Here is a 115,343-nt window from a genome sequence, read left to right on the forward strand (position 1 = left end):
CAGTGTGTCACTGGAAGCAGATGCCACGCTTAAAACCGCGGAAGATTTCGCCAATGTGCCTATCCGCACGCAGCCGGACGGCTCAGCGTTGCTGGTCAAGGACGTCGCGCGCGTCGAAATGGGCAGTAGCGACTATACCTACAGCTCAAAAGTGAATGGCAAGAATGCAGCCGGTATGGCGATCAAACTGGCACCGGGTTCAAATGCGGTAGAAACGATCAAGCGCGTGAAGGTTGCCATGGAACAGATGCAGCCCTACTTCCCGCCGAATGTGGTGTTCCAGCTGTCGTATGACTCCTCTGCCTTTGTATCTATTTCGATCAAAAAAGTGATCCAGACGCTGATTGAGGCGGTGGTGCTGGTGTTTTTGGTCATGTACCTATTTATGCAAAACCTACGCGCAACGCTGATCCCGACCATTGTGGTGCCGATTGCGCTGATGGGTACGTTTGCCGTGATGTACTGGCTGGGTTACTCGATTAATGTACTCACGATGTTTGGTGTGGTGCTGGCGATTGGTATCCTGGTTGATGATGCGATTGTGGTGGTGGAAAACGTAGAACGCCTGATAGTCGATGAAGGCTTGTCACCCTACGATGCTACCGTGAAAGCCATGTCGCAGATCAGTGGCGCAGTGGTTGGGATTACTGCCGTTCTGGTATCGGTGTTTATCCCGATGGCATTTTTCAGCGGTGCTGTAGGTAATATTTACCGCCAGTTTTCGCTGGCATTATCCGTCTCGATCAGTTTCTCTGCATTCCTCGCATTGTCGCTGACGCCTGCGTTGTGCGTGACCTTGTTACGCCATGAATCCGGGGCAAAAGCCGGTTTCTTTGTCTGGTTTAACCGCAGCTTTCAACGCTTGACCGAGCGATACACACGCCTGACCGGAGGTTTGCTGAACAAGCCACTGCGCTGGCTGGTGGTGTTCGCACTGATCGTGACCCTGGTAGGCTGGCTGTTCATGCGCTTACCGGGCGCTTTCCTGCCGGAAGAAGACCAGGGTAACTTTATGGTGATGGTGTCTTTGCCACAAGGTGCGACCCTGGCGGAAACCGCACAAGTGCTGGGCGATATGAGCAGCTATATCCAGAAGAACGAACCGGTGGATATCATTTTTGAAGTCAGTGGCTTCAGCTTCTACGGTACCAGTACCAATAGCGGCATGCTGTTTATCACGCTGAAAGATTGGGCAGAGCGGCCTGAGGCAGAGCAGCAGGTATCGGCGATTGTGAATCGCGTTAACCAACACTTTTATGGTCGTCCAAATTTAACTATTTTTGCCATGAATGCGCCACCGTTACCTGAGTTAGGCAGTGTAGGCGGCTTCGATCTGAAGCTTGTCGACCGCGCCAGTGTAGGCATAGAAAAGCTGATGAAAGCGCGTGACCAACTGATTTCCGAATCGGCCAAACATCCTGAATTAGCCAATGTATTGTTCGCAGGTTTGTACGATACACCGGTGGTTAACATGCAACTTAACCGCACTAAAGCCAATGCGCTAGGGGTGTCGCTAGATGAGATCAATGAGACGCTGGCGACGCTGTTGGGATCCAATTACCTGGGGGATTTTGTCTATGGCAACCAAGTGCGCCGGGTACTGATTCAGGCCGATGGCAAGCAACGCCAGACGCTGGAAGATATCAAGAAAATCCGCCTGAAAGCGGCGGATGGCAGCCTGGTACCGCTTTCTTCCATCATGACGCTGGATTGGGCCATGGGCACGCCGCAACGCACCCGTTTTAACGGGTTTCCTTCCTTCAATATCAATGGCGGGCCGGCGCCTGGTTACAGCAGTGGCGATGCCATGAAAAAAGTTGAGACGGTAGTGCAGGGCCTGGGCAAAGGCATAGGCTTTGAATGGGCCGGTCAATCGCTGGAAGAAAAGCAATCCGGCAGCCAGGCTGCTTTGTTGTTTGGCTTGTCTATCCTGGTGGTGTTCCTGGTACTGGCTGCGTTGTTTGAAAGCTGGGCGATTCCATTCGCCGTGATGCTGGTAGTGCCATTGGGTGTCCTAGGCGCCGTATTAGGTGTGACCATCCGCGGATTGCCGAATGACATTTATTTCAAGGTGGGCCTGATTGCCACCATAGGCTTGTCTGCAAAGAACGCCATCCTGATTGTGGAATTTGCGCGTGAACACGTATTGCAGGGCATGCCATTAATTGAGGCCAGCCTGCTGGCCGCCAAAGAGCGTTTGCGTCCGATTGTCATGACATCTCTGGCGTTTGGGGTTGGCGTGATCCCGCTGGCTTTCTCTACCGGTGCAGCATCTGGTGCCCAGGTGGCCATCGGGACCAGCGTGCTCGGCGGTATTATCACTGCCACCTTGCTGGCTATCTTTTTTGTTCCCTTGTTTTTTATGGTGGTCGGGCGCTGGATGCGCAAGCCGGAAACTCAACAAAAGGTGTCCCATGAAGTGTAGTCGTATCAAAGGCCAACTGGCAGCAGGCATTGCGCTGGTGGTCGTGCTCAGCAGCTGCTCGCTGGTCCCTGAATATTTCAGGCCCGCAGCACCGGTGCCTGAAGCATATCCCGGACAACCCGCCAGTGATGCCGTGACCGATGCGCCGCCATTAACCTGGCAAAGTTACTTCCCGGATACCGATTTACAAAAGCTGATTCAGGTAGCTTTAGAGCATAATCGCGACCTGAAAACGGCGGTGTTGCGCATGGACGAAGCCAAAGCCACTTACGGCATCCAGAAAGCCGACCGGTTACCAACCATACAAGGTAACCTCGCTTACGACCGTAGCAGAACCGTATTCAGTTCCAGCCAGGCCTTTGAAGCAGAGTTATTCCGGGTAGGCGTTGGTATCTCCGAGTACGAAGTGGATATATTCGGTCGCGTCAAAAGTTTATCTCAGGCCGCACTGGAACAATATCTGGCTGTCGAGGAAAACAGGCAGGCGATACAGGCGTCACTTGTCACCGAAATCGCCACGCAATACGTCAACCTGTTGACCATACACGCACAGCTCAAACTGGCGCAGCAAACGCTGGATGACAGAAAACAGACCTTGCAGCGCACCCAGCGCCGTTTTGACGCAGGGTTAGACCAGATACTGGATGTGAAAGCCGCGCAGATTCAGGTAGAGCAAGTGCAGGCGCAATATGCGCAATGGCAACGCCAACTGGAAACCACCAAGAATGCGCTTTATTTATTGTTAGGCGAACCCTCACAGCGCACGGCGTTGACCGTCAAGCCATTGGAAGCACTCAGGCTAGGTACCACACCCGCCGGATTGCCTTCAACGCTGTTAACCAGAAGAGCCGATATCCGCGCAGCCGAGCATCAGCTAAAAGCCGCCAATGCCAATATCGGTGCTGCCCGGGCTGCGTTTTATCCGCGTCTGCAACTGACCACCAACGTCGGCCTGGTCAATTCTGACTTTTCCAAACTGTTTACCCAGACCGGCAGCAATTACTGGGCATTCAGTCCGCAACTTGTTATCCCGATATTTAACTATGGCAGAAACAAAGCTAACCTGAACCTGGCAGAAGCGCGCCAGCACATCGAAGTCGTTAATTATGAAAAAACCATACAGACTGCATTTAAAGAAGTGATGGATGTGCTCTCTACTCGCACCGCGATTGGAGAAGAGTCCGCCGCCAGGACTCGCTTGAATGATCTGGAAAGCAGTCGCCTGCAACTGGTCAAACGCAAACTGGATCAAGGGCTGGTGACCTATTTGGAGTTATTGGACGCCCAACGTAGTGTGTTGGATGCACAGGCGCAGGCATTGCAAATCAGGCAGCTGGCACTACAGAATCAAGTGAGCCTGTATAAAGCGCTTGGTGGCAGTTAAAAGATAGAAAAGTCAGTGGAGATATTTAATCTTGCGTTAAGTGTTGAGTTAACAAAAATTTTCACCTGAATTCATTTGCAAAGAGGAAAAGTCAATTGCAAATTTCATTGATGAATGTATATTTAAATCAAATATTAAAAAAATATAAATAATATAGTTTCAGGGCGATTTCCCAGTTTTTTAAGCGTTTTTTGAAGTTCTTATTATTTCTAATTGAGGAGACCCATATGAAACAACTTAGTAAATTTGCAGTTGCATTAAGCTTGGCTTTCGGATGCTCGCAGGCTTTTGCTGCGGCTTCTATTTTTGTGACAGAACCCGGTGGCGATGGATTCAATATCGAAACTGGTGGCTTTAATGGCTCAAGCTACGAAATCACCAAAATCGTTTTTGATTTCAGTAGTACTATAACAGCGGATGGAAGTAGTCTGATCATCGATGGAACCCCAACATCCGTGACGAATCCATCAGGCGGCACAGCTACATTCTTCGGTAGCGGTTCCGTTTTCGGTTTTGATTTCACAAGTTTCAATACTTTTGAGACATTCAGCTTCAAATGGGATCCAGATTCAGCCTTGAATGGCTCTTATGGTGCTACAGGTGTTGATTTCATAGGTGGCATTGTCACGGCTTACACAACAAACGGCCTGTATTCAGGCAGCTTTCAGTTAGTAGGCGGTGGTCCGGATGTAGCAGCAGCACTTTCACCAGTGCCTGAGCCAGTATCTAGCGCAAGCTTCCTTGCTGGCTTGGGTCTTTTGGGGTTGATCGCAGCTCGCCGTCGTTCATAGTTCGATCTGCATATAAAAAGCCCGTCACAATGTGATGGGCTTTTTTGTATTCTTTTATTAAAGCACACACTTTAAGTTAGCATTTATCAGACATATCTTTTCACGAACGCTGACATGACCGTCAAATCGCTTTCTGTTTTTAAGAGTAAGGTCATCCCGACGATATTACGGAAAATTTGTTAATAAACATAAGGTTTTTTCCAGTAATGCAATATTTATGGGCTTGTATTAAGTTACACAGAGTTTGCTATTGTCGGGTTTTTATACGTTAGGTATCATTGATAATGATTCTTATTAATGATTCATTATGCCAATGCCAGACCCAGCCGTACAACAGCAATTTCACCATTTGTATAGCACTCATCATCGCTGGTTGAAAGCCTGGTTGCGAAAAAAAATGTCCTGTCACCATACTGCGGCTGATCTTGCACAAGATACCTTCCTGCGGTTAATTGTTTCAGATAAAACGCCGTTGCCAGAGCAGTCCCGTGCTTATCTCACGCAAATAGCCAAAGGTTTGATGATTGATCTTTACCGACGTCAGCGTCTGGAATTGGCATATCAGGAATGGCTGATGCAATTGCCAGCAGTTGAGACGCCATCCCCCGAGCAGCAAGTGATAGTGTTGCAAACTTTGATCCAGTTCGACAAAGTGCTGGATCAATTGCCTTCAAATGTACGCGAGACGTTTATCCTTTCACGCTTCGAGCATCTTACCTACAGTGAAATTGCTAATCGGCTAGGTATTTCTGTAGCCGCCGTTCGTAAATATATGCTGAAAGCCACACAAGCCTGTATGGAGTTGCTATGAGCCGACTGCGTGCCATGAATCCCTCAGCTGATTATGCACATGCCCAGCAACAGGCATTGGAGTGGCAGGTCGTATTGTGGTCTGGTGAAGTGACTGCCGATGAGCAGCAATTGTTTGAGGAGTGGCTGACTTCGAGTGATGTGAATCAACAGGCCTGGCGTGAAATCGGCGTGATGCAGAAAAAGCTGCAATTAGTGCCTGACCGCGCGGTTGAGTTACTAAAAGAAAAGATCCATTCGGCCAAAAGACGCCGATTGCTGCAGTTGCTGGGGCTGGCTGCTGTAACGGGTGGCACAGTGCCTATCGTACGTAAGAGTGAAAGCTGGCAAACGCTGGCTGCCGATTACCGTACGCATACCGGCCAGCAAGAAAAAGTTGTGCTGGCTGATGGCAGCCAGTTGGTGATGAATACAGCAACGTCAGTGGATATAGCCTACAGTGACCATGAGCGTAGACTCATCTTGCACCAGGGGGAAATTTATATCAGCACCGCGCCAGATGCGAGTCAGGCGAGGCCGTTCTTGGTACAAACGCGACATGGCACTGCCCAGGCACTGGGTACACAATTCAATGTCCGACTCAAACCGCATGAAACCAGGGTAGCTGTGCATCAGGGGCAAGTAAAGTTGAGACCGGAAAATGAGATGTATAGCCTGGTGATTGCCAGTGGCCAGCAGGCCGGATTCTCCAATGATGCTGTGACTGCTTTATCGCCCAACATTAATGAAAGCGCCTGGCTCGATGGGCAACTGGTGGCAGAGCAAATGCGCCTGGGTGCTTTCCTGGATGAGCTCAACCGTTACCGTTCCGGTGTGATTCGCTATGATCAGGTCGTGGCCAATATGGTGGTTTCCGGTGTGTTCCCCTTGCTGGATACGGACAGGGTATTGCAATCTTTATTACAGGCTTTGCCATTGCGGATAGATTATTTTTCCAGATATTGGGTAACTGTACATGCCACTTAAATGTGACTCGATGAAAAAAATACTGCTTCAGGTGTAGCACTTTTATTTTCTCGTTCGGGATAGGAGAGAAGACTACTTTTTCAACGAGGAAATTTCCATGTCCCACTCAATTCAACATCAGGTGAAATTGCCTGTGTTCCGACTCCACCAGCTTGCTGGTTTACTATTGCTCTCCGGTATGGTGTCTATGGCCTATATGCCACGCGCCTATGCAGAAGTATCGCAACATGCGAATACCGCCGTCCAGTCATTCGATATTGCGCCTGCATCTTTGGATCAGGTGCTGAACACCTATGCCAAACAAACTGGCATATTGCTGGTGATTGATGCCAAGTTAACCCAAGGCAAGCAAAGCCGCGGATTGCATGGGCAATATGAAGTATTGCCAGGCTTGAATGTCATCCTGGGAGGTAGTGGCCTGCAAGCAGTCACGCAGGAGAATGGCAGCTATAAATTACAGAAGGCTGTACAACCATTACCCGCATCTTCCAGCAGCGTGGATACATTACCTGAGGTGGTAGTGGCTGATGCAAAAGTGAAGGAAGAAAATAAAGTCTATGCCGGGTCGCAAGTAGCCCGTCAGGGTAGGGCGGGCATATTAGGTGAACGCGACTTTCTGGATGTCCCGTTTAATGTCACCAACTATACCTCGGACATCATTGCTGACCAGCAGGCACGCAGCATAGGTGATGTATTGCAAAATGACCCTTCGGTCAGGCAAACCAGTGCGCGCACCAATATCAATGAAGACTTTTCCATCCGCGGATTCACGGTAGCCAGCCAGGATATCGCTTTAAATGGTATGTACGGATTGATGCCTTATTTCCGGGTGCCGGTTGAAATGGCTGAGCGTATTGAAGTCCTCAAAGGGCCTAGCTCATTGCTGAACGGCATGCCACCCAGTGGTAATGTGGGTGGCAGTATCAATATTGTGCCAAAACGTGCAGCGGATGAGGCGTTAAGCCGTTTCGGCGTGACTTACATGAATGACTCCGTGTTTGGCGGGACTGCCGATTTAGGACGCCGTTTTGGTGAGAGTAATGCATTTGGTGTGCGCCTGAACGGGATGTATCGCAAAGGCGATACCACGATAGATAGACAGAAACTGGAAGAGTTTATGGGTAGCCTGGCGCTGGATTATCGTGGCGAACGGCTACGTGTCACAGCTGATTTCATTAATCAGCAAGAAACGATCAACAAAGTTGTCCGCCAGTTCCAAGTCGGCGATACCCTCGCCAAAATGCCGGACGCACCTGATAATAAACTGAACTACCCGGGTTATGGTCATTCGCAAATGAAAGACCGTTCCATGGTATTAAGGAGCGAATATGATCTGACTGATGCCGCGATGGTGTATGCCGGTGTAGGTACTCGGAACAGCCAGATGGACGCGGTGGCAGGCAATCCAGACCAACTGAACGCTAATGGAGACTTTAGATCTACGCCAATTTTGCAAATGTTTGAGGTAAAGTCAGAGTCGTATGAAGCGGGCAGTCGGTTTAAATTTTCCACGGGCAAAGTGGGACACCAGGTGAGTATTGGTGCAACAAAAGTTAATCAGAATACCAATATATTCATGACTGCTTTGTCTGGCTTTGTTTTCAGCAATATCTATGCCCCTACCTATATAGACACACCTAGCACCTCAGGTATGGATGGCAGTAAAGTCAGGCTAGGCACAATATCATTAACGAGCTATGCAGTGGCAGATACCTTGTCATTCTTGGATGAAAAGTTATTGATTACTTTAGGTGCTAGACATCAAAATGTAGAGCAGCAATCTTATAATTTCGCTGCTGGTGGAGTAAAAAACAGTGCCAAATATGATGAAAGCGCAATTACACCTGTAGCTGGTGTGGTGTTAAAAGCTTGGGAAGGCGTGTCTTTGTATGCCAACTATATTGAAGGCTTGAGTCAAGGCCAGATTGCAGCACCTACTTTGAGTAATGGCGGGCAGGCCTTCTCACCGTATAAAACCAAGCAAAAAGAAGCGGGCATAAAAAAGGATTGGGGCAGTATTGCCACTACATTGAGCGTGTTTGAAATTGAGCGTCCCAGTGCAGTGGTCGCTAATAATACATTAAGTGTCAGTGGTGAACAGCGGAATCGAGGTGTTGAGCTTAACGTATTTGGCGAGATAGTTTCTGGCGTTCGTCTGCTAGGTGGCGGTGCTTATACGCAAGGTAAGCTGGTTAAAAATGAAAGTACTGCTCTAAATGGCAATACACCCGTCGGTGTGCCTGATTGGCAAGTTAGCCTGGGTGGCGAATGGGAACCGGTGCTTGTCAGCGGTTTGACATTGACTTCCAGGGTCATCTACACCAGCAAACAATATGTGGATCAGGCGAATAACGTGTCTATCCCAAGTATTACCAGGTTTGATATCGGTGCACGTTACAAAACTAAATTGCAGGATACGCCTGTAACTATTCGTGCCAATATCGAGAATCTGTTCAACCGCGATTACTGGAATACTTCTAACGAAGGCTATATCTATCTCGGCATGCCACGTACTTTATTGCTGTCGGCAACGGCTGATTTTTAGTCACTCGGCGATAGGTTAGATGAAAAAAGTAATCTTATGACTATCCGCAAGTGGTATCTGATTCACAAGTGGACCAGCCTGATTTGCACAGCATTTTTACTGATGCTGTGCATCACTGGGCTGCCTTTGATCTTTCATGAAGAGATCGAGCATCTGGTTGGTGTGGTGGGAGCCCCACCCATGCCGGAAAATACGCCCAATATCAGTTTGGACAAAGTTGCTGAGGCTGCCAGGAAACAAAGACCGCAAGATGTCATCCGTTTCATGTTCTGGGAGCAGGACGAGCATCCAAATGTGACCTTGGTTTCCATGGCGAAAACGATGGATGCCTCCCCGGATGATTCCAATATCGTGCTCATAGATACCCGCACGGCCAAAGTGCTCGATGCACCGCCACCTGAGCGTGGTTTTATGTATGTCATGCTGAAATTACATGTGGATATGTTTGCCGGCATGCCCGGTATGCTGTTTTTAGGATTGATGGGGTTGCTGTTCGTGGCCGCAATCGTTTCAGGTATTGTGCTTTATCACCCGTTTATGCGGCGACTGGACTTCGGCACTATTCGTCGGGAGAAACAGGCCAGGCTCAAATGGCTGGATATCCATAACCTGCTGGGTGTGGCTACCTTGATCTGGGCATTGGTAGTGGGGCTGACTGGCACAATTAATACCCTGAGCCAGATTGTGATTTTTGTCTGGCAAAGTGACCAAATGGCAGAAATGATTGCGCCTTACAAAGGGCTGCCGCCGCCCACCCAATTGGGTTCCCTGCAAGACTCAATAGAGACCGCCAAAAAAGCGGTTCCGGATATGCATGTCAGCTTTGTCGCATTTCCGGGCAGTATGTTTTCCAGCCCGCATCATTACACGGTATTTATGAAAGGCAATACGCCGGTCACTTCACGTTTACTACGCCCAGCCTTGGTGGATGCGCAAACTGCAAAATTAACCGATACCAGGGAAATGCCCTGGTATGTGAAAACCCTGCTGCTTTCGCAACCACTGCATTTTGGTGATTATGGTGGGTTGCCGCTGAAAGTTCTGTGGACCTTATTGGACCTGGTGACGATTGTGGTACTGGGTAGCGGCTTGTATCTATGGATCAAACGGCGACAGCATACCGAGCTACGGATAAGCGAACTGGAGCAGAAGCATGCGCAACGGGTTTAACAGGAGACATGATGAATAAGCGCTTTTTCGGTATATGGGGTTGGCCGATGTTACTCGCAATACTAACGGCATTCGGGTTGCTGTCCGCATTATTAGGGACAGGTATCTGGCACTGGCTCTCGTGGGTTGCAATAGCTATCCCATTGTTGATGATTGGTTATTATTGGCTAATCAAATGAGACTCAAAAAAGACGCGATGATCACGCGTCTTTTTTGTTTCATCGTTTATTTTGCATGCTTTCAAGTGAATGAGCTTAACAATTCCTGTTTTTTGCCTGTCAAAACATACACATGAGATTCAGTCTTTCAGACTTTATCTAAGTCTGCATAGTGGTGCAGCTTGCATTTAAAGGTACTATCTACCCTCACCAATCCAAGAGATAAAACTCCCTAATGCAAAGTGAAGTAAAAGAGCCCATCAGATACGCCGTAGTTGCGGCTGTTCAGCTACCCAATGTGAGTGATATCGAGTTTGAAGCCTCTTTGAACGAGCTGCGCGAACTGGCAAAAACGCTGGGCTACAAAATCGTAAACACATTTGTACAGAAGCGCTCTAGCTTTGATACCACCGGTTATCTTGGGATAGGTAAGCGTGAGGAAATTCGTGATTACGTCAGCATTGAATCTGCCGAGGATGAATCTCAGTCGCTGGATGCACAGTTACCCACTATTGAGGCCGTCCTGGTTGACCACGAAATTTCGCCGGCCCAGGCGCGTAACCTGGAAATTGAAGTGGGCTGCGAGGTGATGGATCGCACCATGGTCATCCTCGAAATCTTTCACCGCAATGCCCGCTCACGCGCCGCACGCGCCCAGGTGGAGATTGCCCGTCTTGGCTATATGGCGCCACGTTTGCGCGAGGCAGCGAAACTGGCTGGTCCACAAGGCCGTCAGCGCAGTGGGGCGGGGGGCCGCGGGGCAGGTGAGTCGCACACCGAGCTGGACAGGCGCAAGATTCGTGACCGCATTGCCGATCTGCAACAGGAAATTATCGTGATGGATGGCGAGCGCAGGACGCAACGCGCCCGCCGTCAGGAGCGCGAGACGATGGCGAGTGTCGCCCTGGTCGGTTATACCAACGCCGGTAAATCTACCTTGATGCGCGCACTCACTGGCAGCGAGGTGCTGGTGGCGAATAAGCTTTTCGCCACACTGGACACCACGGTGCGGGCCCTGTACCCCGAGAGTGTGCCACGCGTGCTGGTCAGTGATACGGTCGGCTTTATCAAGAACCTGCCGCATGGCCTGGTCGCCTCTTTCAAGTCCACGCTGGATGAGGCGCTGGATGCGTCATTGCTGCTGCATGTGATTGATGCAAGCGATCCCGGCTTTGAGCGCCAGCTTGAAGTGACAGATAAAGTACTGGAAGAAATCGAAGCGGACGATGTGCCGCGTATCCGGGTGTTCAACAAGATAGACTATGTTGGCGATGCCACGGCGCAAGCCGAGTGCGAGGCTGCCCTGCGTCTGAAATACCCGGATTGCATAGTCATGAGTGCCCGCCGCCCGGATGAAGTGGCGGCGCTCCGCCAGAAGCTGGTCGACTTCTTCCAGCAGGACCTGGTTGAAGCCGAGATTTTTGTGCCCTGGTCCGCACAACAACTGCGCGGCAAAATTTACAGTACGTGCCAGGTATTGAGCGAGCGCTCGGAGGATGACGGCACTTTCTTCACTGTGCGTGGCGAAGCCAACGATATCGATAGCCTGCGTGAACAGTTAACACAGTTAGAGTGATGGCAGTCACTTCCGACCTTGAGCCAACTGGATAAAGGCCTGCACATAGTCAATCTGGGTATCGGTTTCACGGATACCCAGGTAGATCTGTTTGGCGATGCCCTGTTTGCCTAGTTTCACCGGCGTCACATCAAACCTGCTTTGATATTCCTCCACCAGCCAGCGCGGTAAAGCGGCTACCCCACGGCCACTGGCCACCATTTGCAGCATGATGTCAGTGGTTTCAATCGGTTTGTGTACGTGCGGGCTGATGCCCGCTGGTTGCAGAAATTGGTTATAGATATCCAGCCGGTCTATCTCGACCGGGTAGGTAATCAGCGTTTCGTTGCTTAGCTGCTCAGGCACTATGTAGGCTGACTTTGCAAATGGATGCTGATGATTCACCACCAGTACTTGTTCATAATCAAACACTGGTTGAAATATCAGGCCAGGCTTGTATAACGGGTCCGGCGTGACCAGCATATCGATCTCGTAGCCAAACAGCGCACCTATGCCACCAAACTGGAACTTCTGTTTCACGTCCACATCCACATCCGGCCAGTCGGCCAGGTAGGGTGACACTACTTTCAGCAACCACTGGTAGCAAGGATGGCATTCCATACCTATGCGTAAGGTGCCACGCTCGCCCTGGGCAAACTGGCGCAGGCGCTCCTCAGCCAGCGATAACTGTGGCAGCAAACGGTTGGCGACTGCCAGCATATATTGCCCGGCCTGGGTCAGGCGCAAACTTCGGCCCTCGCGTAGCCAGATATCCGTGCCCAGTTGCTGTTCCAGTTTTTTGATGGAGTGGCTCAGGGCAGATTGCGTGAGAAATAATTTTTCAGCCGCTGCTGTCAGCGAGCCTTGCCGTTCAACCTCACGAATAATCGCCAAATGGATACGTTCAATCATCGTTTATGTATGAATAAAATTAATCGATAGTTGAAATAATACCATTTTACTTCATGGTTTGTGTTTTCTAGAATGCGTGTTCTTAACGATTACAGGCGAGACAACCATGGTCACCACACACAATCTAGGATTTCCGCGCATAGGCGCAAAACGCGAATTGAAATTTGCCCTTGAGGCCTACTGGAAAGGGCAGTCTTCATTAGAGGTTTTAAAGCAAGTCGGTCAAGATTTACGCCAGGGTAACTGGGCGTTGCAGGCTAGTTTGGATTTAGCGCCTGTAGGTGACTTCGCGTTTTATGACCAGGTGCTGGACATGAGTTTTACCCTGGGTAATTTGCCAGCCCGTGTGCAGGACTTTCATGGCGACCAACTGGATAATTACTTCCGTGTAGCGCGTGGCCGGACCACAGCGTCTGGCGAAGAGCATGCCCATTGCTGCGGCGGCGTGGCTGCCGGGGAAATGACCAAGTGGTTTGATACCAACTACCACTATATCGTGCCTGAATTCACCGCTGAAACCCAATTCAAGCTGGATGCGACTCGTCTGCTCGAACAATTGGCCGAAGCCAAAGCGCAAAACGTCAGAGCGAAACCAGTGATTGTTGGCCCTGTGACTTACCTTGCGATAGGTAAAGAAAAAGATGACTCAAACCGGCTAGCGTTGTTGCCGCAATTGCTGCAAGTGTACACAGATTTGCTGGAGACATTGGCCACACAAGGTGTCGAATGGGTGCAGATTGACGAACCACTCCTGGTAACCGAGCTGGATGCGGAATGGCAGCATGCATTTAACCTGGCCTACCACCAGTTAAAGAGCTGCCGCGTCAAGTTGCTGGTTGCCACTTACTTTGGCCAACTTGCCGATAACCAATACCTGGCGGCCAATTTGCCGGTGGCTGGCCTGCATGTGGACGCCATCAACGCACGCAGTGAAGTCGTGTCTTTGATTGGCATGTTGCCTGCGCATAAAGTGCTTTCAGTGGGCGTCATCAATGGGCGCAATATCTGGAAAACAGATTTGAATGCCACACTGGACTGGCTGGAACCGATTGCAGAACGCCTCGGTGATCGTTTGTGGTTGGCACCTTCTTGTTCTTTGTTGCATGTCCCTGTGGATCTGGAGAGTGAGCAAAAGCTGGATAGCGAGATTAAATCCTGGCTGGCGTTTGCTACCCAGAAACTGCAAGAATTAAATATTCTGGCTACCGCCTTGAATCAAGGTCGAGCGGCAGTCAAAGACCAGTTGGCAGACAATCAGGCCGCGATTGGAGCGCGTCGCAGTTCGCAACGCGTCAATCATCCGCAGGTGAAAGCTGCGTTGGAAAAAGTGACGTCACAATTAGGTCAGCGCCAGAGTGATTATGCGCAACGTGCGGCCAAACAGGCGGCATTGCTCAAGCTGCCTAAATACCCGACCACCACCATCGGTTCTTTCCCGCAAACTGCTGAGATTCGTCATGCCCGCAGTGAGTTCAAGGCAGGGCGCCTGGATGAGGCTGGCTACAAAAAAGCCATGGAAGCTGAAATTGCCCGTAGCGTCAAAGAACAGGAAACCCTGGGGCTGGACGTATTGGTACATGGCGAAGCTGAGCGCAATGACATGGTGGAATATTTCGGTGAGCAACTGGATGGCTATGCTTTCAGCCAGTTCGGCTGGGTGGAGTCTTACGGTTCACGTTGTGTGAAACCACCTATTTTGTTTGGTGATATCAGTCGTCCCAAAGCCATGACCGTGGAATGGATCAAGTATGCGCAATCACTGACCAGCAAGCCGATGAAAGGCATGCTGACCGGCCCGGTGACGATATTGAACTGGTCATTTGTACGTGATGACCAGCCGCGTTCTGTCTCGTGCTACCAGCTGGCATTGGCAATACGCCAGGAAGTGCTGGACCTGGAAAAAGCGGGCATCAATGTGATCCAGATCGACGAAGCAGCCTTGCGTGAAGGTTTGCCATTGCGCAAGTCGCAATGGAATGAATACCTGCAATGGGCAGTGGAGTCATTTCGCATCACCGCCAATGGCGTCGCCGATGAAACACAGATTCATACCCATATGTGTTATTCGGAATTCAACGATATCATCAAGTCGATTGCCGACATGGATGCCGATGTGATTACCATTGAAACCTCGCGTTCAGATATGGAGCTGTTGGATGCATTTGATGAGTTCAACTACCCGAACGAGATCGGGCCTGGCGTTTACGATATCCACTCACCGAATATTCCAAGCGAGGCACATATCGTGCAGTTGATGCAAAAGGCCGCCGAACGTATACCTGCGGAGCGTTTATGGGTCAATCCGGATTGCGGCCTGAAAACACGCCAATGGGCTGAAGTGTTGCCGGCGCTGACGAATATGGTGGCAGCGGCTAAAACGTTGCGGGCAAACGCTTAGTGAGTCTGTTTTAGGCGTATTTTTGGTTAACAGCGCTGATATCCGTAATAGATATCAGCGTTTTCTTTTTATGGATAGGCATTAAACCTACCAGCGGCGGCTCAGCATAAAGTGCAGCACAATCGCCTCATTACGAATTTCCGATTCGCCGAACAAGTCGCTGTTGTACTTTACTTTTACCGGCAGCATCCACTCCACGCCACCGTTTGCAAGCCAGTTCTGGTCTATCTTGCGCGCGGCACCAAACGTCAGGTGATGCTCTAAAATACCAGCCAGTAACGGGTTGGTAGTCTCACGCGGAATCGGGTTTTTGCCATAGTTGTGGCCCGCATAAATGGTCGTGCGGTTATCCCAGTTGTAAGCAACACCGGTGGCGATCACCCACTGGTTTTTCCAGTCGGCAGGGTTGGTTGAACCATACACAGCAGGTGCTAAAGAGTTATTAGGGTTGGTGGCGCGTAATTTCACGTCATTGATCGCATCATCCCAGTTAAGCCAGTTTAGCTTGAATGAAAGCAGCCAGGCATCCGCCGGTTTAAATGCCAGACCCACAGCGACTTCACGCGGCAACGCAAAGCCTTTGACTGAGGCATCGGAATACTTCACCTTACCTAATCCTGCGCCGGTGAAATCAGCTACTAATGAGCCGCCAGTAAGTGGTAATTCAGTCTTTTCGCTATAAGCGGCAGCCAGGGTTAATGTTGGCGTGACACGATATTGCATGCCTAGCTTGAACCCTGTGCGTATCGCCGATGCATCTTCTAACTTATAGCCAATAAAGGGCGCAGCAGGGACTGAGGTATTGGCAAAAAAATCCTGCTCTATGCTTGCATAGACAAAGTTCAAGCTGGCCCCGATTGAAAGTTTTTCGTTCACTTCGCAGCCAATGCCGGGAATAACCTTAGCGATACCGAACAGTGATGATAAATCATCGCGATTGCCAAATGGCGTGCGGATTTTATCAAATACACCACCGGCGCCGCCTTGTGCAAAGAAACCTACGCCCGCCGTGCATGATGTGTCTTCAATTGGTCGCGCATAACCACCGCCGCCTAGAGGCGTGTAACGGTTAGAGGCGTGTTCTTCGTTACGGGGGTCTTTATGCACCAGGTCGGTGGTGCGCAGTATCGAGCCGAACATGTCCAGCAGCGGTGCCTTGATCTGCGTCAGCCCGGCCGGATTGGTATTCAGCGCGCTGGTGTCGCGTGCAACTGCTACATCAGCACCGGCCATCAGGCTGGATTCAGCGCCAAAGCCGATCAGGTTAATACCATTGGTGGCATGTGCAGCACTGCCAGTGATAGCCAAAGTCAGGACGGTTGCCAGGCGAATCGTGGAGAAATTGAAGTAAGTCATTGCGAGTGTGGTTTTCGTTAGTGGCTTATAGTTTTACATAAACAGGCAAAACAGTATCGCGATAATAGAGCGGCAATTGCACTGCATTTTTAACCTGGAAAAGAGTTTTCTAGCAGGTTCATTTTGCCGATTTTGTCACTGATAGCATAGTCTCATATTTGTTGGCGATCACCACTTGCAAGACTTGCGTTTTTATCGCCTATTCCTGTTTTAAGCACCCTGATTAAAAATGTTTCAGCTTTGTAACATTCAATGCGTAATTCAATCAAAAATGCAATGCATTTTCTCAAAATTTTATTAAAAAAATTCTTTAAACATATTCTTTAATAGAAACAATACCTTGTATATGAAAGCTAGACTTTACAACTATATCTTGTGTTTTGTCTGATTGAAAAGCCATAGATATTGTTTTATAGTCGCATCCATACGGTTTGCAGGAGAAACACTTCTTCTGCATTTAAAAGGGAATCTGGTGCGTGAAACACTGCACGGTATTCATCAAGCCAGGGCTGCCCCCGCAACTGTGATCAGCGAGTTGTTTGCTAACACTTTAAGCCACTGAAGAAATTCGGGAAGGCGACAGCAAATAATCATGACCTGAGAGCCAGGAGACCGACCGTCAGTTTTTTACTTGTTAACGTTTGAGGCGGGGTGTCCTCGGCAGTTGCAGTGCATTTATCATGATGTCGGGTGTTGCCCGGTGTGCCATGTTTGCGTTTGCGTCTTCTATAGTCCCCGCTGCCAGAATTGGGAGCCATCAATGTCACAATACGAATCCATGCAGGCCACAAAAAGAGATGGTCGCAAGGAACCTATCAATCTCGACAAAATTCACCGCGTGATTGATTGGGCAGCACAAGGCCTGAATAATGTGTCGGTGTCGCAGGTAGAGTTGCGCTCCCATATCCAGTTCTATGATGGCATCCGTACCGATGCTATCCATGAAACCATCATCAAATCCGCGGCGGACCTGATTTCTGAAGAAACACCGGATTACCAGTACCTGGCAGCCCGCCTGTCGATTTTCCATTTGCGCAAGATTGCCTATGGCCAGTTTGAGCCACCGCATCTGTTTGACCATGTGACCGGCCTGACCGAGCTCGGCAAATATGACCAGCACTTGTTGCGTGATTACAGCCGTGAAGAATTCGATGTGCTCAATGGCTACATCGACCACTGGCGTGACCTCAATTTCTCTTACGCGGCGGTCAAGCAGCTAGAAGGTAAATACCTGGTACAAAACCGCGTCACCAAGAAAATCTACGAGAGCCCGCAGTTCCTGTACATCCTGGTGGCCATGTGCCTGTTTGCCAACTACAAAGGCCAGGCGCGTCTGGACCTGATCAAGCGTTTTTACGACGCTGTTTCCACCTTCAAGATTTCTCTGCCTACGCCTATCATGTCCGGCGTGCGTACGCCTACCCGCCAGTTCAGTTCCTGTGTGCTGATCGAGTGTGATGACAGCCTGGATAGCATCAACGCCACTTCCAGCGCGATTGTGAAATACGTGTCGCAACGGGCCGGTATCGGCGTCAACGCTGGCCGTATCCGCGCCCTGGGTAGTGAAATCCGTGGCGGTGAAGCACAACATACCGGTTGTCTGCCGTTCTACAAACTGTTCCAGTCTGCGGTGAAGTCCTGCTCGCAGGGCGGTGTGCGTGGCGGTGCGGCGACCTTGTTCTACCCGCTGTGGCACCTGGAAGTGGAGTCATTGCTGGTTCTGAAAAACAACCGTGGTGTGGAAGAAAACCGCGTGCGTCACCTCGACTACGGCGTGCAGATCAACCGCCTGATGTACCAGCGCCTGATCAAGAGCCAGAACATTACCCTGTTCTCGCCGCATGATATCCCGGGCCTGTACGATGCCTTTTTTGCCGACCAGGATGAGTTCGAACGCCTGTATACGCAATATGAAAACGATGACAGCATCCGCAAGCGGACTATCCCGGCGGTGGAGTTGTTCTCGCTGATGATGCAGGAACGCGCCGGTACCGGCCGTATCTACATCCAGAACGTTGACCACTGCAACACGCACAGCCCGTTTGACCCGGCTGTCGCGCCAGTGCGCCAGTCCAACCTGTGTATGGAAATCGCGCTGCCAACCAAGGCATTGAATGACATTAATGATGAAGAAGGCGAAATCGCACTGTGCACCTTGTCTGCCTTCAACCTGGGTGCACTGGAATCGCTGGACGAGCTGGAAGGCCTGTCTGACCTGGTGGTGCGTGCGCTGGATGCCTTGCTGGAATACCAGGATTACCCGGTCAAAGCTGCCTCCAACGCGACCGACAAGCGCCGCTCACTGGGTGTGGGTGTGATCAACTACGCGTATTACCTGGCGAAAAACGGTACCAGCTATACCGACGATGCAGCGCTGGGCCTGACCCACCGTACCTTCGAAGCGATCCAGTATTACCTGCTGAAAGCTTCGGTACAGTTGTCCCGCGAATTCGGCCCATGCCAGGCGTTTAACGAAACCACTTACGCCAAGGGCATTCTGCCGATTGATACCTATAAAAAGGATCTGGATAGCGTGACGACGGAACCGTTGCTGCTGGACTGGGAAACCCTGCGCAAAGAGATCCAGAAAGATGGCTTGCGTAACTCCACCCTGACCGCGCTGATGCCATCAGAAACTTCCAGCCAGATCGCCAACGCGACTAACGGTATTGAGCCACCACGCGGCCTGGTCACCGTCAAGCAATCCAAAGACGGTATCCTGCGCCAGGTCGTGCCGGAGATTGATCGCCTGCGTGACCAGTACCAGTTGCTATGGAAAATGCCTAACAACGATGGCTACCTCAAGCTGGTAGGCATCATGCAGAAGTTTGTCGACCAGTCTATTTCTGCCAACACCAACTACGACCCGACCCGCTTTGAAGGTGGCCGTGTGCCGATGAAGCAGTTGCTGAAAGACCTGCTGCAAGTATACAAACTGGGCATTAAAACGCTGTACTACCATAACACGCGTGACGGAGCCACTGAAGGCGGCACCGAGGCGGAGGATGATGGTTGTGCCGGTGGTGCCTGCAAAATCTAAATAATAAGTGGCTACGCCGGCGAATTGCGGCGTTGCGCGGTACTCACAACCTCGCCGTACTATTTGTACTGTCTCGGTTGTTGCGTTCCGGGCGCCTTGCACTTCATCCGGCTCGCTCACTTATTTGGTATGTCTTGCAGTGAAGTAGTAAATACATTTTAAAAAGCAGTTTGAGTCTTGAAACTTAAACATTAGGAACACGGCCATGGCCTACAGCATCTTTACCAAAACAGACAACGATCAACTTAAAGAACCCATGTTCTTCGGTCAGCCCGTCAACGTGGCGCGTTATGACCAGCAGAAATATCCGGTATTCGAGCGGTTGATCGAGAAGCAGCTTTCTTTCTTCTGGCGTCCGGAAGAGGTGGATGTGTCACAGGACCGTTCTGATTACCAGAACCTGCCGGAACACGAAAAGCATATTTTCCTCAGCAACCTGAAGTATCAGACGCTGCTCGATTCTATCCAGGGCCGTAGCCCCAACGTGGCTTTGCTGCCGCTGGTGTCACTGCCCGAGCTGGAAACCTGGATCGAGACCTGGGCGTTTTCCGAGACCATCCACTCGCGCTCATACACCCACATCATCCGCAACATAGTCAATGATCCTTCCATCATTTTTGATGACATCGTGCGTAATGACAACATCACCGCCCGTGCGTCGGATATCGCGCATTATTACGATGAGCTGATCCAGCAGACCATGCTGTATTCGCAGCTGGGCGAGGGCGATCATGTCATCAATGGCGAGCAAAAAGTCGTCAATCGCCGCGAGCTGAAAAAGCTGTTGTACCGCTGCCTGATGAACGTGAACATTCTCGAAGCCATCCGCTTCTACGTCAGCTTTGCCTGCTCATTCGCCTTTGCCGAGCGCAAGGTGATGGAAGGCAACGCCAAGATCATCCGCCTGATTGCGCGTGACGAAGCCCTGCACCTCACCGGCACCCAGCACATGCTCAACATCATGCGTTCCGGGCAGGACGATGCCGAATTCGCCGAGATCGCCGCCGAGTTGCACCAGGAATGTTTCGAGATGTTCAAAACTGCCGCCGAGCAGGAAAAACAATGGGCAGAATACCTGTTTAAAGACGGCTCCATGATAGGCCTCAACAAAGACATCCTCTGCCAGTATGTCGAATACATCACCAACACCCGCATGGCGTCGGTTGGCCTGCCACCGGCTTTCCCCAATGCCAAAAGCAACCCGATTCCATGGATCAACACCTGGCTGGCGTCAGACACCGTGCAAGTCGCTCCGCAAGAGGTGGAATTAAGTTCTTACCTGATTGGTCAGATTGATTCGGAGATGTCCGCAGATGATCTCAACGACTTTGAGTTGTGATTAGTGGCTGCGCGGGTAAATTGCGGCGTTGTGCGGTGCTCAAAATCCTCATGTACTACGTGTACATTGCGGTTCCTATGCTCCGTACGCCTTGCACTTTATCCCGCTCGCTCACTTAATTATCGTTCTGTAATTATCTAATTACCATTCATAAAGTGAGCGTCGTACAAAGCCAGCACATCCGCTTTAACCTTATCCCGCAGGAAACCCTGCTCGAAGGCCTTGAGCGCACCGGGCACGAAGTAGAGTACCAATGCCGGAGCGGTTATTGCGGCGGGTGCCGCGTGCGTTTGCTGGCGGGGGTAGTGGAATACCTTGAACAACCGCTGGCATTTATCGGTGCCGACGAAATTCTGCCTTGTTGCTGCATACCCAAATCAGATATCCGGGTCGATTGCGAACTCAGGCTTGATGTGCAAAAAGCCCAAATGCAAAACGATATGTTCCCTGCGCAACAATCCCTGTTTGATGAGCCTATGCTCACCCCCAAGCATGCGCCAGTGAAAAAGCCAGCGAGAAAAAGGGCAGCCAAAAACAATACGCGGGCAAACAATCTGTCATTGTTTTAATCTGCAAAAGTACCAATAAAAAAGGCGCTTGTATCAACAAGCGCCTTTAGAGTCGGCAATCAGGGCTGGTTCTTAACGCCAGCCTGTCCTCCCCATGTTAGGGGCGTACCCACTGCATTTTTATATGTGGTGTACGTGCTTTCGAATCTTTCTTCACAACCATATCGCAACTGATAATTTCACAGCGCCAGTACATCTGGCGAATCTTCTCATCTGCTTCGGTGCGAGACTTGCCAAACACCTGCAAATTCTCAACCAGCACGCCATTCGCACTGCGTATGGTATACAAATACTTTCCTGATATGTCCAACATCAATAAACACCCCGACTATTGATCGGTGTAAAACACCGTAATTTTTCTGATGTTTGCTACATTAACAGACAATTTTATGTATGTATACACTGTAAAGATACTGTTTTGCTAGTCAATTCAATGCTTTAAGGTGTGTTTTGCATAAATTAACTTCGATTTCAAAGCTAACTCGCTGCAAAATTAATTTGTAAGCAATGATATTGATTCAATATAAGCTGGTAAGGTTGTGTAATATCCAGTGTTAGACTTTTAACAAATACTAAAAACTAAAGGGTTTGAGTTTTTACTGATATGTACATAAATCCTAAAAATGATCCCAAAACTTGGGAAAAATATTTCAAAGATATTCTAAGAAAGCATTATGGACCTGCGAATATTAGAGATATTCCAGATTCATATGGCGGTGATTTTGGTATTGAATGTCATTCTTTTACAGGACATGTATTTCAATGTTATTTACCAGAACAATCGAGCGACAAAGAAAAGTTAACAAAATCCCAAAAGAATAAAATTAGAAATGACATAAATAAACTAACTGTAAAAAACAAAGACCAATTTAATGTTTTGTTTAAAGATATGCAGATATCGCGATGGGTACTAGCGACGTCAGAGTATTTGGATTCTGAGATGGCTCTTTACTGCTCAGCTAAGTCTAGCAAAGTCAGAAGGATGGGTCTTACGTATATTGCAAACGACTTTCAAATTATTATTCAAACCGAAAGTGACTACAGAACGGAAGTTAAAGCTCTGCAAAGTGAAGTCTATCAACTTTCTTTAGACTTTAATTCCGTGAATGCTGATCAAGCAAGCGATTGGATCGTTCAGAATCTATCATTTTTAGAAAAAATGGATTTAAAACTGCCTAAAGTTAATCCTGGAAAAGTTGCAGAAGCTAAATCTTTTTTAGTACAAAAGTATCTGGAGTATCAAAATCTACTTGATTATTTGAATGCAGAGTGGCCAGAAATACATTCAAACCTAAATGGTTTAATAAGTAATCGAAGAGGTTATTTAGAGTCTCGATTTCTTACCGATAGTTCAAAGCAACCCGAAGAAGTTATAACAGTTGAACTTGAAAAGTTAAAAAGTGACATTGTCGAACAAATTCCAACAATCAAAAAGACTGATCTTGAGTTAATTATTTGGGGTGTTATAGCAGATTGGTTGATACGTTGTCCCTTGGATTTTTGATATGCAAATAGCCGACATACTCAACTCGCCATTTACCTTCACAAAGCGTAAAAACTTTACTTCATGTGATACTCGGCCATTATGGAAATCTTGTTTGGTAGTACTCGTACTTGGAATTACGGGTACTCAGAATTCCGCTTCTCTCATGAAAATTCATACGGCAAATTGGATAATCAAAAAGGATGAACATTTAAGTACTTATCTGAATTGGGCTGGTAAAGATGATAGAAAAAGACCCAACGTAAGACTAGAGCCGGCAATCGATATGGTAATAAATTTATTGGTCTCTAATGGAATTGCGATGAAAGATCAGGGAAGGGTGTGTTTGACTGAGTTAGGAGTCAGCATTTTTGAGAAACTTTCCGAAGAGGAAGTTTACATTCGTGAAAAAGCTTCTTTGATTGAAGCGAAAAGGTATCTTTCAGAAGCTGCTGTTTTGCGATTATTTAAAGGGGTGTAGCTTTGACAATAACAATAAATCGGCTCCTTCTTAGAGCGGATACGGCAGATGGTCCATATGGGACAGACATTGTTTTTGAAAAAGGCTTATTCATACTAAGGGTTGAGAATACTCATGGAAAGTCGACTTGTATTAACTCCATAGCTTATGCGTTAGGTATGGAAATGGCGCTAGGGCAAGTAACATCAAAGCCACCGTTCCCTCCTTCCTTACTTAAAAACATTCAAAACGAAAATGGTACGGAAATCCCAGTAATATCGTCATATGTAATGCTTGAAGTAAGTAACGATAGAGGTCAGACGTGTACACTCAAAAGAGAAATTTTAGGTGCAGATGCAGAGTCCATTATTACAGTTTATGAATCAGATATAGAGTCCATTTCTAATAATGGAAGAAATCTGTTTATACACTTAGAGGGAGATACTTCTAGAGAATTGGGTTTTTATTATTGGTTAGCAGAGTTTATTTCATGGGACTTGCCATTAGTTCCTAATAATTCTGGAAGAGAGTCTCCTCTTTATCCTGTATTGCTGTTTCCATTATTTTTTGTTGAACAAAAAAAGGGATGGAGTTCTATTCAAGCAACTACACCTTTCCATCTTCAAATAATACAAGCAAGAAAACGAGCTTTTGAGTTTCTTATGGATATGGATATTAATGAAACCGTTAACAGTAAAGCTAAAAATAAGAAGCTTATTGATGATGTTCAGGAAAAATGGAAACAAATCTACACACAATTAGAAAGTGTTGCTATTCGACTAGATGGGAAGGCCCAAGGAGTTAAAGATGCTCCTGCTGCAACATTTGATCCCTTTAAACTTGATATTTTGATAGAACATCAAGGAAATTGGCAATCATTAACCTCAGCTTTGATTGGACTTCGAGCAGATTTAACTCAGCACGTAAAAGCTTCACAACCTCAAGTAGCAGAGCAAAAAAATGAGAGCTTACTTAGCAAAATACGAGAATTAAATAACATCGTACTGCAGGAAGATAGCAAGTATGAGTTTTTATTAAACGAGATTTCATTTGTCAAAAATCAAATTACAGCCACAGAAGTTCGAATAGAAAACTTAGTGGATGATAAGAGAAAGTACGAGGACTTAAAGAAAGTTAAAAGCTTTAGTATCTTGGATGATTTACCAGTTTTAAATAATGAGTGCCCAACTTGTGGTCGGGAATATTCTGATCATAATGTTGAGATCGAATGCTCTGATGATTTAATGACTCTTGAAGAAAGTTTGGAGTTTATAAAAAGTCAGATTACTACATTTAAGAGCGTTTTGAATAGCTACAAAATGCAACTTGATATTAAAAAGATAGAGCTAAGTAAATTAGAAAAGCAAATCGATAAGCATGGTGCGGATATATCTAGACTTAAAACGGAGTTATATTCAGAGCGGAATGTTCTTGATGAAGAATCATTAAGGGAAAAAATAAGATTAGAAAATCAAATTACTGAATACGAAAAAGGACTTGTTGCTGTAGGAGATTTTAGAAGTACGTTTGACATATTGCATAATCAATACAAGCATTTAATAAGCTTGCGTAGAAATTTTCCAGAGCATGGATTTAGTCAAAAAGACATCAATAAATTAGATGGCCTCAAAACAAAAGTCGTTAAATATTTATCAGAGTTTGGTTTTTCAAGCTTTGATCCTCAGCTTTTGGAAATATCTCAAGATACTTATTTGCCTACCAGAGAGGGCTTCGATCTAGGTTTTGACACATCGGCAAGTGACGGAATCAGAATTATTTGGAGTTATTTAATTAGTCTATTTAGTTTGAGAGAGATATTTAAAACTAATCATCCAGGCATTCTAATTTTTGATGAACCTCGTCAACAAGAGGCGAATAAATTCAGTTTTACCGGACTTCTAAAAGGAGCTTCCGATGCTGCTAAATCCGGGCAAATTATATTTGCGACGTCTGAAGAAGAGGATGTCTTGAAAGGCGCACTAGAAGGCTTCAAGTATACGTTGCATTCATATTCTCCTTCGGAAGGTAAAATATTACGTAAGCTAAATAAGGGAGCCTAAACGATGAGAGTCGTCGAATTGCTAGCTATAGGTGTCTTGTTACTTCTAGTTTCAGGCTGTGCAACTAATGCGATGACAGGGAGAAAGCAACTCGCATTAGTTTCTGAGAAAACAGTTATAGAAAAAAGTGACAGCATGTATATGTCGCTTGTAGATAGTTATGACAAAAAAGGGAAGATATCAAAAGACCCTGATGTGAATGAGCGTGTTCGAACCATCTCAAATAGGCTTGTTCATAGAGCCATCGAATATAGACCAGAAACTGTAAGTTGGAACTGGCAAGTTAATGTTATCGAAGATGACACTCCTAATGCTTTCTGCATGCCTGGTGGGAAAATGGGCGTGAATACTGGACTACTTGAAAAAATTCAGCCAACTGATGATGAATTAGCGCAAGTGATGGGGCACGAAATTTCACATGCCTTAGCCAATCACGGTGCTGAAAAAATGTCTAATCAAATCCTTGGTCAGATTATTGTTGGCACCATTGCCGTCGCCGCTGCTGCATCCGAAGGAAGTAATGGAAGGTATAACCAAAACACACAAAGAGCTGTACAAGATATGGCTGCGGTAGGTACTGCTGCATTTATTACGCTTCCTAATAGTAGGACTGCCGAAACGGAAGCAGACAAAATGGGCGTGGAGATTGCAGCGCAAGCAGGTTACGACCCAGCGGCTGCAATCAGCATTTGGGAAAAAATGATGGCTGCCACAAAGCAGGAATCAAGAGGCGATTTCTGGAGTACTCATCCATCTCCACCAAACAGAATTGATGCATTTAAAGCCTTGCAAGCGCCTATGCAGCAAATTTATGCCGAGAGTAAATTGATTTACACCGGTGAAAATAAACCAAGTTTCAGTTTTGTAAAAATGGGAAGTGACCCATTAGCAAGTTCGAGCAACGTTCGCATTGTTACCAACGATGACGTAAGCAATAGTTTTGCAATGCCAACTATCGATTCAAAGCCACGCGTATTTTACTCAGCTGAGTTTGTTTCGTTTAAAGAGGGCACGCTAGAACTGACCTGTATTAATTGCGCACTCAATAATTACATGAGCAATTCAACAGTGAATGAATACATTCAAAAAGAAGATTGGCGTAGATTGATGCAGACCGTCATCAAAACAAACCATAAATCTGATTTGTCTTATTATCACTTAGGATTGGCGGCTGAAGGTATGGGTCATAAAGACGCAGCTAGGCTTTATTTCGAGAAAGCTAGAGAGTTATTTCATGGTCAAGAATTTAGCTGTGCCACAGCTAAAATGAACAAATGCAAGGATATGAATATTGCAGAGCTGGTTGAAAATAAATTGGGTGCAAATGAGTATGCTCTGAGCGAAAAGTAGTATTGTTCCAGTTAAACCTATCTCTATTGTGATCGGCGTTGGTACTAAAAGCCAATGCCGATTAGTTTTTAATGAAACCTGAATCGTCTTCCTCCACTTTACATCCAAGAAACTCACATCGTATTGGCTATGATTTTTCTATCCTAGTGCAAGCACACACAACACTTTCTCAATACGTCCGCGCAAACGCTTATGGCGATGCATCAATAGACTTTGCTAACCCGCAAGCGGTGAAGGCTTTGAATCAGGCTTTGCTCAAGCAATACTACGGCGTGGCGGTGTGGGATATTCCAAAGAATTACTTATGTCCGCCTATCCCCGGTCGGGCGGATTATGTTCATTATCTGGCGGATTTATTAGCAGAGAGCGTTCCAGATTTAAACCCTGACCAAGTGCGTTTGCTGGATATTGGCACGGGTGCGAATCTGGTTTATCCGCTGATTGCTGCGCATGCTTATGGCTGGCAATGTGTGGGTGTGGATATTGACAGTAAAGCCTTGCGTAATGCGCAACAGATCATCGACGCGAATGGTTTGCAGCAGCAGATTCGTTTGCGTCAGCAGCCTAAGCCTGAGTCTATCTTCAAAGGTATGATTTTGCCGGGCGAGCAGTTTACGCTCACTTTATGTAATCCGCCTTTTCATGCATCCGCCGCTGAAGCGTTGGCGGGTACGCAGCGCAAATGGCGCGGGTTGGGTAAACAGCCGCCGCAGGCACTGAATTTTGGCGGGCAGTCTAATGAGCTGTTTTGTGCGGGTGGTGAGGCGGCGTTTTTAACCACCATGATTAGCGAGAGCAGGCAGTTTGCCAGGCAGTGCGTGTGGTTTACCACGCTGGTCTCCAAAGCGAATAATTTACCGTTGGTGTACCGCGAACTCAAAAAGGTGCAGGCGGTGAAGGTGAAAACGGTGGAGATGGCGCAAGGGCAGAAACAAAGCCGGTTTGTGGCGTGGACGTTTCAGGCTGAATTATCTAAAAACCGCATTTAATCAGCAGCTTGCAATTTATCTTTAGGCGGCTTAAGCGTTGTGAGGGATAATAGCGCCCTTATCTTTTTGCAGCAGTCGGAGTTTCCCCATGGAAGTGAAAGTCAACTTTCTCGATAAGTTACGTCTTGAGGCCAAGTTCGATGACTTCACGGTGATTGCCGACCAGCCTATACGCTATAAAGGCGATGGCTCGGCGCCTGGGCCGTTCGATTACTTTCTGGCTTCATCGGCTTTGTGTGCCGCTTATTTTGTGAAGTTGTATTGCAGCACTCGCAATATCCCGACCGAGAACATCCGCCTGTCGCACAACAATATTGTGGACCCGGAAAACCGCTACAAGCAGATTTTCAAGATACAGATCGAGTTGCCGACTGATATCTCTGAAAAAGACCGTATTGGTATTTTGCGTTCGATTGACCGCTGCACCGTTAAAAAAGTGGTGCAGGCGAGTCCGGATTTCATCATTGAAGAAGTGGCCAACCTGGATGCCGATGCGCAGGCCTTGTTGACGGTAGATACCGCCGCAGACTCACAGACGTATATCACCGGTAAAGACTTGCCGCTGGAGCAGACCATCGCCAATATGACCAGCGTACTGGCCGGGCTGGGCATCAAGATAGAGATCGCTTCGTGGCGCAATATTGTGCCTAACGTGTGGTCGCTGCATATCCGCGATGCGCATTCGCCGATGTGTTTCACTAACGGCAAAGGATCGACCAAGGAAAGCGCGCTGGCGTCGGCGCTGGGCGAGTATATCGAGCGGCTGAGTAACAACCATTTTTATGCCGGCTCGTACTGGGGCGAAGAGATTGCCAATGCAGAATTTGTGCATTACCCGAACGAGCGCTGGTTCAAGCCTGGCCGCAAGGATGCGCTGCCGAAAGAGATTCTCGATGACTACACACTGGAGATTTACAACCCGGATGGCGAGCTGCGCGGCTCGCACCTGATAGATACCAACTCCGGCAATGCCGAGCGCGGTATCTGTTCGCTGCCGTTTGTGCGGCAGTCGGATGGCGAGACGGTGTACTTCCCGACCAACCTGGTGGAAAACCTGTTTGTCAGCAATGGCATGAGTGCGGGCAATACGCTGGTGGAAGCGCAGGTGCAATGCCTGTCTGAAATATTCGAGCGCGCAGTCAAACGCGAAATCATTGAAGGCGAAATTAGTTTGCCCGATGTGCCGCAGGAAGTGCTGGCGAAATACCCTGGCGTGGTAGCAGGTATCAAAGGGCTGGAAGAGCAGGGTTTTCCGGTATTAGTCAAAGATGCCTCATTGGGCGGTGAATATCCGGTCATGTGTGTGACTTTGATGAACCCGCGCACTGGTGGCGTGTTTGCTTCGTTCGGCGCGCACCCGACCATGGAAGTCGCGCTGGAACGCAGTCTGACTGAATTGCTGCAAGGCCGCAGCTTTGAAGGCCTCAATGATTTGCCGCAACCTACCTTTGCCAGTGAAGCGGTGACTGAACCGAACAACTTTGTCGAACACTTTATTGATTCCAGCGGCATTGTCTCGTGGCGTTTCTTCAGTGCCAAAGCCGATTATGCATTCGTGGAATGGGATTTCTCCGGTGTGGGTGAAAACGCCAATGCCGAGGAAGCCGCGACCATGTTTGGGATGTTGGCCGAGATGGGCAAAGAAGTTTACGTTGCCGTGTATGACCAGCTTGGCGCAACTGCCTGCCGTATCCTGGTGCCGGGCTATTCGGAAATTTATCCGGTAGAAGACCTGGTTTGGGATAACACCAACAAGTCTTTGTTGTTCCGCAAAGATATCCTGAACCTGCACACGCTGGATGACGCCAGCCTGGAAGCACTACTGGACCGCCTGGAGAATAACGAGCTGGATGATTACGGCGATATCGGCACTCTGATCGGGATTCAGTTTGATGAGAATACTGACTGGGGCCAGCTCACCGTGCTGGAATTGAAGTTATTGATCAACCTGGCCTTGCAGCAATTTGAAGAGGCGCAAGAGCTGGTTGGCGCCTTTTTGCAGTACAACGACAATACGCTGGAACGCGGCTTGTTCTACCAGGCCTTGAATGTGGTGCTGGAAGTGATGCTGGATGATGAGCTGGAGCTGGCAGACTATGAAGTCAATTTCCGCAAGATGTTTGGCAATGTCAGGATGGATGCTGTGATCGGTTCAGTCAATGGCAGCGTGCGCTTCTATGGCTTAACGCCAACCAGCATGAAGCTGGAAGGGTTCGACAGGCATCAGCGCCTGATTGATAGCTACAGGAAGCTGCATGGGGCGCGGGCCAAGGCTGCTTAGATGATTTGCTGCTTGATTTAACAGGCCGCGAAAGCTGAAATATATTGCAATCATTAGAAAACGTTGAATAGGGCGTATAATAGCCTCACCCTGTGACCTTCCAATCATCACAGCGGCCTAGCAAACCTCTATAAATATAATCTTCGTTTGTCCAGATTGGTGTTGCGATTCGCAACAGACCAGCGCCCAATAATTTGTTGTGTGGCCTTTTCATGTGCGCCACACACGCTCTATAAGTGAATTACTTTGTCCATAGAAAACAATACCCCCGCAAACGTGACGTTTGCTGATTTAAATTTATGCGAGCCGGTGCAACGTGCGATTGCCGATGCAGGCTACACCATTCCTACGCCTATACAGGCGCAGGCGATCCCTTATGTATTACGCGGTGGTGATTTGCTGGCCGGTGCACAAACCGGTACCGGCAAAACCGCTGGGTTTACGTTGCCGATTTTGCATCGCCTGACTGAACATCCTTTAAACACACCTGCCGGAAAACCACGTTGCCTGATTCTTTCACCAACGCGCGAGCTGGCGGCGCAAATTGGTGAGTCTGTCACTACTTACGGCAAATATCTGCCACTGAAAAGCATGGTGGTGTTTGGCGGTGTGGGCGTGAATCCGCAAATCAACCGCTTGCGCAAACCGGTGGATATCCTGGTGGCAACCCCTGGACGTTTGCTGGACCTGGTGCAACAGAAAGCGCTGGATTTATCCGGCATCGAAATCCTGGTGCTGGATGAAGCCGACCGTATGCTGGACATGGGCTTTATCCATGACATTAAAAAAGTGCTGGCTTTGCTGTCGAAGAAACGCCAGAGCCTGCTGTTCTCGGCCACCTTCTCGGATGACATCAAGAAACTGGCGGATAACCTGCTGAATGCGCCTGACCTGGTGGAAGTGGCACGCCGCAATGCGTCGAACGCGCTGATTGAACAGAGTGTGCACATGGTGCCGCAAGCGCATAAACGCGCCATGGTCAGCCACCTGATCAAACAGAACCAGTGGACGCAGGTGTTGATTTTTACCCGCACCAAACATGGTGCCAACCGCCTGGCTGAGAAACTGGTGAAAGATGGCATACCCGCCATGGCGATTCACGGCAACAAGAGCCAGAATGCGCGCACCGCGGCATTGGCCGAGTTTAAAGCAGGCACGATTCCGGCGCTGGTGGCGACCGATATTGCTGCACGCGGGCTGGACATTGACCAGTTGCCGCAAGTGGTCAACTTTGAGTTACCGAATGTGCCGGAAGATTATGTGCACCGCATTGGCCGTACCGGCCGTGCAGGCAGCACTGGCGCGGCAATTTCACTGGTAGATCGCGAAGAGCTCGGCATGTTGAAAGACATTGAGAAGTTGATTAAACGCGAAATCCCACGTGTGGCGGTGGAAGGCTTTGTTGCGCCGGAAAAAGGCAGTGAAGAGCCGGATCGCCCGCCACGCGGACAGAATCCGCGCGGGCAAAATAACGGTCGTTCCAAACAAGGGCAGCCACAGAAATCCGCGGGCAATGCGAATAACCAGAAATCACCACAACAGCGTCAGTCACAGCCTAATGGCCAGCGTGCGGCGCAGGTGGATGGCAACAGGCCTGCGCAGGGTAATGCTGGTCAGCGCAATGGCAACCAGGCGAATAAGCCTGCGCAACATCGCCAGGGCGCTAATGCTCAGGGTGGTAACCAGGGCGCTGGTCAATCACAAGGCAATAGACCTCAAGGGGCAAATAGGTCTCAAAATGGCAATAAGCCACAAGGTGCGTTGTTTACACCTAAGCCAGGAGCTAACGCTAACAGGCAAACCCCGAAAGCGCGTTAATGCAGATTTGGGTGGATGCTGACGCGTGCCCGGTGGTGATCAAGGAAATCCTGTTCCGCGCCGCCGAACGCGCAAAAATATCCACCATTTTTGTTGCCAATAAATTGCTGCGGGTGCCACCTTCGCCTTATTTGCGGGCGATGCAAGTCGCCAAAGGCTTTGATGTCGCCGATAACGTGATTGTCGCGGCACTGGAAGCCGGGGATTTGGTGATTACGGCTGACATCCCCTTTGCTGCGCAAGTGATTGAAAAGGGCGGTCACGCACTGAACCCGCGCGGGGAGTTTTATTCGCGTGAAAACATCAAGGAATGTTTATCCATGCGCGATTTTATGGAGTCATTGCGCGCCAGTGGTGTGGAAACCTCAGGCCCGAGTGCCATGCAATCTTCCGATCGCCACGCGTTCGCCAAACAGCTGGACCAGTTTCTGGCGCGGCTTCCGCGTTAGACTTCTTCTAAACCCACCTGTGACATATCCCTGATGGTGATTGGCCTGGCCCGGTAAAAGCCTTGTGAGTAGTCACAGGCCATTTCTTTCAGCAGATTCTCCTGCGCCAGCGTTTCTACCCCTTCTGCTATCAGCCTGATATTGAGTTGTTTCCCCATATAAATAATGGTTTTGCACAAGGCCAGGTCGTTGGCATTTTCCGTGATGTTGCTGATAAATGATCTATCAATCTTCACGTAATCAATCTTGAACTTGTTCAGGTAAGCCAGTGATGAGTAGCCGGTGCCAAAATCATCCAGTGCCAGCCGGATACCGTGATCATTGATCTTGCTCAGGTTATCCAGCACATGGTTGGAAGGTTCCAGTAACAGGCCTTCGGTAATTTCAAAACAAAAATGTGCGCCAGGGATATTGCGGCTGGTGATATTGGCGATAAATTGATGTATGGATTCTGACTGTGCAAATTGAATCGGTGACAGATTGATGCAGATTTCGATGTCGCCAAAGTGTTGAGTTAGGGTTGTGAAATCACTAAGCACCTGCTGGAACACCCATTCGCCAAGCTCGATGATACTGCCGTTTTCTTCGGCGATGCCGATAAAAACATTGGGCGGTACGGTGCCGAATTCGGGGTGGTACCAGCGCAGTAATGCTTCAACTTTTTCGCAGCGCTGGTTATGCAGGTTAAAGATCGGCTGGTATTGCAGGTAGAGCTGGTGTCGTTCCACCGCATGGCGCAACTCGTTGCCTAGCTGGGTGCGTTTGGTAAACACTTCATGCATGTTTTCATTAAACAGGATGAATTTATTCTTGCCTGTCCTTTTTGCCTGGTACATCGCCTCATCGGCAAACATGATCAGTTCTTCCACATTGCGGCTGTTATCCGGGAACAGCGAGGCGCCCATGCTGATGGAGACCAGGAATGACTTTTGCTGAACCTTGAAGGGTGCCTCCATGAGCTCGATCAGCCTTGCACAGAAAGTATTCAACGCCTGGTGATCAGAGTTTTCCTGCATCAGGATCAAAAACTCATCACCACCAAAGCGGGCAATGATGTTGGGCGGCGCAATAATGGACTTTAGACGGTCTGCCACCTTGATCAGCACTTCATCGCCGATGGCATGGCCGGCGGTATCGTTGATTTCCTTGAAATTATCCAGGTCGATAATGATGACGCCGATTTTAGCCAGGCTGATTTCAGACTGGTTTAAAGCCTCAGACAGCTTGGTTTTCAGGAGGTAACGGTTAGGCAACTCCGTCAGGAAATCGTGATTGGCCTGAAAGCGGATTTTCTCTTCGGCTTCCATCGCCTGTTTTTTGCTCGATTTATACAACTTGATCAGCTGGAACAACAGCACGATCGCAAAAAACGAGATGGTCGCGATCAGGTATTGGATAAACGGATTCTCGGGCTTTTTTTGCCAGGTATCCAGTATGTCGGGCGGGTTGGTGCCGATCTGCAGTACCGCTTTATTGAGGATGCTTCGCAGCAAAGGGTGTTCGTCGCTGACCCCCATAAACACTTTGCTGGTGATGGGCGTGATGCCGCCTTTCCTGATGGATTTTATTTTGTGGTAATCAATGTGGTAGTCCAGCACCAGTTCGTTGCCGATATAAGCATCTATCGCATGCGCATCCAGTTGCTCAAACGCATCGTCTGCGATGTCGAATAACCTGAGGTCTATATCCGGGACTGCTGCTTGCAGTTCCTGCCCGACCAGCCCGCTTTTAAATACCGCCACTTTTTTTTGCGAGAGCTGGTTCAGATTGGTTTGGCCTGGATTGAACCCGCTGTTAGCGGCAACATAAATGGCATTGGTAACATCCAGGTAAGGTGTGGCAACCAGGTGGAAGCCCTGTGGCAGGCGTTTGTTGCGAATGCCGGTGATCACCTCGGCTTCATTGCCATTGATGTTGGGGTGGTAGTCAACAATGGTAAACGTCAAGCCTGTAAGCAGTCTGATTTGTTGCAGGTAATCAACCGAAATGCCAGCGTGCTTTTGATTCTCCAGTTGAAACTCAATCGGCATCCAGCCACTCTTGACGGCAACCCTGATGCTGGGGTGCTCTTTGATCCATGCTTTTTCCTGCACTGAGAGTGGAAGAGGGGTAAGCAGGGTGACTTCAGGAAGATGGTTGGGCAGCACTTCTTCAACGAAAGCCAACATGGAGACAAATGTACCAATGACTAATGCCAACTGTTTAAGCCTGCGTAAACGAGATGCGGTTAAGCGGTCTGATCCCATATTCTTTTAAGTCCTTGGCATTGCGGTGATTTCAATCAGGCTGTGTTGATGTCAATGCCTACAGAGAGTGGATAAGCGCATGGGTTGTTTGTATATTGATCATTATATTTATTTTTATCTGGAAACGATCATATTTCACAGCACTCTTTTTAAGTTGCAAATATGAATTGAGCGTATGGATAAAAACCCTTGGATGAAGAAGACGTTGGTTTTATAAACGCAGGTTGAGTCCGTGCGATTCTTCCTACAGTAAATTCAGAAGAAAAGGCATGGTACGTTTGCAGGTAATTCCGCATGATTGAGCCTAATAAAACAAAGTCATTCGATTGGCGGATGACTGAATTTAAAATTGCTACTTACCAGGAGATTTACCATGAGAACCGTATCAGATGCGCCATCAAAAAAAGCTACCCCAGTGACTACCGTTAAGCACGACGTGATTGTGCTGCTGAAAAATGACCATGACGAGGTCAAAAAAATGTTCAAGCAGTTTGATAAGCTTGCTGAAAAAGGTGATACCAAAGGCAAGGTCAGCATTGCCAATAAAATCTGTTTAGAACTGATTGCACATACCATTGCCGAAGAAGAAATTTTCTATCCTGGTGCTCGTGCCGCTACCGAAGATGACGCGATGATCAATGAAGGTATTGTTGAGCATGAAAGCGCCAAAGAGCTGATTGCTCAAATCCAGGAAATGGATCCTGAAGATGAAATGTATGATGCAAAAGTCACCGTGCTTGGTGAGTACATTAATCACCATGTGGATGAAGAAGAGGAAGAAATGTTTCCTGAGGTAAGGAAATCCAAGGAATTGGATTTACGTGGGCTGGCTGTGACCTTTACCGCACGCAAGGAAGAAATACTGAGCAAATTGAATGGTGACAACGGTGAAATTAACGTCCAGGAATTGAAAACACTAGTTGGCGTGCCATCAAAACACTAATGCTTTTGAGTAGGCAAACGCCTGCTTTTATAGTCGTTTAAAGAAGACTCGGGAATTGTTTCCCGGGTCTTTTTCTTTGCATTAAAAAGATGGCGGATAGTGTGGAAAAGCGGAAATTCTATGATTGGTATAAGTGATTAGCTTTGATGTAATACAGCACTTTTTCGGGTATTCCAGGGACGGACGCAATCTCTAGCTGGCCCAACGCTTCTCGAATGCGCGTGGATGAAATATCCGGCGGGGTCACCGGCAAGTAACTGATAAAGCCGTGCGCATTCTCGGTAAATTGCTCTGCTGCATGAGCAATCTCCACCAGCCTGTTTTCGTGTTCGGTATGCAGCTGTAACTTTTGTTCAGCATCTGCTCTATGCACGACCAGTAAATGGCAGTAATCAAGTAGCTCCAGCCAGCGGTGCCAGGTGGGCAGCTTGAGGTAACTGTCTTGTCCCATGATCAGACACAGTGCTTGATCCGGCAGGCGCTTGTGCAATAAGTGCAATGTTTCTATCGTATAGGACGGACCCTGGCGATCAAGTTCGCAGGTATCCAGTATAAATTCAGGATGATCCGCAATCGCCAACTGGACCATATTGGCTCTATGCTGTGCAGTGACAGCCGGGATGGCTTTGTGTGGCGGAATCGCCGATGGGATAAAACGTACCTGGCTGCAGTGTAAGGTATCGAGCACTGTTTTTGCCAGCACAAGATGTCCGTTGTGGATGGGGTTAAAGGTGCCGCCAAAAATGCCTATCAGTTCCATCTTAGTAGTTCTTTCGGCCCATCAATAAAATTTGAAGATTGCATCAATCGAGCACCGCGAAGCGCTCGATTTACGCAATTTTTAAGCGCGAACGTGGCCGTCACCGAGGACGATGTATTTCAGCGACGTCAACCCATCCAGACCCACCGGCCCGCGCGCATGCAGTTTATCGGTAGAAATACCAATCTCCGCGCCAAAACCGTATTCAAAGCCATCGGCAAAGCGGGTGGAGGCGTTGACCATCACACTGCTGGAATCCACTTCACGCAGGAACTGGCGTGCTTTGGTATAGTTCTCGGTCACAATCGCTTCGGTATGCTGGCTGGAGTGCTGGTTGATATGTGTAATCGCCTGTTCCAGGCCGCTGACCACTTTGCAGGAAATAATTGCATCCAGGTATTCGGTGTAATAGTCTTCTTCCGTCGCAGCAACCGCTTGTGGTACCAGTGCGAGTGTCTCTTCGCAACCACGGATTTCAATGCCTTTGCTAATGAGCATTTCCGCCAGTTTAGGCAGGGCGGTTGGCGCAATGCTACGCGCTACCAGTAGTGACTCGGCAGTGTTGCAAGTGCCCAGACGCTGTGTCTTGGCGTTTTCCAGGATGCGAACGGCTTTCTCCAGGTCGGCTTCATCATCAACATAGATATGGCAGTTGCCATCCAGGTGTTTAATCACTGGAATGCGTGCCTCATTGCTGATACGCTCGATCAGGCCTTTGCCGCCACGTGGTACGATCACATCCACATATTGTTTCATGGTGATCAGTTCGCCAACTGCCGCGCGGTCAGTGGTTTCGACCACCAGTACCGCAGCTTGTGGCAGGCCGGCTTGCGCCAGGCCCTGATGAACTAATTTAGCCAGCGCCTGGTTGCAATGGATGGCTTCAGAACCGCCACGCAAAATACAGGCATTGCCGGATTTGATACACAAACCGGCCGCATCCACCGTTACGTTTGGACGTGCTTCGTAAATAATGCCAATCACGCCTAGCGGTACCCGCATCTGGCCGATCTGGATACCGGAAGGGCGGTATTTGAAATTGCTCATTTCGCCGATAGGGTCAGCCAGGCTGGCGATTTGTTCCAGGCCTTCTGCCATGGTGGCGATAGATTTTTCGCTCAGCGCCAGGCGATCCACCATCGCGGCTTCCATGCCATTGGCTTTTGCGGCGTCCAGATCTTGCTGGTTGGCGGCGAGCAGGGCTTTTTCATGATGGCGGATCAGGGCAGCGATATTGCGCAATGCCTGGTTCTTGGTATTGGTATCCGCCTTCGCCATCAAACGGGAGGCGGCACGCGCCTGCTCTCCCAGTTCTTTCATGTAGTGTTTAATATCCATAGCCTGTTATTTTATCCTAAACCCACTTCACCCAAAAATTAGCGTGTTCTCGTTGCGCCGGCTCTAGCCGATTTACTTGCTGCCATCCTGGCGATGCCGGTACACAGCCTGGATAATTCCAGCCAGGCATCCCCATCGCCTACACCTTTGGCAATGCGGTCAATGTCTGACAGTTTTTGCAGTGCAGCTTCGATATGTTTTTGCGGTAAAAATTCCAATGCGCGTTTAACTAATTGCTGGCGGTCGCCAAACAGCCTGGCCTGGGTCAGTGCATTTTGCATGGATTGACCGCTTTGCATGGCCAGCCGGACTTGCAATAGCGGGCGGAATAACCATACCAGCGGGTTCATCACGGTGACAGCGGTTTCGCCTTCTTCACGCAGGCCTTCAATGATACGCAGGATGCGGCTCTGGTCGCCGTGCAACATCGCTTCGCCCAATTGAGAAACATCGAAACGCGCAACATTCAGTACACATTGGCGTATTGCTTCTTCAGTTAATGGTCCGGCCGGATACAGCAATCCCAGTTTCTGTATTTCCTGGTGCGCTGCCAGCAAATTACCTTCAACCTGCTCGGCAATGAAACGGCGGGACACTTCATCTGCAGTCTGTTGTTGTAAAGCCAGCCGCTGGCCTATCCAGTCAGGCAATTGCGCCAACGGCACCTGGTTGTGGATTAATACCACCCCTTGTTGTAACAGCGCTTCGTACCAGGCACTGTTAGTCATGTCGCGGTCTGGCGCGGGTATGGTGATGATAATGGTAGTGTCTGCTGCAGGTAATCCAGCTAATTCCTGCAAGGCTTTGCCACCTTCAACACCGGGCTTTCCGGTGGGAATATTGATTTCGAGAATACGTTGCTCGGCAAACAGCGAGAAGCTTTGCAAGAACTGGCTGACCTGGCCCCAGTTGAAATAGCGCTCTACTGTAAAACTGGCCCGCTCCTGGGCGCCATGCTGGCGTGCTGCAGCGCGGATTTGATCTATGGATTCGGTAATTGAAAGCGGCTCATCACCTGCCAGCACGTATAAATGCTGTTTGGGTGGCAGGTGTTGCGCCAGTTGCGCAGCCTGGATGCGCATAAACCTACTCGGCTTTTTTCAGTGCTGACAGGCGACGCAAAATACCGTTTAGCACGTCAGTTTGCATGCTTTCGGTCAGCAGTTTTTGTTCTTGCTGTTTAGCGAGCAAATTGGCATCGTTATAGGTATAGTCGCGACGGCCTTCCATCACCAGTGGCAGGCCCCAGACAGGTTCACCTGCTACCTTGGTACGATATTGCACACGGTAGTACAGTTCATACTCACGCACCACACCAGTACCGCTCAGGGATAGAATGCGTTGCTCGTTTTCTTCCTTTAATAACTCTAGCTGTAACTCGGCATCTTCAGCACTTTCGACCAGTTTGATCCCTTGCTCAGTCAGCGCTTTGCGTAAAGGCTTAGAAATGGTGGAGCTGCCAGAAATGAACATGGTCTTGAACGCAATTGGCGATGGCTGGCGCAATTGAAAACCGCAGGAGGTTAACGCTGCCACTAATATCAGCCAGCCACAATTTTTCACAATACTGGTTAGTGAAAACCGGTTCAGCGAAAATGGTGTCAGGCGGGAAAGCAGCATGGTCATCCTTTCTACGAAATTCAACGCTAATATTAGCTAAGCGACAACGATGTTAATCAATTTATTTGGCACGACAATGATCTTTTTGACGCTGCCTTCATTGAGGAATTTTTGTACAAAGTCCTGGTTGACGGCCGTGGCTTCAATCTGTTCTTTAGCCATACTTTTGGGAATGTTGATGCTGCCGCGCAACTTGCCATTCACTTGCACGACATATTCAACTTCGTCCTGCACCAGTGCTGAATTGGCAGGTTCAGGCCATTTCGCAGCCAGGATATCTTCTCCCAGGTTCAACGTTTGCCACATGACTTGTGCGATATGCGGTGCGATGGGTGACAGCACGCGTAATAGAATGCTGTAGCCTTCAAAAGCCACTGCCTGCCAGTCTTTTTCTGCGTCTTTCTGTACTTTTTCCAGCGTGTTGAGTATTTTCATGCATGCTGAAGCCACGGTGTTGAATTGCAGTTTTGCCAGGTCAACATTGGCTTGCTTTAACACAGTATGAATTTCGCGGCGATGATTAGCCAGTTCGCCAGTCAGCTTGTTTGGCATTTCACCTGGCTGAGTTTCAGACAGCACATAACCATAATTCCAGACACGTTTCAGGAAGCGGTGCGAGCCTTCAACACCGCTGTCAGACCATTCCAGCGTTTGCTCAGGTGGTGCGGCAAACATCATGAAGAAGCGTGCGGTATCAGCACCGTATTGTTCAATCAGTGATTGTGGATCGACGCCGTTACGCTTGGATTTGGACATGGTGCCTATGCCCTGGTAATCAATCGCCGAGCCATCTGCAACCAGTTTCGCACCGGTGATCTTGCCATTGTCATCCTGCACTAGTTCGACTTCTTCAGGTGCAAAGTACTCAATGCCGCCTTTTGCCGTACGGCGCGAGAAAATATTGTTGAGCACCATGCCTTGGGTCAGCAGGTTGGCAAACGGTTCATCGTAATTGACCAAGCCCAGGTCACGCATGACCTTGCTCCAGAAACGTGAGTACAGCAGATGTAAAATCGCATGCTCAATGCCGCCGATGTACTGATCTACCGGCATCCAGTGATTGGTTTGTGCATCGACCATTGCATCTGCGCTGAACCCAGACGCATAACGTGCGTAATACCAGCTGGAATCGACAAAGGTATCCATAGTATCGGTTTCGCGCTTGGCTGGTTTGCCGCAGCTCGGGCAAGTACAATTCAGGAAATCCTCACGCTTGTTTAGCGGGTTGCCTGAACCATCCGGCACGCAGTCTTCCGGCAATTTGACCGGTAACTGGTCGTCTGGTACCGGGACGCTACCACAGCTTTCGCAATGGATAATCGGGATCGGGCAGCCCCAGTAGCGTTGGCGGGAAATGCCCCAGTCACGCAGGCGCCAGTTGGTCTGTTTGCCGCCCAGGTCTTTTTCGGCCAAGTCAGCGGCCACAGCATCTACCGCTTGCGTATAGTTCAGATCATTGTATTTGCCGGAGTAAATGCAAAGCCCTTTGCTTTTCTCGCCGTACCATTCCTGCCAGGCGCTGTTGTCAAAGGATTGATCCATCACGCTAATGACCTGCTTGATGGGCAGGCTATATTTCTTGGCAAAGCCAAAATCTCGTTCGTCGTGCGCAGGCACAGCCATCACCGCACCTTCGCCATAAGTCATCAGCACATAGTTACCTACCCACACTGGCACCTGTTCACCAGTCAGCGGATGGGTGACAGTCAGCCCGGTATCCATGCCTTCTTTTTCCATGGTCGCCATGTCGGCTTCCATGACGGAACCCTGCTTGCATTTATCAATAAAGGCTTGCAGGGCAGGATTGTTTTGCGCGGCATGCGTGGCTAGCGGATGCTCGGCAGCCACCGCGCAGAAGGTTACGCCCATGATAGTGTCGGCGCGGGTGGTGAATACCCACAGCTTGCCGTCATCGATCAGCTTGCCATCATTATTTTGGATGGTGTGCGGAAATGCAAAACGCACGCCCACACTTTTACCTATCCAGTTGGCTTGCATGGTTTTCACACGCTCTGGCCAGCCTGGCAATTTATCCAGGTCATCCAGCAGTTGCTGGGCGTGGCCGGTGATGTTCAGGTAGTAGCCGGGGATCTCTCGTTTCTCAACCAATGCACCCGTGCGCCAGCCGCGGCCATCAATCACCTGCTCATTGGCCAGTACGGTTTGATCGACCGGATCCCAGTTCACGACCTGGGTTTTTTTGTAAGCAATGCCTTTTTCCAGCATGCGCAGGAACAGCCACTGGTTCCATTTGTAATATTCAGGCTGGCAGGTCGCCAGTTCACGGCTCCAGTCAATGGCAAAGCCTAGGGACTGTAATTGTTTGCGCATATAGGCAATGTTGTCATAGGTCCATTTTGCAGGCGGAACCTTGTTCTGGATGGCAGCATTTTCGGCCGGCAGGCCAAACGCATCCCAACCCATAGGTTGCAATACGTTAAAACCTTTCATGTGATGGTAGCGGCTAAGTACGTCGCCAATGGTGTAATTGCGAACATGACCCATATGCAACTTACCGCTTGGGTAAGGAAACATGGATAAACAATAGTACTTGGGTTTGCTGCTTTCAGGCTTGGCTAAAAAGCTTTGTCTGGCGCCCCAGAATTGCTGTGCCTGTTGTTCGACTTCTTTAAATGGATACTGCTGTTGCATGTGATTGGGACGCGATTACTAAAAAAGTAATTATACCTGAGAACCCTGCAGCTTGTGGTTTGTGAGAGATATGACAGGCAACGGCCAATCCACTTAATGGTTGATATAAACCGATTGAAACTGATATCGGTTTTTATCAACCGACCTCTCCGCCCGGCATGGATCAGGAGGCATTAGCGAAATATCTCATTTATGTAAATTAATCAACGAGATAATTATTGTTGAAGTTTTTTGGTGTGGATGTTGCTAAACAAGGTGCACAGTTTTACAACGAGAGGATGAAGAGGGATGCACAAACCTAATAAAAAAATCATGGTCGCGGCTACAAGTTTGGCGATTAGTGTGAATGTTTTAAACGCACTGGCTGATCAGGCAAATAGCCTGGATGTTGGCCCTGTCATGGTGAAAGGCATTTTGCCGGATAGGCTGGAAACAGTACCAGGATCTTATTCAGTTGTGGATGAAAAAGCACTTAACGAGCGTAGACCGTTTTCAATTCAGGAAGCGATTAATAATGTGCCAGGCGTGCATATTGTGGGTGAAAACACTTTTGGCCTGGGCGTCAATATCGGGGTAAGAGGCATGGATCCAAGACGCACATCCCGCACGTTGTTGATGGAAGATGGTATGCCATTGTTCCTGGGGCCCTATGGCGATCCTTCCGCACATTACACGACACCTATCGAACGTGTACAACGCATTGAAGTCGTCAAGGGTTCAGGCCAGATTTTGTATGGCCCACAGACGGTTGGCGGTATGATTAACTTTGTGACCAAGCCAGTACCGAAAAATGGGTTTGAAGGTAGTGTCACCGGTATGGTTGGAAATAATGACTTTACCGGTTTTGCCGCAAACTTGGGTGTGGGCGGTGAGCAGGGCGGCATCATGATCGATGCGATTCAGAAAAAAGGTGATGGCATCCGCAAGAACCATGACTTTGAAATGCGCGAGTTGATGGTAAAAGGCCAATTGAACCTGACTGAGAGCCAAAGAATCATTGCGAAAGTCGGTTACTACGAAGAGGATTCGCATGTCTCTGAAACCGGCTTGGGTGCAGTGGAATATGCGCAAGATAAATACCAGGCGCCAACTGGCAAAAATGACCGGTTTGAATATCAGCGCAAGTCATTGCAATTGCAGCATATATTCGATATCAATGCGAATGCTACTTTAACCACCAATGCCTATTATGTAGATGCATTCAGGACCTCATTCAGGCAAATCAATGCGCCGGGGACTTTAAATGATGACACGCAAACTGGTGTCTCAGTCATGGATCGATGTGAAGGTTTAGGCCCTGCTACTGTGGCGAATGCTGCTCAATGTGGTGGCCGTCATCGTCCAAGAAGTTACGATTACTATGGTTTTGAACCACGTCTGGATATCAAACACAGTCTGTTTGGCATTGAAAGCAGCGCTGTGGTTGGTTTTAGATACCATGAAGAGGGTAACAAACGTCAACAGTTCCGCGATGGCGATCTGCGAGCACAAAGCTTATCGTATGCCAAAGCATTTGGTTCTTTCAGGGAAGATATCCGCATTGATATTGAAGCCAAATCCTACTATGCGCAAAACACCTTTTATCTGGGTGACTGGACATTGACGCCAGGCCTGCGTGTTGAAGATTATAAAAAGAAAATCAATGTGTTACAGGCAGAAGGTGACCCTCAAGGATTTGCTAAAACAAATAGCCAGACCGTATGGTTGCCAGGCATAGGCACCACCTGGAACGGTATTGCGAACACCACCCTGTTTGCCGGTATTCACAGGGGCTTTGCGCCGCCTCGTCCTTCACGTGATATCAACTTTGATGATCTGGCAGGCTTGGATGCAATCAGTAGTACCCGTGCTGAAGAAAGTACAAATACTGAAGTCGGTGTGCGTTCTTCTTATTTCAAAGGCGTTGGTCTTGAAGCCACATTGTTCAATATCAATTTTGATGAGATTGTGATTCAAAGAAACGCGGGTGATTTTATCAATGCCGGTAAATCACAGCAAACAGGCTTGGAGCTGGCAGCACGTGTAGATTTTGGCAGGATCTATGACAGCCCGCATAATTTCTATATTGCCGGTAATTATACAAACCTGTTTACTGCCAAGTTTAAGAAGAGCACAGACGAAACGACAAGCGGCAATCGCTTGCCTTATGCGCCACGCGATATTGCTTCCATCAATTTTGGTTATCAGCATCCAGTCGGCATTAACGCACGCATTGGGGTGGATTACGTGAGCCAGCAATATGTGGATCCGGATAACACTACCATTGAAAGTCTGGATGGCCAGGAAGGTAAAATCCCTGCGTATACTCTGCTAAATGCTTCTATCAACTTTAGAGCACTCGGGTCCAAGCTGACTTACTTTATCAGTGGTCATAACCTGGCTGACAAAGAGTACTTGATTAGCCGTGTTGACGGTAAAGTGGCAGGACGTCAGCGCCAGGTATTTGGCGGTATTCGCTACGACTTCTAGATATGTGAGAATAATCTCATTTCTCAATAAAATAAAAGCCCGTTAAATGCGGGCTTTTTTATTCAAGTTAAGCTTATTTCAATGCTGCAAAGATTTCTTCTTTAATGGTATTCAACTCACCCAGGCCATTGACCTTGACGTATTGTGGTGCGCCAGCGACACCGGACTTTGCCCAGTCTGAGTAGTAACCAATCAATTGTTCAGTTTGGTCGTGATACACCTGCAAGCGTTTGAGCACGACCTCTTCTTTATCATCATCACGTTGTACCAGCTCTTCGCCGGTGACATCGTCTTTACCCTCAGCTTTAGGCGGGTTGAATTTGACATGGTAAGTACGACCTGAAGCAGGGTGGCTGCGGCGGCCGCTCATGCGCTCAACAATCGCTTCATCAGGGACATCGATTTCCACGACATAATCAATCGCGACGCCAGCATTTTTCATTGCTTCTGCTTGCGGGATGGTGCGTGGGAAACCATCAAACAGGAAACCATTGGCGCAATCTGCATCTTTAATGCGCTCTTTCACCAGGCCGATGATCACTTCATCAGGCACCAGGCCGCCTGCATCCATGAATTTTTTGGCTTCCAGGCCCAGCTGAGTGCCTGCTTTTACGGCTGCACGTAACATATCACCAGTAGAAATTTGCGGAATGTTGTATTTTTCTTTGATGAAAGTGGCCTGAGTACCTTTACCGGCACCAGGTGCACCCAGCAGAATCAAACGCATGTCATGCTCCAGAGGATTGTTTTTGAGGAAAAAAGGATTATATCAGGCTAGAAAAAGCTGACCTATACTCAATTGGCTAAACTTGATTTCTAAAACTTAAAGAAAGATTGGGTTAGCAGCCACGAAATTGCTGATAGTCACAAACTCGGCCACGCTAAGATTTTCCGCTCTCAATTGCGAGTCTATATCCAGCGCAATAAAGCCGGCGTCATCCAGCAAGCCTTTGAGGGTGTTGCGCAATGTTTTACGGCGCTGGCCAAATGCGGCCATTACCACTTTTGCAAACAATGCTTCATCGGTTGCAGGGTAAGGTAATTGTGCAAATGGCACACAGCGTACGAAAGCAGACTCTACTTTAGGCGCTGGTTCAAACGCTTCTGGTGGCACAGTGATCAGGTATTCCATCTGCAAGCGGTATTGCAACATGACGGAGAGCCTGCCATATTCAGAAGTGGAGGGCGCTGCCACCATGCGTTCTACAACTTCTTTTTGCAGCATGAAGTGCATGTCGATTATTTGCGACGTATTTTCGAGCAGCTTGAACAGGATAGGGCTGGAGATGTTGTAGGGCAAATTACCGACCACTCGAATACGCTCGCCCAATGTCCTGAAATCAAATTTCAGGACATCTGAATTATGAATGCTGATTTTTTCGGCAGGGTAAAAAGACTGCATCCATTGAATAATGTCGCGGTCGATTTCCACCACGTGCAAATGACGCAGTTGTTTGAGCAAAGGTTGCGTCATGGCGCCCAGGCCGGGGCCGATTTCAACCATGAGGTCATCAGGCGCGGGTTGAATCGCAGTGATCAGGCTACCGATAATGCCCTGGTCCGTGAGAAAGTTTTGGCCGAAGCGCTTTTTTGCTAGGTGTTTCATTTACATTCTTAAAATGGCTTTATACCAGTTGAGAGATTCAAAGGTATTTATTCTTGGGCTGCAGCACGTTTTTGTGTAATTTCGATGGCCAGGTGGATGGCACTCAGCATGCTGCCTACATCCGCTTGCCCGGTACCGGCAATATCAAGTGCCGTGCCGTGATCCACTGAAGTTCGGATAATCGGCAAGCCTAGTGTGACATTCACGCCCTCACCAAAACTGGCATGTTTGAGCACAGTCAGGCCCTGGTCGTGATACATCGCCAGAAACGCATCGGCCTTCGCCAGGTTTTTCTGTGAAAACATGGTGTCCGCTGGCAATGCGCCTATCAAATGCATACCCTCTGCGCGCAACGCATCCAGCACCGGATTAATGGTGTTGATTTCCTCATCGCCCAGATAGCCATTTTCACCAGCATGTGGATTGAGGCCGGCAACATAGATAGTAGGTTCTGGAATACCAAATTTTCGGATCAGATCTTGATGCAAAATACGCAATGTCGTCGTCAATGATTCCTGGGTAATCGCTCTGCTTACCTGTGTGAGGGGCAAGTGTGTGGTGGCTAATGCCACACGCATACCGCCGCCGACCAGCATCATCACGACCTGGGGAGTATGGGTGGTTTCTGCCAGGTATTCGGTATGTCCGGTAAATGAAATGCCGGCGTCATTAATAATGCCTTTATGTACAGGTGCGGTGACCATGGCATCAAATTCATTGGCGATACATCCATCGCGTGCACGATCCAGCATGGCCAATACATACTGACTATTGCTGGTTTCCAGACTACCAGCTGTTACCGCTGTGGCGGCTGGAACAGGTAAAATGCACAAACTGCCATCCCCCGCATGCTCTGGCGCAGTGTCATGATATATATGCAGCATTAATGGGAGATTTAATTCAGCGGCCCTGGCTTCCAACGCATGTGGGTCGGCCAATACTACCAGCGAGGCTGGCAGAGGCTTGTCTGCAAGTTTGACGCAGATATCCAGCCCTATCCCGGCAGGCTCACCAGAGGTAATCGCAATGCGGGGGAGGGTGGTCATCCGGTTAGAAGTTTTTGAATTAAAACTTGTCTTTACGCTTTAAAATTTGTCTTCTAAGCGCAACTCAACAAACGCTTTATCACGCAATTCGTGTATCCACTCACTGTAAGCTTCTTCAGCTTTACGGGCACGAATTTCCTGACGTGCTTTCAGGCGTTTGGACTCTTTGGACATGTCCTGTTTGCGGCGTTCTATCACCTGGATAATATGCCAACCAAACTGGCTGCGTACGGGTGCGCTGACTTCGTTCGGAGCCAGTTCTGCCATGGCTTTTTCAAAAACAGGCACAGTATCACCAGGGTTGATCCAGCCCAGGTCACCACCATTGGATGCACTGCCATCGTCAGAGTATTGACGTGCCATGTCCTGGAAAGGCGTGCCGTGATCAATACGCTCCTTGATGGATTCAATTTTTTGCTGCGCTTCTTTGTCGGACAATACTTCATTAGGCTTCAGCAAGATGTGGCGTACGTGTGTTTGGTCTACGATCAACGTACTGGAGCCCGCGCGTCTTTCTTTCAATTTGAAAATATGGACTCCGGTACCGCTGCGGATAGGGCGTGACACACCGCCCACATCCAAAGCCTTGATCAATTCTACAAACTGTGGGGGCATTTGCTGACCACTGCGCCAGCCAAGGTCGCCACCTTCAAGGGCATTAGGTGCGTCAGAAAAGTTTGCAGAGGCTTTTTCAAAACTCATGCCTTCTGACATGGCTTTAATCGCCTGTTCGGTGCGGATCCTGGCTTTCTGGATATCTTCAGGTGAGCTGTCTTCAGGCAGTCGGATCAGAATCTGGGAGATGTTAAACTCATCCAGGTCACCTTCTTTTTCCTGAGAGCTCAGGTAGTTATCAATTTCCGCTTCTGAAATATTGATTTTATTATCGACATCACGCTCTCTCAAGCGCGTAAGGATAATGTCATTGCGGATATCTTCACGAAACTTGTAAAACTTGGTGCCGTCTTCTTCCAGCGCTTTTTTAAAGGCTGGCATGGTCAATTTGTTCTGCTCGGCAATACGCTCTATGGTTTTGTCCAGTTGCGCATCATCTACCTTAATCCCGGTTTGTGCGGCCAGTTGCAATTGCAAACTATCAACAATCAGGCGTTCCAGTATTTGCTTTTGTAACACATCATCCGGCGGTAATTCCACGCCCTTTTTGATCATTTGCGTGCGAACAGACTCAATACGGTCCAGCATTTCGCGTTCGGTAATAACAGATTGATCAACGACGGCAATAATCCGGTCCATTTTTTCGATGGAGGGTTTATCAGCAGCGTGGATATTGACTGAGGTGCCTAGCAGAAGCGCAACACCCATCGCAAAGTGTAAAAAAGGTGATAAGTATTTCATCATTGGGTATTCTGGTCTCTGTAAATTCCCGGTATGTCATTGGTACGCATGTAAGTCGGGATATTGCGCTTGATGACGTTTAATGGGTTGGCGCCGATAGAGGTCAACCCACCCAGTTCGAGTTGAAAAAACATGGCATAGTTCGCGTCAGCAGTTGCTGTTTGCACGCGTTGCATGACGGCTCGGCCTTGCCAGCATCCCGCATCATACTCTAGGCCAGCAAGCATTTGTACCGCATTGCCATCACGAATGGAGTAGTTCAGGCGGCCAACACCGTACCACCTGTTACCCAGCGGCCATTGACCGGCCGTATCAATTTGCTCAAGTACGCTTGCCGTGTAACGGTAACCAAAACTGAATGATTTTCCAGGCTCGGGATTATAACGGAGCAAGTAATTATTACGCTCCATATTGCCGCGATCGGGGTCATACTGCCAGTAGGTGTCCAGGTTGAGGCGACTGGAAAGCCGTGCCGTAAATGCTGCCAGAATATCAGACGACTTGCGTGTATCAGGCGAAGTTGTTGGCATGTACACTTGTTGATCATCAAAGTAAAAGCGCTGGCCCAGTGTACCGCTGAGCCGTTCTATCCCGGTTTCACTATCAATCAGACGGCTAGTCACAGCCAATGTGACCTGGTTGGCGTTATTGATGCGGTCATCGCCACTGAACTGGTTTTCGTAAAAAATAGAATTCTGATTCAGTGTGTTTAATGAAGTATCAAAAATAGGGATCTTGGTTTGGTCACGATATGGGATATAAACATAGTAAGCACGCGGTTCCAGGGTGTGCGTGTAACTGGTATCAAACAGGCTGGTTTGCCGATCAAAATACAGGCCTGAATCCAGGCTGACAATCGGTAACGTTCTGTTCAACTGGTTGTATTCTTCGGTGTAACCCAGAGGCACATTACCAGTCAAGTTGTATTGGGTGGTTTGCACCCCGACTTTGGGTGTGACAAAACCATACGAATTCTTCATCGGATAGGAAATCGACGGGTATAAGCTAAATCGGCTACCACTAGGCGCCGTGGTCATTTCTTTCATGGCGTCAAAATAGACATATTGGGCACCGGTATTGGTGGTAAACCCTTTCCAATCATTGGTGTAGCTTGCTGTCAGTTGCGGCAATCGCTGGTATACAAATGACAGATTATCCAGGTTCTGATAGCGCTGTACGGTACCATTGAATGTCCAGTGCTCATCCGCATAATTCACATAAGCAGTTTGCCCAAGATTAACCCTAGAAGTCACTTGAATCCTGGTCGCCATCTCGGAGAAGTATTTATCATCCGAGACTTTTTCCAGGCTATAACCGCCAGACCAGTGGTCACTAAACTGGTGGCGATGCGCCAGCTTGGCATAAAACCGGTCTTGGCCGGTCATGCTGTCATTATCCAGGTACTCGAAGTTATTCGAGCCCATGTAGTTCTCACCCAGGTAGCGAAATTCACCTTGAAATTGTATGCCTCGCTTGCTTAATACGCGGGTGGCAAGTGTGGCATCTTTATCCGGGCTGATATTAATGTAGAAGGGGGTCAGCAGCTCGAAACCACTGCGTGAAGTCGTCCCCCATAACGGAGCTAGCAAGCCTGTTTTACGCTGGTTGTTATAGGAAAAACTCATCCATGGCGTATACAGGATGGGTACACCCTTAAATTCTACATAGGCATTGGTTGCTTCGCCGGTGCGGGTGTAATCATTTAATTCCAGGCTGCCGGTTTTGATATACCAGTCATCGACATCGGCAGCACAAGAAGTGTAACTGGCACTTTTCAGGCGCTTGATATTTTGCCCTTCGAAAAACACCTGTTTGGCTGATGCGCGGATATTATCGAAAGTACTCTTTTTTTCCTGATTGCTGAATGAAGCGTTGTCATCAACATATCTTTTAGGATCACTGACGAGGATGGCCTGGTCATCGAGTAAGGTATTGGTGTCCTGATTGCTTGGTCTTGGCGGAGCACTCTTAAACTCTATCGTGACATCGCGCATTTCGCCAATATTCTCACTCAGCCGCATGCGCAACATCGGGCCTTTAATCGTAGTAGTTCCCGCTGCAATCACAGCATTGCCATCTACCTGTAGCTCATCATTCTGCATGTCATAACGGATTTCGTCACCGGTGACTTGTTGACCATCTTTGCGGATCACGGCATTGCCGGTAGCCCACATTTGGCGATCCATACGCAGTTTTAGCGTGTCACCTTCTATTTCGACTGCGCCAGGCAATGCGGCGTTTTCGGCGACTACTACAGGCGGCGTGGTCGTCTCATCGGCACGTGCATGCATGGCCGCAAGTGAACCGGTGGCGACCAGGGCTAAGATAATGCGCATGCCGCGTTCGCGAGAAGTGGAGGAATAAACTTGCAAGTTAGTCAAAGAGTGATAATTTCAGTAGGCTCTGCGGGTCGCAGAGTGGTTATATGCTTGCAATTTTTTCCACCTTGCGATTTGCCCCATTCATTTGGGCTATATTATTCATGAAAACGCTTAAAAAGTCATTTTTCACTTAAAATGTGATCCGCATTTTACCAGCAAGCGCACAAGCTTGAATTGCTTATTAATGATCCGGGAAAATTTGTGGATAGAACACAACAACTTCAACATTGGCTGGCACAAGTTATAGAACAGCCTTTTACACTGACAACCGCTTCTGCAGACGCTAGTTTCAGGCGCTATTTTCGCGTGCATTTGCCTCAAGAAACCTTGATTGCCATGGATGCGCCGCCGCCGCAGGAAGATTGCCGACCTTTCGTGAATGTGGCTGAGATATTGCTCGCCGCCGGTTTGAATGCTCCAAAAGTGATGGCCCAGGACCTCGAACAGGGGTTTTTGCTATTAAATGACCTGGGCAATGATACCTACCTGTCCAAATTGACTCCTGAAAATGCCAAAACTTTATATGGCGACGCCTGCCAGGCACTTATCAAAATGCAACTGGCAACAGATCCGCAGGCTTTGCCTCCGTATGATGCCGCGTTGCTGATGCGGGAGTTGCAGCTGTTCCCGGAATGGTATGTGGCTAAACATTTAGGTAAAACCCTAACTGTGGAACAGCAGGCAGTAATGGATAAAACCTTTGAATTGCTCATCGACAATATTCTGCAACAACCGCAAGTGACGGTGCACAGGGATTACCATTCCCGCAACCTGATGGTTACTTCAGAGAATAATCCTGGTGTGCTGGATTTCCAGGATGCGGTGATAGGCGCAATCACCTATGACCTAGCTTCATTATTTAAGGATGCCTACATCCGGTGGGATGAAGACCATCTCATGGATTGGGTAGTACGCTACTGGCAGGCCGCTAAAAAAGCCGGTTTGCCTGTCAACGAAGACTTCGGCGAGTTTTATAAAGACTTTGAGTGGATGGGTGTCCAGCGCCACATCAAGGTGTTGGGCATTTTTGCGCGCCTGTATCATAGGGACGGCAAGGACGGCTACCTGAAGGATATGCCGTTGGTGATGCAATATTTACAGGCTGCCTGTGAGCGTTATGTAGAGTTGCGCCCGTTTTTCAAGTTATTGCTGGCGCTGGAAAAGGCTGATTAAACATGCGGGCCATGATACTGGCAGCGGGACGCGGCGCCCGCATGCGTCCGTTGACCGACCATACGCCCAAACCTTTACTCGAAGTAGGCGGCAAGCCGCTGATTGTCTGGCATATCGAGCGCCTGGCGCAGGCGGGCATTACCGAGCTGGTGATTAACCATGCTTACCTTGGCCAGCAAATTGAGGATAGGCTTGGCGATGGCACCCGGTGGCATGTACATATCCAATATAGTGCTGAACAAACCGCGCTAGAGACCGCAGGGGGTATTGCCAAAGCCTTGCCATTATTAGGTGACGAATCTTTTCTGGTGGTAAATGGCGATGTGTTTACCGATATCGACTATGCCGCCACAAGTTTACCTGTTGGCAAGCTGGCACATCTGGTCATGGTGGATAATCCGCAGCAACATGCTGAAGGCGATTTTGCCTTGCAGGATGGCCTGGTTAAACATGCAGCCGACAATCGACTGACTTTTTCGGGTATTGGCGTTTATCATCCAGACCTGTTTAAATCAGTTCAAAGCGGTGAGGCCGCCAAATTGGCGCCACTGTTGATTTCTGCCATGCAGCAGGGCTTGGTCAGCGGTCAACACCACACTGGCATATGGCATGATATAGGCACGCCAGAGCGTTTAGCGCAGCTCGATCATTGGTTAAAAACAAGATAATCTATAAAAAAACAAAATCAGGGGGAATGATGAAACCACCATACGAGCATAAAACTGACAAGATTGCGCATCAGGCCTTAATGTGGATAGAGCGGCTGGGCTTGGGATTAGTCACGATCGCGACGTTTTTCTCCCTTGCGCACGAATTGGCCAGGATGTGGCAGGCCGGTATGGTCGGTTTGGGTGATTTGTTGCAGCTATTTTTATATCTGGAAGTCTTTTCCATGATCAACAGCTATTTTGGTACCGGAAAATTGCCCATGCGCTACCCTATTTACATCGCCATGGTGGCTTTGGCGCGCTATTTGTTGCTAGATATGAAAGAAATGACCGAGACACATATGCTGGCGGTGTCTGCGGCTATTTTGATACTGGCAATTTCAGTACTGGTGATGCGTTTCGGGCATTCGCGCTATCCGTATGAGGATATTCCGGAACAGAAGCGCGACCTGCTTTAAACACTAAAGCTGCTTAGGCTGCAGCCAGTGCCTCATCGGCGATCAGGGTGACCTGGTTACGTCCTTTTGCCTTGGCTGTATACAGCGCCTGGTCAGCGCGATTCAGAAAGCTTTCTGCTGTTTCGCCTGGTTGATAGGCAGTCAGCCCCAGTGAAATCGTGACATTCGAAATCAGTTTGCTGGTGACATTGTTTTTAATGCTGATATTGGCGACATGCTGGCGGATGCTTTCTGCGACTTCCCTGGCGGTATCCAGCGATGTATGAGGTAACAGCATCACAAATTCTTCGCCGCCATAGCGCGCTGAGGTGTACAGGTCGCCTGAAACAGTTTTCATGATTCTGGCGACCGCCTGAATCACTTTATCGCCGAATAAATGACCATAACTGTCGTTCACGCGTTTGAAGAAATCTATATCACCAATGATCAGGCAGGTATCAACATAAGGCGTGGTAGATTCAAGCGTTTTTTTCAAGGCAACCTCGAAGCCTCTACGATTCATCAAGCCCGTCAGGCCATCTGAAATCGCTTCTTGTCTAGCTTTTACGATTTCGTTTTTTAAACTGGCAATTTCGTGCAGACTGGTTTCCAGATGCTGCTGCAACGTATGCATAGATTGCTGAATATTGGCGGTCTGGGATAATAAATCGCCCATATGGCGCGATACTTCTCCATCCAGTTGCTGGAGTTCGCCCGACCATGCATCCAGGGTTTTGCGGAATTGCGTGGTGTCTTGACCCGCTTTCTCAGTGGTGGAGCTGATATCCGACACCATATTATTAAAACGATCAACGATATTCTGTGCGCTGTCGGCATCCAGGCTGGCGATATGTTTGTTAAATAACTGGGCGGTACTTTTTTCGTTGAGTTTTTTCTCTTTTTCAATAAGCGTGTTTACTTCATCAATCAGGTGCGCATGCTCGCCGGACGAATATTCGTACCAGACAGCGTAACTGACGGGATGGAATGCAGTATCCTGCATAGACATATGCTGGATGGCCTGTCGCAGATACTCTGCACTTTTTTCTTTACTGATTTCGTATTGCATCGTGCCTCTTAAGCGATGGTAAAATTCACCGCAAATTATTTTTGTCATGGCTATCTATTAACCATCTAATGGTATTTACGGATGCCCATAGGATTTTTTAAGAGCGCCAAATGATAATTTTTATAAATTATTTTTATGATTAAGTAAGTTTCTGAATTCGCATTTCTTTTCGAATGATGTCCATGAATAAAAATGATCTGATACAACTGGTGACTCTCAAAATGCCTTATGGAAAATACAAAGATCGCCTGATTGCCGATTTGCCCGGACACTACCTCAACTGGTTCGCGAGAGAAGGTTTTCCTAAGGGGGAGTTGGGACGGTTATTGCAGTTGATGCAAGAGATTGATCACAACGGATTGAAAGACCTGCTGTTGCCTTTGCGTCACTTTTCCGGAGAAAACCAGGGCGGAGCAAAGTATGATTAACTTTTGCCGGTTGGGGCTGGGCATGCTGCTTTTTTCGATGCTGGCATCTGCACAGGAACCATGGCAATCGACCGAATATTTGCAGCAGGCGTTTACAGAGATTGCCTTGCATAATGAATACACGCCTGGTGAACAACCGGTACGCAAATGGATGCAACCCGTCAAAGTATGGCTGGAGCATCACACAGACCAGCAGGAACAGCATGCGCTGCTGACAAAATACCATTTTCAACATCTAGCCAAAATCACCGGTCATTCCATCAGTTTTGCCAGATCCCGCCAGGAAGCCAATTTTATTGTGGTGTTTTCGCACTTGCAGCTTTGGCGTAATGATATTGCTTTGGTTAGCGGTAATTTATTAATTAAGCCTCCTGATGACGCGGCCTGCATGTTTGGACTGGGTCTCGATGCAAAGAATGCGATTACAAAAGCCTGGGTGGTAATTCCGGTTGATTTTGCGCAGGAACACCGGCAATTACTGTCCTGTATAGTTGAAGAAACCACGCAGGCGATGGGTCTGCCTAGCGATTCTGACAAAGTATTCCCTTCTATATTTAATGACCACACCCCTGAATCGTTATTGACCGGCCTGGATGCCTTGTTGCTGAAAATGCTTTATCAGCCAGCGATCAAACCCGGCATGCGTGCAGCCCAGGTTAAACCTGTACTGGCAAACATTTTGCAAAAATGGCAGGCGGATGGCACGGTTCTGGATGCCGAGAAAAATGTCAGGCAATCTGAGCTATATGAAATGATGGGCTTTTAAAGCCGGTCTAGCCGTGAACCATTCCAGCAAATGCGCACCAAATAGGCTAAAATGCTTAACCATTCAGGATTACCTTTGAGTTTTTCCATGCACGAATTTCCCCTGCAAGAATTTAGCCGTCGCCGTCAGCAATTGATGTCCACTATGCAGGCAGGGATAGCTATTATTCCTACTGCACCAGAGGTAACGCGTAACCGCGACAGCCATTATCCCTATCGCTTTGACAGCTACTTTTATTACCTGACCGGGTTTAAAGAGCCTGAAGCGGTCTTGGTTTTGGTCGCCGGCTCAGAAAATAAAAGCATTCTGTTTTGTCGCGATAAGGATATTGAGCGCGAAATCTGGGACGGTTTCCGTTATGGTCCCGAAGCAACTCGCGCAGAGTTTGGTTTTGATGAAGCCTACTCGATTAATCAGCTGGATGAGTTATTGCCAAAACTGATGGCCAATCAGCCGGCACTCTTTTACAGCCTGGGTACAGATGCCGGTTGGGATACTAAAGTCACTGGCTGGTTGAATACTGTGCGTGCGCAAACCCGCAGCGGTATACAGGCGCCAGCCACAGTGGTTGATGTGCGTCAACATATTGATAACTTGCGCCTGGTTAAATCCCCCTGGGAAATCGACCTGATGCGCCGTTCGGCAGAGATTGCCGCCAGCGCCCATAACCGGGCTATCCGGATGGCAAAACCAGGTAAATGGGAATATGAACTGGAAGCCGAATTCTTGCATGAGTTTTATAGGCAGGGTGCTCAGGCGCCAGCGTATACCAGTATTGTTGCCGGGGGTGCCAACGCATGTACCCTGCATTACAACGCCAATAATGCAGAATTGAAAGACGGAGATTTACTCTTGATAGATGCAGGTTGCGAGCTGGATGGCTATGCTTCAGATATCACACGGACTTTCCCCGTCAATGGCCGCTTCAGCTCGCCACAAAAGGATTTATATGAGCTGGTGTTAGCTGCGCAGGCAGCTGCGATCGCCAGTGTCAGTTCACATCATCACTGGAATGCACCGCATGAAGCCGCACTTAATGTGCTTGTAGATGGCTTTATTCACTATGGGCTATGTCAGGGGACCCGTGATGAAGTGCTGGAAAACGGTAGCTATCGCCAGTTTTACATGCACAGAACCGGCCACTGGCTGGGGCTGGATGTGCATGATGCCGGCGAATACAAAACTCCGGCCGGCGATTGGGTGATGTTACAGGCCGGGAATGTGCTGACCGTTGAACCAGGCTGTTATGTGCGCCCGGCAGATAATGTACCGGCGCATTTCTGGAATATTGGAATTCGCATTGAAGATGACGTCTTGGTAACAGAGAGCGGCCGTGAAGTGATTACTGCTGCCGCGATTAAATCAGTTGCTGATATTGAAGCGTTAATGCGAGGCTAATGACATGAACAGCTACAGAAGGCAGCAAGGTTGAAGCAAACTCTGACACATCCGGTGGTGATTGGCGGCGGTCCGGTAGGCTTGGTGCTGGCGTTATCGCTGCAACAGGCCGGTGTGCCGGTGACTGTCTTGGAGGCACAGCCACCTGGCGCCATGTATGGCGATGGCCGTGCGCTGGCGTTGTCATCCGGAACGCGACAAGTGCTGGAACAACTCGGCGTCTGGAACACACTGCAATCAAAAGTGACTGCCATTGACACTATCCATGTGTCGCAACAAAAAGGCTTTGGTCGCGCCTTGCTTAAAGCGGGCGAACATCAATTGCCAGCACTTGGTTATGTCGTTTCTTATGGCGCGCTGATGCAGGCATTGGATGCCCGCATTGCTGAATCTTCTTCTGGTCTGGAGATTCAATATCAGGTACCGGTGCAAAACCTGCATGTGGATGCAAACGCCGCTGAAATCACCTTTCAAACGGCTGGTGCTACCGATAGACAAAGCACTGATTTGATTGCCACTCCGCTGGCAATTATCGCCGATGGCGGGCGCAGTCTTGAATCTATTCCCGGCCTGGTCAGGGAAACCAAACACTATGGCCATGATGCTCTGGTCGGACTGGTACAGACTGAGCTGCCACACCGCAATATTGCTTATGAAAGATTTACCCCGTTCGGCCCGATGGCACTGCTGCCGAATGGTGAGCATTTTTCCCTGGTCTGGACCGGTGAACAAACATATATCGACCAGATTGCCGCACTAGACGATGCCGCTTTTTTGCAGGCTTTACATCAGGCATTTGGTGATCGCGTAGGCAAGTTCTTGCATATTGGTAAACGTGGCAGATTTCCACTCAAACTAAGTAAGCTGGAACAGACTTTTCCTGCACATTGCGTGGTGATCGGCAATGCAGCACAAACTATGCACCCGGTGGCCGGGCAGGGGTTCAATGTCGGCATTCGAGATGCGATGGCTTTGGCCAGAAATATTGCAGCGAGCTCGGCTGCTGAGTGGGGAACCGTGCACAGGTTAGCTCAATATCATCAGTCACGCGCCCGCGATACCGGCCGTGGGTTGATATTTACAGACTTTCTGGTGAATGTGTTTTCCAATGACCTGATAGGCGTCGGCTTGTTGCGTGGTGCGGGTTTGGGTGCGCTCAGCATGCTGCCGTTTGCACGCCGGTTACTGGTGAATAAAATGAGTTATGGTAGTTAGTAAACCCCTGATCACTAGCAAAACCATACTCAATAGTGATGTGGTTATTGTCGGCGCCGGGTTGGTAGGCCTGACTGCGGCTATTGCTTTATCCAGGCTGGGTAAACAAGTTGTATTGACTGACGCGCAAGCTTTACCCGCATTTTCTCTTGGCTGGATTGAAGATACCGCACACTGGGATACGCGCATTTATGCCTTAACCAATGAGACTGTGCATTGGTTAACAGAAATCGGCGTCTGGCAGCATGTCCCAGCCAATCGGGTAAATGCCATGGCTGCGATGCATTTGTGGTCACCCACCGATGTGCATTCCAAGCCAAGTCTGAGTCTGGATGCCGCAGATGCGCATTTGACACAAATGGGTTTTATTGTCGAAAGCCAGGCCTTGGTATATGCGTGCTGGCAGGTATTGGCCAGCACTGACGTGACCATCATCACCGACGCCCCGGCTCAAGCACTGCAACATGCTGGTCATAAAGTACAGTTAACGTTGCCGCAGCATGAAATTGAAGCACAATTGCTGCTAGGCGCTGATGGCGGTAGTTCATGGGTACGTGAGCAGTGTAGCGTTAGTGTCACTACCGTGGATTTTGAACAAACAGCGCTGGTGACGAATTACATCGCGGAAAGACCGCATGGCAATATTGCCCGGCAATGGTTTGGCGCACACGAAACATTGGCACTGCTGCCACTGCCGCAGCAACAAGTGTCATTGGTGTGGGCCTTGTCCCAAGACCAGGCTAGTGTAAAACAGAATTTGTCGCCAGAAGCATTGGCAGCCGAAGTGGAGCAGCGCTGCGGATATGCGTTAGGCAAGCTGACACCAGCTGGCGCAGTACTAGGATTTCCACTGGTGCAGAAAACAGCAGAGACGATGGCATTGTCTTCCGTATTGCTGTTGGGGGATGCCGCACATCAGGTGCACCCAATGGCCGGGCAAGGTGTCAATCTGGGATTCCAGGATGTGCAGGCGTTGTGCCGCGAATTAGGTGATTTGCCAGCCTTGCGTCCGCTCGGGGATGCAAGCTTTTTGCGTCATGTCATGCGAACCCGGCAATTGGATATCCTGAAAATGCATACCCTGACGCGAGGCCTGGATAAATTGTTTTCGCGCCCTGAGCCGGCATGGACACATGCGGCTATCCTGGGCTTACACGGGTTTGAAAACAGTGCTATGCTAAAACGTTTTTTAATTCGCACAGCCACGCAAGGCTAAGTACTGTGCAAGCTTGAGAAAGAGTGATTGATGAAAAAAAGTATTTGGAGTTCTGCAACTCGCTGGGTTAGTTTGTCAGTGTTGCTAAGTGTCGGTTTGTTAGGCGCAGTGACCAGTGTTGCAGATGAAGCTTCTGTTAAAAAAGCCATTGAAGCGGCTTACCCGAAAATCAAAGTCGATAGTGTCACTAAAACCAACTACGCTGGTTTATACGAAATTTTCATGGGTGGTCAGATTATTTATACCGATGAAAAATTCAGTTTCCTGATTGCCGAAGGCCGCCTGGTTGATCCTAAAACTAAAAAAGACATCACCGGCGATCGCCTAGATGAACTCACTAAAATTGACTTCAATAGTCTGCCACTGGACCAGGCAATTAAAGTTGTTAAGGGTAACGGCAGCCGCAAGCTGGTCGTGTTTTCAGATGTGGATTGCCCGTTCTGCAAGCGCCTGGAACAGAATGAATTGACCAAGATCAATGATGTGACTATCTATACTTTCTTGTATCCGATTGAGCAATTGCACCCTGATGCCGCTAACAAATCGCGAAGTATCTGGTGCGCCAGCAATCGTGTAAAAGCCTGGCAGGAATGGATTTTCAATAACAAATTGCCATCGTCTACCGCTAAATGTGAAGTGCCGCTGGAAAAAGTCGGTGAACTTGCCCACAAGATTGGGGTAAACAGTACGCCGACCATGTTCTTTGAAAACGGCAAGCGTATGCTTGGCGCACAGCCTTCTGACGAAATTGAAAAAGCGTTGCAGACAGCAAAAAAATAGTGCTTCAGTGTTAAAAAACAAAAAGGCCGGAATTTCCGGCCTTTTTGTTTTAGTGACTTTTAATCAAAGTCGTTTGAGTAATGAAAGTTTCCAGCGCGAATTAACCACCGCCGCTAACGACTTTGCCCATTTTGAAGATAGGCATATACATTGCCACTACCAGGCCGCCAATTAACACGCCCAGCACCACCATAATCACCGGTTCCATCAGGCTGGAGATTGCTGCGACGGCATCATCCACTTCACCCTCATAAAAGTCAGCCACTTTGGTCAGCATCGAATCCAGTGAGCCCGATTCCTCACCAATCGCTGTCATCTGGATCACCATATTCGGGAACACATTGGCATTTTGCATGGAGACGGTGAGGCTGGTACCGGTACTTACTTCACTCTGTATTTTTTTCGTGGCGTCATAATAGACTTTATTTCCTGATGCACCAGCCACTGAATCCAGCGCTTCCACCAACGGTACGCCGGCAGCAAACATGGTGGATAGGGTCCGGGCAAAGCGGGCGATAGTGGCTTTACGAATCAATTCGCCAAAGATCGGTAAGCGTAGCAATAACCTGTCCATAGACGCCTGCAATTTTTCCGAACGTTTCCAGGTGTACAGGAAAAACCAAATACCAAAACCTAGCGTGCCGAAAATGGCCCACCACCATTTCACAAAGAAATCGGAAAGATTGATAACTACGACTGTGGGCCCTGGAAGATCGGCGCCAAAACTGCTGAAAAGATCCTTAAAAGCCGGGACTACAAAGATCATAATCACAGCAGTAATGACAAACGCCACCACAATAATCGACACCGGGTATACCAGCGCGGATTTGATTTTGCTTTTAATCGCCTGAATTTTTTCTTTATATGTCGCCAGCCGGTCCAGCAGGGCATCCAGAATACCGGCTTGTTCACCGGCCGCGACCAGGTTGCAAAACAGGTTGTCAAAATACAAAGGATATTTGCGGAAGCCAGCACTCAGGCTGCTACCGGTTTCGACATCGGCCTTGATATCCGCCAGCAACTTTGAAACGGCCGGGTTATGATGACCTTTGCCGACAATATCAAATGCCTGCAATAGTGGCACACCCGCTTTCATCATGGTCGCCAGTTGGCGAGTGAATAAGGTAATGTCTTTATCCGTGACCTTGCCTTTGATCCTTAGGGAACTTTGCTTTTTGACCTTGGTGACTGCAATGCCCTGGCGGCGCAGGGTGGCGTTGACAACGGCTTCGCCATTGGCACGCATTTCACCTTTGACGACCTTGCCTTTACGGTCTTTGCCTTCCCACAGGAAAACGGATTGTTTTACATTTGCAGTTGCCATAATTTTCTATCTAATGACTCATTGATTGTGCATTATTCATTGGTAACAGCTTCAACTTCCTCAATAGAAGTCAGGCCTTGTTTTACTTTAAGCAAACCTGACTCCCGCAAGTCTTTGACGCCTTCGCGTTTAGCCTGGGCGGCAATATCCATTGCATTGCCGCTAGCCATGATAATCCGTGCCATTTCTTCGCTGACCGGCATCACCTGATAAATACCGACGCGGCCTTTGTAGCCGTTGTTGCAATGTTCACAGCCACCTTCTTTGGCATCATATAACTGCCAACTGCCATCCAGGTCCACTTCCTTAAAACCTACGCTAAGCAACGCTTCTTTGGGCACATCGAGCGGTACCTTGCAATGCTTGCATAAGCGTCTTGCAAGACGTTGTGCTGTAATTAACGTCACCGCCGAGGCAATATTGAAGGGCGCGACACCCATATTCACTAATCGGGACAATGTTGTCGGCGCATCATTGGTATGCAGTGTTGACAAAACCATATGGCCGGTCGAGGCAGCTTTGATTGCCATGTCAGCGGTTTCCAGGTCACGGATCTCACCAATCATGATGATGTCGGGGTCTTGCCGTAAAAACGATTTCAGCGCTGCAGCAAACGTCAGGCCCTGTTTATCATTGACGTTTACCTGGTTAATGCCTGCCAGCGGGATTTCTGCAGGGTCTTCAGCCGTAGAAATATTTACGCCTGGATCATTAAGCAGGTTCAAACAGGTATATAGCGAAACCGTTTTACCCGACCCGGTTGGGCCTGTTACTAGTACCAAGCCGTAAGGTCGTTGAACAGCTTTTAGCAATGCTTCTTTTTGCTCAGGCTCGTATCCCAATGCTTCAATGCCAAGTGTGGCGCTAGTCGGGTCCAGAATCCTCATCACAATTTTTTCGCCATAAATGAGTGGCAAAGTGCTGACGCGGAAATCGATTGAGCGTGTTTTAGACAACAGCAACTTCATGCGGCCATCTTGCGGAATTCTTTTTTCAGAAATATCCAGGTTGGAGATAACTTTAATGCGCGAAGCAAGTTTGTCCTTGATTGCTAGGGGCGGCTGCGCCATATCCCTGAGCACACCGTCAATGCGGAAACGGATGCGGTAGAACTTTTCATAGGGCTCGAAATGCAAGTCAGATGCACCCATATTGATTGCATCCATCAGTATTTTTTGCAGGAATTTAACGACAGGCGCATCGTCCACTTCCTGCGCGAGTTCAGTTTCCTGTTCTGTTGCGGTATCTTCTAGGCCCAGATCAAAGTCATCACCTCCGACACTGAGTGAAGCCATGCTGGTGTCTTTGGACTCTACGATCTTGTCTATCCATTTTCCGAGTTTGTCATCTTCCACAACCAGCGGGGACAATGTCGCACCCATCTGAAACTGAATGGTATCCAGTGCATGAAGGTTGGTCGGGTCGGAGACCGCAATATAGGCAATGTTGTTTTTTTGTTGCAGTAACAACACGCGTTGAGACTGCATGAGTTTGATATCGATGGACTTGTCAGGTAACGAATCCTGGTCTAGTGCGTCCAGATCAAAAAATGGAAATCCAAAGGCGTCGGAAGCTGCTTGCGCAATATGGCGCGATGAAATTTTTTTCTGGGCGATGATCGCCGCCACAAAACTGATCTTTTGCGTATGGGCTTTTTCCTGCAGCACACCCGCCTCATCTTCGCTAATAAGCGCAGATTGCACCAAAGTACGTGCCATGCCACCAAGTTTATGCGTACTGCCAAGCGTTGCCATAAAGTAATACCAGGGCTCGAGTTAATCCGGTTAATGTATTGAAACAACAATACTTTTTACGTGAGTATACGGGAAATGGCTTTATTCAAATCAAGGAAAAGACGCACACTCGTGCAGCATTTATACAAATTTTAACCAGATTTACGTCAATTCGTTAAAAGATGAAAAATTACACTTGACATTTAAATAATGCTGAATGTATAAAGCCCTTAAGGCGTTTGCGTTCAGGTTTTTTGTAGCCGTCTTTAAGTAAAGCAAAGCTTGTTTATTGCGACTTAAGTACTTGAGACAAACTTTTGGGGCGCCTCCCTGCATAAGTAAAAAAGTAAGGAAGTAAAATGGCAACAGGTACCGTGAAGTGGTTTAACGATTCTAAGGGTTTTGGATTCATTACTCCTGATGATGGCGGTGACGATTTGTTCGCGCACTTTTCCGCAATCGTTGAGTCTGGTTACAAAAGCTTAAAAGAAGGCCAGCGTGTCAGCTTTGATCTGACAGAAGGCCCTAAAGGCAAGCAAGCAAGCAATATCCAAAAAGCATAAAGATTGTTTAGGGGCACCAAATGCAAACGGCTCACACATTGGTGAGCCGTTTTTTGTTTCTCCGTTTTTAATGGCTGTGCTTTAGCGAATTTCGCTATGTAGCCTACATGTTTTTGATGATTTCATCACCAAATTCAGCCGTGCTGACCTGGGTCGCACTTTCCATCTGGCTGGAGAAGTCTCCGGTCACGCGTTTGCTGGCAATCGCTTTGCCTACCCCCTTAAGTACAAGGTCTGCGGCTTCTATCCAGCCCATATGACGCAGCATCATTTCTGCTGACAGAATCAATGAGCTCGGGTTGGCCAGGTTTTTACCGGCGATTTTTGGCGCAGTCCCATGCGTCGCTTCAAACATAGCAATGGTATCGCTCAGATTGGCGCCTGGCGCAATCCCAATGCCACCGACCTGGGCAGCCAATGCATCGCTGATGTAATCGCCATTCAGGTTTAGTGCGGCAACCACATCATAATCTTCCGGATGCAACAGGATCTCCTGCAGGAATGCATCAGCGATACAGTCTTTAATCACGATGCCGTTAGGCAATTTGCACCATGGACCGCCATCAATCAGTTCCGCACCAAACTCTTCTTTGGCCAACTGGTAACCCCAATCACGGAAGCCACCTTCGGTGAACTTCATGATATTGCCTTTGTGGGTAATGGTCACCGATTTGCGGTTGTTATCAATCGCATATTGAATGGCTTTGCGTATCAGGCGTTTACTGCCATCGATAGAAACTGGCTTGATACCGATCGCAGAAGCTTCAGGGAAGCGGATTTTTTTACGCACGCCCATGTCACTCAAGAAGTTAATGACTTTCTTCACTTCTTCTGTGCCGGCTGCCCATTCGATACCCGCATAAATATCTTCAGTATTTTCGCGGAAAATCACCATGTCGGTTTTTTCAGGATGCTTTACCGGACTAGGTACGCCATCAAAATATTGAATCGGGCGCAGGCAAACGTATAAATCCAGTTCCTGGCGCAACGTGACGTTCAGCGAGCGGATACCGCCACCGACCGGTGTAGTCAATGGGCCTTTGATTGAAATGACATAGTTTTTCAGCACGGCCATGGTCTCATCAGATAACCAGTTATCTTTACCATACACTGTCGTTGACTTTTCACCCGCGTATACTTCCATCCATGAAATCTTGCGTTTACCGCCATACGCTTTTTCAACAGCAGCATCGACTACTTTGATCATCGGCGGCGTAATGTCTATGCCAATGCCATCGCCTTCGATAAAAGGGATAATAGGTTGGTCTGGGACATTTAGGGTATTATCGGCATTAACGATGATTTTGCTGCCAGTCGCTGGCACATTGATTTTTGACATAGTGCTTTCCATGTTGTTACTGTTTAACAAACCTTTTAACGTCGTCTGCCAGTTTACTCCTCATGAGAAACATGCGACGCTTAAAGACTATATTCCGATTCCCAACGTATATGCGGCCGGGCGGCTGGATACCGATTCTGAAGGATTGCTTATTTTAACCGATGACGGTGCTTTGCAACATCGTTTAAGCCATCCCAAATACAAAGAAGTTAAAACCTATTGGGCTCAGGTAGAAGGTGCTGCTACAGAAGCAGATTTGATGCCATTGCAGCAAGGTGTTGATTTAGGTGATTTTGTAACCCGGCCTGCACAAGTGCGTATCATCGATGAACCTGCCCATTTGTGGCAGCGAAACCCGCCCATCCGTGAAAGAAAAGCCATCCCCACTACCTGGCTGGAGCTGAAAATCAGCGAAGGTAAAAACCGCCAGGTGCGCAGAATGACGGCCCATATAGGCTTCCCGACCTTGCGACTGGTGCGTTATGCAATCGGGCCTTACAATCTGGACGGAATCTTGCTTGGTAAATACAAAACACTTTAGTTAATGTAAATGACAGTTTCAAGCAAAGGAAGCGAAAAGGTTAGTATGAAACCGGTAGTTGTTTTCAGGCACGCCTGCTGCGAAGGTGCAGGTTATTTAGGCACTTTTTTAGCGCAACATGCTATTCCATGGTGCGAAGTGCGGATTGATAAGGGTGAAGCTGTTCCTTCCTCACTCGACGCTTATAGCGGCATTGTGCTAATGGGCGGACCTATGAGTGTCAATGATGATTTGCCGTGGATTCCTCCGTTGTTGAGTCTGATCCGTCATGCGGTGGATCAGGATGTACCCTTGTTAGGCCATTGCCTTGGCGGCCAGTTGATCAGTAAAGCCCTGGGCGGCACCGTGAGCAAAAACCCTGTTAAAGAAATTGGTTGGGGACAAGTCTCTGTGCTAGATAACCAGCTAGCAAAAGAATGGTTTGGCGATCTGCCAGCCTTTAATAGTTTTCACTGGCATGGAGAAACGTTTACCGTTCCTGAGGGCGCAACCCATGTGCTAGCCAGTCCATATTGCGAAAATCAGGCATACGCCTTTGGAAAACATATCGGATTTCAATGCCACATTGAAATGATGCCGGAAATGGTCAGGATGTGGACGGATAAATGGAAGGCAGACATTGCCGAGGCCTCATCTAGCCCAGCCGTGCAATCTGCAGAGGTGATGCTGGCTGACGTGGATGCTGGTTGCGAAACGTTACACACAGTTGCTGATAAAGTATATAGCCGCTGGATCCAGGGCTTGGTGCACAATTAAATTTTACTGGAATTCTTTGTCAATCTGGCTGGTTTGTTTTCGTCGTAGAAGTGTGCTGTTCAAGTTTATGCATGGCATAGCGGCGCTGTTTAAAACGATTGTACTGCCATAAATATTGTTCTGGGCATTGCGCGATCTGCCGTTCGATCGCCTGGTTCAGCAGGGTGGGGGTGCTGATATCGTCTACCCGTTTCAGGTGAATATCAAATCCCTTGCCATCCGGCAAACGATGACCAAATGCCATCACTACCACCGCGTTGGTTTTGCTGGCCAGTTTGCTGGCAAGTCCCATGGTATAAGCGGGTTTGCCAAAAAAATCCGCCCATTCACCTTCACCGCTACGGGGAATCTGGTCAGGCAATATACCGACCGCTTGCCCGTTTTTAAGTGCCTGTAATAATTTCCTGACGCCACTGGCATTGGCTGGCGCCATCTCCACTTTACCTTTTTGTCTTCCGCTAACCACCAGATTGCTAAGTGATTGCATTTTGGGCGGACGGTAAAGCACTTTAATCGGAGATTGCGAGCCGTAGTAAATGGAAGTGATTTCAAAACAGCCCAGGTGTGGTGTCAGGAAAATAAGGCCTTTGCCATTCTTTTGCGCTTCGCTGACGGTTTCCCATCCGTGCACTTGCTGAATGAACGGTAATAATCGCTCCGCCGATTGACCCCAGATAAAAAATGTTTCAAGTAAGGCTTTGCCGGCTTCCAGTCGGCTGCGCTTCATTAATTGTTGGGCTTGTAAGGGATTCTCAGCCAAACGGCTTTGCAGAATATTATTTAATGCAATCTGGTTACTTTTGCGATCCAGGCAGTATGAAAGCCAGCCTAATCCAGCGCCCAAGCGGTGTACCAGACTTAATGGCAGCCAGGCGATAAATTTACAAAAGTAGAGCAGCATGAATATAAACAGTCATTGAAAAGTAATGAGCATCTTAACAAACTCTTGTACGCAGCCAGCGCATGGCGGTCAAGTTTTTATGCTGCGCGTCGGATTGCAGTAAAATAGCAAAAATCCTGAAACTTGAATCTGCATGTCTAATCTGGAAACCACAAATACGCTGACCGAGAACATTTATCCGCTGCCTTCAGTATGTCCGGTGGTTGAGAATAATGCAGTGACATTGTCAGATGGCAGTGTATTGACCACATTGCAGGTGCATCGAATGTTACCCGGTCGCCGTTGGGTATTCAGTGGCATGTGGCAAGGCCTGTCGGTTTTCGCCAAGGTTTTTATGGGTGCCCAAGCAGGTAAATATGCCAACCGGGATGCGCAAGGCGCGGTGTTGCTTGCTGAGGCAGGCTTAAAAACGCCTGCGTTATTATGGCAAGGTCTTACTCAAAATGCACAGGCAAGCGTATTGATTTATGCTGCGATTCCAAATGCCGAAAATGCGCATCATGTGTATGCGCAAAGCGACACTGCACAAAAATTCACACTAATTGAAAAAATAGTACGCGTGCTGGCGCAGCAACATGCTGCCGGTCTCGTGCAGACTGACTTGCACTTGAAAAATTTTGTGCTCGCTGATGATACCGTGTGGTCAATTGATGGCGATGGCATACGCAAAAAGGATTTATCCCGCAAAGCTTGTTACCAGCAACTTGCCGAGTTAGTAGCCAAGCTTGCTATCCTGGATCAGCAAGCATGGGTAGTGGCTTTGCTTGCCGCTTATCAACAACAGCGCCAATGGCCAGATTTGTTTAATCCACAGCAGATAATCGCTTGGGCTAAGCGCCATAAAGCGCAAGAAGTGCGTGAGTATGTGGAGCGCAAAATTTTCCGTAATTGTACCGATGTCGTCTGGCAGCAAGCCACCACATTTGTATTGGCGCACAACGCACATGTGGCCTTGCCTGAATTGACTCCCGATGTGCTTGACTCGTCCATGCAAGCGGGGGATATGCTGAAAGATGGTAATACCAGTACCGTGGTGCGTACCCATCTCGCACAGCTGGGTGCAGTGATCAAACGGTATAACATCAAGAATATATTCCATGCAATTGGGCGGAGTTGGCGACCGAGTAGGGCAGCTATTTCGTGGTCTAACGCACATCGTTTGCAATATTATGGAATCCTGACGCCTAAACCATTGGCGATGCTGGAAAAGCGTTTTCTTGGATTGCGTGGCGAGGCATATTTCGTTTCTGCTATTAGTGCATTGCCTGATGCCTTCACTTTTTTCAAAACCATCAGCGATGATGCACTGCGTGCAGAAGCACTCAGGCAGCTTGTATTAACCTGCTACCAGTTTTACCTGCTGCAAATTTCGCATGGCGATATGAAAGCCACAAATTTACATGTGAATGCTCAAGGCCAGATTGTTGTCTTGGATTTGGACAGCATGCAGCAGCAACGTTGTGCTAAACGTGCGTTGCGTGCGCATGTCAAAGACATCCGCCGATTGCTGCAAAATTGGAAAGACGATACTTCGCTGTATAATGCGCTGTTGCAAAGTTTTCACGCGGTGTATGTGGATCATACGCCTCTGAAGCTGGCAGGCATTTCCATTTAAATCAATTGACGAGTCACTGAATGATTGTATTAGGGTTATCTGGCGCATTGGGTCACGATGCTTCTGCGGCTATTCTGGTGGATGGCAAAATTATTGCTGCCGCCGAAGAAGAGCGCTTTATACGCGACAAGCACGCCAAAAATCATTGGCCGTATGAGGCCGCCAAGTTCTGCCTGAAACAGGCCGGGGTCACGGCTGACCAGGTTGATATCGTCGCTTTTCCATATGCTGAAATTCCCCTGGCTTCGCCTGCGCGCTGGCATTACGCTAGGCGTTATTGGTATGCGCCAGACCGTGCGTTGGATGCGATTTTTAACGGTAATCGCCGCTTTAGACGCAACCGCGATAAATCGCTTCAATTAATGCAAGATTTGGGATTGAAAAATGCCGAATTTGTGCCAGTGGAACACCATTTGGCACATGCTTCTAGTGCTTATCATTTAAGCGGTTTTAAAGAAAAAACTGCCATTGTCGGCATTGATGGTAAGGGCGAATATGCCACCACCTTCTTCGGTTACGGTGAAAATGGCAAAATTCATAAAATTAAAGAATTCTATGATCCGGATTCGCTAGGCGGTCTATATGGCGCCATCACTGAATACCTGGGCTTTGAAATGCTAGATGGCGAATTCAAAGTCATGGGCATGGCGCCTTATGGCGACGCCAAGAAATATGATTTAAGCCGCCTGGCCAAGTTCGAGAATGGCGAGCTGTTGATTAACACCGAGTACGTCAATGTCGTGGGTTTGCGCCGTTATAAAGAAAATGGCAAAGGTTTTTACTTCACGCCAAAACTGATCGAATGGTTAGGCCCCAAGCGTTCCGGCGATGAGATCGATGATCCTTACATCCATTACGCCGCCAGCGTTCAGCAATTGCTGGAAGACCTGGCGCTGCAAATGATTGAGTATTATCTGGGCGACATTATCCGCGAAACAGGCAAGATCGTGATGGCAGGTGGTGTGGCGCTGAATGTGAAGCTTAACCAGCGCATTATTTCCTTGCCGCATGTGAAAGAGTTATTCGTGCAACCGGCAGCCGGCGACAACGGCACCAGTCTCGGCGCTGCGACTTATGCTGCGCACCAAGCTGGCGAGACCATTCATAAAATGGAACATGCTTACCTGGGGCCTGCCTTCAGTAATGAAGAATGTATCGCTGCCTGTGAAGCGCACCCGGAAAAACCGAAATTCACACGCGTTGAAAATGGCCCGCATAAAGCAGCCGAGTTATTGGCTGCTGGTAATCCGCTGGCCTGGTTCCAGGGCCGAATGGAATTTGGTCCGCGTTCATTAGGCTGTCGCAGTATTCTTGGTGACCCTAGCTTTCCTGGCGTGGCCGACCGTATCAATGCGCAAATCAAATACCGCGAGCGCTGGCGGCCGTTCTGCCCGAGCATGCTGGATCGTGTAGCGGAAGATATTTTGCAAACCAATCATCCGGCGCCTTACATGACGTTTACTTTTGATGTAAATCCGGCCTGGAAGTCTCGAATACCGGAAGTAGTGCATGAAGATGGCACCGCACGCGCTCAAGTAGTTACCAAGGCAACTAACCCGCGCTACTATGCGCTGATTGAACATCTGGAAAGCCTGCGCGGCAATGGGGTGGTACTGAATACTTCATTGAACCGTCGTGGCGAACCGATGATCTGTAGCCCGACCGATGCATTGAATATGTTTTATGGCTGTGATCTGGAGTATCTGATGCTGGAAGATGTGCTGGTGACGAAAAGCTAGATTCATAAGTTTATAATTCCGATTTAAGTAATTGGAATCATTCAAAAAAATCCATTTGGACGCGCTTTTGGTTTGACTGATTCCAGTTGTTTAGCGATAATCGGGAATAGAGTCCAGTTTGGACTCATATACAATAAATCCCAAAACTGTGATTAAAAGTAAGTCAAAGCAGTTCATCAGGATAGTTCAGTAGTTAAAACACAGTTGAGCGATAGTCAATGAAACAATCTCACATTGAAGTAACAGAACGCATCATCGAGCGCAGTCGACCGACCCGCAAGGCTTATTTGCAGCGTATTGATGATTATCTCAACCGTGACAAAGGCCCGGATCGCCTGGGCTGTGCCAACGTGGCACACGCATTCGCGGCCATGCCACAGAACGATAAATTCAAGATTTATGCTGAAAAGCCAACCCATATCGGTATTGTCACGGCTTACAACGAAATGTTGTCTGCGCACCAGCCTTATGTGAATTATCCGGACATCATCCGTGATGAAGCCCGCAAGCATGGGGCAACCGTACAGGTTGCTGGCGGCGTGCCAGCCATGTGTGATGGCATTACACAAGGTGAGCCTGGCATGGAGCTGAGCCTGTTCAGCCGCGATACCATTGCAATGAGCACAGCTGTGGCGCTGTCACACGATGTATTTGATGCTGCGTTGTTGCTAGGCGTCTGTGACAAGATTGTGCCGGGCTTACTGATTGGTGCTTTGCATTTCGGCCACTTGCCATGTGTATTCGTGCCGGCCGGCCCGATGAGTACCGGTATTGATAACACCTCCAAATCGAAAGTGCGTGAGCAATATGCGCAAGGCCTGGTTGGCCGTGAAGAGTTGCTGGCAAGTGAGTCTGCTGCTTACCATGGCGCGGGTACCTGTACTTTCTACGGTACCGCTAACAGCAACCAGATGTTGCTGGAAGCCATGGGTTTACATGTGCCTGGTGCTGCATTTATCCATCCGCACGATGGCATGCGTGAAGACTTTACTCGCGAAGCAGTACGCATGGTGATACAAAATACCCAGAAAAATAGATTCGTGCCGATTGGCCGCCTGGTTGATGAGCACGTTATCGTCAATGCGATGGTGGCTTTGCTCGCCACTGGCGGGTCCACCAATCACCTTATTCACTGGGTTGCTGTGGCGCGTGCTGCCGGTATCGTGATTGACTGGACTGATTTCCACTACCTTGCCAGAGGGACGCCGCTGCTGGCAAGCGTGTACCCGAATGGTAAAGCCGATGTGAATGAATTCCAGCAAGCCGGTGGTCCAGGTTTCGTGATTCGCGAATTGATCGAAGGTGGTTACATGTATCCTGATGTATACACCGTCAGTGGCGGTGGCATGCGTGATTACGGTAAGAAGCCTGAAAAAGAAGCTGACAAGCTGGTATGGAAAGACTACCCGGCTGAAAGTGGTGATGAAACCATCGTCCGTACTGCTGCACATCCATTTAATGAATCTGGTGGCCTGCGTTTGCTGAAGGGTAATCTGGGCCGCAGTGTGATCAAGATTTCTGCCGTGCCGGAAGACCGTCATATTATCGAAGCACCGGCCATTGTGTTTGATGCACAAGAAGAATTGCTGGCAGCCTTTGACCGTGGTGAACTGGAAAAAGACTTTATTGCCGTGGTGCGTTTCCAGGGCCCTAAAGCGAATGGTATGCCTGAATTGCATAAACTGACACCGCCATTGGCCGTATTACAGAACAAAGGTTTCCGCGTGGCGATTGTGACTGATGGCCGCATGAGTGGTGCGTCAGGCAAAATCCCGGCAGCGATTCACTTGAGTCCAGAAGCCAGTGCTGGTGGCCCGATTGCCAAGATCCGTAATGGCGACATTATCCGGTTGAACGGCACGGTTGGTCAGTTGAATGTGCTGGTTGACGAAGATACCTGGGCTGAGCGTGAGACTGAAGAGCTGAGCGATGCCAAACGTCACCACAATGCCCACGGATTGGGTCGTGAGTTGTTTGGCGGGATGCGCAAGAATGTACTTTCAGCTGAAGAAGGCGCAATCACTTGGTTGTAATTAAAACTTCGTCGCAATACGTTGTTGCAGTCGCTTGCCGTACTAATCGTACTGTCTTCACTCCTGCGCCTAGTCTTGCTTAGAACTTTTAATTACAGAGATACTAAAAGTTTATTTCTTTAGAATTCAATTATTAATTAGGTAAATATTCATAACATGAGCACATTAGATTTAGCGAACCATGGCCCGGTCATCCCGGTAATTGTCATCAACAAGGTGGAAGATGCTGTGCCTATGGCAGAAGCATTGCTGGCGGGTGGCGTGAAGGTGCTGGAAGTGACTCTGCGCTCACCGGTTGCTTTGCAAGCCATGGAGCAAATTGCCAAGCATGTACCTGATGCGATTCTGGGTTCAGGCACCGTGCGTAACCTGAAGGATGCACAGGCCTCTAAAGACGTAGGTTGCAAATTTGCGGTTAGCCCTGGTTACACCACTGAATTAGGCCAGTTTGCCCGTAAAATTGGCCTGCCATTATTACCAGGCGTGTCTACCGGTTCTGAAATCATGATGGCTAATGCCGATGATTACTACTTCTTGAAGTTATTCCCGGCAGTGGCTGTAGGTGGTATCAATTTGCTGAAAGGTTTTGCCGGCCCATTTGCTGATGTGAAATTCTGTCCTACCGGTGGCGTGAGTGTTGAAAGTGCACCTCAATTCCTGGCACTGCCAAACGTAGTGGTATGTGGTGGTACCTGGTTAACCCCTAACGACGCTGTTGAGCGTAAAGACTGGGCACATATCACCAAACTGGCGAAAGAAGCTTCAGCAATCGTCGCAGCCAAATAATTCAATAAGGAAAATCAGCTATCATTAAAGGCTTGTAGTCTTACAGGCCTTTTTTTATTGCCAGCCGCTTATGACAAATCCCTTGAATCTCGAAAAATACAAAACCATCGTGCTGGATTGTGATGGAGTCGTGCTCAATAGTAACCAGACCAAGGTGGATGCTTATTACAATACGGCCAAACGTACCGGTGGTACCGATGCGCAGGCACAGGCATTTGTGGATTATCACATCAAGCTCGGCAGTATTCCACGTAACGATAAAATCCGTTACTACATCAGCGATATCCTTAAACAGCCATTCACTGAAGAATTTTTCCAGACATTGATGGATACCTTCACCGAGATTCTGGATGAAACGCTGATGCAATGTGAGGTCGCGCCGGAACTGGAGAAATTGAAGCAAAGAACTTCACAAGCCAAATGGATGCTGATGTCAGGTGGTGACCAGGAGGAGTTGCGCAAAATATTCCCGCGCCGTGGTCTCGACAATCTCTTTGAATTAGGGATTTACGGTGGCCCGACAAAAAAGAACGAGCATCTGGCAACCATGATTGCGGATGGCACGATTCAGTTTCCTGCATTGTTTATTGGTGATAGCCGCTTCGACCACCAGGCTTCTACTGGTGCCGGCTTAGACTTTGTGTTTGTCTCCGACTGGACAGATATGCCGGACTGGCAAAGTTATTGCAAACAACATCAGGTGACCGTCAGCCATCACCTGGAGTTACAGCCTTACACCGACTTTTAAGTGGTTAGCTATACTTTTGAGTCAACGATTACACTAGCCTATAATGCCGGTCATGACGACAGACAATAAACAAGTCACCATTCTGGTGCCTAATTATAAAACGCCGGAAATCACCAAAATCTGTATGCGTTTGTTGCGTAAATATACTGATTTCAATCAGGTTGAAGTGATTGCGATTGATAACAACTCGCAGGATGCATCAGTAGAGTATTTGCGCTCCTTGCCTTGGGTCAGATTGATTGAACGCAAGCCGGCAGCTGATGACACTGTGCCACTTTCACATTCGCGTGCGCTGGATCTCGCGCTCTCTGAGGTCAAGACGCCATACGTACTTTCTATCCATACCGATACCTTTGTTAAACGGTCGGATTGGTTGCAGATGCTTTTGCAGCCTTTCAACGACAATCCCAAGCTGGCTGGTGTAGGTTCCTGGAAACTGGAATCCAAGACCACCTTGCAGCGTTGGGGAATCCGTTTCGAACAATCATGGAAAAAAGTGTTACACCAATGGTTCGGTTATCGCGGCTATAACCCAAATCGATTGGATGAGAGTAAATACTATTTACGTAGTCACTGCGCAATGTACCGCACTGATATCATCCGTGCACTCAATACATTTTTTTCGGATGGGAGCCAGACCGCAGGCATGGTAATGCATCAGAAAATGATTGCCGCTGGCTATGAGATGCGCTTTCTTGACTCGGTGCAATTGGGCCAATACGTAGATCACCTTAACCATGCCACGCTGATATTTAATCCTCAACTGGGCACCAGTGAAAAAAATATGCGTGAGGGTGCAAAACGTATCAATGCCAAATTGCGAGGCATCGATGGTGAAGCCATTCTTGCAAACGATAGTTTGGACAAGTAATACACACATGACAAACCGTTTGCTTAGCCTTGCATACTACCTGCCGCAATTCCACGAGATTGAAGAAAACAATCGCTGGTGGGGGCCAGGCTTCACCGAGTGGCAGCAGCTGAATACTGCGAAGACTTATTTTGACTGGCAGCACATACAAAAACCTAAAACCCCCTTCGGTGATTACAATCTGCTCAATCCTGCCGTGTTTGAATGGCAACAATCTGTTGCGCAAACACATGGTATTGATGGTTTCCTGGTGTTTGACTACTGGTTTGGAGAAGGGAAAAAATTACTCGAAAAGCCTATGCAAATTGTGCTGGATCACCAGCTGGATTTTAAATATGCCTTCTGCTGGGCCAACCATACCTGGTATAACAAACGCGAAAATATCACGCTGCAATTGCAGCAATATCTCGGGGCAGGGGATTACACAGCTTATTTCGAGCAGTTATTGCCGCACTTTCATTCTGCCAATTACATCAAGGTGGAAGGCAAGCCGGTATTTTCAATTTTCAGTCCAAAAGAAATCCCCGACCTCGAAGTGTTTATCCAGACCTTTAATAAATGCGCTGCTGAACATGGTTTTGCCGGAATGTACTGGCTGGCAGACAACACTGAGCCCCATCAGCCTTGGAAAAAGTATTTTGATGGATACAATAAATCCGGCAGCATTTTTAAATGGCGCAAGCGCGATAGCTGGTGGTCTTATATACGTGAAAAGCTGGCCAGAACGTTTCATTACAAACAGCTAGGGCCTTTTGTATATAACTATCATGGACTGGTGATTGATAACGATCCGTTAACTGAAGATCCGCATCAAATCCCGATTGTATTTACAGGTTGGGATACCACGCCACGGCACTTGCGTCGCGGGACGATATTAAAAGGATTTAATCCGCAATCTTTTGCCAGGCATTTGGAGCAGATTTACCTGCAATTGAGTAAAAGGAAACAGCATTTGCCAACCCAGGTGGTTGTGATCAAATCATGGAATGAGTGGGCGGAGGGCAATGTGATTGAGCCTGATACACTGTGGGGTGATGCACTATTGAATCAATTTTTGCTGTTTACTCAAAAGTTTACAAAATGACGCGGTTTTCATGGCCGAAGGCTATCAATAATCTCATCTTCAAATGTCGGAAATTCAGGTATCAAGCCAGGGATGAGCATTCTGAGCATGCGTTGACTTTGACTTATCTGTGCCCGAACGCCAAAAAAGCCTCAGGTGGCGTCAAGGTGATTTACCGGCATGTTTCTCTTATTAATAATATGCAAATAGCAGGAGTCAAAGCACAAGTTTTTCATCCAAAAGATGTAAATTTCCGTTGTGAAACCCCATTCTCCAATTTGAATTTTAAGAAAAACTTCGTCTTTAATAAAAAGCATGAAGTATTCGTGATTCATGAAATGTGGGCGGCACGAGAAGCCAAAATCGCGCGTGACAAAGGCATCCGATATATCATTCAAGTCCAGGGTGGCTATGATGTTTTTCGCAAAGCAGACGTTGACTCCGTGTATTCCGCTTATCAACATGCGGAATTGATTACCTGCGTATCAGATGATATTTATGCATGTCTGGTTTTCCTGTTTCCCGAATTTGAGCAGAAAATTTACCGTCTGCATTTGTCTGTTGAAGAAGATTTGTTCAAGCCAGCCGAGCATAAAGAGAACATCATTACTTACATGCCACGTAAGCTGGAGAAACATTCGACACTGGTGCTGAATTTTATTGCCAGGAAATTGCCTTCTTCCTGGAAGATTTTTCCTATCCAGAACATGAACCAGCAGGGAGTGGCTGAAACGTTGTCCAAGTCAAAAATCTTCCTGTCATTTAGCGAACTTGAAGGTTTGGGCTTGCCACCGATTGAAGCTGCTTTAGCGGGTAACCTGGTGATTGGGTATACAGGGCAAGCAGGAAAAGAGTATTGGGTGGATGGGCAGTTTCATGAGGTGAATTGTGGCGATATCCGCACTTTTTCAGAAACGATATTAAGTAAAATTAAGGAAATTGATAACGGATATTTTGATTTTATCGAGATAAAAGAAAATATTACTACCTTGCAGAACAAATATTCTCCTGCAAAGGAGCTGGATGGTTTGCGCGGATTGGTAGATCAACTCAAGAAGGGTTAAACAAGTGCGAGCAGCTAGACATCATCTCGATTTGGGCTGCGGTGCTAAGCCAAGAAATCCTTTTTCTTATGAAGTAGTGTGCGGCATTGATCTGGTTGCACATTCAATCCCGGAAGAGGGTGTGGAAATTAAAACAGCAAATCTGTCTATTGATCCCATTCCTTATCCGGATAGTACTTTTGATGCTGTTTCTGCATTTGATTTTATAGAGCATATTCCTCGGATTCTCAGTGGTGGCGTATATGGCACACGCTTCCCCTTTATTGAGTTAATGAATGAGATCTGGCGCGTGCTAAAGCATGATGGAATGTTTTATGCCTTAACCCCTGGGTATCCCAGCAAAGAGGCTTTTATCGATCCGACACATGTGAACTTCATTACTGACGGTACACATAGCTATTTCTGTGAGGGTCGCTGCTATGGCAAAAACTACGGATTTACCGGTATGTTCAAGGCCAGGCGTGTGGCTTGGGTCTATCCTAGATTGCATTACCATGCCAATGATGATTTTTCTACCAAATTTAAAACGATCTTCAGAAAATTAAAACTCAAACCGCAAACTCATATTTTATGGGAGTTGCAAGCGATTAAACATGATTAACCACCGCAAACACTTACCACTCTATCTGGCCTTCGCCCTGGCATTTGTTACCTGTATTCGCATCATCGTGATTCAGCATGGCTGGGTTACCAATGACTCCATTCTATACATAGAGATGGCCCGCCATTTTTCTATGGGCGACCCACATCCCTTTGAAGGTTACAGCTGGGGCTTTTACCCTGCGTTGATTGCTTGCTTGCACACGATCAGTGGGCTGGGGTTACAAGCCTCGGCAAATGTGTTGATCGTGTTTTTCTTTATGCTACTTGTATGGGGGCTGATGCGAATGGTCAGCATTGCCGGGGGTAATGACTGGACACAATTTTATGCAGTAGTGTTGTTATTGGGCTCCGGTTACATTGTGGGCAACATATTGCCTATGGCCAGCCGTGACCTAGGTTACTGGGCCATGATGGTACACGCTGTTAACCAACTCATTTTGTTCTATCAACAAGGGCGCTGGAAGCAAGTCATTTACTGGCAAATTTTTGCATTATTGGCCACGCTTTTCAGGATAGAAGGCGCTGTACAGTGGCTGGTGTTACCGCTTGCGGGCTTTTTTATTGCTCATCAGGCCTCTGGCAGGCTGAAAAAAATTGCTGCACCTTATTCCCTGCTTATCATTGGCAGTATGCTGGCGCCGGTTATTCTAATGTTTATGCACATCAGTCTGGAAGATCTTGGGCGGGTCAAAGAGCTATTTACCGGGTTTCAGGATATCAAGCTGAATGTCACCCAGCAGATTACACATCGCGTGGATGTGATGCGTGATGAGGTGATTGGCGAGCCGTTCCAGGAGTATGCCTGGTTTGCATTCCTGCTTGTCTATATTGCGATTCCGACATTGAAGTGTCTGGGAGTTGCTGGTTGGGGTCCGACCTTATTCGTTGCGGCTGAAAAACATACCATCAAAAAAAACATTCAGCCTGTGGCATATCAAGTGCTGTTGTTCTGGTTATTTGTGTCGTGGATCATCGGCTGTTTAATCACTTTCAAAGTCAACCTGCTGTCCGCCCGCTATGTGGCATTGTTTGGCTTTGTTTTGATTGTATTTTCAAGTTTTGCAGTGCAGAAATTATTACATCATCCAAAAACGAAAGTTACTCCTGTAAAAAGGTTGTTTTTAATCATAGCTGCGCTTATCGTATTGGCGGGGTTTGTAAATAACGTTAAACCTAAAGGTGCGGATTTTTATTATGAAATTGATGCGGTCAAATATGTGAAGTCCAGATTGCCGGACGGTCAGCAGGCACTCTATGCTTCTGCTAAGCAAAGGTTTTATGCAGATGTGCCTTATGATGGCAGAAGCGATTATGAATGGGATGATCTGTCAAAACGCATTGCTGACGGGCGTATCCAGCAATATGCTTATCTGGTGATTAAACTTGGCGACACGCCTGAAGAAAATGCCAAGTTAAAAGCGTTACATCAGCAACTGACTGGCTTTGAATTGGAAAAGACGTTTTACGGACATAAGAACCGAAAACAATTGCTAGTTTTTAAACGTGTCAGCTAGTGTGGAGGATGCAGCAGATATTGCTGCATTTTCTCTCTGAGCGTATTTATTTCAGATGCACTTAATTTTGCATGTTCAAAGTAGCTATCAAGCAATATTGCCCAGTTAGATAAGCCAAAAGGCGCATTGATCCTGGCATAGCGTGTCAAATGTCGAAAGCTGCGTAGCCTTGTCCTGAACCACAGTGACCACGGGTAAATCTTCATGTCAGCAATATCAATCAAGCCCATCTTGCCTTCGGTCGTGAGCACAATATTCCCCAAATGTAATGACCGGAAGTGAATGCCTTTTTTATGTAGCTCGGCAATAAAAGCGCCTAGCTGTACAACATGGTGTGTTTCTAATTGCTGCTGATCCAGCAAGGTTTTTAGTGTTTCGCCGGCCAAGGGTGCGTAATGAACAGCAAAAGTATGGCTTGAAGCCTCTAAATCTTCAGCCTTTTTATGCCCATTAACTGACTGTGGATAATCAAGCAGGCTGGCATTTTTTACTTCATAGCAATCGATCACTTTAACTGTAGGAATGCCTAATTTAACGAGCTTAAATGCGTTCTTTGAAAAGCGTTGCGCATAACCCTGAAAACGGGCCCAGCTAAAGCGGTGGCGCAGGCGAAACACTTTCAGGTAATCGCCGTTCGGCAACTGCACCACTTTAATCCCTCGCGGGTCACGCTCGATCACGCGAGCATCGTCCAGGTGTTGCGCTGTCAGGAGAGGGTAAGTCATGCTTTAATCGCTTGCGCGCTTAATGAAAGATGCTTTATTACCCGTGCCGGCGGTATTTGCTTTAAGCAATTAAGGTGTCCCAGTGGGCAAACACGTTCAAAGCACGGGCTGCAGGACAATCCCAGGTACTCAATGATTGCTTGTGGATGCATAGGTGGTGTATGGCTAGGGTCGGATGAGCCATAGATGGCGACCAGTTGTTTATCAAGCGCCGCTGCAACGTGCATGAGGCCAGAGTCATTACTGATGATGGTATGGCAGGCAGACATTAAATCAATCGCTTCACCCAGCTTGGTTTTACCGGCCAGGTCTACGCAGCGTTGTTGTGTTTGACTCTGAATTTCTGTCGTAACCGGCTTGTCTTTATCCGACCCAAACAGCCAGACTTGCCAGCCCTGATTTAACGCGGCGTTAGCCACTTCGGCATAATATTCAACCGGCCAACGCTTGGCTTCGCCGTATTCTGCCCCTGGACATAAGCCAAGTACAGGTTTGCCCGTAGATGTAATAGCATGCTGCTGCATTAATGTAGGAATGCTGTCACGGTTGGCATTCAATGCGGGCAACCGTAATTCAACGGGCAAATCAGTGTGCTTTGGGCGACCAAGTGCAACAAAACGCTCCACAGTTTTTTTTAGGATGGATTTGTCTAATGGGCGCATATCGTTAATCAGGCCATAACGCATTTCGCCTTTAAAACCGGTGCGGATCGGGATATTTGCTGCCCATGGCAGGATTGCTGATTTGAGGCTGTTAGTCAGCAAAATAGCCTGCGTATAACCCTTTTTTGAGAGTTGCTTGCCAAACCGGTAGCGCTCGCCAACGGCTAAATCACCATGCTTGAAGGGTAGCGCAATTGACTGCGACACTTCCGGCATTCTTTCCAGCAATGGTAAGGTCCAGGCAGGGGCAGCAACATCAATCTGGCAATCCGGCTGGTCAATTTTGAGTTGCTTGAACAGGCTTTGCGCCAGCACCATGTCACCCACCCATGATGGGCCCATCACCAGAATCTTGTTCATGCGTGCATTTTTTTAATCAGGTTGCTGGTACTGCGGCCTTCCACCAGATCAATCAGCGCGATTTCACCGCCCCACGACAGCACTTCCTGGCCGCCAACCACTTGATCAGCCGTGTAATCACTGCCTTTGGCGATCACATCCGGACGGATGGCATTAATCAAGTTGAGCGGCGTATCTTCGTCAAACAAGATCACGGCATCGACAGATTCCAGCGCCGCCAGAACCCGGGCACGGTCATTTTCATTCACTACAGGGCGGGTGGGGCCTTTAAGAGCAGACACCGAGCGGTCGGTATTCAGGCCAAGCACCAGCTTGTCACCGCGTTTTTTTGCACCTTCCAGGTAAGTCACATGGCCCGCATGCAATAAATCGAAGCAGCCATTGGTGAAAACGATTTTTTGGCTTTGCTGTTTCCAGGCAGAAACTTTTTGTAACAGTTCGGGTAACTCGCTGACTTTATGCGCCTGGGCACTACCTTGAGCACTTGCAATTGCATAAACCAGGTCAGCCTTGGTAATGGGTACCGTGCCCACTTGACCAACCACCACGCCGGCGGCAATGTTGGCCAGTGATAAGCTTTCCAGTGCCGACAAGCCATGTATCATGCCAGCGGCCAGTGTGGCAATCACTGTATCTCCAGCGCCGGAAACATCAAATACTTGTTTGGCGGTCGCGCTGAGATGTTCTATGCGCTCGGTGATGAGGCTAATGCCTTCTTCACCACGCGTGACGGCCAGAAAATCAAGGGATAAGCCGGCTTTTAAGGTACTCGCCTTTTCAATCAGAGCAGAATCATTGACCTGGGTATCACAAGCCTCGGCCGTTTCTTTCTTGTTAGGTGTAAGGGCAGTTGCGCCACGATATTTATGGTAATTGCGTCCCTTGGGGTCAACCAATACGGGAATTTTGTTTGCACGGCAATAATGAATCACATGCTGGCAAATATCTTCGGTCAGCAAACCTTTGGCATAGTCAGACAGAATGACCAGTGCTGGCTGCTGCTCAAGTGCAGCCTGGATGGCTTTGGTGACATGACTTACTTCACTGGCAGATAATTCATCTGTGATTTCCTGATCCAGTCGCATCATTTGTTGATGCCCACCCATAATGCGGCTTTTTGCAATGGTCGGCCGCGCTGCAGTTTTAATCATCGCTTGCGTATCTATGCCATGGCTCTGCATGGCATTTACTAAGAGCGAGGCTTCATTATCTTCGCCTATCAGGCCGATCATGCGCGTGTGTATACCCAGCAAAGCCAGGTTTGCCGCTACATTTGCGGCACCACCTGCACAATGTTGTTCGGATTTAATGAGTAACACCGGCACCGGCGCTTCTGGCGAAATGCGGTTTACTTCGCCGATTAGATAGCGATCCAGCATCACATCCCCAATCACCAGTACCTGTTGATTGTTTTCACCAAAGTGTTGAACAAGTGTTGCCAGGCTGGTATTCGTGTGCGTGCCAGCCATCAGGATTCCAGAATCTCGCACAGGCTGTGGCCGATGAAAATATGGGCTTCCTGTATGCGCGCAGTCACATTCGAGGGCACCACAATATTGTATCTGCAGAGCGCATTCAATTTGCCGCCACTACCGCCTGTTAAACCAACAGTGGTCGCGCCGATCTCATTGGCTGCTTCAATCGCTCGCACCACGTTAGCGCTGTTGCCGCTGGTGGTCAGGCCGATCAGTATATCTTCCGGGCGACATAAGGCCTCTACCTGCCGCGCAAAAATGTAATCGTAGCCGTAATCGTTGCCTACCGAGGTGAGGATTGAGGTGTCAGTGGTCAACGCAATCGAGGGCAAACCTTTGCGCTCTTTTTTAAAGCGGCCAACGATTTCAGCAGCAATATGCTGGCTATCGGCTGCACTACCGCCATTACCACACAGCAGGATTTTCCCACCCTGCTGAATACATTGACGCATCGCCAATCCCACTTCACTGATCAGCGGAAAGCTGGCTTTCAGTGCTTCAAACATGGTCATATGTGCCGCATGTTCGCCTTCCAGATATTCAATATAGCTCATGATACCGCCCTTAAGTAGGTGTATGTATACGCATCAAATGCGGGCAATTGAGTGAAATTACAACTAGGGAATAAAAGGCGCATGGTTAGCAATAGGGGTCGTCTTGCATTAAATATTGTTGCACATAATCTTTCACACCTTCTTCCAGGCTGGTGAAAGGTTTTTTGTAGCCGGCATGACGCAACTTCTGCATCTCTGCCTGTGTGAAATACTGGTATTTACCCTGTAAATCCTGTGGCATATCGATGTAGGTAATGTGGGGTTCACGCGCCATGCTGGTCATGACATTGGTTGCCAGATCTTTGAAGCTGCGCGCCTGGCCGGTGCCTATATTGTAAATGGCGCTGGTGGCCGGTTTTTGTTTCAGGGCAGCTTCCAGGAAAAACCCCAACACATCAGCGACATCTTTAACATAGACAAAATCGCGTAGCTGCATACCATCTTCAATACCTTCTTTAGTGCCTTTGAACAGGCGCATGGTACCGGTTTCGCTGAACTGATTAAAGGTATGGTAAGCAACACTAGCCATGCGTTCCTTGTGATATTCATTTGGACCATAGACGTTAAAGAACTTGAATCCTGCCCAGGCAGGCGGGGTGATCTGTTTTTGCGCCACCTGCTGTAGCACCCACTGGTCAAAAAAATGTTTGGAGTAACCATAGCCATTCAAAGGGCGCAGGTTCTCAATGCTGGCATCGTCGTAACCTTGCTGACCACCGCCATACGTTGCCGCAGAACTGGCATAAAAGAACGGTACTTCATATTCCGCACACCACGACCACAAGTCCTGCGAATAATGCATGTTATCAGCCACCAGCTTGTTAAAGTCACGCTCGGTGGTCGCGCTGATGGCACCCATATGAATCACTGCAGTGATGTCATCGTTATCTTCGAGGAAATCGAACAACTGGTCTTTGTCCAGGTATTCTGCATAGTGCCTGTGTACCAGATTTTGCCACTGGTTTTCATGCGTGATGCGGTCAACAATCACCAGGTCTTGTCTGCCTAGCTTGTTATTTAAATGCCAAGCCATGATAGAACCTATCATACCTGCGCCACCGGTGATAATGATCATATGAAGCGATTAAAACGTTAAAACGCGATTATAACGCGTAATGGGCGAGGGCTGGCATAGAATGGCGTGTTAACGCATCACACCGTTCTATGCCAAATCAAAGGGATGGAGAGCCTGCGTATAGCGCATAGTGGGACATTTATTTTTCAGCGCCCAGTGCTAAAGCCCGCGCTTTACTATCTTGCGCCTCTGCTTCTGCATTTACTGAGTCAAACTCGTCACTAACCCAGCCCTGCAAATGCTCCAGCGCAATATCACGCATGGCCTCAATCCACACCGCTTCGCTGTTAAGTGCCGGTATGTAGTGATAATCTCCGCCGCCAACAGACTGGAACAAGTGTTTGCCTTCCATGGCGATTTCCTCTAGGGTTTCCAGGCAATCGCTGCTGAAGCCGGGACAGACGACATCTATACGCTTGAGTTGTTGTTTACCTAAGGCATCCAGCGTATTGGCGAGATAGGGTTGCAGCCATTCCTGGCGGCCAAAGCGGGATTGAAAGGCGATTTGATATTGCTCTTTGCTTAAGCCTAAAGCCTCTGCCAGCAAGCGTGCCGTTTTGTGGCATTCGCAATGGTAGGGGTCGCCTTTAAGCAGATGGAATTTTGGCACACCGTGAAAGCTCATGACCAGTTTTTCCGGCTGGCCGTGTTGTTGCCAGTAGGCTTGGATATGGCTGGCAAGCGCTTGAATGTACAGCGGGTGATCGTGGTAGTGCTTGATAGTGCGGATAGCCGGCACATTGCGCATTTTGAGCAGTACTCGCCACACTGCATCCAGTGCGGCAGCCGTACTACTGGCGGCATATTGCGGGTATAGCGGAAAAACCAGGATACGGTCACAGCCTTGTGCCTTAAGGGATTCAATGGCGCTTTTCATGCTGGGGTTGCCATAGGTCATCCCCAGTTCGACAGCAAAAGGCGAATGTATTTTTTGGGTCAGGTAGCCTTGCAGCAGTTTTTTCTGTTGTTGCGCATACACCATCAGCGGTGAGCCTTGGTCTGTCCAGACACTGGCATATTTTTCTGCCGATTTTTTTGGGCGAATCACCAGAATGATGCAGTGTAAAATCCAGCACCAGATAAAGCGTGGGATTTCTACCACGCGCCTGTCCATCAGAAATTGCTGTAAATAAGGACGGAGGGCTTTGGCTGTAGGAGCTTCGGGCGTACCCAGATTGGCTAGAAGTATACCCACTTTTGGTTTACTGCCGTGGGTGTAAGCAGGTTCTGGCTGATAATAGGTCATATGCTTATTCTATGCGATTCAGGCTGTCAAAGGTAATAGCTTCAATGAATACAGTTGATTATTCAAAGATAATAAAAAATCCCCGCAGAAGCGGGGATTTAACTGAACTCAAAAACAGTGAGTTAGTTTAGGCACCAAGACTTTTTTTACGACCCATTAAGCCCATCAAGCCCAGACCCGCTAGAAATAAAGCATATGTTTCTGGTTCTGGTACTGCAGCAGCAGTGAATGTGGTGATAGTGCCATTGTAACCGGTGGTTGCACCAACACTAGTGCCAACGACATGCAGGAAAAAATTCCCGTACTGTGCGCTTTCAAGGTAGCCAAAAGATACTTTCGGAGTGCCATTTAAAACAGAACCGGTTGCAACAAGATTCTTATTGGCATCAAGTAGATTAAATGTTTCAAAGGTGAATGCGGTGCTACTGGAGCCTGAGATACTGGCTACGATATTCTGTAAGCCTTCCGTGTTAAATCTTATATAGTCATTGAAACTGGTATCACCAGAAAATGAACTGCTGAATTGATAGCCATCACCTGACAAAGTCGCATCATAAGTTGCGGCATACGCAGTATTCAAGACAGTGCTTAGCCCGAACGCGAGTAATAATAAAGACTTTTTCATACTTAAACTCCTAACAACGATTAAAAAACGGATCAATACAAAATATCTAGGCTATCCAATGCCCTTGCAAAAAGAAAAAAGCCATAGCCTGCAAATTCATGGATGGTTTGAATGTTTGGAGGACTCAAATCTAAGACTGAGTCCCTTGGGTATGTTTGTTTACTTTTTATTAATTTGATTACCAACTACACCACCCACTGCCGCGCCACCCACCGTGCCAATTGCACTACCGCCGGTAAGCACTGCGCCGCCCACTGCGCCTATGCCTGCACCAATAGCGGTACTTTTGCCACGTGAACTCATAGAACCACAGCCTGAAGTACCCAGTGCAATTACTAAAAATAAGGAACAAACTAATGGCTTTTTCATTTAACCACCTCATTGGACACAAATTGAAGATGGATGAATTATGAAAACTAATTTAACGGATGCTAAGAGGTATGGAACTGATTGTCCTGTCGGACGATTCAGACATTTGAGAAAAATTTGTAAAGTTATAAAAAACTATTGATTGGATAGCGCGTTCGAAAGAAGTTTAGCCGTGATATCGACAATAGGAATAATGCGTTCGTAAGCCATCCGTGTAGGGCCGATCACACCAAGTGTCCCGACGACCTGTCCATCCGCCTCATAGGGCGCAGTGATCAGGCTACATTCATCCAGAGGCAGGTAACCGCTTTCTCCTCCGATAAAAATCTGGATACCGTCGGCACGTTGACTGTGGTCCAGCAATTGCATGAGTGCCGTGCGGCGCTCAAAAATTTCAAACAGTTTACGCAGGCTGGTGACATTGGTAGAAAGCTCATCTACCTGCAATAAGTTGCGCTCGCCTGAAATGACTACAGTTTCTTTGGCGGATTGTTCAGGTTGACCAGCAGCATCCAGCGCGGCAGACATGAGCCGGTTAATATCGGCCTGCATCTGTTGTAGTTCTTGCTTTAACTTATGCTGCAATTCATCCAGTGTTAATCCCTGGCAATGACTATTGACATAATTGCTGGCCGCAATCAGTTCGCTGGCGCTAAATGCCTTCTCGGCCATCAAAATACGGTTTTGTACCTGACCATCCTCAGTAACTAATATCACCAGGATTTTCTTTTCACTCAGATGCAGGAATTCCATATGCTTGAGCACATTGCGAACGCGCTTGGGCGTCATGACCAGCCCGGCAAATTGCGTCAGTTGCGACAGCATATCTGCCGCACTACTTATCAGTTCCTGCTGGTTGGGGGAGGAAAGCCCGGTTTTGAGTTGCGCGACAGACTGGTTATCCAGCGGTTGTACAGTCATTAATGAGTCAACAAACAGCCGGTAACCCTTTTTGGTCGGGACTCTGCCTGAAGAAGTATGCGGACTGGCAATAAAACCCAGTTGTTCCAGGTCACTCATGACATTGCGGATAGTAGCAGGGCTGACATCCAGTCCGGAATGTTGCAACAAAGTGCGTGAACCTATCGGTTGACCGGCACTAATATAATGCTCGACCAGGGTTTTAAGTAAAATTTGCGCGCGTTTATCCAATTTTTACAGCCTTAATAACATAGGGGGATTTTGCCCGATTTATGCTCAGGATAACAGCCCCCTGTGCTTTTCAGTTCAGGGCTTCTGTGCTTTAATGCGCGCATGCTTCCTTACTTTCGCTCGGTTGCCATTGTCGGCAAATACATGGATGAGTCAGCACTGCAACACATGTGTGATGACTTGACGCGTTTGGTTCAGCATCTCTTGTCTCAGGAACTGCATGTCTGTGTAGAAGAACAAACCGCCCGTTATGTAAAATATGAAGGTTTTCAGCTGGCGAGCCTGGAAAATATCGGCAACAAAGCGGATTTGGTAGTGGTAATGGGCGGTGACGGCACGATGTTGAGTGTGGCGCGCTCACTACGCAAAACCAATGTACCTTTGATTGGTATCAACCGTGGCCGCCTGGGTTTCCTCACTGATTTGCAAACTGACAATATGCTGGGCGAAATTGATAAAATTCTGCAGGGGGAGTACCAGCTTGAGTCGCGCATGCTGCTGCAATCTGAGGTGTCGCGTGCAAATACCCAATTGCAACAGACCGTTGCGTTAAATGATGTCGTGATTAAAAGTGCATTTCGCCTGATCGAGCTGGAAGTGCATGTAGATGGAAAGTTTGTCTCGCGCCAACGGGCTGATGGCCTGATCCTGGCGACACCTACGGGCACCACTGCTTATGGGCTATCCGCAGGCGGGCCTATCATGCACCCCGACCTGCATGCGATTTCAATTGTGCCGATTAGTCCGCACACGCTCAGTAACCGGCCGATTACTGTCCCGGCGGATAGTGTAATTGAGGTGGTTATGGTGAATACCGGTGATGCACAGATCAGTTTCGATGGTCAAGGTCAGCATGCATTACTTGAAGGCGACCACATCCGTATCGCGCGTGCCGAGCAAGAAATCCAATTAGTACACCCTAAAACTTACTGTTACTTCGACATGTTGCGTAACAAACTAAATTGGGGCTAAAACCGGTCTTCTAAAATATATGTTACAAGCCCTTTCTATTCGTGATTTTGTGATTGTTGAGTCGCTGGAACTTGAGTTTTCGGCAGGCTACACCGCATTGACCGGGGAAACCGGTGCCGGTAAATCCATTCTGATTGATGCGCTTTCGCTCAGTTTGGGCGCCCGCAATGAAGGTGATGTCACCCGCAAAGGCCATGATAAAGCCGAAATCTCCACTACCTTTGGTATCTCTCACAATCAGGCAGCCCAAGACTGGCTTCAGGCGCAGGAAATCGAGCTCGACGATACGTTAGTGTTGCGACGCGTCATTTATGCTGACGGCCGCAGCCGTGCTTTTATTAATGGCGTGTCTGCCACAGTAGGGCAATTGCGGGATATTGGCGAAACCCTGATTGATATCTACAGCCAGAATGCCCACCACTCTTTACTGAAAGTGGCTACCCAGCGCGAGATTCTGGATGCGTATGCGCAGGCGACTCCGCTGGCAAAAGAGGTGAGTCAATTATTTAAAGCCTGGTCACAATTGCATCAGCAACAATTGACCTATGAAGAAAACGCCAGCCAGTTTGCCGATGAGTTAGCCGAACTGCGCGATAGCACTCGTGAACTCAAACAATTAGCATTCGCAGTTGAAGAATGGCAAACGCTGCAACAGGAGCATGTGCGCCTGAGTAATGGTGCCAGTTTGCTCAGTGGCATGGAAAGCTGTTTACAATGGATGAGTGAAGATGGCGAAGTGAATGCACTTGAGCTGCTTGCACAAGTGCAAGCCAAACTTAGCGAGCTGCAAGCGATGGATGCCGGTTTGCAGCCAATCGCGGAAATCCTGGATTCTTCCGTGATTCAGCTGGAGGAAGCCAGTCGTGAGCTTAACCGCCATTTGCAAAAAAGTGAACTTGATCCGGAAAAGTTAGCGGAAATCGAAGCGCGCATTCAGGATATTCACGGCGCAGCCCGCAAGTATCGCGTGAAACCGGAAGAGTTGCCTGAATTACTGGGTCAGCAATTGATTCGTATGCAAGAACTCGAAGGGTTTGCCGACGATGGTGCGTTAGCCAAGCAGGTGCAAAGCGCCTGGCAAGCATATCAGCAAGCCGCAGGACAACTTTCAACGCAACGCCAGCAAGCTGCCAAAAAACTGGCACAAACCATCACAGAAGAAATGCAAACGCTGTCACTCAAAGGCGGAAAATTCGCCATCTCGCTGATGCCAGGCGAGGCAGCCGCTTATGGCATGGAGCAAGTCGAGTTTCTGGTCGCCGGGCATGCCGGTGTCGAGCCAAGACCGTTGAATAAAGTAGCTTCGGGCGGTGAATTGTCGCGTATTAGTCTGGCTTTGCAAGTAACGACTGCCTCGTTAGGTAGCGTACCGTGCATGATTTTTGACGAGGTGGATGTCGGTATCGGTGGCGGGGTGGCTGAAGTGGTTGGGCGCCTACTCAATCAATTAGGCCAGCAACGGCAAGTGCTGGTGATTACCCATCTGGCGCAAGTTGCCGCGCAAGCGCAGCAACATTTGCAAGTGAGCAAGTCAGAACATAATGGTGCTACGCTGAGCCACATTCGAGGTTTGGCTGCCGATGAGCGTGTAGAGGAAATAGCCCGCATGATAGGTGGTTTACAGCTTACTGAAGCTACCCGTAATCATGCACGGGAAATGTTGAAGCTGGCTACGCATTAATGCCAGGCGCTGCTTGTGGTTTTTAATACTTAAGCTAGTTGTTTTCCTTTGAAAAAATCATGACTATGCCGGCTTTATTAACTACCATCATTATTTACGCGCGTAATATCCATAAAACGGTCGCTTTTTACAGCCACCATTTCGGGTTTGAAACGACAGGTGCAATCACAGAAGGTCTGGTCGAGTTAAAGGCCAGTCAGGGCGGTATCAATATTCTGGTGCACCAGGCTGCCAAATCGGTCAAGCTTGGACAGGCCGGCGTAAAACTATCTTTTGATGTAGAGGAATCGCAGCATTTGTGCTCGCTGCACAAGCGCAAGGCCTGGCGTTTGGCACTATCCATCAAGCTAACGGCTACCAGTTTGCCAATACCAAAGATCCGGATAACAATTCAATCAGCATTTCTAGCCGCGCTTTCAGGAATAACTCAACTGTTTAATCCCGAAACGCCAGTATTTGTGACCATTTTTCCAGCTTTGTAGCATAAGGAATTCCGGCGTTTGCCGGGCTCGTGGATGGCAGAATGACAGTCGCGACCGGTCGTGACAGCTGTATATGTTTCTTGAATAAACTAGCGGCTGCATTACCATTGAAGGCCACCAGTTTTAAGGATGGATGTTCTTTCAGCAAGCCATTTATATCATTTGCAACCACAGTATTTTGTGTGATGGCGCTGTCCAGACTGCCGGGGCGATAAGCTGAGTGGCACACATCCCAGATTGCCAGTTTCGCTGCTTTTGCCTGTTCGCAACGTGTCGCATAATCTGCGTTGGCAGGAATTTGAAACAGCGCTTCCAGCACGCGCCAGAATGCATTTTGTCTATGCGCGTAGTATTGCTGTTGTGTGATGGAAGCGATGCCCGGTAACGAACCCAATATCAGAATATCCGGATGCTCACCGAGGATAGGTGGAAAACCAACTGAATGATGGCTGGCTGAGAGGTCAGACAAAGTCTGGGAAGAAATTCTGCTAGGTTGAAAACCGGGTTAGCATATTGATGAGATGCCAACCCTTAACTAATTATTCGTTACAAGGCTGGTCTTTACAGACACCGTAAATAGTCAGTGAGTGATCCTGCATGGTGAAACCATATTTTTGTGCAGCATCCTTCTGCCTTTTTTCGATTTCTTCGTCATAAAACTCTTCAACGCGGCCGCATTTGATACAGACAATATGATCATGGTGGCTGCCTTCGTTTAATTCGAATACCGCTTTGCCGCTTTCAAAATGATGGCGCACCAGCAAGCCGGCTTGTTCAAATTGGGTTAATACCCGGTAGACGGTTGCCAAACCCACATCTTCGCCGTTACCAATCATGACTTTATAAATATCTTCAGCGGACAAGTGACGCTGTTGACTACGCTCAAACAATTCCAGGATTTTCAAGCGTGGCAGAGTTGCTTTCAAGCCGGCATTTTTGAGATCTTTTGAGTCATGCATAGTGTTTTGTCCATTGTTGTGTAGTCCGGCATATTTGATTGCGAAACTACGTGGTATATTAATGTTTGTGTTCAATATACCGATTATAAAGTGAATCCAATGCGTAATTCTATCTTTTTTGTGTTGGTTGTAGCATCTCTTGGGAGTGGGTGTGGTGCAAAGCTTCCATCCATGAAGCCTTTCAAGATGGAAGTGCAACAGGGGAATGTTGTTACATCGAAAATGCTATTGCAGTTACGCCCGGGTATGACGCGCTCGCAAGTGCGCTACATCATGGGGACACCACTAGTTGTAGATAGTTTCCGTGATAACCGCTGGGATTATTTCTACGAGTTGCGCAAGCAAGGTGCAGTGGTGGAAAAGCGCAGGGTGATTCTCGACTTTGATAAAGATAGTTTAGTAACTGTACGTGGAGATGTCATTCCATCCGCAGAAAATCCGGAAATCAAAACGATTGCCGAAACACCTAAACAAAAAGTGGCTGAGGCGCAAGATCAAAGCTGGTCAGATAAACTCAAATTCTGGAAAAGCGATGAGGCGGCTGGTGCCGCTGCTACAGGAGCAGTTGCTGGCGCAGCAACTGCCGAGTCTGATAAAGATTCTGCAAATGAGCCACAGCCATCCAATGCAGATCAACCAAAATCCCAGCTGGCTACTACACCTGAAGTGCCTGCGACCGCAAAAGCTGCTGAAGTACCTAAAACGCCTGAAGTAGCCAAAGTACCAGAACCTCAAGCTGTCAATGCTGCTGACAATGAAGTTGTGCCATACATTCCTGAAGGTGAGTATTCCGCAGCACCTACCCCGCAAGATATGGCGAAAGGTAATCTGGATGCTTCTGCTAACCAGGTGACAGATGCTAGTGCGCATACTGTGACCGAAAAAGGGGTTGCACCTAAACCCTCTGAAGTAGTTGAGCCACCGCCGGTGTTTGAGCAAGACGCAGTGGCTGCGCCTGCCGTAGCTGAGCCTGAGCCAGTATTGCCTCCGCCTGTGAAAGCTTCTCCGCCTTCAGCAGCTGGCAAAAGTGTAGTGGCGCCAGTGACATCGGCTGCAATTGCTACCCCCGCGGTAGTTGCAGTGGCCAAGGATGCTCCTTCAAAATCTACAGAGACTAAAAAAGTTGAAACCAAGCCTGCTGCGACCAAGCCAGCAGTCACGCAAGCCCCTGCGACTAAAAAGAATGAGCCAACAATCGTCAAAACACAGCCAACCTCGCCCGACGATGACGAGGTGATCCCTTATATCCCTGAAGGAGAATATGTAGAGCAAGTCATCCCGACTGAAGGGGAGATGATAAAGGGCAATATGGCTGAAGCTAACGCACCGGCTATTGATGCGCAAGCGCACCAAGTGACAGAAAAAGGCGTTGCACCCAAAGTAACTGATGAATCAAACCCTACGTTTATCGCCGAGCAATTGCCGGAACCAGAGCCTGAGCCAGAATTGCCGCCACCACCGCCTAAGCCTGTTGCTAAGCAGAATATTCCACCGGCAGCCATAGCTGCTGCAGCTGAAGCGGCAACCGAGGCTAAGCCCCCCGTTGTTAAACAGGCCGCCTTACCGGTTGCCGAACCAACTGCACAGGCATCAGCCACTAGCGATGCTGGTGTCAATCAATCTGTGGCGGCCTGGGCGCAAGCTTGGAGAAGTAAAGATGTGAATGCCTATTTTGCAGCTTATGCGCCAGAGTTTGTGCCTGATGGTGTTGCAAGCAGGAAAGTCTGGGAGACGCAACGCAGACAACGCCTTTCGTCCAAACAAGGCGAAATCACTCTGGTATTGAATAACTTGCAGGTACAGCGTGATGGCGGTGAAGCCGTTGTTCAGTTTGAGCAGAAATATGCTGCTAAAACTTACAAGGACGAACTGTTGAAAACGCTGGAATTGCGTTATGAGCCGGCTCAAAAACGCTGGTTAATTACACGTGAGCGTACTGCAGCGATAGGGTCTTCTCCAGTACCTGAAGTGGTAGCCTTGCCTAACAAGGCAGAGGTGGCAGTCCCTGCCGCTACCGCTGCAAAAGTGGAAATTCCTGTTGCAACTGAGCCAACTGTTGAATCCGCGATTGAAACCTGGGCACAAGCCTGGCGCACCAAAAACATTAAAGCCTATCTGGCAGCCTATTCTCCAGATTTTAAACCTGAAGGATTGCCTAGCAAGATTGCATGGGAAGCACAGCGTAAAAAACGTCTCGCCCCAAGTCAAGGCAACATTAGCCTGGAAATTGATGCGGTGAACGTTGAGCGTAACGGTGATAGCGCAGTGGCCACCTTTAACCAGAAGTATTCAGCCAAGGCTTACCGTGATGTGATGTTTAAAAAGCTGGAGTTTAAACTGGACCCTGCAACACAGACATGGTTAATCGTACGTGAAACTGCTACTTCTGCCACTGAGTTGCCGGCAGCTAAGCAACAGGTGACAACGCTTGAAAACAGCCCGGAGCAGTCAGAGCCTGCCGCTGAACAAATCGGGTTTTAAACAAACCCCGTGTAATTTTAAGATTGTATTGAGCGAGTTATGTTAAAAGTAGTGATTGCAGGCGTGTCAGGTCGTATGGGACATGCCCTGCTGGATGGTGTGTTTTCCGATAGTGGTTTGCAATTACATGCGGCCTTGGATAGAGCCGGCAGTGCGATGATAGGCCGCGATGCTGGTGAGCAATTTGGTAAAGTCAGCGGTGTAAACATTACTTCAGATATTTCTGCGGCCTTGCATGGTGCGGACGTGCTGGTTGATTTCACCCGTCCTGAAGCCAGTCTGCAATATTTGCAAGCGTGCCAGCAAGCCAAAGTTAAGTTGGTGATTGGCACAACCGGTTTCAACGAGACTGAAAAAACAGCGATTGAACATGCGGCGCATCAGACAGGTATTGTGTTTGCCCCAAATATGAGTGTGGGCGTGACCTTGCTGATTAACCTGGTTGAGCAGGCGGCACGCGTATTGAATGATGGTTACGATATTGAAGTGGTTGAAATGCATCACCGTCACAAAGTAGATGCGCCATCCGGAACCGCGTTGCGTTTAGGTGAAGCAGCTGCCAAGGGGATCGATAAAGCATTGAAAGATTGTGCGGTCTACGCACGTGAAGGTGTGACTGGCGAACGTGAAGCCGGCACCATTGGCTTTGCTACCCTGCGTGGTGGCGATGTGGTGGGCGACCACACAGTTGTGCTGGCGGGTACGGGAGAGCGGGTAGAGTTAACCCATAAAGCTTCCAGCCGTGCTACCTTTGCGCAAGGCGCATTGCGTGCTGCCAAATTTCTGGCAGATAAGCCTAGCGGCTTATTTGATATGCGCGATGTACTAGGTTTTGCTAAATAGATTTTGCGGTGATGTCAGGCAGGTTTTAGCAAAACTAAGTAATTTACGTATCTAGCTGCTCTTGAGTGAGTGGTCGTAATAGGCTATAATGCTGCAATTCTGAAACGGGAAGAGTCCAAAAAGCTTTTCCCGTTTTGCACATCTATTCACCGGAGCTTGAATCACCTTCAACCCCAGGCTGAACCCTCTAAAGGATGTGTTTCGTATCAAACTTAAGGAGCTAAAGGTGTCAAAAACAATTCCAGCGATTTTAGTCTTAGCAGATGGAACTGTTTTTAAGGGCATTAGCATTGGCGCTTCAGGTCATACGACCGGTGAAGTAGTGTTTAACACTTCTATCACTGGTTATCAGGAAATTCTTACCGATCCTTCGTATACCGAACAAATTGTGACACTGACTTATCCGCACATTGGTAACTATGGTACCAATAGTGAAGATGTAGAGTCAGGCAAAGTCTATGCTGCAGGTCTGATCATCCGTGACTTGCCCTTATTGGAAAGCAATTTCCGCAGTGAACAAAATCTTTCAGATTATTTAAAAACTAACAATGTGGTCGCGATTGCCGATATTGACACCCGCAAACTGACGCGCATATTGCGTGAAAAAGGTGCGCAGGCAGGCTGTATTATGGCTGGCGAATCTGTTGATGAAGCGCAAGCTCTCTCATTAGCCACAGGGTTCCCTGGTTTAGCAGGCATGGACCTGGCCAAAGTGGTGAGCTGTAAAGAAACTTACGAATTCACCGAGCCTGAATGGCATTTGGGTAAAGGCTTCAGCAAGACTACTGAGCAGAAGTTTCATGTGGTGGCGTTTGACTACGGCGTTAAACGCAATATCTTGCGCATGCTGGTTTCTCGCGGCTGTAAAGTCACGGTACTGCCAGCTCAGGCGACTGCTGAACAAGCGCTGGCTTACAAACCTGACGGTATCTTCCTGACCAATGGTCCTGGCGATCCGGAACCATGTGATTATGCGGTTAAAGCGATTAAAACATTGGTTGATAGTGGTATTCCCACATTTGGTATCTGTTTGGGACACCAGTTGCTGGCTTTAGCCAGTGGTGCCAAAACATTGAAGATGAAATTTGGCCACCATGGTGCAAACCATCCGGTGCAAGACGTTGAAACCAAACGTGTATATATCACCAGCCAAAACCATGGCTTTGCGGCCGATCCATCTACTTTGCCTGCCAATATTAAAGTGACGCATATCTCATTGTTCGACGGCAGCCTGCAAGGTATAGCACGCACAGACAAGCCAGCGTTCAGCTTCCAGGGCCATCCTGAAGCCAGCCCTGGCCCGCAAGAAATGAGCGTGTTGTTTGACCGCTTCATACAGTTAATGCAAGACAGCAAATCAACGCTAGAAAGAAAGTCCAGCTAATGGCAAAGAGAACTGACATTAAAAGTATTCTGATCATCGGCGCCGGTCCGATTGTCATTGGCCAGGCCTGTGAGTTTGACTACTCTGGTGCGCAAGCCTGTAAGGCTCTGCGTGAAGAAGGTTACCGTGTGATCCTGGTGAACTCGAATCCGGCAACCATCATGACCGATCCGGAAATGGCAGATGCGACTTACATCGAGCCGATTACCTGGCAAATCGTCGAGAAAATCATTGAAAAAGAGCGTCCTGATGCGCTGTTGCCTACCATGGGCGGCCAAACCGCTTTGAATTGTGCATTAGACCTGGACAAGTACGGGGTACTGGAGAAATACAAAGTTGAATTGATCGGTGCTTCAAAAGAAGCGATCGATAAAGCTGAAGACCGTCAAAAATTTAGAGAAGCCATGACCAAAATTGGTTTGGGTTCGGCTCGCTCTGCGATTGCGCATAGCCTGGAAGAAGCACTGCAAGTGCAGGCGACAATTGGTTATCCAGCGATTATCCGTCCTTCCTTCACCATGGGCGGTAGTGGCGGCGGTATTGCGTACAATCGTGAAGAATTTATTGCCATCTGCGAACGTGGCCTGGATGCCTCACCCACTAACGAATTACTGATTGAAGAGTCGTTATTGGGTTGGAAAGAATATGAGATGGAAGTGGTACGCGACAAGGCGGACAACTGCATCATTATCTGTTCGATTGAAAACCTGGACCCGATGGGTGTGCATACCGGTGACAGCATTACAGTTGCGCCAGCGCAAACATTGAGCGACAAAGAATACCAGATCATGCGTAACGCCTCGTTGGCGGTACTGCGTGAAATCGGTGTTGATACCGGTGGTTCCAACGTACAGTTTGCGATTAATCCAGATGATGGCCGCATGATTGTGATTGAGATGAACCCGCGTGTCTCACGTTCATCTGCATTGGCTTCCAAAGCCACTGGTTTCCCGATCGCAAAAGTGGCTGCCAAGCTGGCAGTCGGCTTTACATTGGATGAGTTACGTAACGAAATTACCGGTGGCCAGACGCCTGCATCGTTTGAGCCTTCTATTGATTATGTTGTAACCAAAGTGCCGCGTTTCGCCTTTGAGAAATTTCCGCAAGCCGATAGCCGCCTCACCACTCAGATGAAATCTGTAGGTGAAGTGATGGCGATGGGCCGCAGTTTCCAGGAATCTTTCCAGAAGGCATTGCGTGGCCTGGAAGTGGGCGTCGATGGTTTGGACAGCTTGACTGATGACAAGGATCGTATCGTTAAGGAAATGGGTGAGCCAGGTCCTGAGCGTATCTGGTATGTGGCTGATGCATTCCGTTTAGGCATGACTACCAACGAGATTTTTGATATCACCAAAATAGACCGTTGGTTCCTGGTGCAAATTGAAGAAATTATCAAACTTGAGCAGTCGCTGATAGGCAAACATATTGCCGATCTGAGTAAAGAAACAGTATTCAGGTTGAAGCGCAAAGGTTTCTCTGACCGTCGTCTGGCCAAGTTGTTGGATACTGACCAGCACGCAGTGCGCGCTTTCCGGCAGGCTTTGGGTGTGCGTCCGGTTTACAAGCGTGTGGATACTTGTGCGGCTGAATTTGCGACCAATACCGCTTATATGTATTCAACCTATGAGGAAGAATGCGAGTCCAACCCGACTGACAAGAAAAAAATCATGGTATTGGGCGGTGGCCCGAACCGTATTGGCCAGGGTATTGAGTTTGATTATTGCTGCGTACATGCGGCTTTTGCGATGCGTGAAGATGGTTACGAAACCATTATGGTTAACTGTAACCCGGAAACCGTGTCTACCGATTACGATACTTCCGACCGCCTGTATTTTGAACCGGTGACGCTGGAAGACGTGCTTGAAATCGTCAATATCGAGAAGCCGGTAGGCGTGATCGTGCAATACGGTGGCCAAACCCCATTGAAATTGGCGCGTGACCTGGAAAAAGCCGGTGTGCCTATCATTGGTACTACGCCAGATGCGATTGACCGTGCCGAAGACCGTGAGCGCTTCCAGCAAATGTTGCACAAGCTAAACCTCAAACAACCACCAAACCGTACTGCGCGTGCGCCTGAAGAAGCGATACGCCTGGCGATGGAAATCGGTTACCCATTAGTGGTACGTCCATCGTATGTGTTGGGCGGCCGCGCGATGGAAATCGTGCATGAGCAAAGTCAGCTTGAGCGTTATATGCGCGAAGCGGTGAAAGTGTCTAACGAATCACCGGTATTGCTGGATCGTTTCCTCAATGACGCGATTGAAGTAGATGTGGATGCGCTAAGCGATGGCGAAGATGTATTGATCGGTGGCATTATGCAGCACGTGGAGCAAGCGGGCGTGCACTCCGGTGACTCAGCCTGTTCATTGCCACCTTACAGTTTGAGTGACGAATTGCAGGATGAATTACGTAGCCAAACCGTACAGATGGCTAAAGCATTAGGCGTGAAAGGCCTGATGAACGTGCAGTTTGCCGTGCAGAACACTGAGCAGGGTGAAGTGGTGTTTGTGCTGGAAGTGAACCCGCGTGCTTCACGTACAGTACCGTTTGTCTCAAAGGCTTGTGGTTTGCAACTGGCAAAAATCGCCGCGCGCTGTATGGCGGGCCAATCACTGAAGTCACAAGGGGTGACCAAAGAGGTGATTCCGCCTTACTACTCAGTGAAAGAGGCGGTATTCCCATTCATCAAATTCCCAGGTGTAGATACCATCCTCGGGCCTGAGATGAAATCGACTGGTGAAGTGATGGGTGTAGGCAACACGTTTGCCGAAGCATTCGTCAAATCACAATTAGGTGCTTCAGTGAAAATGCCTACCGGTGGCCGTGCTTTCATCAGTGTGCGTAATGAAGATCACCGTAAGGTCATTGATATCGCCAAAGATCTTGTTAGCCTGGGCTTTACCATCGTGGCGACCAAAGGTACTGCGCGGGCTTTGTCCGAGCAGGGTCTGGATGTGACGCCGGTGAACAAGGTAGCCGAAGGTCGTCCGCATATTGTTGACATGATCAAGAACAATGAAATCAGCCTGATTGTGAATGTGACCGAAGACAAAAAAGCAATCACCGATTCATATGAGATCCGTCGTAGTGCCTTGCAAAACAAGGTTACCTACTACACCACATTGGCTGGCGCCCGCGCTGCCTGTATCGGTATGGCACAAAGCAAGGACATGGATGTGTATTCGGTGCAAGACTTGCACAAACGTCTGGCATAACTTACACTGAGGTCATTGCATTAAGAAATATTGCACTGACTGTTATTGAAATAAGCCACGCTCGACCGGGTGTGGTTTATTTTTTTTATACTAATTTTTTTCAAGGTTTTCGTTATGGCAGTAAATCAATTTCCTGTGACCGTGCTTGGTGCAGAATTATTAAAAGAAGAATTACAACGTCTTCGCGCGGTTGATCGCCCGAATATTATTCAGGCAATTGCTGAGGCGCGTGCGCAGGGTGATTTGTCAGAAAATGCAGAATACGAAGCGGCTAAAGAACGCCAAAGCTTTATTGAGGGTCGCATTTCCGAATTGGAAGCCAAACTTTCCAACCTGCAGATTATTGACCCGGCGACATTAAATGCAGAAGGCCGCGTGGTATTCGGGGCGACCGTACGTTTTGAAGACCTGGACTCAGGCGACAGCAAAATCTACCAAATTGTGGGTGAAGATGAAGCGGATATCAAAAACGGCAAAATCTCAGTGAGTTCACCGATTGCACGTGGCCTGATCGGTAAATCCGAAGGCGAAGTGGCGGAAGTGCAATCCCCAGGTGGGATTAAAGAGTACGAAATTATAGAAGTACTTTATAAATAGTGTTTATTTAAAATACTCATCCAACTTAGTAAGTTTCTTTCAACACAAGGGAAGCGCAAATGGCATCTAAAGCTGGATTTACCGGATGGTTAACTCCGGTGCTGCTCACATTATGGGTAGGTGCGTTGTGGATGACGGGTATCACTGCCAGTGTGCTGTTCCAGAATATTGTTGATCGGCAACTGGCCGGGCTGGTTGCAGGCAAGCTGTTTACCATTGTCAGTTATATCGGTATTGTCAGCGGTTTGTGGTTGCTGGTGCAACGTCTGGCAGCAGATGGCTTTTCAGCTTTCAAGCAAAGCCTGTTCTGGATAGTGCTGATTATGTGGGTGCTGGTATTGGTAGGTGAGTTCGGTATTCAACCATTGTTAGCACAACTGAAAGCCAGCGCCTTGCCTAAAGATGTCATGCAGAGTGTATTTGCCAGTCGCTTTAAAACCTGGCATGGCATTGCAAGTGTTGCTTACCTGGCAGAGTGTGTGCTCGGTTTGTGGCTGGTCATTAAATCCAGATAACAAAAAACGCGCAATAAATGCGCGTTTTTTAATCAGACAATCAGCTTGTTATAATTTTGGGATAACAATTTTCGCTGACGCTTTAACGGTGTCGCTAGCACGATAAAACACCAATTGTTTACCGATATGATGCACCACAACTGCATTCACCTTGCTGGCGATTTCATCCAGCATAGATTTACGTAACGCGCGGTCATCACTTGAAACCTGCACCTTAATTAATTCATGCGCATTCAGGTTGAGGTCAATCTCTTTTAATACAGACTCAGTCAGACCGTTGTTGCCAATCATGACCACTGGATTAAGCGTATGGGCCAGCCCACGTAAATGCGCGATTTGTTTACTATTTAATTGCATAAAAGCATTCCTTCAAGACAACCTCTATTTTAGCACGAAGCCAATACTCACCCTATGAAACCTTCTAAAACCAGCAAGGCATGGATGCAAGAGCATCTGAATGACGAATATGTCAAACGCGCACAAAAAGAAGGCTACAGGGCGCGTGCAGCTTATAAACTGCTGGAAATCGATGACAAAGATAAATTAATCAAACCGGGTATGACCATCGTGGACCTCGGTTCAACCCCGGGCAGCTGGTCCCAGGTCGCCGTGCAACGCCTGAAAGGGCAGGGGCGGGTGATTGCACTCGATATCCTGGAAATGCATCCTATTCCTGGCGTGGAGTTTATTTGCGGTGATTTCCGTGAGGAAACCGTACTCAAACAACTGGAAGCAAGTCTGAATAATAAGTTGGTCGATCTAGTGATTGCAGATATGGCCCCGAATATGAGCGGCCTTAAAGATGTCGATCAGGCAGGCGCAACTTACCTGACTGAACTGGCATTGGAATTTTGTAAAGATTGGTTGAAACCGGGCGGACATATTCTGGTCAAAGTGTTCATCGGCAGCGGATTTGATGAATTAATCAAACAAATGCGCAGCCAGTTTGAAAAAGTCGTCACCCGCAAACCCAAAGCTTCACGAGATCGCAGTAGTGAAGTCTATTTGCTGGGATTACATCGAAAACCTTGAAATGCAATGGTTTTCGGTGTTTAGTTTCGTCGCAAAACCAAAAAATTGTGTATACAATACAATTAAGGCTTGAATTTTTTGGCTTTGCCTCCATAGTCACTTGTAGGGATATTCCCGGCCTTCTGTTTTTAGTTAAGGAACCATCTTGAACAATCTATTGAAGAATATCGCGATTTGGGTAGCTATCGCCTTGTTGTTGATGACGGTATTTAATCAATTCAACGGCACCAGCAAGAATAGCGGTCAGGTGGTTTACTCACAATTTATGCAAGAGGTGAGGGACGGACGTGTAGCCAAAGTCCAGATTGATGGCCGCAACTTGCATGTGACTACCAATGAAGGTAAAAATTATGACACCTTCACGCCTTCCGACCCATGGTTGGTCTCAGATTTATTAAAAAATAACGTCATTGTTGACGCTAAACCAGAAGAACGCGAATCTATGCTCATGAGCATTTTCGTATCCTGGTTCCCGATGATTTTGCTGATTGGCGTCTGGATTTTCTTTATGCGCCAAATGCAGGGCGGTGGTAAGGGCGGTGGTCCATTCTCCTTTGGTAAGAGCAAAGCGCGTCAATTGGACGAGTCCAATAACAGCACTACCTTTGCAGATGTGGCTGGATGCGACGAAGCCAAAGAAGAAGTCTCGGAACTGGTTGAGTTTCTTAAAGATCCTAGCAAGTTCCAGAAACTGGGTGGCCGTATTCCCCGTGGTGTATTAATGGTCGGCCCTCCAGGAACTGGTAAAACCTTATTGGCACGTGCGATTGCCGGTGAAGCTAAAGTACCATTTTTCAGCATTTCAGGGTCCGACTTCGTTGAAATGTTTGTCGGTGTAGGCGCTGCACGTGTACGCGACATGTTTGAAAATGCCAAGAAAAATGCGCCTTGTATCATCTTTATTGATGAAATTGATGCAGTTGGTCGTCATCGTGGCGCCGGTACCGGCGGTGGTAACGATGAACGTGAACAGACACTGAACCAAATGCTGGTTGAGATGGATGGTTTTGAAGCTAACTCCGGTGTGATTGTGATCGCTGCGACTAACCGTGCAGATGTACTGGATAAAGCATTGTTACGTCCTGGTCGTTTTGATCGCCAGGTAATGGTTGGCTTGCCAGACATTAAAGGCCGTGAGCAGATTCTGAACGTACATATGCGCAAAGTGCCGATTGATCCGGATGTTAAGGCTGATATTCTGGCTCGTGGTACGCCTGGCTTCAGTGGTGCAGATCTGGCTAACCTGGTGAATGAAGCAGCATTATTCGCAGCTCGCCGTAACAAGCGCACTGTAGACATGCAAGACTTTGAAGATGCCAAAGATAAAATCTTCATGGGTCCTGAGCGTAAATCTATGGTCATGCGTGAAGAAGAGCGTTTGAACACGGCTTACCATGAGTCTGGTCATGCTGTTGTTGCCAAGTTGTTGCCTACTGCTGATCCTGTGCATAAAGTCACCATCATGCCGCGTGGCTGGGCTTTGGGTTTAACCTGGCAACTGCCAGAGCATGATCGTATCAGCAACTACAAAGACAAAATGTTGCATGATATTTCGATTCTGTTCGGCGGCCGTATTGCTGAAGAAATTTTCATGCATCAGATGTCAACCGGTGCTTCAAACGACTTTGAACGTGCAACCAAACTGGCGCGTGATATGGTGACAAAATACGGTATGTCTGATAGCTTGGGGACTATGGTCTATGCAGGTAGCGAGCAGGATTCATGGATGGGCAGCATGTCTTCCCGCACCGTGTCTGAAGCTACCCAGCAAAAAGTGGATGCTGAAATCCGCCGTATTCTGGATGAGCAATATGCACTTGCCCGCAAACTGCTTGAAGACAACCGCGATAAAGTGGAAGCCATGACCAAAGCATTAATGGAAATGGAAACCATCGATGCAGACCAGATAAACGACATCATGGCTGGGTTGCCAGTGCGTCCAGCCAAGCCAAAAAATGGCCCAACTGTGACGACAAGTGGTGGTAGTGGAACTGGTGGTGCTGTGGTAAATACGTCGCCACAACCTACTGCAAAAACTGAGGAAACTGATTTAAAACATCAATAGACTCGGGGCTTAAGTTAGAATGTAAAGGCTGGCTTTGCCAGCCTTTATTTTTTTATAGAATTGTTTATATGCACTTTCGTTGCGGCGCATTTACATTAGATCTTAACACCCCCCAGGTGATGGGTATCATCAATGTCACACCGGACTCTTTCTCGGATGGTGGGCAATATTCGCAGACAAATTCCGCTGTAACGCATGCCCTTAAGTTGATTGAAGACGGCGCTGCCGTGCTGGACATAGGCGGTGAATCTACCCGCCCCAATGCCACACCGGTGCCATTGGAAGAAGAATTGCAGCGTGTGATTCCGGTCATTGAGGCATTAGTCTCAGAAAATATTCCGGTGCCGATTTCAATCGATACCTATAAACCTGCCGTGATGAAGGCTGCAATTGATGCCGGTGCTAGTATTGTTAATGATGTGCGTGCTTTATTAGAACCCGATGCATTGCAGATTGTTGCAGGCAGCAACGCTGGCGTGTGCCTGATGCATATGCAGGGCACCCCCCAGACCATGCAGGAAAATCCACATTATGAAAATGTGGTTGCTGAAGTCAAAGCGTTTTTACGCCTCCGACGCGATGTCTGCCTGGTAGCTGGCATTCCACAGGATCGCATTTTGCTCGACCCTGGATTTGGCTTTGGTAAAACGCGCGCGCATAATATTACCTTGGCTAAATCCCTGGCCGATTTGCTGGATCTGGATTGCCCGCTTTTAGTTGGGTTATCGCGCAAATCGGTATTAGGGCAGGTGACCGGCAATGATGTCGATGCTCGCTTGTATGCAAGCATCGCTGCGGCAGTTGCCAGCGCGATGCAGGGCGCACATCTGCTGCGCGTGCATGATGTCAAGGCCACTGTAGAGGCCTTAAAAGTTGTCACAGCGCTAAAATAAATCAAAAACAAACTTAGCATAAACCGAGAGTAAAACAGGGAAATTATTAAGTATGAGCAAACAGTATTTTGGCACCGATGGCATTCGTGGGCGTGTAGGTGAGTCAGTCATCAATCCCGAATTCGTCATGAAGCTTGGTTATGCGGCAGGGCGCGTATTGGCTAGCCAGGAGCAGCTACCTAATGGGCAACGGCCAACCGTGTTGATAGGTAAGGACACGCGTATTTCAGGTTATATGCTGGAAGCGGCGCTGGAAGCGGGATTATCTGCGGCAGGCGTTGATGTGCTGTTGACCGGACCTATGCCCACGCCGGCAGTGGCTTATCTGACCCGCGCTTTGCGTGCGCAGGCGGGTATCGTGATCTCTGCTTCACACAACCCTTATTACGACAACGGGATCAAGTTTTTCTCAGCCCAGGGCACAAAACTGGCAGATGATGTTGAATACGCGATTGAAGCTGAAATAGCCAAACCGATGCAGGTGATGGAATCAGCCAATCTGGGGAAAGCAAAACGTGTCGATGATGCGGCCGGGCGCTATGTTGAGTTCTGTAAAAGCACTTTCCCTAGCCACCTCGATTTGCGAGGCCTGAAAATTGTACTCGATTGCGCACACGGCGCTACCTACCATGTGGCACCTGATGTGTTTCATGAACTGGGCGCTGAAGTCATTGCCATAGGCAACCAGCCGGATGGCCTCAATATTAACGAGCAAGTAGGCTCTACTCATCCTCAGGCCTTGCAAAAAGCCGTGGTTGAACAGCAGGCTGATCTTGGCATCGCTTTTGATGGCGACGGTGACCGCGTCATGATGGTCGATGGTGCCGGCAATTTGCTGGATGGTGACCAGTTGCTCTATATCATTGCCATGGGACTATATGCCAAAGGCAAACTCAAAGGTGGCGTGGCGGGCACACTGATGACCAACCTGGCATTGGAACATGCACTGCAAAAACACCAGATCCCGTTTGGACGCGCTAAAGTCGGTGACCGCTATGTGCTCGAACTACTGCAAAGCAAAAACTGGAAATTGGGCGGGGAAAATTCCGGCCATATCCTGACCCTGGATAAACACAGCAGTGGGGACGCCATCATTGCATCTTTACAGGTATTACATTCACTACGTGAAAGTGGCAAAACCCTACTTGAGCTGGGCGCCGGTCTTGCCCTGTACCCGCAAGTATTAATCAATGTGACGACCAGTCAGAAGCTCGATCTGGAGCAAGCTGCGGTCCAGCAAGCCGTTAAGCAGGCAGAAAATGCACTTAATGGTGAAGGCCGAGTCCTACTACGGGCTTCCGGCACTGAGCCGAAAATTCGCGTCATGGTCGAGGGCTTAAACCATGCCCTAGTACAAGCGCAGGCTGAAACACTCGCTTCGGTTATCCGCCAACTGGCTGCTTAATTTCAGAGGTTTGATTTTAAAAGTTTGATTTCAGAGGAAAACATGCATGGATACTTTTAGTCACGCGCTCTGGGGCTACGGCCTGTTTGGTATTCGCAAATATCCTAAATTTGCGGCACTGATGGGTGCCATGCCAGACCTGATTTCATTTGGCGCCCTCATGCTCACTCGTGTGATTGATGGCACTTATCGATGGGGAAAGCCAGCGCTGGCAACATTACCTGCCTGGATATATCCGGCTTATACCATAGGCCATAGTTTCGTGATTGCTTTTACTGTGATTGGCCTGGTGGCCATCTGGCGCAAGGATATTGCGTTCGCGATGCTGGGCTGGCCGTTTCATATCACGCTGGATTTTCCGTTCCATAGCCTGGAGTATTTCCCCACTCCCATGTTCTGGCCGATTTCAGATTACAAGATTGACGGTATTCCCTGGTCAAACTGGTATATCTGGTTCCCAAATGTGGCTGGCATTATCTTATTGCTGGCTTACCGTCAGCGTCAGAAGAAAAAACGCCTGACCGGACTTTAAGTTGTCCGTCAGGGCATTTTCATCTAAGAATTAGTTTTTAATTCGATCTGTTGCTGGTTAAAGGCAGTTTTAAGACGTTTGAAGTATTCGCGCTTGACGGCTACTTTCTCCTGCGGCAACACCTCAAAGCGGCAACGAATGACGACTGCTGAATCGGTCAGCTTATCCAGATCGGTGATCTCTGCCGGCGCAATGATTTTGTTTTTAAATACAGGGTCCTGATACAAATTATCTGCGACTTCCTGCATGATCTGAAATGCCTCAGGAATGTTTGCATCGTAATCCAGGGTTACTTCAACCACCGCATAAGAAAAGTCGCGTGAACGGTTCGTCACTGTCAGAATCTGCCCATTTGGCACATAATGCACATTACCGTCGTCGTCTCGCATTTTAATGTAGCGCAGCGTAATGGCTTCCACCTGACCGGATTTGCCCGCTACCTCAATCACATCATCTTTACGGATCTGGTTTTCCAGCAACAGGAAGAAACCGGTGAAATAATCCTTCACCAGGCTTTGTGCACCGAAACCAATCGCCAGTCCAACCACGCCCGCTGCCGCTAATACCGGTGCAATCGAAATACCCAATTCATGCAGCACTTCAACGATAGTGATGGCAATGATGACTGTGGTGATAATGTAGCGAAGCACCATGGTCACTGTATTGATACGCTTCACTTCTTCCACATGATTCACCGCTTTATTGCTCAGGTTTTCACGCAAGGCATCTAACGCCCGTCTGCTAACGCGATTGAGAAAATAGGCAATCACAATAATGAGTGTGATACGCAGCAGGGTTTTGGTCAGTATCAGGGCTTCTGCCGGATTGGCGATTCCAAAATAAGTAAACCATTCAGTCATTGAGTTTCTTTCTGTATTAAGCAGCCAGCCAGTAAGCTGTCAGTTTAGGCAGGACAATGGCGTCATCTTCAATCTGCACGGTTTGGCCGCTGCATAAATCTATCAATCTTCCTTCAGCTTTGTGTAATCCTTTTTGTTTGAACAAGTGCAACGCAGCGCGTTGGGGATGCACATCAAAGTTGGCAATCACCACTACGCTAGGATTCATGCCGGTTTGTACGTAACGATGGAAGGCAAATAAATGCGGGTTAATCATATCGATCAGGTCGCGATTATTTAAGTCGGCAAATGCAGAAATCTCTTTACGGATAGCGATCATCTGCTTGATCTGGCTGAACAGGCGTTGTTGCACCGTACCCGGTTCGTTCCTGAGCGCCATCATGTCCCAATCCAGTGTTGGGCGATGCACCCAGCGGTTATCATGCATTTTGGAAGAATCTTGCAGGTAGCCATCATTGTTCAGGGTACCTACAGAGTCGCCATAATAAATCAGCGGAATACCTCCGAATGACATGATCAGGTTGTGTAGCAGGACAATCGTGAGGATGGCATTATCGACTGCCGGCTGGTCGTTATTCGCCAGCGCGGTTTCAAGCCCGGCCAGGGACGCCAGAGCGCCTGAAATACGCGCATCACCGGTTTTACGGTTCACGCCAAACGCAAAGCCTCGCGCATTGGAATCAGGGTATTGACCGGTGTAGTAATCGACCAGAAAACGACGGTGTGAAACCGGGTCAAAACCGGAAGCGATAATTGCCTGGTCGCTAAAGCCGAGACCGATATCGTCATGGCAACGTACATAATTCAACCAGGTCGCCCGGTCCAGTTTCTCCGGCAGATCTTTGACACCGTTGGTCAGTAATACCGTATTTTTGGTCGCAACTGCATCCCATAACAGGGCCATAAAGGTAGCGTTATAGGCGATTTCACATTCCTTGGCATTGACCGCATCCTCACCAAAGTATTTGATGATTTCAAGCGGAGCCACAATCGCCTCTGCAATAAAGATCACACCAGGTGCAGTGACCTGGCAACAGTCTTTGAGCAATTGCAGGATTAAGTGCGCTTCACGTTCATTCTGGCTGGTGCTGCCTATTTTTTTCCACAGGAAAGCGACCGCATCCAGCCGCAGGATATCGACGCCTTTATTAGCCCAGAACAGGATGATGTCTACCATTTCAATCAGTACTGCCGGATTGGTGTAGTTCAGGTCCCATTGGTAATTATTGAATACCGTCATTACCCATTTGCCGGTTTCCTCGTTATAGGTAAAACTACCAGGCGCATGCTCGGGAAACACTTCCGGCATGGATGCTTCAAACATATCCGGAATCGTGCGGTCAGGATACATATAGTAATAATCCTGGTAATGCTGATCGCCACTCTTCGCTTTCAAGGCCCAGGCATGTTCATCAGAAGTATGGTTAACCACAACATCGAGGGTCAGCAAGGTATCGCATTGCTGCATGGCAGTGATTAATTGCTCCAAGTCCTCCATAGTGCCGTAGCGAGGATCTACTTTGCGGAAATCACGCACTGCATAACCACCATCATTGGCCTGTTCAGGGCAATCGCAAATTGGCAGGATATGGACCAGGTTTACACCTAACTCCTGAAAATAGGCCAGCTTGTCTTTCATATTCGCCAGGTCACCGGCAAAACCTTCGCAATACAAGGCCATACCAACCAGCTTCTGCTGCATGAACCAGTCGTGATTTTTTTCACGCTCCAGGTCTTTTGCTTTTAAATGTGGTGCACGGTTGGCATATTGCTCAGAAAGTACCGAGACCAGGTTTGCAAGCTGAGGTTTGAAATCCTCCCGCTGACCGTATAAATGTTGAAATAAAGAATAGATGGCGTAAAAGTTAGCGCCCAGGCGGGTATAAAAATGTTGCCCATCGCTGGCAGCCGGTTGTTTATGTTGCGTCAGGATGTCATTCAACAAAGAATGCGAAATTTGTTCGTACATGATGAGTGCTCCCTAAGTCACTTTTTCAACGTTATCGGGCGTTTTCTTGGTCGTGCTTTTCCGCTTTATAGGGTGTTCCTCTTTCATCTTTCCATTCGTCTGTATACCAAACTTGTAATGTTGCATGCCTTCCAGAATGCCGTGCGCATAGCTTGCCTCTGCAAAATAAATCCGGTTAACGCCCTTGAGGTGATTGAGCTCTTCACTATGATTGCCAACGACCACCGCCATGGTATCGCCCATTAACATTTCAATGTCATTGCCGGAGTCACCCGAAACCAGGAAGTTAGCCAGTGGTATGCCCCATTTATAGGATAGATAGCGGATGGCATGACCTTTTGAGGCACGCATCGGCAATAAATCCAGAAATTCACCATGCGAATAAATGACTTGCGCGTGCAAATGCTCTTTGCGTAAATGCGCATGAATTTCATCTAACGATGGCATTTTTTTGTCATCGACAATGTAAGAGATTTTGAATTCACGCTGATTTTCAGCGGATTGTAATTTAATGCCAGGTATCTTCTTCATCGCTTCCAGTAAATAGTCGCGACGCCATAAGTGACGAATATGATTTGCCCAGCCTACATCGGGAATACTACGTAAACCGTAATGGATTTCCGAGCCAACAGAAGTAATCAATACATCAGGAATCGGGATGCGGTTTTTGCGTAGAATTTCAATGGCGCTTTCCAGTGGCCTGCCGGTCGCGATACCGAATATGTTATAGCCGGAGTTAGCCCGTAGCCAGGCTACCAGCGCTTCATGCCCTTCACGGTTGCCCAATAAAGTGTTATCTATATCGGTAATAAAAGCATACTGTGCTAATGGAATTTGGGATTTGCCGTTATGGGCAGCAATCTGTTTCCTGCGCAGATTTTTGCGCTGTTTGCGTAATAGATTTCGTACTTCTTTAATGTATTTATCGACATGTCCGGCCCAGGTATAGTGGCGTTTTACATTAAGCACGCCACTTTTGGACCATTTACTCCAGCGAGGTTTATCAGTCAGCGCAGAAAGTAAAGTTTCGCCTATCGTATTGCTATCGAGGGTATTTACCAGCAGACCGTGATGGCAGTTGCCTAAAATATCACGTGGACCGCCATCATCCGGTGCAATCACGGGCAGGCCACAAGCCGCTGCTTCAAGCAGCGTTAAACCAAATGGCTCGGTAAACGCCGCATTAATAAAAACGCCACGACTTTTTGCTGCCATGCGATAGATTTCCGGGACATCTTCCTGCGCATGGTTTTTTGGAATCGCTACTTTTCCCCATAAATCATAAGTATCTATATCCAATAACAAGTCAGTCAGCACGGCCGCTTGCGATTTATCCAGATCACGAATGTTTTCCCTGCTACCTGCAATCAGCACCAGATTGGCACGCCGTTGCAACGCCGGGTTATTGCCGTAAGCTGCGATTAAACCCTTAATATTTTTGCGCACCTCTGGTCGGCAAATACATAGGATCATCGGTTTTTTGGGGTTATCCAAAAAACGGTTAATACTGTGTTCAACATGAGGAGCAATCGGACGTCTGCCCGGTGGCAAAAATTTAGAGGTATCAGTGCCGGGCGGGATGACACGGAAACGTTTGGGGTCCGGACGGGTATACATGCCATATTGCAACTCTACTTCCTGCCGGGTGCTCGTCACAATCAGCGAGGCATGTTGTACCAGGGCTTCTTCCTCAGTAATACGTTTTTCAAAGTTGAATTGCTTTTCGATTTTTTCCGCTTTGCGGCCACTGGAAAGCAAACGCTCCTGTTTGGGTTTGCCAAGCGAATGGCCGGTATGAATTTGCGGAATCCCCAATAACATCGAGAGCTGGCGACCCACATAGCCGGCATCGGCATAATGTGAATGAATCACATCAGGCAAGCGGCCTTGCTGACGTAAATAATGCAGGCAACGATCTATCATCTGGTCCAGATGCGGCCACAGCGCTTCTTTACGCATATACCGTTTTGGCCCGCAAGGTACGCGGATAATACGTGCTTTATCGCTGATTTTCTCCTCAGGTTGCGCATAGTCGTCGCTCACGTCAGGGTCTTCAATCAAGCGAGTCAATAAATCCACCTTGCCCACTTGTGGGTGTTCAGCCAACGCCTTGGCGAGGTCTAGCACATAAGTACACTGGCCACCGGTATCCGCGTCTACACCAAGCTCCAGCTCCTCGCCACGGATCAAGCCATGGACGCTGATAAGTAGTACATATAAAGGATCATTTTTTTGTTGAGGTTGTGCACGCATACATTCCTTACTGCTAACTCTATAAAACCTGGACGACAATCAGCTCGCGGAATGGCTGATTGTCTAAATGCTTATTACTGGCTAGTGGTTTGGAGGAGGGATGCAATGCCAACACATTTGCTTGTTTGAATGCAGCAGCATCCGATTTCAAAGCTATCAAGTAGAAAGCCCGTGTCACTAACCAGCAAAATTAATAGTTCATTTAAACTGACATTAGCGTACCGCAGAAGTTTAGGTTTGGTCTGTAGGAATCGTCTGAAATTAAAAAGCCCCGCGAGTGATTCGCAGGGCTTCGGTTAAGGCATTGAAGGAAATTAGTTTGTAAGCATAGTTGATTAATATTCGTGGCCGGTGGCAAAAAATACACCACCCGCAACATGATGGATAGTACGCAAGTCATCATGCCCATTAAAATGCCAGTGACCATCGCTAAACACGCGTTCATCCGCATGCGCAGCAATCACTTCAGCAATAAATAAATCGTAAGTGTTCTGGTTATGCGGCTCGGAGATGATTTTGCACTCCAGCCAGGCCACACAATCTTTCACCAAAGGTGCATTGATTCCCTGTGCGGCGAATGTGTCGATGTTGTATTCCTTGAATTTGTCGAAGTCCGGAAAGTCGCGTCCGCTGATACTACCTACTTTTTTCACCATCTCGATTTGTGTTACGCAAGGCAGGTTAATCGCGAATGTGCCTCCCGCTTCAATTAAATCGCGGGTGTAGGTTTTGCTATCAATCACTACGGTGACTTTTGGCGGGTTAAAGTCCAAAGCGCATACCCATGCGGCCGCCATGATATTTTGTTTTCCCGCATGGGCCGAAGTAATCAGGGTTGTTGGGCCATGATTTAGTAACCTGAACGCTTTAGTAAGCTCGACTGGAAGCATGATAGATATTGGCTTATTTCTGCCAAGTGTCCTTCAAAGTCACCGTTCTATTAAACACAGGTTTGCCTGGCACGCTGTCTTTGCGGTCAGCCACAAAGTAGCCATGGCGTTCAAACTGGTAAATATCACCAGCATTGGCTTCTTGAGCGCTTTGCTCTAATTGAGCGGTGATTGATCTGACTGAGTCCGGATTAATGTCATCCAGAAAGTCTTTGTCGCCGCTACCTGGATGCGCGTCTTTGAACAGACGGTCGTAAAGACGAATTTCAGCCGCATAAGCATGTGCTGCACTGACCCAGTGAATATTGCCTTTAACTTTGACGCTGTCTGAACCTGGCGTACCCGATTTGGTATCTGGCAGGTATTCGCAATGGACAACGGTGACATTGCCAGCGGCGTCTTTCTCACATCCTATGCATTTCACTACGTAGCCGTAACGCAAGCGCACCATGTTACCGGGGAACAGGCGGAAGTAGCCTTTGGCAGGTTCTTCCATAAAGTCTTCACGTTCGATCCAGAGTTCTTTAGAGAGTTTGACTACGCGTTTGCCCAGGTCCGGTTTTTGCGGATGGTTGGGTGCGTAACAGTCTTCCTCTTGACCTTCTGGGTAGTTATCGATGATCAGTTTAATCGGGTCAAGCACTGCGATTTTACGTGGTGCGGATTCGTTGAGAACTTCGCGCATGCAGTCTTCAAGAATGCTGTAATCAATCCACGAATCTGCTTTGGAAACACCGATACGGTCAGTAAACAGTTTAAAACCTTCTGGAGTGTAACCACGGCGGCGCGCACCGGCCAGGGTTGGCAGGCGCGGGTCATCCCAGCCGCTGACGTGTTTTTCTTCTACCAGTTGTATCAGTTTGCGCTTGGAAAGCACGACATAGGTCAGGTTGAGTCGTGCAAACTCATATTGGTAAGGCACCGGGTTTGCCAGCAATCCAGCTTCCACCAGGCGTGCCATCAGCCAGTCGTAGAACGGGCGTTGGTCCTCAAATTCCAGCGTACATATGGAATGGGTGATTTGCTCCAGCGCATCCTCAATCGGGTGGGCAAAGGTATACATCGGGTAGATGCACCATTGGTCACCGGTATTGTGATGATGTGCGCGGCGAATACGGTAAATGGCCGGGTCGCGCATATTGATGTTAGGCGACGCCATGTCAATTTTGGCGCGTAACAACATGCTGCCATCGGCGTGTTTGCCATCACGCATCTCGCGGAAAATACGCAGATTGTCCTCGACACTGCGATTGCGGAAAGGCGAGTCTTTACCCGGCTCAGTCAATGTGCCGCGGTTGATACGCACTTCCTCGGCAGTTTGTTCATCTACATAAGCGTGACCATGTGTGATAAGCGCTTCAGCGGCCTGGTACATGACATCAAAATAATCTGAAGCAAAATACAGATTGGTTTCGGGACCATTTGGGGTGCTGTTGTTCCAGCTAAAACCCAGCCATTGCACCATGTCTGAAATGCTGTCTACGTACTCCTGGCTTTCTTTTTCCGGGTTGGTATCGTCAAAACGCAAATGGCAGACGCCGTTGTAATCACGTGCCAGGCCGAAATTGAGGAAAATGGATTTGGCGTGACCGATATGCAAGTAGCCATTCGGCTCGGGCGGAAAGCGGGTACGGATCTTGGCGAAGTCTACCTGGCCGGTGGACTGGTGTGCAGCGTCACCTGGCGAGCCAGCCCAATGTTTATTGGCATATTTCTGTTCAGCCAGGTCTTTTTCAATAATGGCGCGAATAAAGTTGGAGGCGGCTGGGGTGGGTTCTTTTTCTGTAGACATGGCAAATCTTGAGGTTTCTAAAGTGTGGTTATTTTACACGGTTCGTCGTGCGACCCAAAACGGTTAATACATATGGCCGCGGCCTTCAAGCTAAGGGCTTGGCGGGGCGATTATGCTAAACTGCGGGCTAATATAAACGCACCTGAAGATTCGCTAAACAATCATTCCATGAACAAACTGGCATTTCCGATTTTGGCGGTGTTGGCCGACGGCAAGTTTCACTCCGGTGAGGCCCTGGCACGGCAGTTTGGGGTCACGCGTGCCACTGTTTATAACGCCATCCAGGCTGCACAGACCCTGGGAATTACCGTATTTTCAGTGCGTGGCCGCGGCTATCGTTTGCCTAAGCCGGTCACGGTACTGGATGCGGATGCTATTCTGCAAGCCTGTGGCGAGTATGCACCCTGGTTCCACTTGCAGGTGCTGGCGCAGGTTGATTCGACCAATCGTTATCTGATGCAAGAGAGTGCGCGTGGCGTTGCCCATGGCACTTGCGCCGTGGCGCAAATTCAAACAGCCGGTCGCGGCCGTCGCGGTCGTACATGGTTATCCCAGTTAGGGGGTAGCCTGACCTTTTCATTGTTGTGGCGTTTTCAATGTGGCGCGGCCGGGCTTTCTGGCTTAAGCCTGATTATTGGCTTGGCACTCTTGCGAGCCTTGCATGAAATCGGCTTGACCGAGGTGCAACTGAAATGGCCCAATGATCTGGTGGTGATGTATCAGGGGCAATGGCATAAGTTAGGTGGCATCCTGATTGAGCTGCAAGGCGACATGGAAGGCCCGAGCGCGGCGGTGATTGGCATAGGACTGAATCTGGAAATTGAGCAGGCCATGCGCCAGCAGATTGAGCAGCCGGTGCTGGGCCTGAATCAATTATCCAGACAATCCTTAAATGCGAATGAATTGCTAGGCCGTTGCCTCGCAGCACTGGTGTTACATTTGAACCAGTTTGCCGAGCATGGTTTTATCTATTTCCAGGAATCGTGGATGGCGCATCACGCTTTCCATCAGCAGGCGGTGAATCTATTAATGGCGAATGGTCAAGTGGTGGCGGGACAAGTGATCGGTGTGGCGGAAGAGGGTAGTCTGCTGGTGGAAACTGCGCATGGGCGCCAACGTTTCAATGCTGGCGAGATTAGTGTAAGGAGTGCCGCATGAAGCTATTGATTGATGCGGGTAACACGCGTACCAAATGGGCATGGTTTCCCGACA

The 115,343-nt window shown here is 48.3% G+C and carries 96 protein-coding genes and 1 riboswitch (2 of these 97 cut by a window edge); of the genes, 60 read left to right on the top strand and 36 right to left on the bottom strand.

Translation table 11 applies throughout. The annotated features are described in order from the left end of the window. The 8 genes from LPA26_RS00760 to hflX form a co-directional block, all read left to right on the top strand. A protein-coding gene (locus tag LPA26_RS00760) for a multidrug efflux RND transporter permease subunit (RefSeq protein WP_229006953.1) crosses the window boundary here: on the top strand, window positions 1-2,425 show its 3' portion. The gene continues 686 nt to the left of window position 1, outside the view; 2,425 of the gene's 3,111 nt are visible here — the last part of the coding sequence; its start codon lies off the left edge, out of view; it ends in the stop codon at window positions 2,423-2,425. Next, complete coding sequence (locus LPA26_RS00765) at window positions 2,415-3,809, top strand: efflux transporter outer membrane subunit (RefSeq protein ID WP_229006954.1); 1,395 nt, start codon at window positions 2,415-2,417, stop codon at window positions 3,807-3,809. The genes LPA26_RS00760 and LPA26_RS00765 overlap by 11 nt, the downstream gene beginning before the upstream one ends. A 227-nt stretch (window positions 3,810-4,036) precedes the next feature. Further along, on the top strand, window positions 4,037-4,600 hold the full coding sequence (locus LPA26_RS00770) for a PEP-CTERM sorting domain-containing protein (protein ID WP_229006955.1): 564 nt from the start codon (window positions 4,037-4,039) through the stop codon (window positions 4,598-4,600). A gap of 307 nt (window positions 4,601-4,907) precedes the next feature. Continuing rightward, a complete protein-coding gene (locus LPA26_RS00775; protein ID WP_229006956.1) occupies window positions 4,908-5,411 on the top strand; it encodes a sigma-70 family RNA polymerase sigma factor in 504 nt (167 codons plus the stop codon). Then, the gene (locus LPA26_RS00780; protein WP_229006957.1) at window positions 5,408-6,376 is read left to right on the top strand and encodes a FecR domain-containing protein; all 969 of its coding nucleotides are present in this window, start codon (window positions 5,408-5,410) and stop codon (window positions 6,374-6,376) included. Before LPA26_RS00775 ends, LPA26_RS00780 begins: the two co-directional genes overlap by 4 nt. A gap of 97 nt (window positions 6,377-6,473) precedes the next feature. Beyond that, window positions 6,474-8,921, top strand: a complete 2,448-nt coding sequence (locus tag LPA26_RS00785) for a TonB-dependent receptor (RefSeq protein ID WP_229006958.1) — start codon at window positions 6,474-6,476, stop codon at window positions 8,919-8,921. Window positions 8,922-8,957: 36 nt separating this feature from the next. Further along, window positions 8,958-10,091 (top strand): PepSY domain-containing protein, encoded by a 1,134-nt coding sequence (locus LPA26_RS00790; protein WP_229006959.1) that lies wholly within the window; start codon window positions 8,958-8,960, stop codon window positions 10,089-10,091. Window positions 10,092-10,484: 393 nt separating this feature from the next. Beyond that, a complete protein-coding gene (gene hflX / locus LPA26_RS00795; RefSeq protein WP_229006960.1) occupies window positions 10,485-11,825 on the top strand; it encodes a GTPase HflX in 1,341 nt (446 codons plus the stop codon). Between the two features lie 6 nt (window positions 11,826-11,831). On the opposite strand, the gene LPA26_RS00800 is transcribed toward hflX, so the two are convergent. Beyond that, entirely contained in the window at window positions 11,832-12,716 is an 885-nt protein-coding gene (locus LPA26_RS00800) for a LysR family transcriptional regulator (RefSeq protein WP_229006961.1), read from the bottom strand. A 106-nt stretch (window positions 12,717-12,822) separates the two neighbouring features. On the opposite strand from LPA26_RS00800, the gene metE reads away from it, so the two are divergent. Continuing rightward, window positions 12,823-15,114, top strand: coding sequence for a 5-methyltetrahydropteroyltriglutamate--homocysteine S-methyltransferase (gene metE / locus LPA26_RS00805; RefSeq protein ID WP_229006962.1), 2,292 nt, complete (start codon window positions 12,823-12,825; stop codon window positions 15,112-15,114). A gap of 87 nt (window positions 15,115-15,201) precedes the next feature. On the opposite strand, the gene LPA26_RS00810 is transcribed toward metE, so the two are convergent. Then, on the bottom strand, window positions 15,202-16,470 hold the full coding sequence (locus LPA26_RS00810) for an OmpP1/FadL family transporter (protein WP_229006963.1): 1,269 nt from the start codon (window positions 16,468-16,470) through the stop codon (window positions 15,202-15,204). A gap of 410 nt (window positions 16,471-16,880) precedes the next feature. After that, window positions 16,881-17,106: riboswitch (cobalamin riboswitch) on the top strand. A 124-nt stretch (window positions 17,107-17,230) separates the two neighbouring features. On the opposite strand from LPA26_RS00810, the gene nrdA reads away from it, so the two are divergent. The 3 genes from nrdA to yfaE all read left to right on the top strand — a co-directional run bounded on the left by nrdA (window position 17,231) and on the right by yfaE (window position 21,418). After that, the gene (gene nrdA, locus LPA26_RS00815) at window positions 17,231-19,510 is read left to right on the top strand and encodes a class 1a ribonucleoside-diphosphate reductase subunit alpha (RefSeq protein ID WP_229006964.1); all 2,280 of its coding nucleotides are present in this window, start codon (window positions 17,231-17,233) and stop codon (window positions 19,508-19,510) included. A 205-nt stretch (window positions 19,511-19,715) separates the two neighbouring features. Then, window positions 19,716-20,849, top strand: coding sequence for a class Ia ribonucleoside-diphosphate reductase subunit beta (gene nrdB / locus LPA26_RS00820; protein WP_229006965.1), 1,134 nt, complete (start codon window positions 19,716-19,718; stop codon window positions 20,847-20,849). 155 nt (window positions 20,850-21,004) lie between these two features. Then, the gene (gene yfaE, locus LPA26_RS14305; protein WP_305080442.1) at window positions 21,005-21,418 is read left to right on the top strand and encodes a class I ribonucleotide reductase maintenance protein YfaE; all 414 of its coding nucleotides are present in this window, start codon (window positions 21,005-21,007) and stop codon (window positions 21,416-21,418) included. Window positions 21,419-21,515: 97 nt separating this feature from the next. Here yfaE and LPA26_RS00830 read toward each other — a convergent pair whose 3' ends face one another. After that, complete coding sequence (locus tag LPA26_RS00830; protein WP_229006966.1) at window positions 21,516-21,731, bottom strand: hypothetical protein; 216 nt, start codon at window positions 21,729-21,731, stop codon at window positions 21,516-21,518. Window positions 21,732-22,022: 291 nt separating this feature from the next. On the opposite strand from LPA26_RS00830, the gene LPA26_RS00835 reads away from it, so the two are divergent. The 8 genes from LPA26_RS00835 (at window position 22,023) to LPA26_RS00870 (ending at window position 32,308) form a co-directional block, all read left to right on the top strand. After that, entirely contained in the window at window positions 22,023-22,922 is a 900-nt protein-coding gene (locus tag LPA26_RS00835) for a hypothetical protein (protein WP_229006967.1), read from the top strand. A gap of 1 nt (window position 22,923) precedes the next feature. Next, on the top strand, window positions 22,924-23,382 hold the full coding sequence (locus tag LPA26_RS00840; RefSeq protein ID WP_229006968.1) for a hypothetical protein: 459 nt from the start codon (window positions 22,924-22,926) through the stop codon (window positions 23,380-23,382). Window positions 23,383-23,384: 2 nt separating this feature from the next. Then, a complete protein-coding gene (locus LPA26_RS00845; protein ID WP_229006969.1) occupies window positions 23,385-25,421 on the top strand; it encodes a hypothetical protein in 2,037 nt (678 codons plus the stop codon). Between the two features lie 3 nt (window positions 25,422-25,424). Further along, window positions 25,425-26,771 (top strand): M48 family metallopeptidase, encoded by a 1,347-nt coding sequence (locus LPA26_RS00850; protein WP_229006970.1) that lies wholly within the window; start codon window positions 25,425-25,427, stop codon window positions 26,769-26,771. Between the two features lie 71 nt (window positions 26,772-26,842). Continuing rightward, window positions 26,843-27,760, top strand: a complete 918-nt coding sequence (gene rlmF, locus LPA26_RS00855) for a 23S rRNA (adenine(1618)-N(6))-methyltransferase RlmF (RefSeq protein ID WP_229006971.1) — start codon at window positions 26,843-26,845, stop codon at window positions 27,758-27,760. A gap of 88 nt (window positions 27,761-27,848) precedes the next feature. Beyond that, entirely contained in the window at window positions 27,849-30,041 is a 2,193-nt protein-coding gene (locus LPA26_RS00860; RefSeq protein ID WP_229006972.1) for an OsmC domain/YcaO domain-containing protein, read from the top strand. Between the two features lie 246 nt (window positions 30,042-30,287). Beyond that, window positions 30,288-31,859 carry a DEAD/DEAH box helicase gene (locus LPA26_RS00865; protein ID WP_229006973.1) on the top strand — a complete coding sequence of 524 codons (1,572 nt, stop codon included), beginning with the start codon at window positions 30,288-30,290 and terminating at the stop codon, window positions 31,857-31,859. Further along, window positions 31,859-32,308 (top strand): YaiI/YqxD family protein, encoded by a 450-nt coding sequence (locus tag LPA26_RS00870; RefSeq protein ID WP_055829691.1) that lies wholly within the window; start codon window positions 31,859-31,861, stop codon window positions 32,306-32,308. Before LPA26_RS00865 ends, LPA26_RS00870 begins: the two co-directional genes overlap by 1 nt. Here the strand turns inward: LPA26_RS00870 and LPA26_RS00875 are convergent. Further along, window positions 32,305-34,554 (bottom strand): EAL domain-containing protein, encoded by a 2,250-nt coding sequence (locus LPA26_RS00875; protein ID WP_229006974.1) that lies wholly within the window; start codon window positions 34,552-34,554, stop codon window positions 32,305-32,307. The two genes, LPA26_RS00870 and LPA26_RS00875, sit on opposite strands and share 4 nt — an antisense overlap. Before the next feature lie 373 nt (window positions 34,555-34,927). On the opposite strand from LPA26_RS00875, the gene LPA26_RS00880 reads away from it, so the two are divergent. Next, complete coding sequence (locus tag LPA26_RS00880; RefSeq protein WP_055870875.1) at window positions 34,928-35,497, top strand: hemerythrin domain-containing protein; 570 nt, start codon at window positions 34,928-34,930, stop codon at window positions 35,495-35,497. Window positions 35,498-35,615: 118 nt separating this feature from the next. Here the strand turns inward: LPA26_RS00880 and nadD are convergent, their stop codons facing one another. The 5 genes from nadD to leuS form a co-directional block, all read right to left on the bottom strand. Further along, window positions 35,616-36,257 (bottom strand): nicotinate-nucleotide adenylyltransferase, encoded by a 642-nt coding sequence (gene nadD / locus LPA26_RS00885; protein ID WP_229006975.1) that lies wholly within the window; start codon window positions 36,255-36,257, stop codon window positions 35,616-35,618. A gap of 81 nt (window positions 36,258-36,338) precedes the next feature. Then, on the bottom strand, window positions 36,339-37,595 hold the full coding sequence (locus tag LPA26_RS00890; protein ID WP_229006976.1) for a glutamate-5-semialdehyde dehydrogenase: 1,257 nt from the start codon (window positions 37,593-37,595) through the stop codon (window positions 36,339-36,341). Window positions 37,596-37,633: 38 nt separating this feature from the next. Beyond that, window positions 37,634-38,677 carry a DNA polymerase III subunit delta gene (gene holA / locus LPA26_RS00895; RefSeq protein WP_229006977.1) on the bottom strand — a complete coding sequence of 348 codons (1,044 nt, stop codon included), beginning with the start codon at window positions 38,675-38,677 and terminating at the stop codon, window positions 37,634-37,636. A gap of 4 nt (window positions 38,678-38,681) precedes the next feature. After that, the gene (lptE, locus tag LPA26_RS00900) at window positions 38,682-39,215 is read right to left on the bottom strand and encodes an LPS assembly lipoprotein LptE (RefSeq protein ID WP_229006978.1); all 534 of its coding nucleotides are present in this window, start codon (window positions 39,213-39,215) and stop codon (window positions 38,682-38,684) included. Window positions 39,216-39,251: 36 nt separating this feature from the next. Next, on the bottom strand, window positions 39,252-41,867 hold the full coding sequence (gene leuS / locus LPA26_RS00905) for a leucine--tRNA ligase (RefSeq protein ID WP_229006979.1): 2,616 nt from the start codon (window positions 41,865-41,867) through the stop codon (window positions 39,252-39,254). Window positions 41,868-42,155: 288 nt separating this feature from the next. Between leuS and LPA26_RS00910 the strand changes: the two genes are divergently transcribed. Next, window positions 42,156-44,336 (top strand): TonB-dependent receptor domain-containing protein, encoded by a 2,181-nt coding sequence (locus LPA26_RS00910; RefSeq protein WP_229006980.1) that lies wholly within the window; start codon window positions 42,156-42,158, stop codon window positions 44,334-44,336. 73 nt (window positions 44,337-44,409) lie between these two features. On the opposite strand, the gene adk is transcribed toward LPA26_RS00910, so the two are convergent. The 5 genes from adk to LPA26_RS00935 all read right to left on the bottom strand — a co-directional run bounded on the left by adk (window position 44,410) and on the right by LPA26_RS00935 (window position 50,680). Then, entirely contained in the window at window positions 44,410-45,063 is a 654-nt protein-coding gene (gene adk, locus LPA26_RS00915; RefSeq protein WP_055829676.1) for an adenylate kinase, read from the bottom strand. A 96-nt stretch (window positions 45,064-45,159) separates the two neighbouring features. After that, the gene (rsmA, locus tag LPA26_RS00920; RefSeq protein WP_229006981.1) at window positions 45,160-45,942 is read right to left on the bottom strand and encodes a 16S rRNA (adenine(1518)-N(6)/adenine(1519)-N(6))-dimethyltransferase RsmA; all 783 of its coding nucleotides are present in this window, start codon (window positions 45,940-45,942) and stop codon (window positions 45,160-45,162) included. A 47-nt stretch (window positions 45,943-45,989) separates the two neighbouring features. Continuing rightward, on the bottom strand, window positions 45,990-46,988 hold the full coding sequence (pdxA, locus tag LPA26_RS00925; protein ID WP_229006982.1) for a 4-hydroxythreonine-4-phosphate dehydrogenase PdxA: 999 nt from the start codon (window positions 46,986-46,988) through the stop codon (window positions 45,990-45,992). Between the two features lie 39 nt (window positions 46,989-47,027). Continuing rightward, window positions 47,028-48,347, bottom strand: a complete 1,320-nt coding sequence (locus LPA26_RS00930) for a peptidylprolyl isomerase (protein WP_370634291.1) — start codon at window positions 48,345-48,347, stop codon at window positions 47,028-47,030. Beyond that, complete coding sequence (locus LPA26_RS00935) at window positions 48,344-50,680, bottom strand: LPS-assembly protein LptD (RefSeq protein WP_229006983.1); 2,337 nt, start codon at window positions 50,678-50,680, stop codon at window positions 48,344-48,346. Before LPA26_RS00935 ends, LPA26_RS00930 begins: the two co-directional genes overlap by 4 nt. A gap of 246 nt (window positions 50,681-50,926) precedes the next feature. On the opposite strand from LPA26_RS00935, the gene LPA26_RS00940 reads away from it, so the two are divergent. The 3 genes from LPA26_RS00940 to LPA26_RS00950 are packed head-to-tail and all read left to right on the top strand — an operon-like array spanning window position 50,927 to window position 53,024. After that, window positions 50,927-51,898, top strand: a complete 972-nt coding sequence (locus LPA26_RS00940; RefSeq protein ID WP_229006984.1) for an aminoglycoside phosphotransferase family protein — start codon at window positions 50,927-50,929, stop codon at window positions 51,896-51,898. A gap of 2 nt (window positions 51,899-51,900) precedes the next feature. Continuing rightward, window positions 51,901-52,566: an N-acetylmuramate alpha-1-phosphate uridylyltransferase MurU gene (murU, locus tag LPA26_RS00945; protein WP_229006985.1), complete on the top strand. Its 666-nt coding sequence runs from the start codon at window positions 51,901-51,903 to the stop codon at window positions 52,564-52,566. 26 nt (window positions 52,567-52,592) lie between these two features. Further along, the gene (locus LPA26_RS00950) at window positions 52,593-53,024 is read left to right on the top strand and encodes a phosphate-starvation-inducible protein PsiE (protein WP_229006986.1); all 432 of its coding nucleotides are present in this window, start codon (window positions 52,593-52,595) and stop codon (window positions 53,022-53,024) included. Window positions 53,025-53,037: 13 nt separating this feature from the next. Here the strand turns inward: LPA26_RS00950 and LPA26_RS00955 are convergent, their stop codons facing one another. Continuing rightward, window positions 53,038-54,072: a GGDEF domain-containing protein gene (locus LPA26_RS00955; protein ID WP_229006987.1), complete on the bottom strand. Its 1,035-nt coding sequence runs from the start codon at window positions 54,070-54,072 to the stop codon at window positions 53,038-53,040. Window positions 54,073-54,254: 182 nt separating this feature from the next. On the opposite strand from LPA26_RS00955, the gene LPA26_RS00960 reads away from it, so the two are divergent. The 6 genes from LPA26_RS00960 (at window position 54,255) to LPA26_RS00985 (ending at window position 59,875) form a co-directional block, all read left to right on the top strand. Continuing rightward, window positions 54,255-54,500, top strand: a complete 246-nt coding sequence (locus LPA26_RS00960; RefSeq protein ID WP_055829661.1) for a DUF3820 family protein — start codon at window positions 54,255-54,257, stop codon at window positions 54,498-54,500. 22 nt (window positions 54,501-54,522) lie between these two features. Continuing rightward, a complete protein-coding gene (locus tag LPA26_RS00965) occupies window positions 54,523-55,266 on the top strand; it encodes a DUF2927 domain-containing protein (protein WP_229006988.1) in 744 nt (247 codons plus the stop codon). An 87-nt stretch (window positions 55,267-55,353) separates the two neighbouring features. Further along, window positions 55,354-56,664 carry a Xaa-Pro aminopeptidase gene (pepP, locus tag LPA26_RS00970; RefSeq protein WP_229006989.1) on the top strand — a complete coding sequence of 437 codons (1,311 nt, stop codon included), beginning with the start codon at window positions 55,354-55,356 and terminating at the stop codon, window positions 56,662-56,664. A gap of 30 nt (window positions 56,665-56,694) precedes the next feature. Further along, window positions 56,695-57,879 (top strand): FAD-dependent monooxygenase, encoded by a 1,185-nt coding sequence (locus tag LPA26_RS00975; RefSeq protein WP_229006990.1) that lies wholly within the window; start codon window positions 56,695-56,697, stop codon window positions 57,877-57,879. Further along, window positions 57,869-59,095 (top strand): FAD-dependent oxidoreductase, encoded by a 1,227-nt coding sequence (locus LPA26_RS00980; RefSeq protein WP_229006991.1) that lies wholly within the window; start codon window positions 57,869-57,871, stop codon window positions 59,093-59,095. The genes LPA26_RS00975 and LPA26_RS00980 overlap by 11 nt, the downstream gene beginning before the upstream one ends. Window positions 59,096-59,125: 30 nt before the next feature. Further along, complete coding sequence (locus LPA26_RS00985; RefSeq protein ID WP_055829650.1) at window positions 59,126-59,875, top strand: DsbC family protein; 750 nt, start codon at window positions 59,126-59,128, stop codon at window positions 59,873-59,875. Window positions 59,876-59,975: 100 nt separating this feature from the next. Here the strand turns inward: LPA26_RS00985 and LPA26_RS00990 are convergent, their stop codons facing one another. Further along, window positions 59,976-61,199 (bottom strand): type II secretion system F family protein, encoded by a 1,224-nt coding sequence (locus tag LPA26_RS00990; RefSeq protein WP_055870931.1) that lies wholly within the window; start codon window positions 61,197-61,199, stop codon window positions 59,976-59,978. Window positions 61,200-61,231: 32 nt separating this feature from the next. Then, complete coding sequence (gene pilB / locus LPA26_RS00995) at window positions 61,232-62,953, bottom strand: type IV-A pilus assembly ATPase PilB (RefSeq protein ID WP_055870935.1); 1,722 nt, start codon at window positions 62,951-62,953, stop codon at window positions 61,232-61,234. Window positions 62,954-63,291: 338 nt separating this feature from the next. Between pilB and LPA26_RS01000 the strand changes: the two genes are divergently transcribed. Continuing rightward, a complete protein-coding gene (locus LPA26_RS01000) occupies window positions 63,292-63,495 on the top strand; it encodes a cold-shock protein (protein ID WP_015831543.1) in 204 nt (67 codons plus the stop codon). Window positions 63,496-63,598: 103 nt separating this feature from the next. Here the strand turns inward: LPA26_RS01000 and icd are convergent, their stop codons facing one another. Further along, window positions 63,599-64,834 carry an NADP-dependent isocitrate dehydrogenase gene (icd, locus tag LPA26_RS01005; RefSeq protein WP_370634292.1) on the bottom strand — a complete coding sequence of 412 codons (1,236 nt, stop codon included), beginning with the start codon at window positions 64,832-64,834 and terminating at the stop codon, window positions 63,599-63,601. Between the two features lie 10 nt (window positions 64,835-64,844). On the opposite strand from icd, the gene LPA26_RS01010 reads away from it, so the two are divergent. After that, window positions 64,845-65,375, top strand: coding sequence for an rRNA large subunit pseudouridine synthase E (locus LPA26_RS01010; RefSeq protein ID WP_055870941.1), 531 nt, complete (start codon window positions 64,845-64,847; stop codon window positions 65,373-65,375). Between the two features lie 45 nt (window positions 65,376-65,420). Beyond that, window positions 65,421-66,131, top strand: coding sequence for a type 1 glutamine amidotransferase (locus tag LPA26_RS01015; RefSeq protein WP_055829639.1), 711 nt, complete (start codon window positions 65,421-65,423; stop codon window positions 66,129-66,131). A 19-nt stretch (window positions 66,132-66,150) separates the two neighbouring features. On the opposite strand, the gene LPA26_RS01020 is transcribed toward LPA26_RS01015, so the two are convergent. Beyond that, entirely contained in the window at window positions 66,151-67,032 is an 882-nt protein-coding gene (locus LPA26_RS01020; RefSeq protein ID WP_229006993.1) for a lysophospholipid acyltransferase family protein, read from the bottom strand. A gap of 133 nt (window positions 67,033-67,165) precedes the next feature. Between LPA26_RS01020 and LPA26_RS01025 the strand changes: the two genes are divergently transcribed. From LPA26_RS01025 to LPA26_RS01070, 10 genes are all read left to right on the top strand, one after another. Continuing rightward, window positions 67,166-68,647, top strand: coding sequence for a lipopolysaccharide kinase InaA family protein (locus LPA26_RS01025; protein WP_229006994.1), 1,482 nt, complete (start codon window positions 67,166-67,168; stop codon window positions 68,645-68,647). Between the two features lie 20 nt (window positions 68,648-68,667). Continuing rightward, window positions 68,668-70,386 carry a carbamoyltransferase gene (locus LPA26_RS01030; RefSeq protein ID WP_229006995.1) on the top strand — a complete coding sequence of 573 codons (1,719 nt, stop codon included), beginning with the start codon at window positions 68,668-68,670 and terminating at the stop codon, window positions 70,384-70,386. 218 nt (window positions 70,387-70,604) lie between these two features. After that, window positions 70,605-72,419 carry a phosphogluconate dehydratase gene (gene edd, locus LPA26_RS01035; protein ID WP_055829631.1) on the top strand — a complete coding sequence of 605 codons (1,815 nt, stop codon included), beginning with the start codon at window positions 70,605-70,607 and terminating at the stop codon, window positions 72,417-72,419. A gap of 156 nt (window positions 72,420-72,575) precedes the next feature. After that, a complete protein-coding gene (gene eda / locus LPA26_RS01040) occupies window positions 72,576-73,205 on the top strand; it encodes a bifunctional 4-hydroxy-2-oxoglutarate aldolase/2-dehydro-3-deoxy-phosphogluconate aldolase (protein WP_229006996.1) in 630 nt (209 codons plus the stop codon). A 70-nt stretch (window positions 73,206-73,275) separates the two neighbouring features. Beyond that, window positions 73,276-73,953, top strand: a complete 678-nt coding sequence (locus LPA26_RS01045) for an HAD family hydrolase (RefSeq protein ID WP_229006997.1) — start codon at window positions 73,276-73,278, stop codon at window positions 73,951-73,953. Window positions 73,954-74,005: 52 nt separating this feature from the next. Continuing rightward, window positions 74,006-74,824 (top strand): glycosyltransferase family 2 protein, encoded by an 819-nt coding sequence (locus tag LPA26_RS01050; protein WP_229006998.1) that lies wholly within the window; start codon window positions 74,006-74,008, stop codon window positions 74,822-74,824. 7 nt (window positions 74,825-74,831) lie between these two features. After that, entirely contained in the window at window positions 74,832-75,908 is a 1,077-nt protein-coding gene (locus LPA26_RS01055; RefSeq protein ID WP_229006999.1) for a glycoside hydrolase family 99-like domain-containing protein, read from the top strand. Between the two features lie 305 nt (window positions 75,909-76,213). Further along, complete coding sequence (locus tag LPA26_RS01060; RefSeq protein ID WP_229007000.1) at window positions 76,214-76,951, top strand: hypothetical protein; 738 nt, start codon at window positions 76,214-76,216, stop codon at window positions 76,949-76,951. Between the two features lie 4 nt (window positions 76,952-76,955). Beyond that, entirely contained in the window at window positions 76,956-77,552 is a 597-nt protein-coding gene (locus LPA26_RS01065; RefSeq protein WP_229007001.1) for a class I SAM-dependent methyltransferase, read from the top strand. Beyond that, the gene (locus LPA26_RS01070; RefSeq protein WP_229007002.1) at window positions 77,545-79,068 is read left to right on the top strand and encodes a hypothetical protein; all 1,524 of its coding nucleotides are present in this window, start codon (window positions 77,545-77,547) and stop codon (window positions 79,066-79,068) included. The genes LPA26_RS01065 and LPA26_RS01070 overlap by 8 nt, the downstream gene beginning before the upstream one ends. Here the strand turns inward: LPA26_RS01070 and LPA26_RS01075 are convergent. From LPA26_RS01075 to hrcA, 9 genes are all read right to left on the bottom strand, one after another. After that, window positions 79,065-79,793: a hypothetical protein gene (locus tag LPA26_RS01075; protein WP_229007003.1), complete on the bottom strand. Its 729-nt coding sequence runs from the start codon at window positions 79,791-79,793 to the stop codon at window positions 79,065-79,067. The two genes, LPA26_RS01070 and LPA26_RS01075, sit on opposite strands and share 4 nt — an antisense overlap. Continuing rightward, window positions 79,790-80,815 (bottom strand): lipopolysaccharide heptosyltransferase II, encoded by a 1,026-nt coding sequence (waaF, locus tag LPA26_RS01080; protein ID WP_229007004.1) that lies wholly within the window; start codon window positions 80,813-80,815, stop codon window positions 79,790-79,792. The genes LPA26_RS01075 and waaF overlap by 4 nt, the downstream gene beginning before the upstream one ends. After that, window positions 80,812-82,284 (bottom strand): D-glycero-beta-D-manno-heptose-7-phosphate kinase, encoded by a 1,473-nt coding sequence (rfaE1, locus tag LPA26_RS01085; protein ID WP_229007005.1) that lies wholly within the window; start codon window positions 82,282-82,284, stop codon window positions 80,812-80,814. Before rfaE1 ends, waaF begins: the two co-directional genes overlap by 4 nt. Next, window positions 82,284-82,844 carry a D-sedoheptulose 7-phosphate isomerase gene (locus LPA26_RS01090; protein ID WP_229007006.1) on the bottom strand — a complete coding sequence of 187 codons (561 nt, stop codon included), beginning with the start codon at window positions 82,842-82,844 and terminating at the stop codon, window positions 82,284-82,286. The genes rfaE1 and LPA26_RS01090 overlap by 1 nt, the downstream gene beginning before the upstream one ends. 85 nt (window positions 82,845-82,929) lie before the next feature. Next, window positions 82,930-83,919, bottom strand: coding sequence for an ADP-glyceromanno-heptose 6-epimerase (gene rfaD, locus LPA26_RS01095; RefSeq protein WP_229007007.1), 990 nt, complete (start codon window positions 83,917-83,919; stop codon window positions 82,930-82,932). 139 nt (window positions 83,920-84,058) lie between these two features. Then, the gene (hemH, locus tag LPA26_RS01100; RefSeq protein ID WP_229007008.1) at window positions 84,059-85,165 is read right to left on the bottom strand and encodes a ferrochelatase; all 1,107 of its coding nucleotides are present in this window, start codon (window positions 85,163-85,165) and stop codon (window positions 84,059-84,061) included. Window positions 85,166-85,292: 127 nt separating this feature from the next. Further along, window positions 85,293-85,790: an FxDxF family PEP-CTERM protein gene (locus LPA26_RS01105; RefSeq protein WP_229007009.1), complete on the bottom strand. Its 498-nt coding sequence runs from the start codon at window positions 85,788-85,790 to the stop codon at window positions 85,293-85,295. A 159-nt stretch (window positions 85,791-85,949) separates the two neighbouring features. Then, complete coding sequence (locus LPA26_RS01110; protein WP_055829604.1) at window positions 85,950-86,159, bottom strand: glycine zipper 2TM domain-containing protein; 210 nt, start codon at window positions 86,157-86,159, stop codon at window positions 85,950-85,952. Between the two features lie 135 nt (window positions 86,160-86,294). Beyond that, a complete protein-coding gene (gene hrcA, locus LPA26_RS01115; protein ID WP_229007010.1) occupies window positions 86,295-87,311 on the bottom strand; it encodes a heat-inducible transcriptional repressor HrcA in 1,017 nt (338 codons plus the stop codon). A 102-nt stretch (window positions 87,312-87,413) separates the two neighbouring features. Between hrcA and LPA26_RS01120 the strand changes: the two genes are divergently transcribed. The 3 genes from LPA26_RS01120 to LPA26_RS01130 are packed head-to-tail and all read left to right on the top strand — an operon-like array spanning window position 87,414 to window position 90,446. Continuing rightward, a complete protein-coding gene (locus tag LPA26_RS01120; RefSeq protein ID WP_082488073.1) occupies window positions 87,414-88,283 on the top strand; it encodes an NAD(+) kinase in 870 nt (289 codons plus the stop codon). Between the two features lie 19 nt (window positions 88,284-88,302). Beyond that, on the top strand, window positions 88,303-89,964 hold the full coding sequence (recN, locus tag LPA26_RS01125) for a DNA repair protein RecN (RefSeq protein ID WP_229007011.1): 1,662 nt from the start codon (window positions 88,303-88,305) through the stop codon (window positions 89,962-89,964). A gap of 59 nt (window positions 89,965-90,023) precedes the next feature. Continuing rightward, window positions 90,024-90,446: a VOC family protein gene (locus tag LPA26_RS01130; protein WP_229007012.1), complete on the top strand. Its 423-nt coding sequence runs from the start codon at window positions 90,024-90,026 to the stop codon at window positions 90,444-90,446. Here the strand turns inward: LPA26_RS01130 and LPA26_RS01135 are convergent. Continuing rightward, the gene (locus tag LPA26_RS01135) at window positions 90,400-90,915 is read right to left on the bottom strand and encodes a DNA-deoxyinosine glycosylase (RefSeq protein ID WP_229007013.1); all 516 of its coding nucleotides are present in this window, start codon (window positions 90,913-90,915) and stop codon (window positions 90,400-90,402) included. The genes LPA26_RS01130 and LPA26_RS01135 overlap by 47 nt on opposite strands. Before the next feature lie 70 nt (window positions 90,916-90,985). Next, window positions 90,986-91,405 carry a ferric iron uptake transcriptional regulator gene (fur, locus tag LPA26_RS01140; RefSeq protein WP_055829593.1) on the bottom strand — a complete coding sequence of 140 codons (420 nt, stop codon included), beginning with the start codon at window positions 91,403-91,405 and terminating at the stop codon, window positions 90,986-90,988. A gap of 171 nt (window positions 91,406-91,576) precedes the next feature. Between fur and bamE the strand changes: the two genes are divergently transcribed. The 6 genes from bamE to LPA26_RS01170 all read left to right on the top strand — a co-directional run bounded on the left by bamE (window position 91,577) and on the right by LPA26_RS01170 (window position 100,440). Then, the gene (gene bamE, locus LPA26_RS01145) at window positions 91,577-93,886 is read left to right on the top strand and encodes an outer membrane protein assembly factor BamE (protein WP_229007014.1); all 2,310 of its coding nucleotides are present in this window, start codon (window positions 91,577-91,579) and stop codon (window positions 93,884-93,886) included. A 39-nt stretch (window positions 93,887-93,925) separates the two neighbouring features. Continuing rightward, window positions 93,926-94,729, top strand: coding sequence for a 4-hydroxy-tetrahydrodipicolinate reductase (gene dapB / locus LPA26_RS01150; RefSeq protein WP_229007015.1), 804 nt, complete (start codon window positions 93,926-93,928; stop codon window positions 94,727-94,729). 226 nt (window positions 94,730-94,955) lie between these two features. Next, a complete protein-coding gene (gene carA, locus LPA26_RS01155; RefSeq protein ID WP_055829583.1) occupies window positions 94,956-96,113 on the top strand; it encodes a glutamine-hydrolyzing carbamoyl-phosphate synthase small subunit in 1,158 nt (385 codons plus the stop codon). Next, window positions 96,113-99,328, top strand: a complete 3,216-nt coding sequence (gene carB / locus LPA26_RS01160; RefSeq protein ID WP_229007016.1) for a carbamoyl-phosphate synthase large subunit — start codon at window positions 96,113-96,115, stop codon at window positions 99,326-99,328. The genes carA and carB overlap by 1 nt, the downstream gene beginning before the upstream one ends. Before the next feature lie 114 nt (window positions 99,329-99,442). Further along, on the top strand, window positions 99,443-99,925 hold the full coding sequence (gene greA, locus LPA26_RS01165) for a transcription elongation factor GreA (RefSeq protein WP_055829578.1): 483 nt from the start codon (window positions 99,443-99,445) through the stop codon (window positions 99,923-99,925). A 59-nt stretch (window positions 99,926-99,984) separates the two neighbouring features. Continuing rightward, window positions 99,985-100,440: a DUF4149 domain-containing protein gene (locus LPA26_RS01170; RefSeq protein WP_055829575.1), complete on the top strand. Its 456-nt coding sequence runs from the start codon at window positions 99,985-99,987 to the stop codon at window positions 100,438-100,440. A 48-nt stretch (window positions 100,441-100,488) separates the two neighbouring features. Here the strand turns inward: LPA26_RS01170 and yhbY are convergent, their stop codons facing one another. Next, window positions 100,489-100,797: a ribosome assembly RNA-binding protein YhbY gene (gene yhbY / locus LPA26_RS01175; protein WP_229007017.1), complete on the bottom strand. Its 309-nt coding sequence runs from the start codon at window positions 100,795-100,797 to the stop codon at window positions 100,489-100,491. A 54-nt stretch (window positions 100,798-100,851) separates the two neighbouring features. On the opposite strand from yhbY, the gene rlmE reads away from it, so the two are divergent. The 5 genes from rlmE (at window position 100,852) to LPA26_RS01200 (ending at window position 106,367) form a co-directional block, all read left to right on the top strand. Next, a complete protein-coding gene (rlmE, locus tag LPA26_RS01180) occupies window positions 100,852-101,472 on the top strand; it encodes a 23S rRNA (uridine(2552)-2'-O)-methyltransferase RlmE (RefSeq protein ID WP_055829569.1) in 621 nt (206 codons plus the stop codon). 145 nt (window positions 101,473-101,617) lie between these two features. Next, window positions 101,618-103,537 (top strand): ATP-dependent zinc metalloprotease FtsH, encoded by a 1,920-nt coding sequence (gene ftsH / locus LPA26_RS01185; RefSeq protein ID WP_055871005.1) that lies wholly within the window; start codon window positions 101,618-101,620, stop codon window positions 103,535-103,537. A 68-nt stretch (window positions 103,538-103,605) separates the two neighbouring features. After that, complete coding sequence (folP, locus tag LPA26_RS01190; RefSeq protein WP_229007018.1) at window positions 103,606-104,430, top strand: dihydropteroate synthase; 825 nt, start codon at window positions 103,606-103,608, stop codon at window positions 104,428-104,430. Window positions 104,431-104,482: 52 nt separating this feature from the next. Further along, window positions 104,483-105,835 (top strand): phosphoglucosamine mutase, encoded by a 1,353-nt coding sequence (gene glmM, locus LPA26_RS01195; protein ID WP_229007019.1) that lies wholly within the window; start codon window positions 104,483-104,485, stop codon window positions 105,833-105,835. A gap of 46 nt (window positions 105,836-105,881) precedes the next feature. Then, complete coding sequence (locus LPA26_RS01200) at window positions 105,882-106,367, top strand: hypothetical protein (RefSeq protein ID WP_055829558.1); 486 nt, start codon at window positions 105,882-105,884, stop codon at window positions 106,365-106,367. Window positions 106,368-106,390: 23 nt separating this feature from the next. On the opposite strand, the gene LPA26_RS01205 is transcribed toward LPA26_RS01200, so the two are convergent. From LPA26_RS01205 to LPA26_RS01225, 5 genes are all read right to left on the bottom strand, one after another. Continuing rightward, window positions 106,391-107,227: a mechanosensitive ion channel family protein gene (locus LPA26_RS01205; RefSeq protein WP_229007020.1), complete on the bottom strand. Its 837-nt coding sequence runs from the start codon at window positions 107,225-107,227 to the stop codon at window positions 106,391-106,393. Window positions 107,228-107,243: 16 nt separating this feature from the next. After that, window positions 107,244-109,196 (bottom strand): alpha-amylase family protein, encoded by a 1,953-nt coding sequence (locus tag LPA26_RS01210; RefSeq protein WP_229007021.1) that lies wholly within the window; start codon window positions 109,194-109,196, stop codon window positions 107,244-107,246. Window positions 109,197-109,208: 12 nt separating this feature from the next. Beyond that, window positions 109,209-111,449: an HAD-IIB family hydrolase gene (locus LPA26_RS01215; RefSeq protein ID WP_229007022.1), complete on the bottom strand. Its 2,241-nt coding sequence runs from the start codon at window positions 111,447-111,449 to the stop codon at window positions 109,209-109,211. Between the two features lie 335 nt (window positions 111,450-111,784). Continuing rightward, complete coding sequence (locus LPA26_RS01220; protein ID WP_229007023.1) at window positions 111,785-112,339, bottom strand: flavin reductase family protein; 555 nt, start codon at window positions 112,337-112,339, stop codon at window positions 111,785-111,787. 13 nt (window positions 112,340-112,352) lie between these two features. Beyond that, entirely contained in the window at window positions 112,353-114,131 is a 1,779-nt protein-coding gene (locus tag LPA26_RS01225; RefSeq protein ID WP_229007024.1) for a glutamine--tRNA ligase/YqeY domain fusion protein, read from the bottom strand. A 168-nt stretch (window positions 114,132-114,299) separates the two neighbouring features. Between LPA26_RS01225 and LPA26_RS01230 the strand changes: the two genes are divergently transcribed. Beyond that, entirely contained in the window at window positions 114,300-115,289 is a 990-nt protein-coding gene (locus LPA26_RS01230) for a biotin--[acetyl-CoA-carboxylase] ligase (protein WP_229007025.1), read from the top strand. Continuing rightward, window positions 115,286-115,343 carry the start of a type III pantothenate kinase gene (locus LPA26_RS01235; RefSeq protein ID WP_229007026.1) on the top strand. It continues 737 nt past the right edge of the window, so 58 of the gene's 795 nt are visible here — the first part of the coding sequence; the start codon lies at window positions 115,286-115,288; its stop codon lies beyond the right edge, outside the window. Before LPA26_RS01230 ends, LPA26_RS01235 begins: the two co-directional genes overlap by 4 nt.

Origin of the sequence: Methylophilus sp. Leaf408 (genome assembly GCF_916856905.1) — a bacterium.
Classification (GTDB): Bacteria; Pseudomonadota; Gammaproteobacteria; order Burkholderiales; family Methylophilaceae; genus Methylophilus.

Bases quoted from the DNA above. Each gene is read 5' to 3' on its own strand.
- LPA26_RS00765 (WP_229006954.1), top strand. From the start codon at position 2,415: ATGAAGTGTAGTCGTATCAAAGGCCAACTGGCAGCAGGCATTGCGCTG.
- LPA26_RS00770 (WP_229006955.1), top strand. From the start codon at position 4,037: ATGAAACAACTTAGTAAATTTGCAGTTGCATTAAGCTTGGCTTTCGGA.
- LPA26_RS00775 (WP_229006956.1), top strand. From the start codon at position 4,908: ATGCCAATGCCAGACCCAGCCGTACAACAGCAATTTCACCATTTGTAT.
- LPA26_RS00780 (WP_229006957.1), top strand. From the start codon at position 5,408: ATGAGCCGACTGCGTGCCATGAATCCCTCAGCTGATTATGCACATGCC.
- LPA26_RS00785 (WP_229006958.1), top strand. From the start codon at position 6,474: ATGTCCCACTCAATTCAACATCAGGTGAAATTGCCTGTGTTCCGACTC.
- LPA26_RS00790 (WP_229006959.1), top strand. From the start codon at position 8,958: ATGACTATCCGCAAGTGGTATCTGATTCACAAGTGGACCAGCCTGATT.
- hflX (WP_229006960.1), top strand. From the start codon at position 10,485: ATGCAAAGTGAAGTAAAAGAGCCCATCAGATACGCCGTAGTTGCGGCT.
- LPA26_RS00800 (WP_229006961.1), bottom strand. From the start codon at position 12,716: ATGATTGAACGTATCCATTTGGCGATTATTCGTGAGGTTGAACGGCAA.
- metE (WP_229006962.1), top strand. From the start codon at position 12,823: ATGGTCACCACACACAATCTAGGATTTCCGCGCATAGGCGCAAAACGC.
- LPA26_RS00810 (WP_229006963.1), bottom strand. From the start codon at position 16,470: ATGACTTACTTCAATTTCTCCACGATTCGCCTGGCAACCGTCCTGACT.
- nrdA (WP_229006964.1), top strand. From the start codon at position 17,231: ATGTCACAATACGAATCCATGCAGGCCACAAAAAGAGATGGTCGCAAG.
- nrdB (WP_229006965.1), top strand. From the start codon at position 19,716: ATGGCCTACAGCATCTTTACCAAAACAGACAACGATCAACTTAAAGAA.
- LPA26_RS00830 (WP_229006966.1), bottom strand. From the start codon at position 21,731: ATGTTGGACATATCAGGAAAGTATTTGTATACCATACGCAGTGCGAAT.
- LPA26_RS00835 (WP_229006967.1), top strand. From the start codon at position 22,023: ATGTACATAAATCCTAAAAATGATCCCAAAACTTGGGAAAAATATTTC.
- LPA26_RS00840 (WP_229006968.1), top strand. From the start codon at position 22,924: ATGCAAATAGCCGACATACTCAACTCGCCATTTACCTTCACAAAGCGT.
- LPA26_RS00850 (WP_229006970.1), top strand. From the start codon at position 25,425: ATGAGAGTCGTCGAATTGCTAGCTATAGGTGTCTTGTTACTTCTAGTT.
- rlmF (WP_229006971.1), top strand. From the start codon at position 26,843: ATGAAACCTGAATCGTCTTCCTCCACTTTACATCCAAGAAACTCACAT.
- LPA26_RS00860 (WP_229006972.1), top strand. From the start codon at position 27,849: ATGGAAGTGAAAGTCAACTTTCTCGATAAGTTACGTCTTGAGGCCAAG.
- LPA26_RS00870 (WP_055829691.1), top strand. From the start codon at position 31,859: ATGCAGATTTGGGTGGATGCTGACGCGTGCCCGGTGGTGATCAAGGAA.
- LPA26_RS00875 (WP_229006974.1), bottom strand. From the start codon at position 34,554: ATGGGATCAGACCGCTTAACCGCATCTCGTTTACGCAGGCTTAAACAG.
- LPA26_RS00880 (WP_055870875.1), top strand. From the start codon at position 34,928: ATGAGAACCGTATCAGATGCGCCATCAAAAAAAGCTACCCCAGTGACT.
- nadD (WP_229006975.1), bottom strand. From the start codon at position 36,257: ATGGAACTGATAGGCATTTTTGGCGGCACCTTTAACCCCATCCACAAC.
- LPA26_RS00890 (WP_229006976.1), bottom strand. From the start codon at position 37,595: ATGGATATTAAACACTACATGAAAGAACTGGGAGAGCAGGCGCGTGCC.
- holA (WP_229006977.1), bottom strand. From the start codon at position 38,677: ATGCGCATCCAGGCTGCGCAACTGGCGCAACACCTGCCACCCAAACAG.
- lptE (WP_229006978.1), bottom strand. From the start codon at position 39,215: ATGCTGCTTTCCCGCCTGACACCATTTTCGCTGAACCGGTTTTCACTA.
- leuS (WP_229006979.1), bottom strand. From the start codon at position 41,867: ATGCAACAGCAGTATCCATTTAAAGAAGTCGAACAACAGGCACAGCAA.
- LPA26_RS00910 (WP_229006980.1), top strand. From the start codon at position 42,156: ATGCACAAACCTAATAAAAAAATCATGGTCGCGGCTACAAGTTTGGCG.
- adk (WP_055829676.1), bottom strand. From the start codon at position 45,063: ATGCGTTTGATTCTGCTGGGTGCACCTGGTGCCGGTAAAGGTACTCAG.
- rsmA (WP_229006981.1), bottom strand. From the start codon at position 45,942: ATGAAACACCTAGCAAAAAAGCGCTTCGGCCAAAACTTTCTCACGGAC.
- pdxA (WP_229006982.1), bottom strand. From the start codon at position 46,988: ATGACCACCCTCCCCCGCATTGCGATTACCTCTGGTGAGCCTGCCGGG.
- LPA26_RS00930 (WP_370634291.1), bottom strand. From the start codon at position 48,347: ATGATGAAATACTTATCACCTTTTTTACACTTTGCGATGGGTGTTGCG.
- LPA26_RS00935 (WP_229006983.1), bottom strand. From the start codon at position 50,680: ATGCGCATTATCTTAGCCCTGGTCGCCACCGGTTCACTTGCGGCCATG.
- murU (WP_229006985.1), top strand. From the start codon at position 51,901: ATGCGGGCCATGATACTGGCAGCGGGACGCGGCGCCCGCATGCGTCCG.
- LPA26_RS00950 (WP_229006986.1), top strand. From the start codon at position 52,593: ATGATGAAACCACCATACGAGCATAAAACTGACAAGATTGCGCATCAG.
- LPA26_RS00955 (WP_229006987.1), bottom strand. From the start codon at position 54,072: ATGCAATACGAAATCAGTAAAGAAAAAAGTGCAGAGTATCTGCGACAG.
- LPA26_RS00960 (WP_055829661.1), top strand. From the start codon at position 54,255: ATGAATAAAAATGATCTGATACAACTGGTGACTCTCAAAATGCCTTAT.
- LPA26_RS00965 (WP_229006988.1), top strand. From the start codon at position 54,523: ATGCTGCTTTTTTCGATGCTGGCATCTGCACAGGAACCATGGCAATCG.
- pepP (WP_229006989.1), top strand. From the start codon at position 55,354: ATGCACGAATTTCCCCTGCAAGAATTTAGCCGTCGCCGTCAGCAATTG.
- LPA26_RS00980 (WP_229006991.1), top strand. From the start codon at position 57,869: ATGGTAGTTAGTAAACCCCTGATCACTAGCAAAACCATACTCAATAGT.
- LPA26_RS00985 (WP_055829650.1), top strand. From the start codon at position 59,126: ATGAAAAAAAGTATTTGGAGTTCTGCAACTCGCTGGGTTAGTTTGTCA.
- LPA26_RS00990 (WP_055870931.1), bottom strand. From the start codon at position 61,199: ATGGCAACTGCAAATGTAAAACAATCCGTTTTCCTGTGGGAAGGCAAA.
- pilB (WP_055870935.1), bottom strand. From the start codon at position 62,953: ATGGCAACGCTTGGCAGTACGCATAAACTTGGTGGCATGGCACGTACT.
- LPA26_RS01000 (WP_015831543.1), top strand. From the start codon at position 63,292: ATGGCAACAGGTACCGTGAAGTGGTTTAACGATTCTAAGGGTTTTGGA.
- icd (WP_370634292.1), bottom strand. From the start codon at position 64,834: ATGTCAAAAATCAATGTGCCAGCGACTGGCAGCAAAATCATCGTTAAT.
- LPA26_RS01010 (WP_055870941.1), top strand. From the start codon at position 64,845: ATGTTGTTACTGTTTAACAAACCTTTTAACGTCGTCTGCCAGTTTACT.
- LPA26_RS01015 (WP_055829639.1), top strand. From the start codon at position 65,421: ATGAAACCGGTAGTTGTTTTCAGGCACGCCTGCTGCGAAGGTGCAGGT.
- LPA26_RS01020 (WP_229006993.1), bottom strand. From the start codon at position 67,032: ATGCTGCTCTACTTTTGTAAATTTATCGCCTGGCTGCCATTAAGTCTG.
- LPA26_RS01025 (WP_229006994.1), top strand. From the start codon at position 67,166: ATGTCTAATCTGGAAACCACAAATACGCTGACCGAGAACATTTATCCG.
- LPA26_RS01030 (WP_229006995.1), top strand. From the start codon at position 68,668: ATGATTGTATTAGGGTTATCTGGCGCATTGGGTCACGATGCTTCTGCG.
- edd (WP_055829631.1), top strand. From the start codon at position 70,605: ATGAAACAATCTCACATTGAAGTAACAGAACGCATCATCGAGCGCAGT.
- eda (WP_229006996.1), top strand. From the start codon at position 72,576: ATGAGCACATTAGATTTAGCGAACCATGGCCCGGTCATCCCGGTAATT.
- LPA26_RS01045 (WP_229006997.1), top strand. From the start codon at position 73,276: ATGACAAATCCCTTGAATCTCGAAAAATACAAAACCATCGTGCTGGAT.
- LPA26_RS01050 (WP_229006998.1), top strand. From the start codon at position 74,006: ATGACGACAGACAATAAACAAGTCACCATTCTGGTGCCTAATTATAAA.
- LPA26_RS01055 (WP_229006999.1), top strand. From the start codon at position 74,832: ATGACAAACCGTTTGCTTAGCCTTGCATACTACCTGCCGCAATTCCAC.
- LPA26_RS01070 (WP_229007002.1), top strand. From the start codon at position 77,545: ATGATTAACCACCGCAAACACTTACCACTCTATCTGGCCTTCGCCCTG.
- LPA26_RS01075 (WP_229007003.1), bottom strand. From the start codon at position 79,793: ATGACTTACCCTCTCCTGACAGCGCAACACCTGGACGATGCTCGCGTG.
- waaF (WP_229007004.1), bottom strand. From the start codon at position 80,815: ATGAACAAGATTCTGGTGATGGGCCCATCATGGGTGGGTGACATGGTG.
- rfaE1 (WP_229007005.1), bottom strand. From the start codon at position 82,284: ATGGCTGGCACGCACACGAATACCAGCCTGGCAACACTTGTTCAACAC.
- LPA26_RS01090 (WP_229007006.1), bottom strand. From the start codon at position 82,844: ATGAGCTATATTGAATATCTGGAAGGCGAACATGCGGCACATATGACC.
- rfaD (WP_229007007.1), bottom strand. From the start codon at position 83,919: ATGATCATTATCACCGGTGGCGCAGGTATGATAGGTTCTATCATGGCT.
- hemH (WP_229007008.1), bottom strand. From the start codon at position 85,165: ATGACCTATTATCAGCCAGAACCTGCTTACACCCACGGCAGTAAACCA.
- LPA26_RS01105 (WP_229007009.1), bottom strand. From the start codon at position 85,790: ATGAAAAAGTCTTTATTATTACTCGCGTTCGGGCTAAGCACTGTCTTG.
- LPA26_RS01110 (WP_055829604.1), bottom strand. From the start codon at position 86,159: ATGAAAAAGCCATTAGTTTGTTCCTTATTTTTAGTAATTGCACTGGGT.
- LPA26_RS01120 (WP_082488073.1), top strand. From the start codon at position 87,414: ATGCTTCCTTACTTTCGCTCGGTTGCCATTGTCGGCAAATACATGGAT.
- recN (WP_229007011.1), top strand. From the start codon at position 88,303: ATGTTACAAGCCCTTTCTATTCGTGATTTTGTGATTGTTGAGTCGCTG.
- LPA26_RS01130 (WP_229007012.1), top strand. From the start codon at position 90,024: ATGACTATGCCGGCTTTATTAACTACCATCATTATTTACGCGCGTAAT.
- fur (WP_055829593.1), bottom strand. From the start codon at position 91,405: ATGCATGACTCAAAAGATCTCAAAAATGCCGGCTTGAAAGCAACTCTG.
- bamE (WP_229007014.1), top strand. From the start codon at position 91,577: ATGAAGCCTTTCAAGATGGAAGTGCAACAGGGGAATGTTGTTACATCG.
- dapB (WP_229007015.1), top strand. From the start codon at position 93,926: ATGTTAAAAGTAGTGATTGCAGGCGTGTCAGGTCGTATGGGACATGCC.
- carB (WP_229007016.1), top strand. From the start codon at position 96,113: ATGGCAAAGAGAACTGACATTAAAAGTATTCTGATCATCGGCGCCGGT.
- greA (WP_055829578.1), top strand. From the start codon at position 99,443: ATGGCAGTAAATCAATTTCCTGTGACCGTGCTTGGTGCAGAATTATTA.
- LPA26_RS01170 (WP_055829575.1), top strand. From the start codon at position 99,985: ATGGCATCTAAAGCTGGATTTACCGGATGGTTAACTCCGGTGCTGCTC.
- yhbY (WP_229007017.1), bottom strand. From the start codon at position 100,797: ATGCAATTAAATAGTAAACAAATCGCGCATTTACGTGGGCTGGCCCAT.
- rlmE (WP_055829569.1), top strand. From the start codon at position 100,852: ATGAAACCTTCTAAAACCAGCAAGGCATGGATGCAAGAGCATCTGAAT.
- folP (WP_229007018.1), top strand. From the start codon at position 103,606: ATGCACTTTCGTTGCGGCGCATTTACATTAGATCTTAACACCCCCCAG.
- glmM (WP_229007019.1), top strand. From the start codon at position 104,483: ATGAGCAAACAGTATTTTGGCACCGATGGCATTCGTGGGCGTGTAGGT.
- LPA26_RS01200 (WP_055829558.1), top strand. From the start codon at position 105,882: ATGGATACTTTTAGTCACGCGCTCTGGGGCTACGGCCTGTTTGGTATT.
- LPA26_RS01205 (WP_229007020.1), bottom strand. From the start codon at position 107,227: ATGACTGAATGGTTTACTTATTTTGGAATCGCCAATCCGGCAGAAGCC.
- LPA26_RS01210 (WP_229007021.1), bottom strand. From the start codon at position 109,196: ATGTACGAACAAATTTCGCATTCTTTGTTGAATGACATCCTGACGCAA.
- LPA26_RS01215 (WP_229007022.1), bottom strand. From the start codon at position 111,449: ATGCGTGCACAACCTCAACAAAAAAATGATCCTTTATATGTACTACTT.
- LPA26_RS01220 (WP_229007023.1), bottom strand. From the start codon at position 112,339: ATGCTTCCAGTCGAGCTTACTAAAGCGTTCAGGTTACTAAATCATGGC.
- LPA26_RS01225 (WP_229007024.1), bottom strand. From the start codon at position 114,131: ATGTCTACAGAAAAAGAACCCACCCCAGCCGCCTCCAACTTTATTCGC.
- LPA26_RS01230 (WP_229007025.1), top strand. From the start codon at position 114,300: ATGAACAAACTGGCATTTCCGATTTTGGCGGTGTTGGCCGACGGCAAG.